At 59.5% G+C, this 84,386-nt stretch carries 81 protein-coding genes and 2 pseudogenes (1 of these 83 only partly in view); 35 read left to right on the plus strand and 48 right to left on the minus strand.

Annotated elements, in window-relative coordinates; genetic code table 11:
* From HCU66_RS10860 to HCU66_RS10870, 3 genes are all read right to left on the minus strand, one after another.
* Nucleotides 1–744 carry the 5' portion of a pseudouridine synthase gene (locus HCU66_RS10860; protein WP_205888488.1) on the minus strand. The gene continues 147 nt to the left of window position 1, outside the view, so 744 of the gene's 891 nt are visible here — the first part of the coding sequence; the start codon lies at nt 742–744; its stop codon lies off the left edge, out of view.
* Nucleotides 745–816: 72 nt separating this feature from the next.
* On the minus strand, nt 817–1,137 hold the full coding sequence (locus HCU66_RS10865) for a transcriptional regulator (protein WP_205888489.1): 321 nt from the start codon (nt 1,135–1,137) through the stop codon (nt 817–819).
* A gap of 159 nt (nt 1,138–1,296) precedes the next feature.
* Complete coding sequence (locus tag HCU66_RS10870; protein ID WP_019582515.1) at nt 1,297–1,539, minus strand: glutaredoxin family protein; 243 nt, start codon at nt 1,537–1,539, stop codon at nt 1,297–1,299.
* A gap of 199 nt (nt 1,540–1,738) precedes the next feature.
* Here HCU66_RS10870 and HCU66_RS10875 point away from each other — a divergent pair, with 199 nt between their 5' ends.
* The gene (locus HCU66_RS10875) at nt 1,739–3,451 is read left to right on the plus strand and encodes a monovalent cation:proton antiporter-2 (CPA2) family protein (RefSeq protein WP_205888490.1); all 1,713 of its coding nucleotides are present in this window, start codon (nt 1,739–1,741) and stop codon (nt 3,449–3,451) included.
* A gap of 1 nt (nt 3,452) precedes the next feature.
* On the opposite strand, the gene HCU66_RS10880 is transcribed toward HCU66_RS10875, so the two are convergent.
* Nucleotides 3,453–4,661, minus strand: coding sequence for an ammonium transporter (locus HCU66_RS10880; protein WP_205888491.1), 1,209 nt, complete (start codon nt 4,659–4,661; stop codon nt 3,453–3,455).
* Between the two features lie 306 nt (nt 4,662–4,967).
* Between HCU66_RS10880 and HCU66_RS10885 the strand changes: the two genes are divergently transcribed.
* The 8 genes from HCU66_RS10885 to HCU66_RS10920 all read left to right on the plus strand — a co-directional run bounded on the left by HCU66_RS10885 (nt 4,968) and on the right by HCU66_RS10920 (nt 15,189).
* Nucleotides 4,968–5,282, plus strand: a complete 315-nt coding sequence (locus tag HCU66_RS10885; RefSeq protein ID WP_205888492.1) for an ElaB/YgaM/YqjD family protein — start codon at nt 4,968–4,970, stop codon at nt 5,280–5,282.
* A gap of 1 nt (nt 5,283) precedes the next feature.
* On the plus strand, nt 5,284–5,673 hold the full coding sequence (locus HCU66_RS10890; RefSeq protein WP_205888493.1) for a phage holin family protein: 390 nt from the start codon (nt 5,284–5,286) through the stop codon (nt 5,671–5,673).
* Nucleotides 5,670–6,011, plus strand: coding sequence for a hypothetical protein (locus HCU66_RS10895; protein WP_205888494.1), 342 nt, complete (start codon nt 5,670–5,672; stop codon nt 6,009–6,011). The genes HCU66_RS10890 and HCU66_RS10895 overlap by 4 nt, the downstream gene beginning before the upstream one ends.
* A 152-nt stretch (nt 6,012–6,163) precedes the next feature.
* Nucleotides 6,164–7,495 (plus strand): deoxyguanosinetriphosphate triphosphohydrolase, encoded by a 1,332-nt coding sequence (locus HCU66_RS10900; RefSeq protein WP_205888565.1) that lies wholly within the window; start codon nt 6,164–6,166, stop codon nt 7,493–7,495.
* A gap of 171 nt (nt 7,496–7,666) precedes the next feature.
* On the plus strand, nt 7,667–8,110 hold the full coding sequence (locus tag HCU66_RS10905) for a response regulator (protein WP_205888495.1): 444 nt from the start codon (nt 7,667–7,669) through the stop codon (nt 8,108–8,110).
* Nucleotides 8,111–8,315: 205 nt separating this feature from the next.
* The gene (locus HCU66_RS10910; RefSeq protein WP_205888496.1) at nt 8,316–8,942 is read left to right on the plus strand and encodes a response regulator transcription factor; all 627 of its coding nucleotides are present in this window, start codon (nt 8,316–8,318) and stop codon (nt 8,940–8,942) included.
* Between the two features lie 8 nt (nt 8,943–8,950).
* A complete protein-coding gene (locus HCU66_RS10915) occupies nt 8,951–12,211 on the plus strand; it encodes a transporter substrate-binding domain-containing protein (RefSeq protein WP_205888497.1) in 3,261 nt (1,086 codons plus the stop codon).
* Nucleotides 12,212–12,243: 32 nt separating this feature from the next.
* The gene (locus HCU66_RS10920; RefSeq protein ID WP_205888498.1) at nt 12,244–15,189 is read left to right on the plus strand and encodes an HD domain-containing phosphohydrolase; all 2,946 of its coding nucleotides are present in this window, start codon (nt 12,244–12,246) and stop codon (nt 15,187–15,189) included.
* Here HCU66_RS10920 and HCU66_RS10925 read toward each other — a convergent pair whose 3' ends face one another.
* Nucleotides 15,190–15,672, minus strand: coding sequence for a GAF domain-containing protein (locus tag HCU66_RS10925; RefSeq protein ID WP_205888499.1), 483 nt, complete (start codon nt 15,670–15,672; stop codon nt 15,190–15,192).
* Nucleotides 15,669–16,559, minus strand: a complete 891-nt coding sequence (locus HCU66_RS10930; RefSeq protein ID WP_205888500.1) for a DUF815 domain-containing protein — start codon at nt 16,557–16,559, stop codon at nt 15,669–15,671. Before HCU66_RS10930 ends, HCU66_RS10925 begins: the two co-directional genes overlap by 4 nt.
* Nucleotides 16,560–16,725: 166 nt before the next feature.
* Between HCU66_RS10930 and HCU66_RS10935 the strand changes: the two genes are divergently transcribed.
* A complete protein-coding gene (locus HCU66_RS10935; protein WP_205888501.1) occupies nt 16,726–19,047 on the plus strand; it encodes a hybrid sensor histidine kinase/response regulator in 2,322 nt (773 codons plus the stop codon).
* Here HCU66_RS10935 and HCU66_RS10940 read toward each other — a convergent pair.
* The 3 genes from HCU66_RS10940 to msrB form a co-directional block, all read right to left on the minus strand.
* The gene (locus tag HCU66_RS10940) at nt 19,031–19,492 is read right to left on the minus strand and encodes a MarR family winged helix-turn-helix transcriptional regulator (protein WP_205888502.1); all 462 of its coding nucleotides are present in this window, start codon (nt 19,490–19,492) and stop codon (nt 19,031–19,033) included. The genes HCU66_RS10935 and HCU66_RS10940 overlap by 17 nt on opposite strands.
* Nucleotides 19,489–19,974, minus strand: coding sequence for a glutathione peroxidase (locus HCU66_RS10945; protein WP_205888503.1), 486 nt, complete (start codon nt 19,972–19,974; stop codon nt 19,489–19,491). The genes HCU66_RS10940 and HCU66_RS10945 overlap by 4 nt, the downstream gene beginning before the upstream one ends.
* A gap of 183 nt (nt 19,975–20,157) precedes the next feature.
* Nucleotides 20,158–20,553 (minus strand): peptide-methionine (R)-S-oxide reductase MsrB, encoded by a 396-nt coding sequence (gene msrB, locus HCU66_RS10950; protein WP_205888504.1) that lies wholly within the window; start codon nt 20,551–20,553, stop codon nt 20,158–20,160.
* Nucleotides 20,554–20,778: 225 nt separating this feature from the next.
* On the opposite strand from msrB, the gene HCU66_RS10955 reads away from it, so the two are divergent.
* Together HCU66_RS10955 and htpX are read left to right on the plus strand one after the other, a co-directional pair.
* Nucleotides 20,779–21,990, plus strand: a complete 1,212-nt coding sequence (locus HCU66_RS10955) for a pyridoxal phosphate-dependent aminotransferase (protein WP_007940017.1) — start codon at nt 20,779–20,781, stop codon at nt 21,988–21,990.
* 297 nt (nt 21,991–22,287) lie between these two features.
* The gene (gene htpX, locus HCU66_RS10960) at nt 22,288–23,175 is read left to right on the plus strand and encodes a protease HtpX (RefSeq protein ID WP_205888505.1); all 888 of its coding nucleotides are present in this window, start codon (nt 22,288–22,290) and stop codon (nt 23,173–23,175) included.
* A 131-nt stretch (nt 23,176–23,306) separates the two neighbouring features.
* Here the strand turns inward: htpX and HCU66_RS10965 are convergent, their stop codons facing one another.
* A complete protein-coding gene (locus HCU66_RS10965) occupies nt 23,307–23,960 on the minus strand; it encodes a thiopurine S-methyltransferase (protein ID WP_205888506.1) in 654 nt (217 codons plus the stop codon).
* 102 nt (nt 23,961–24,062) lie between these two features.
* Here HCU66_RS10965 and HCU66_RS10970 point away from each other — a divergent pair, with 102 nt between their 5' ends.
* Nucleotides 24,063–24,830, plus strand: a complete 768-nt coding sequence (locus tag HCU66_RS10970; RefSeq protein ID WP_205888507.1) for a DODA-type extradiol aromatic ring-opening family dioxygenase — start codon at nt 24,063–24,065, stop codon at nt 24,828–24,830.
* 174 nt (nt 24,831–25,004) lie between these two features.
* Here the strand turns inward: HCU66_RS10970 and HCU66_RS10975 are convergent, their stop codons facing one another.
* Nucleotides 25,005–26,678: a DEAD/DEAH box helicase gene (locus tag HCU66_RS10975; protein WP_205888508.1), complete on the minus strand. Its 1,674-nt coding sequence runs from the start codon at nt 26,676–26,678 to the stop codon at nt 25,005–25,007.
* A 422-nt stretch (nt 26,679–27,100) separates the two neighbouring features.
* On the opposite strand from HCU66_RS10975, the gene HCU66_RS10980 reads away from it, so the two are divergent.
* Entirely contained in the window at nt 27,101–27,892 is a 792-nt protein-coding gene (locus HCU66_RS10980; RefSeq protein WP_205888509.1) for a crotonase/enoyl-CoA hydratase family protein, read from the plus strand.
* A 138-nt stretch (nt 27,893–28,030) separates the two neighbouring features.
* Here the strand turns inward: HCU66_RS10980 and HCU66_RS10985 are convergent, their stop codons facing one another.
* Complete coding sequence (locus tag HCU66_RS10985; RefSeq protein WP_205888510.1) at nt 28,031–28,786, minus strand: spermidine synthase; 756 nt, start codon at nt 28,784–28,786, stop codon at nt 28,031–28,033.
* Between the two features lie 148 nt (nt 28,787–28,934).
* Between HCU66_RS10985 and HCU66_RS10990 the strand changes: the two genes are divergently transcribed.
* Nucleotides 28,935–30,281, plus strand: coding sequence for a class II 3-deoxy-7-phosphoheptulonate synthase (locus tag HCU66_RS10990; protein ID WP_205888511.1), 1,347 nt, complete (start codon nt 28,935–28,937; stop codon nt 30,279–30,281).
* A 72-nt stretch (nt 30,282–30,353) separates the two neighbouring features.
* Here the strand turns inward: HCU66_RS10990 and HCU66_RS10995 are convergent, their stop codons facing one another.
* Nucleotides 30,354–31,583: a winged helix-turn-helix domain-containing protein gene (locus tag HCU66_RS10995; protein ID WP_205888512.1), complete on the minus strand. Its 1,230-nt coding sequence runs from the start codon at nt 31,581–31,583 to the stop codon at nt 30,354–30,356.
* A 64-nt stretch (nt 31,584–31,647) separates the two neighbouring features.
* On the minus strand, nt 31,648–31,863 hold the full coding sequence (locus HCU66_RS11000; RefSeq protein WP_205888513.1) for a DUF1127 domain-containing protein: 216 nt from the start codon (nt 31,861–31,863) through the stop codon (nt 31,648–31,650).
* Between the two features lie 96 nt (nt 31,864–31,959).
* Here HCU66_RS11000 and HCU66_RS11005 point away from each other — a divergent pair, with 96 nt between their 5' ends.
* Nucleotides 31,960–32,814, plus strand: a complete 855-nt coding sequence (locus HCU66_RS11005) for a LysR family transcriptional regulator (RefSeq protein ID WP_205888514.1) — start codon at nt 31,960–31,962, stop codon at nt 32,812–32,814.
* Here the strand turns inward: HCU66_RS11005 and HCU66_RS11010 are convergent.
* Nucleotides 32,804–33,553 (minus strand): TSUP family transporter, encoded by a 750-nt coding sequence (locus tag HCU66_RS11010; RefSeq protein ID WP_205888515.1) that lies wholly within the window; start codon nt 33,551–33,553, stop codon nt 32,804–32,806. The two genes, HCU66_RS11005 and HCU66_RS11010, sit on opposite strands and share 11 nt — an antisense overlap.
* A gap of 110 nt (nt 33,554–33,663) precedes the next feature.
* On the opposite strand from HCU66_RS11010, the gene HCU66_RS11015 reads away from it, so the two are divergent.
* The 4 genes from HCU66_RS11015 to HCU66_RS11030 all read left to right on the plus strand — a co-directional run bounded on the left by HCU66_RS11015 (nt 33,664) and on the right by HCU66_RS11030 (nt 36,881).
* On the plus strand, nt 33,664–34,620 hold the full coding sequence (locus HCU66_RS11015) for a LysR family transcriptional regulator (RefSeq protein ID WP_205888516.1): 957 nt from the start codon (nt 33,664–33,666) through the stop codon (nt 34,618–34,620).
* 69 nt (nt 34,621–34,689) lie between these two features.
* Nucleotides 34,690–35,151: a MarR family winged helix-turn-helix transcriptional regulator gene (locus HCU66_RS11020; RefSeq protein ID WP_205888566.1), complete on the plus strand. Its 462-nt coding sequence runs from the start codon at nt 34,690–34,692 to the stop codon at nt 35,149–35,151.
* Between the two features lie 263 nt (nt 35,152–35,414).
* On the plus strand, nt 35,415–35,834 hold the full coding sequence (locus tag HCU66_RS11025; protein WP_205888517.1) for an organic hydroperoxide resistance protein: 420 nt from the start codon (nt 35,415–35,417) through the stop codon (nt 35,832–35,834).
* 33 nt (nt 35,835–35,867) lie between these two features.
* Entirely contained in the window at nt 35,868–36,881 is a 1,014-nt protein-coding gene (locus HCU66_RS11030; RefSeq protein ID WP_205888518.1) for an alpha/beta hydrolase, read from the plus strand.
* 71 nt (nt 36,882–36,952) lie between these two features.
* On the opposite strand, the gene HCU66_RS11035 is transcribed toward HCU66_RS11030, so the two are convergent.
* Nucleotides 36,953–37,522, minus strand: a complete 570-nt coding sequence (locus HCU66_RS11035) for an elongation factor P (protein WP_205888519.1) — start codon at nt 37,520–37,522, stop codon at nt 36,953–36,955.
* Between the two features lie 48 nt (nt 37,523–37,570).
* On the minus strand, nt 37,571–38,728 hold the full coding sequence (earP, locus tag HCU66_RS11040) for an elongation factor P maturation arginine rhamnosyltransferase EarP (protein ID WP_205888520.1): 1,158 nt from the start codon (nt 38,726–38,728) through the stop codon (nt 37,571–37,573).
* Nucleotides 38,729–38,852: 124 nt separating this feature from the next.
* Here earP and HCU66_RS11045 point away from each other — a divergent pair, with 124 nt between their 5' ends.
* Together HCU66_RS11045 and HCU66_RS11050 are read left to right on the plus strand one after the other, a co-directional pair.
* Nucleotides 38,853–39,251 (plus strand): hypothetical protein, encoded by a 399-nt coding sequence (locus tag HCU66_RS11045; RefSeq protein ID WP_205888521.1) that lies wholly within the window; start codon nt 38,853–38,855, stop codon nt 39,249–39,251.
* 14 nt (nt 39,252–39,265) lie between these two features.
* Complete coding sequence (locus HCU66_RS11050; protein WP_205888522.1) at nt 39,266–39,748, plus strand: GreA/GreB family elongation factor; 483 nt, start codon at nt 39,266–39,268, stop codon at nt 39,746–39,748.
* An 8-nt stretch (nt 39,749–39,756) separates the two neighbouring features.
* Here the strand turns inward: HCU66_RS11050 and cysB are convergent, their stop codons facing one another.
* From cysB to HCU66_RS11075, 5 genes are all read right to left on the minus strand, one after another.
* Nucleotides 39,757–40,731 carry an HTH-type transcriptional regulator CysB gene (cysB, locus tag HCU66_RS11055; RefSeq protein WP_007899921.1) on the minus strand — a complete coding sequence of 325 codons (975 nt, stop codon included), beginning with the start codon at nt 40,729–40,731 and terminating at the stop codon, nt 39,757–39,759.
* A gap of 113 nt (nt 40,732–40,844) precedes the next feature.
* On the minus strand, nt 40,845–41,348 hold the full coding sequence (locus HCU66_RS11060; protein ID WP_205888523.1) for a universal stress protein: 504 nt from the start codon (nt 41,346–41,348) through the stop codon (nt 40,845–40,847).
* A gap of 97 nt (nt 41,349–41,445) precedes the next feature.
* A complete protein-coding gene (locus HCU66_RS11065) occupies nt 41,446–42,351 on the minus strand; it encodes a 5'-nucleotidase (protein WP_205888524.1) in 906 nt (301 codons plus the stop codon).
* A gap of 24 nt (nt 42,352–42,375) precedes the next feature.
* Nucleotides 42,376–43,326, minus strand: coding sequence for a putative 2-dehydropantoate 2-reductase (locus tag HCU66_RS11070; protein WP_241015453.1), 951 nt, complete (start codon nt 43,324–43,326; stop codon nt 42,376–42,378).
* Nucleotides 43,323–43,709 (minus strand): thioredoxin family protein, encoded by a 387-nt coding sequence (locus tag HCU66_RS11075; protein WP_205888525.1) that lies wholly within the window; start codon nt 43,707–43,709, stop codon nt 43,323–43,325. Before HCU66_RS11075 ends, HCU66_RS11070 begins: the two co-directional genes overlap by 4 nt.
* Between HCU66_RS11075 and HCU66_RS11080 the strand changes: the two genes are divergently transcribed.
* Entirely contained in the window at nt 43,708–44,151 is a 444-nt protein-coding gene (locus tag HCU66_RS11080) for a PilZ domain-containing protein (RefSeq protein ID WP_205888526.1), read from the plus strand. The genes HCU66_RS11075 and HCU66_RS11080 overlap by 2 nt on opposite strands.
* 127 nt (nt 44,152–44,278) lie before the next feature.
* Complete coding sequence (locus tag HCU66_RS11085) at nt 44,279–45,355, plus strand: 3-deoxy-7-phosphoheptulonate synthase (protein WP_205888527.1); 1,077 nt, start codon at nt 44,279–44,281, stop codon at nt 45,353–45,355.
* Between the two features lie 65 nt (nt 45,356–45,420).
* Here the strand turns inward: HCU66_RS11085 and HCU66_RS11090 are convergent, their stop codons facing one another.
* The gene (locus tag HCU66_RS11090) at nt 45,421–45,702 is read right to left on the minus strand and encodes a GNAT family N-acetyltransferase (protein WP_007939987.1); all 282 of its coding nucleotides are present in this window, start codon (nt 45,700–45,702) and stop codon (nt 45,421–45,423) included.
* A gap of 635 nt (nt 45,703–46,337) precedes the next feature.
* On the opposite strand from HCU66_RS11090, the gene oprI reads away from it, so the two are divergent.
* Nucleotides 46,338–46,589, plus strand: a complete 252-nt coding sequence (gene oprI, locus HCU66_RS11095; RefSeq protein ID WP_003448337.1) for an outer membrane lipoprotei OprI — start codon at nt 46,338–46,340, stop codon at nt 46,587–46,589.
* 123 nt (nt 46,590–46,712) lie between these two features.
* On the opposite strand, the gene HCU66_RS11100 is transcribed toward oprI, so the two are convergent.
* From HCU66_RS11100 to HCU66_RS11110, 3 genes are all read right to left on the minus strand, one after another.
* Nucleotides 46,713–47,684, minus strand: coding sequence for a L,D-transpeptidase family protein (locus HCU66_RS11100; RefSeq protein ID WP_205888528.1), 972 nt, complete (start codon nt 47,682–47,684; stop codon nt 46,713–46,715).
* A 110-nt stretch (nt 47,685–47,794) separates the two neighbouring features.
* Nucleotides 47,795–48,088 (minus strand): hypothetical protein, encoded by a 294-nt coding sequence (locus HCU66_RS11105; protein ID WP_007899882.1) that lies wholly within the window; start codon nt 48,086–48,088, stop codon nt 47,795–47,797.
* Nucleotides 48,089–48,145: 57 nt separating this feature from the next.
* A complete protein-coding gene (locus HCU66_RS11110) occupies nt 48,146–48,751 on the minus strand; it encodes an arylesterase (protein ID WP_205888529.1) in 606 nt (201 codons plus the stop codon).
* A gap of 10 nt (nt 48,752–48,761) precedes the next feature.
* Between HCU66_RS11110 and HCU66_RS11115 the strand changes: the two genes are divergently transcribed.
* From HCU66_RS11115 to greB, 3 genes are read left to right on the plus strand one after another with little or no spacing between them, the layout of a single operon-like run.
* Nucleotides 48,762–49,445, plus strand: coding sequence for an ABC transporter ATP-binding protein (locus HCU66_RS11115; protein ID WP_205888530.1), 684 nt, complete (start codon nt 48,762–48,764; stop codon nt 49,443–49,445).
* A complete protein-coding gene (locus HCU66_RS11120) occupies nt 49,445–51,949 on the plus strand; it encodes an ABC transporter permease (protein ID WP_205888531.1) in 2,505 nt (834 codons plus the stop codon). Before HCU66_RS11115 ends, HCU66_RS11120 begins: the two co-directional genes overlap by 1 nt.
* A 49-nt stretch (nt 51,950–51,998) precedes the next feature.
* Entirely contained in the window at nt 51,999–52,496 is a 498-nt protein-coding gene (gene greB / locus HCU66_RS11125; protein WP_129436988.1) for a transcription elongation factor GreB, read from the plus strand.
* 18 nt (nt 52,497–52,514) lie between these two features.
* On the opposite strand, the gene HCU66_RS11130 is transcribed toward greB, so the two are convergent.
* The 3 genes from HCU66_RS11130 to HCU66_RS11140 form a co-directional block, all read right to left on the minus strand.
* Entirely contained in the window at nt 52,515–52,823 is a 309-nt protein-coding gene (locus tag HCU66_RS11130) for a class I SAM-dependent methyltransferase (protein ID WP_205888532.1), read from the minus strand.
* A gap of 261 nt (nt 52,824–53,084) precedes the next feature.
* Entirely contained in the window at nt 53,085–53,519 is a 435-nt protein-coding gene (locus HCU66_RS11135) for a DoxX family protein (RefSeq protein WP_205888533.1), read from the minus strand.
* A gap of 103 nt (nt 53,520–53,622) precedes the next feature.
* Complete coding sequence (locus tag HCU66_RS11140; protein WP_205888534.1) at nt 53,623–55,044, minus strand: MltF family protein; 1,422 nt, start codon at nt 55,042–55,044, stop codon at nt 53,623–53,625.
* 236 nt (nt 55,045–55,280) lie between these two features.
* On the opposite strand from HCU66_RS11140, the gene HCU66_RS11145 reads away from it, so the two are divergent.
* From HCU66_RS11145 to HCU66_RS11155, 3 genes and pseudogenes are all read left to right on the plus strand, one after another.
* Nucleotides 55,281–56,087 (plus strand): TatD family hydrolase, encoded by an 807-nt coding sequence (locus HCU66_RS11145; protein ID WP_205888535.1) that lies wholly within the window; start codon nt 55,281–55,283, stop codon nt 56,085–56,087.
* 184 nt (nt 56,088–56,271) lie between these two features.
* Nucleotides 56,272–57,753, plus strand: a complete 1,482-nt coding sequence (locus tag HCU66_RS11150; protein WP_205888536.1) for a methyl-accepting chemotaxis protein — start codon at nt 56,272–56,274, stop codon at nt 57,751–57,753.
* A gap of 227 nt (nt 57,754–57,980) precedes the next feature.
* Nucleotides 57,981–58,211 (plus strand): annotated as a pseudogene (locus HCU66_RS11155) (terminase); the annotation flags it as partial.
* Nucleotides 58,212–58,225: 14 nt separating this feature from the next.
* Here HCU66_RS11155 and HCU66_RS11160 read toward each other — a convergent pair.
* The 3 genes from HCU66_RS11160 to HCU66_RS11170 all read right to left on the minus strand — a co-directional run bounded on the left by HCU66_RS11160 (nt 58,226) and on the right by HCU66_RS11170 (nt 60,223).
* Complete coding sequence (locus tag HCU66_RS11160) at nt 58,226–59,023, minus strand: acyl-CoA thioesterase (RefSeq protein WP_205888537.1); 798 nt, start codon at nt 59,021–59,023, stop codon at nt 58,226–58,228.
* A 108-nt stretch (nt 59,024–59,131) separates the two neighbouring features.
* The gene (locus tag HCU66_RS11165; RefSeq protein ID WP_205888538.1) at nt 59,132–59,899 is read right to left on the minus strand and encodes a CHAD domain-containing protein; all 768 of its coding nucleotides are present in this window, start codon (nt 59,897–59,899) and stop codon (nt 59,132–59,134) included.
* A gap of 45 nt (nt 59,900–59,944) precedes the next feature.
* A complete protein-coding gene (locus HCU66_RS11170; protein ID WP_205888539.1) occupies nt 59,945–60,223 on the minus strand; it encodes a hypothetical protein in 279 nt (92 codons plus the stop codon).
* 219 nt (nt 60,224–60,442) lie between these two features.
* Between HCU66_RS11170 and HCU66_RS11175 the strand changes: the two genes are divergently transcribed.
* Nucleotides 60,443–61,492 carry a patatin-like phospholipase family protein gene (locus HCU66_RS11175; RefSeq protein ID WP_205888540.1) on the plus strand — a complete coding sequence of 350 codons (1,050 nt, stop codon included), beginning with the start codon at nt 60,443–60,445 and terminating at the stop codon, nt 61,490–61,492.
* A 128-nt stretch (nt 61,493–61,620) separates the two neighbouring features.
* On the opposite strand, the gene HCU66_RS11180 is transcribed toward HCU66_RS11175, so the two are convergent.
* The 6 genes from HCU66_RS11180 to kdpF form a co-directional block, all read right to left on the minus strand.
* Nucleotides 61,621–62,328: a response regulator gene (locus HCU66_RS11180; RefSeq protein ID WP_205888541.1), complete on the minus strand. Its 708-nt coding sequence runs from the start codon at nt 62,326–62,328 to the stop codon at nt 61,621–61,623.
* Nucleotides 62,329–62,376: 48 nt separating this feature from the next.
* Nucleotides 62,377–65,028, minus strand: coding sequence for a sensor histidine kinase (locus HCU66_RS11185; protein WP_205888542.1), 2,652 nt, complete (start codon nt 65,026–65,028; stop codon nt 62,377–62,379).
* Nucleotides 65,029–65,183: 155 nt separating this feature from the next.
* Nucleotides 65,184–65,729, minus strand: a complete 546-nt coding sequence (gene kdpC / locus HCU66_RS11190) for a potassium-transporting ATPase subunit KdpC (protein ID WP_205888543.1) — start codon at nt 65,727–65,729, stop codon at nt 65,184–65,186.
* Nucleotides 65,730–65,784: 55 nt separating this feature from the next.
* A complete protein-coding gene (gene kdpB, locus HCU66_RS11195) occupies nt 65,785–67,842 on the minus strand; it encodes a potassium-transporting ATPase subunit KdpB (RefSeq protein WP_205888544.1) in 2,058 nt (685 codons plus the stop codon).
* A gap of 10 nt (nt 67,843–67,852) precedes the next feature.
* Complete coding sequence (gene kdpA / locus HCU66_RS11200) at nt 67,853–69,547, minus strand: potassium-transporting ATPase subunit KdpA (RefSeq protein ID WP_205888545.1); 1,695 nt, start codon at nt 69,545–69,547, stop codon at nt 67,853–67,855.
* Nucleotides 69,548–69,555: 8 nt separating this feature from the next.
* The gene (kdpF, locus tag HCU66_RS11205; protein ID WP_007899818.1) at nt 69,556–69,645 is read right to left on the minus strand and encodes a K(+)-transporting ATPase subunit F; all 90 of its coding nucleotides are present in this window, start codon (nt 69,643–69,645) and stop codon (nt 69,556–69,558) included.
* Nucleotides 69,646–69,962: 317 nt separating this feature from the next.
* Between kdpF and eat the strand changes: the two genes are divergently transcribed.
* Both eat and HCU66_RS11215 read left to right on the plus strand, forming a co-directional pair.
* Nucleotides 69,963–71,327, plus strand: coding sequence for an ethanolamine permease (eat, locus tag HCU66_RS11210; protein ID WP_205888546.1), 1,365 nt, complete (start codon nt 69,963–69,965; stop codon nt 71,325–71,327).
* A 130-nt stretch (nt 71,328–71,457) separates the two neighbouring features.
* The gene (locus HCU66_RS11215; RefSeq protein ID WP_205888547.1) at nt 71,458–71,625 is read left to right on the plus strand and encodes a DUF2897 family protein; all 168 of its coding nucleotides are present in this window, start codon (nt 71,458–71,460) and stop codon (nt 71,623–71,625) included.
* 125 nt (nt 71,626–71,750) lie between these two features.
* Here the strand turns inward: HCU66_RS11215 and HCU66_RS11220 are convergent, their stop codons facing one another.
* From HCU66_RS11220 to HCU66_RS11245, 6 genes are all read right to left on the minus strand, one after another.
* Nucleotides 71,751–72,602: an urea carboxylase-associated family protein gene (locus HCU66_RS11220; protein WP_205888548.1), complete on the minus strand. Its 852-nt coding sequence runs from the start codon at nt 72,600–72,602 to the stop codon at nt 71,751–71,753.
* 16 nt (nt 72,603–72,618) lie between these two features.
* Entirely contained in the window at nt 72,619–73,272 is a 654-nt protein-coding gene (locus HCU66_RS11225; RefSeq protein WP_205888549.1) for a GntR family transcriptional regulator, read from the minus strand.
* Between the two features lie 78 nt (nt 73,273–73,350).
* Nucleotides 73,351–74,625, minus strand: coding sequence for a beta-ketoacyl-ACP synthase II (fabF, locus tag HCU66_RS11230; protein WP_205888550.1), 1,275 nt, complete (start codon nt 74,623–74,625; stop codon nt 73,351–73,353).
* A gap of 32 nt (nt 74,626–74,657) precedes the next feature.
* Nucleotides 74,658–75,452, minus strand: coding sequence for an SDR family NAD(P)-dependent oxidoreductase (locus HCU66_RS11235; RefSeq protein ID WP_205888551.1), 795 nt, complete (start codon nt 75,450–75,452; stop codon nt 74,658–74,660).
* Nucleotides 75,453–75,655: 203 nt separating this feature from the next.
* Nucleotides 75,656–75,991: a ComEA family DNA-binding protein gene (locus HCU66_RS11240; protein ID WP_205888552.1), complete on the minus strand. Its 336-nt coding sequence runs from the start codon at nt 75,989–75,991 to the stop codon at nt 75,656–75,658.
* Between the two features lie 113 nt (nt 75,992–76,104).
* On the minus strand, nt 76,105–78,099 hold the full coding sequence (locus HCU66_RS11245) for a polysaccharide biosynthesis protein (RefSeq protein ID WP_205888553.1): 1,995 nt from the start codon (nt 78,097–78,099) through the stop codon (nt 76,105–76,107).
* Between the two features lie 419 nt (nt 78,100–78,518).
* Between HCU66_RS11245 and HCU66_RS11250 the strand changes: the two are divergent.
* A pseudogene (locus HCU66_RS11250) lies at nt 78,519–78,639 on the plus strand (AAA family ATPase); the annotation flags it as partial.
* Nucleotides 78,640–78,825: 186 nt separating this feature from the next.
* Here the strand turns inward: HCU66_RS11250 and HCU66_RS11255 are convergent.
* From HCU66_RS11255 to HCU66_RS11270, 4 genes are all read right to left on the minus strand, one after another.
* On the minus strand, nt 78,826–79,923 hold the full coding sequence (locus HCU66_RS11255; RefSeq protein WP_205888554.1) for a glycosyltransferase family protein: 1,098 nt from the start codon (nt 79,921–79,923) through the stop codon (nt 78,826–78,828).
* Nucleotides 79,923–81,023 (minus strand): non-hydrolyzing UDP-N-acetylglucosamine 2-epimerase, encoded by a 1,101-nt coding sequence (wecB, locus tag HCU66_RS11260; RefSeq protein ID WP_205888568.1) that lies wholly within the window; start codon nt 81,021–81,023, stop codon nt 79,923–79,925. Before wecB ends, HCU66_RS11255 begins: the two co-directional genes overlap by 1 nt.
* A 22-nt stretch (nt 81,024–81,045) precedes the next feature.
* On the minus strand, nt 81,046–82,305 hold the full coding sequence (locus tag HCU66_RS11265) for a glycosyltransferase family protein (RefSeq protein ID WP_205888555.1): 1,260 nt from the start codon (nt 82,303–82,305) through the stop codon (nt 81,046–81,048).
* On the minus strand, nt 82,306–84,386 hold a 2,081-nt coding region (locus tag HCU66_RS11270; RefSeq protein ID WP_205888556.1), incomplete at its 5' end, for a glycosyltransferase.

The raw sequence follows: 84,386 nt of genomic DNA on the forward strand, positions 1-84,386 counted from the left end.
GCAGATGCCGGCACCCAAGGCCGCCATGTGCACTCGCAACTGATGTTTCTTGCCCGTCACCGGGTAAAGCGCATAACGCCAGAGTTCACCATTTTTCTCCCTGACCTCGACAGCCGTCTCGGTATTGCTGACTCCCGGACCTTCCTGCATGCGAAAGAACGGCTCGCCATCGATGAGCCGACTTTTATGGACCATCGGGAAGGTCAATTCAGGCAATGCCCGAGCGATTGCTTCGTAGCGTTTTTCAATCTGGCGCGAAGGAAACAATGACTGATACGCCGACCGACTCTGAGGATTGGCCGAAAACAGCACCAGCCCCGCCGTATGCCGGTCAATGCGATGCAAAGGCACCAGATGCGGGTTATCCAGTCGCCGGATCAGTCGTCGCAGCAATGTCTGCTCCACGTATTCGCCAGCCGGAGTCACCGGCAGGAAGTGCGGCTTGTCCGCTACCACCAGATGCTCGTCTGCATAAAGGATCGACTCCACCACCGGGATCGGTTTTTCGTCCGGCACCTCACGGAAATAATGAATGCGCAGCCCTTCCTTGTAAGGCAGGTCCAGGGCGATCGGCAGGCCTTGCCCATCGAGAACGCGACCGCGAGCGATTCTGTCCAGCCATTGCTCACGACCGATGGCGCTGAAGTGTTCACACAGGCAATCGAATACGGTCAGCCACGGACCAGGCGGCAGATAGAGCGTACTGGCCTGATTGTGTGCAGCAGAAAAAGATGAAGTGGACATACGAAAAGCTCTAACCCTCAATGCAGGGCGGCATTATCCAACAGTGGCCGGAACGAACCTAGAAGAGAATCCTCAGGCCGGTATCGACTGCGTTCGAGCGGCCGCTTCGATGAACTCCTTGAGCCAGCGCAGCACCTCGACCGCTTCCCAGCGCCCCGGATCATAAAGCGCATACAACAGACCCTGATAGCCCACGACATCCAGCTGCCGGTGGTAACCCGCACGCTGGAACAAGGCTTCGATTTCAGCGAAACAGGTATTGAAATGCAGTTTATTGAACGGCGTTTTTCCTTCCGTGACCAGACCATCCAGACGCAATTCGAGGACAGCCTCGCGCACCACGTCTGCCGACATCCGGTTCACACTGTTCTTCAATTGTTCGACATTGACCATGATTCATCCCTCTGACTTGCGGGATCGGCTGCCCAACCCCGAACAGGGAGAAACATGGCAGGCAATCCGAATAACTGTATACACATACAGTAACCGAATAACCAACCTTTCGCCAATGGATGAAACGAGGATCGCGACAGGTGGATATCGCCAGCGGCATCAGGATTCGCGCAGGAACGCCACCACCTGCTCGGCACTAAACGGCCAACCCAGCTCAGCGCCGGTATCGACCCGTCGCAATACCGGAATACGCAGGCTGTAAGCTTCGAACCAGGTTTCATCGTCAGCGATATCCACCAGCTCCACCAACAGACCACGCTCGACAAACTCCATCAGCATGGCTTCGGCGACTTCACAAAGATGGCAACCAACGGTGCCGAACAGCTGACATTCAGGAGGCATGACGACAGGACCAAACGAAGTAAGCGCTCATTCTAGGCCCGCCATCAAACGCAGTCGAGCCGACGTCCGAGCAACGGTGATTTCAACAGACTCCGGCAAACTCCTGATGCAAATCATTCGCTTCCAATACCATTTGCGCAATGCTCGCTTCTTTCTTTGCCTCTACGCTTGAGCTACCAGCACCTCACCGGAGTTTTTTGTGTTCGCCAACCTATTGATCATCCTCGCTTCCTCCCTGGTGGTGATTGCACTGTTCCAGCGCCTGCGATTGCCACCGGTGTTGGGCTACCTGTGCGTGGGGCTGATAATCGGGCCGACAGCGTTCAACTGGGTGCATGAAAGCGAAGATTTACCCGACCTGGCGGAATTGGGCGTGGTGTTCTTGCTGTTCTCCCTGGGGCTTGAGTTCTCCCTGTCGAAAATGCTCGCACTTCGCCGGGTGGTGTTTGGCCTGGGAAGCCTGCAAGTGCTGGGGTCCGGGATCGTACTGGGGGCATTGCTGATGCTGTTCGGCATGCCGATCACACCTGCCCTGTTGCTCGGCGCCGGCCTGGCACTGTCGTCTACCGCGATTGTCAGCAAGGAGTTGAGCAGCCTGGGGGAGATTTTCAGCCGCCATGGTCAGAATGCCATCGCCGTGCTGTTGTTCCAGGACGTGGTCGCGGTGTTGCTGCTGACCCTGGTGCCGGTGTTCGCCGGCAGCAGCGATCAGGCCTGGTATTGGGCGCTGCCCTTGACGTTGGGAAAGACCCTGGTGCTGTTCGTCGGTCTGCTGCTGGTCAGTCGCTGGTTTCTGCCACGGCTGTTCCATGAAGTTGCCGCGTCCCGGTCCGCGGAGCTGTTCGTGCTGTTGGCGCTGGTGATCGTTTTGCTGACGGCCTGGCTGACTCACCTGCTCGGCCTCTCCCCTGCCCTGGGCGCTTTTCTCGCCGGCATGCTATTGGGCGAAAGCCACTACCGACATCAGATCGAGGCCGACATCCGTCCGTTCCGCGACATCCTGCTCGGGGTGTTCTTCGTCAGTATCGGCATGCTGATCGACTTGCGGTTGTTTGCCAGCCACGGTCTGCTGATTTTCGGGCTGACCCTGGGGTTACTGCTGATCAAGGGCTCCGTAGTCGCACTGCTGGTCAAATGGCGCGGCAGCGATGGCGAAACCGCCTGGCGCAGCGGCCTGGCATTGGCTCAGGGAGGCGAGTTCTGCTTTGCCCTGATGGCGCAGATGCAGCAGAACAAACTGATGCCCACCGACCTCGGTGGCTTGTTGCTGGCTGCTACGTTCTGCTCGATGCTGGTAACGCCTCTACTGCTGCGTGCCGCTCCTCTCATCGCCATGCGTCTGCACCGCAAACCCAACAAAGAAGCCGAGCTCGAAGAAATCAGCGCGCTCAACGCCGGCTTGCACAATCATGTAGTGATCTGTGGCTACGGCCGCGTAGGTCAGTCCATCGGGCGCTTCCTGCGTCATGTACAGCAACCGTACATTGCGCTGGACACCGACCCCGTGCGGGTCCAGGAGGCCGTGGTCAATGAAACCTGTGTGCATTACGGCGACTCACGTCGTGGCGAACTGCTGATTGCGATAGGGCTGGAGCGCGCCAGACTGTTGGTGGTTGCCGTAGACAAGACGGACATCGCCCTGCTGATACTCAAGGAAGCACGCCGGTTCAACCCGACCGTGCCAATCCTGGTGCGCACCCGGGATGACAGTCAGTTGGCCGAGTTGAAGGCGGCGGGTGCCAGCGAAGTCGTCCCTGAGCTGCTGGAGTCCAGCCTGATGCTCGCCTCCCACGCGCTGATCATGCTGGGCATACCCGGCCAGCAAGTGCAGGACCGGGTCGACCAGGTACGGTATGACCGCTATCGCCTGCTGCACGATTTTTACCCTGGCGCCGACGATGAAGAACGCTGATTCAATCCTGGCTCACGGCGCCGATCTTGTGCACCGACAAGTCCGCGCCGTAATACTCTTCTTCCTGGCTCAGGCGCAGACCATGGACCGCCTTGATCGCGCCATACACGGAAAAACCGCCGGCCAACGCCACGACTACCCCCAAAGAAGTGCCGATCAACTGACTGACCAGGCTCACGCCGCCCAAACCACCCAAGGCGGTTTGACCGAAGATGCCGCAAGCGATCCCGCCCCAGACGCCACACAACCCGTGCAAAGGCCAGACACCCAGCACATCGTCGATACGCCATTTGCCTTGAGCCGCGGTAAAACACCAGACAAACAGTGCCCCGGCGATAGCACCGGTCACCAATGCGCCTACCGGATGCATCAAATCCGAGCCGGCGCAAATCGCCACCAACCCGGCCAGCGGGCCGTTATGCAGAAAGCCCGGGTCATTGCGCCCGACGATCAATGCCGCCACCGTGCCGCCGACCATGGCCATCAACGAATTCACCGCCACCAACCCGCTAACCCCTTGCAGGGTCTGGGCGCTCATCACGTTGAAGCCGAACCAGCCGACGATCAGGATCCACGAACCCAACGCCAGAAAGGGAATGCTCGACGGTGCGAATGCCACCAGTCGTCCGTCGCGATAACGACCTTGCCTTGGACCGAGCAACAACACCGCCGCGAGTGCCAGCCAGCCGCCCATGGCGTGCACCACCACGGAGCCGGCGAAGTCATGGAAGCTGGCGCCAAAGCGTTCCAGCAACCAGGCTTGCAGACCGAAGTTTCCGTTCCAGACCACGCCTTCGAAGAAGGGATAGATGAACGCCACGATCAGCGCCGTCGCACACAACTGCGGGACGAACCGGGCGCGCTCGGCGATGCCGCCGGAAATAATTGCCGGTATTGCCGCAGCAAAGGTCAGCAGAAAGAAAAATTTCACCAGCCCATAGCCATGGTCGGCAGTAATCACCGCCGCCGGTTGCATGAAAGTGACCCCGTAGGAAATCCAATAGCCTATAAAGAAGTAGGCCAGGGTCGAAATGGCGAAATCGCTGAGGATCTTCGACAAGGCGTTGACCTGGTTCTTTTGCCGAACCGTACCGACCTCGAGAAAGGCGAAACCGGCGTGCATGGCCAGGACCATGACCGCACCGATAAGGATGAACAACGTGTTGGAGCTATGGACCAGACTGTCCACAGCACTTTGCAGATTTTCCATGGATTGGCAGACCTGAAGGCTGAAAAAAGCACCAAAGCAGTTCGCACAGATGGCCGACGCACCAAGTTGCACCTCATCCGGTACCGCAGCACTGATCCGGATGAACCGCTTTGGCGCACAAGAGTCGAGCCTATGCGTGAGTTTTGATTGTTTGAGTTAGAGTTTTCCTGAAATCATGCCCGGCAACAGCGCAACGGTGCCGGCTGACGCACCACGACATAGCAAAAGATATACCAGTCATTTGTACTGAACCTTCGCGCAAGGCTCATACTCGAACGCTTCAGAAGCCACTTACGGAGATCACCAATGGCACGCACCACAGCAAAGACTGCTCAAGAAGTTCTGATGGAAGATTTTCAGGCGCTGGTCAGCGACACTGAACGGTTGCTGGAACACACCGCATCCCTGGCCGGTGATCAGGCCGATGAACTGCGCGAGCAGATCCGCGACAGCCTGCTGCGTGCCCGGGAAACCCTGAAGCTAACCGAAGACTCCCTTCGCGAACGCGGTAAAGCTGCTGTCACCGCCACGGAAGATTACGTCCAGGCCAACCCATGGCAATCGGTCGGAATCGCGGCTGGCGTGGGTTTCCTGATTGGCCTGCTAGCCACTCGGCGCTGATATGGCGATCGGCGAATCCGGCCCGTCCGCGACGGGAACGCGCTCTTCACCGCGGCGCCTGGGTGCCGCTTTTCTTGGGTTGCTGCACAGCCATGTCGAACTGTTCGGCATCGAACTGCAGGAGCAAAAAGCCCGCACCGTCAGCCTGTTGCTGTTTGCAGGCCTGACACTGGTCTTTGCCTTGTTGTTGCTGGTGGGCTTGTCGACGCTGGTGTTGATCCTGTTTTGGGACACCTATCGCCTGACGGCGATCATCGGGCTCTGTGCGTTCTACACCCTCGCAACCTTTTTCTGTGCGATGCGTTTGAGAGCGGCGATTTTCGATGAATCCTCGCCCTTCCATGGCACCCTCGAAGAGCTGGCCAATGACCGGGAGCGTCTGTTGCCATGAATTTGCCTGAACTTCCCCGCAACAGTTCGCGCACGGAAATGCGCAAGGCGCTGATCCGCCTGCGCATGGAAATGCATCGCCAGGAAATCCGCCACGAATCCCAACAACTGCTGCACCCCCTGCAACGAGTGCGTGACATGACGCACAACCTGCAAGACGGTTTTGGCATCAAACACGCCCCGCTCTGGGGCATCGCAGCCGTGATCGGGCTGGGTTTTCTGACCGGCAAGAGTGCCAAGGGCGGCGGTATCAGCAGCCTGGCCCGGCTGGTTCGCCTGGGTGCCACGCTGGGGCCTCTGATCAAACTGGTCATGCAGAGCACTTCGCGCAAACACTGATCAGTCCTTTCTGGCTGCATGCTTGACCGTTGGGCTCCAGGGCTTATTGACGATTGGTCACGAACCGAATGTCAATAAACCCTGCCTCCCCTTGCAGGGACCCGCTTGAACCCGGAAGCTAAGGGATCAGTCACGTGACGGAGAAACCAGCCTTGGATTGGCACACCCTGCTTACCCGCGAACGCCTCGGAAAACCTGTGCACAGCCCGGAAGAACTCGGCCGCAGCCCTTTCCATAAAGACCACGACCGGATCATTTTCTCGGGCGCGTTTCGCCGTCTCGGGCGCAAGACCCAGGTCCATCCAGTCTCCAGCAACGATCACATCCACACGCGCCTGACCCACTCACTGGAAGTCAGCTGCGTCGGCCGCTCACTGGGCATGCGCGTCGGTGAAACCATCCGCAGTGCCCTGCCCGACTGGTGCGAGCCGAGCGACCTGGGGATGGTGGTGCAATCAGCTTGCCTAGCCCATGACATCGGCAACCCGCCCTTCGGCCACTCCGGCGAAGACGCGATCCGCCACTGGTTTCAGCAGGCCGCAGGGCGTGGCTGGCTGGATGCCATGAGCGAAGCCGAACGCAATGACTTCCTCAACTTCGAAGGCAATGCCCAAGGTTTCCGGGTGCTCACCCAGCTTGAATACCATCAGTTCGAAGGGGGTACCCGACTGACCTACGCCACTCTGGGCACCTACCTGAAATACCCGTGGACCGCTCGGCACGCCGACTCACTGGGCTACAAGAAGCACAAATTCGGCTGCTACCAGAGCGAACTGCCGCTGCTGGAACAGATTGCCCAGAAACTTGGCCTGCCCCAACTGGAGGAACAGCGCTGGGCGCGTCATCCATTGGTGTATCTGATGGAGGCCGCCGACGACATCTGCTATGCGCTGATCGATCTGGAAGACGGCCTGGAGATGGAGCTGCTGGAATACGCCGAAGTCGAGTCCCTGCTGCTGGATCTGGTGGGCGACGACCTGCCGGAAACCTATCGCCAGCTCGGCCCACAGGATTCACGTCGGCGCAAACTGGCGATTCTGCGGGGTAAAGCCATCGAACATCTGACCAACGCGGCGGCCCGAGCCTTCGTCGAGCAACAGGACGCGCTGCTGGCCGGCACGCTGCCGGGCGACCTAGTGGAACACATGCATGGCCCGGCCAAACGCTGCGTCTTGAATGCCAAGGACATGGCGCGCAAAAAAATCTTCCAGGACAAGCGCAAGACGCTCCACGAAATCGGCGCTTACACCACCCTGGAAATCCTGCTCAACGCTTTTTGCGGCGCGGCGCTGGAACAGCACAACGGTCGTACGCCCTCCTTCAAGAACCGCCGCATACTTGACCTCTTGGGCAACAATGCGCCCGATCCCCATGGCCCTTTGCACACGTCCTTTTTGCGCATGATTGACTTCATCGCCGGCATGACCGACAGCTATGCCGGTGAAATGGCGCTGGAAATGACCGGTCGTTCAAGCCACGGATAAAAGCGCATTGATCAGCCGGGTCAGAGACGTCTGAACGGCTGATTGAATTTCTCGACACTCATCTGTATTTCAACGTCGACAGAATCGCCCTACACCTTGTGCAGAGCTGACTGATCGATTGTTCGGCCATCTCGCGCAACAATCACACTCCCACGGCTCGACAGATGAAGCATGAAAACTCCTATGTTCAAACACGATTGGCGCATCTTGCTGGTGGAGGATCACCCCTTCCAGCTAAGAGCGACTCAATACCTGCTCGAGAGTTATGGTTTCACCCAACTGACCACCACTGACAGCGCCGAAGGTGCCTTGCAACAAATGCTCAAGGCTGCGCAGCCGTTCGATATTCTTCTGTGCGACCAATGCCTGCCCGACCTTCCAGGCCTTGATTTAATCGAGCTCTCCAGTCACTGCGGAATGATCAGGCAGGCCATACTTCTGAGCAGCCTGACATCCGTCGAACTGGACAAACTTAAAACAACAGCCTGCGAACATGGGCTGCCCTTGCTGGGTTACTTGATCAAGCCATTGAAACAATCAGACTTTAGAAACCTATTGACCTTGGCACCACAACAAAACACGACTACTCCAAAAAATAATACCGAAACAAATTAAAACCTATAGCTCAATGTTTCAGACTATTGACTACACCTTCCAATCTTCACCCCTTCCTCATTCTAAACCTAGTTTGTACGTAGTCCATTTCTTTTTCAATCGTAGGATTTTTCCTATATTGCTGCTATCGGCTTGTCAGTTCATGCGCCCCCTCAACTACTGAGCTAAGGTGCGCGCTTTATCTGTGCACGTATGGGATTTGATTATGAACTCCGTTTTTATTGTCGACGATCACCCTGTCATCCGCCTTGCGGTTCGAATGCTGCTGGAACATGAAGGCTACAAAGTCGTCGGCGAAACCGACAATGGCGTCGATGCCATGCAGATGGTTCGCGAATGCATGCCCGATCTGATCATCCTCGACATCAGCATTCCCAAACTGGACGGACTGGAAGTTCTCTCCCGTTTCAACGCAATGAGCACGCCATTAAAAACACTGGTACTAACTGCACAATGTCCGAAACTTTTCGGTATTCGCTGCATGCAATCAGGCGCATCAGGATATGTGTGTAAACAGGAAGAACTCAGTGAACTTGTAAGCGCGATCAAAGCAGTCTTATCAGGCTACAACTATTTCCCCAGTGAGGCATTGAACCCCGTTCGTTGTGACGATGCGCAGTGGGCTGACCTGGAATTATTTAAATCCGTCAATGACAGAGAGCTGATGGTATTACAACTTTTCGCCCAAGGCCGTACCAACAAGGAGATCGCCAAGGGTATGTTTCTCAGCAACAAGACTGTCAGCACCTATAAAAAACGACTCATGCAGAAACTCAAAGCCAAATCCCTGGTTGAACTCATCGATATGGCAAAACGTAACGCGTTAGTGTGAGGAACAGGATGCCCAGTCGTTTGAAGGATTATCTAAGACTCATGGTCGCGGGTTTATGCTTGAGTTCCCCGGTGCTCGCAGAGCAGATGGCCAGCGAATACTACACCTTGCTCAGTCGCTCAACGACCGGGCACATGGAAGTCCAACTGGATACCTCACAACGACAATGGGTCAAAGACAAGCGTGAATTGATCCTGGGCACGTCGGCCCCGGATTATCCTCCTTTCGACCTGACCCTCAGCGGCCACGACTACGAAGGTTTCACCGCCGACTACGCAGGCATCCTCGGCAAGGTTACGGGGTTGCCCGTCAAGGTTCAGCGCTTCGCCTCCCGAGGGGCTGCGATCGAGGCGCTGGAAAAAGGCCAGGTCGACATGCTCGGCACCGCCAATGGGTTCGAGGCCGATCATGCCGACATCGCGCTGTCCACACCTTACGCGGTGGATCAACCCGTGCTGGTAACACGGGAAGGAGAGACCAGGTCACTGACCGATGGACTCGCCGGCATGCGGCTTAGCATGGTGTATCACTACCTGCCTCTGAACGAGGTCAGGGCACTGTATCCAAAGGCAATCATCACCTCCTACCCGTCCTACCAGAATGCAATCAACGCGGTAGCCTTCGACCAGGCCGATGTTTTTCTCGGTGATACCATTTCAACCCACTACATTATCAACAAGGGGTATCTGAACAACATCCGCATGGCCAACTTTGGTAAACACGAAGCCCATGGTTTCAGCTTTGCCGTACAAAAGAACAACCCGGATCTGCTCGGGATCATCAACGCAGTACTCAAGGCCATCCCCACCAGCGAGCGAGAAAACATCGCCAAACGCTGGAGTGCCGGCAGCGACATTCTTCTCACCGATCACAAACTGCAACTCACCCACCGCGAAGAACGCTGGCTGGCGCAACATCCGGTTGTCCGGGTCGTGGTCAATGAAGCGCTTGCGCCGCTGACGTTTTTCGACAGCGACGGCAACTTTCGGGGTGTGACGGCTGACCTGCTCGAACTGATCAGATTGCGCACCGGTCTGCGCTTCAAGATCCAGCGCAGCCGAAGCGATGACGAGATGGTCGAGCAGATCGGTAACCATCAGGCCGACCTGATCGCCGCCCTGCTACCCAGCGCACAACGTGAAACGATGTTGAACTTCAGCCGTCCTTATCTGGAGAACTCTTTTGTTCTGTTGACACGCAAAGCAGCCGACAGCCCGACAAACCTCACCCAGCTGCAGGACAAACGCCTGGCCATTGCCCAAGGCAATCCACTGGTGGACTATCTGCGCACAGAGTTTCCACGGATCAACCTGGTTGAAACCCCGGACACCTTCAATGCCGTGGAGTTGCTCGCCGAGGGCCAGGCTGAAGGTGCGGTGAACTCACTGGTGATCGCCAATTACTTCATCTCATCGCGAATCTTCGAACAGACACTTCAGATCACCACCACCATCGGCACCCAACAGGCGGCATTTTCCCTGGCGACCGGGCGCGACGCCAAAGAACTGAATTCCATCCTCGACAAGGCACTGCTGAGCATCGCACCGGAAGAGTTGGGCATTATCAACAACCGCTGGCGTGGTTATTCGGCAGTCTCGCAAAGTACCTGGCGCAACTATCACCGAGTGTTCTATCAGATCGTTATTGGCGCCGGTGTGTTGCTGCTCATATCCGTTGCCTGGAACGCCTACATGAGACGCCAGATAAAACAGCGGCAGGCGGCGAAAGAACGTGCCGATGAAGCCAATCGGGCTAAAAGCACCTTTCTGGCCACCATGAGCCATGAGATCCGCACGCCAATGAATGCGATCATCGGCATGCTCGAACTGACACTCAAACGTATTGATCCTGGCCATCCAGATCGACCGGCCATCGACGTCGCGTACAACTCGGCGAAAGACCTGCTGGAGCTGATCGGCGATATTCTCGACATTGCGCGCATCGAATCCGGACGTCTGAGCCTGAGCCCGGAACGCGTCAATCTGGCTGAAACCGTAGCCTCGGTGGTGCGGATCTTCGACGGGCTGGCCCGGCAGAAAAACCTCGAACTGCAACTGCAATTCAGCCCCGCCAAACCGGCGACCGATGTCTTGTTGGACCCGATGCGGTTCAAGCAGGTGTTGTCCAACCTGATCAGCAATGCCATCAAGTTTACGCAACAGGGCCAAGTCAGGATCGGCGTCGAGCTGCAACCGACCGACGAGCCCGGCCGGGTCCAGCTGCAGTTGCTGGTGGAGGACAGTGGCGCTGGAATCAGCGAGCAAGATCAACAGCGTTTGTTCGAGCCTTTCGTTCAAGCCGATAACTCGGGTCAGTTATCCAGGTGTGGCGCGGGACTGGGCCTGGTGATCAGCCGTAATCTGTGCGAAATGATGGGTGGCAGTCTGAGCTTGAGCAGCCAGCCGGGAGTCGGCACCCAGGTCCGGATTTCACTGAACCTGGCAACTCTGCCGCCGGAACGGATGCCGGAACCTGTCGAGCCGCAAATCCACCCTGGTTCTGCCCCCTTGAACGTTCTGGTGGTCGATGATCACCCGGCCAATCGCTTGCTCATGTGTCAGCAACTGGAGTTTCTGGGGCATCGGTTCAACATCGCAGCGGATGGCGAGGCGGGGTTGGAGGTATGGAAGAATCAGCCATTCGACCTGGTGATCGCCGATTGCAACATGCCGATCATGAATGGCTATGACATGGCCCGTGCCATTCGCCGACATGAACAGAGCACGCAGCGCCCTCCCTGTACCGTCCTGGGTTTCACCGCCAATGCGCAGCCGGAGGAAAGACAACGCTGCAAACAAGCCGGGATGGACGATTGCTTGTTCAAACCCCTCAGCCTGACAGCCTTGAGCCGATGGATCGAAGGCATTGCACCGAGGGTCCGCGATCCGGCCTTCAGCCTGGAGGGAATGCACCTGTTGACCGGTGGCAACCCGACACTGAACCGCAGATTGCTGACCGAGCTGCTGAACAGTAACCGCCAGGATCGGCAAACGCTGCTGGCGTTGTCTGAGTCGAAAGATCGACAGTCACTCCTCGACATCGCCCACAAAATCAAGGGTGCGGCGCGAATCGTCCAGGCCTGCCGACTGATCGACAGCTGCGAGGCGCTCGAAAAGGCCTGCAACAACAGTTTCCACCATGACCAGTTGATCGATTGCTGCAAGTCCATGGAGCGCGCCATGCTCGAACTGGAGCAAGCATTGCAACAACAGATGGCGCGCCCCGACAAAAAGCAGAATGATGGAGCGTTAACTATGCTTGGTGGCTGAGCAGTGTGTTAATCATCATGGAGAAATCTGCAATGCCCAACCCACTGCGCCCGGATCAACGCCGGTTTCCCCTGCACATTCATATCAGCGTGATGTTCACTTTCCTGTTGCTGCTGACCGGGGTGGTGCTGGGCATTTTCAACTATCAGCAAACGACGCGGATCATTCTTTCCAGCAGTGAAAAGCTTTTCGAGCGCATCGAGCAGGATGTCCGTCTGGACCTGCAGCGCACCTATGAACCGATTCGTCATCTGCTGAGCCTGCTGGCGGACAATCCGGCAACCCAGGCACCCGACCTTGAGCAACGCCTGGCGCTACTCAAGCCTTTCAGCCAATCACTCAAGGACAACCCCGATCTGGCCTCGCTGTACCTGGGCTATGGAAATGGCGATTTCTTCATGGTTCGCCCCCTGCGCAGCGTCGCCCTGAAAACACAGGTCAAGGCACCGGACTCGGCGGCGTATCAGGTATGGAGTATCGAGCACCCAGGCAGCGGTCAGGTCCGTTCCCAGTCATTGTTTTTCGATCAGAACCTGACCCTCATCAGCCGTCTGGACAACCCCGACGAAAGCTACGATCCCCGTACACGCGCATGGTTCTCCAGCGCCCGCAACGATCGTGATCAGATCACCACCGAACCCTATCTGTTTTTCTCCACCCACAACATCGGCACCACGCTCGCGCGGCGCAGCGGCGAGCAGGCGGTGATGGGGGCTGACCTTACACTGGCTGAACTGTCGGCGACCCTGGCCGACCATGTGGTGACCCCCAGTACCGAAATTGTGCTGTTCGATGCCGAGGGTAATGCCATCGCCTACCCCGACAGCAGCAAACTGATCGTCAACGACCAGACAGCCCGGCTGATCAAAGCCGTCGACCTGAGCCCCGGCCTCGCGGCCCTACTCACCAGCCCCCCTGAGATCAATCGCCTGAATGCCGCGGGCCGTCAATGGATCGTGGCGCGCAGCAACATGCAGGAAGGTGGCCCCCAAGGGCTGCAACTGGCGCTGTTGGTGCCGGAGGACGAATTGCTCGTCGATGCCTACCGCATGCGCTGGCAAGGGGCGCTGATTACCCTGGCGACGCTGCTGTTGTGCCTGCCCATGGGTTGGCTGACCTCGAGAATCCTGGTCAAACCCTTGCACGCCCTGGTGCAGGAAGCCGATGCGATTCGTAGTTTCGATTTCAATTTTCCGGCCAGCCGTCGCTCGCCGGTGCTTGAAGTCGACCAACTGAGCGTGTCGATGGCGCGCATGAAAGATACCCTGGCGAGTTTTTTCCGGATTACCGATAGCCTGAGCGCCGAAACCCGTTTCGCCCCGTTGCTGCAACGGGTGCTGTTTGAAACCGTGCAGATCGGCCAGGCCCAGGCCGGTCTGCTCTACCTTCGCGAAAGTGATGACGATCGCGTGGAGCCTCATGCGCTGGTCATCGACGGCAGCTCGCAGGCATTGCCGTCATTTGACATTCAAGGACACACACCTCGGGATTCGCAGAGCCCTCAATGGATGCAGGAACTGTCCAACACCGACAATGTCGTCACCTCTCTGGGCTTCGAACAGGCGGGGGATTTGCAGAAGGTTTTGCTCGCACTCCAATGCCCTCGGGTTCATCTGATCGGTATTCGGCTGCACAATCGCCACAACGAAACCGTCGGCCTGCTGGTCCTGCTGCTGGCCGACAGCGGTTCGCAAAGCGACCTGGAAAAACTGCGCCCGGATCGCATCGCGTTTCTCCAGGCGGTGTCCGGCGCGGCGGCCGTGAGTATCGAAAGTCAGCGCCTGCAAGCCAAACAGAAACAGCTGCTGGACTCCTTCATTCAACTGCTGGCCGGCGCGATCGATGCCAAGAGTCCCTATACCGGCGGTCATTGCCAACGGGTGCCGGCACTGACCCTGATGCTGGCCCAGGCGGCCGCTGCCAGTCAGGCCCCGGCCTTCAGCGGCTATCAGCCCACCGAAGATGAGTGGGAAGCGCTGCACATCGCGGCCTGGCTGCATGATTGCGGCAAGGTCACCACCCCTGAATACGTGGTCGACAAAGCCACGAAGCTTGAGACGCTGAACGATCGCATCCACGAAATCCGCACCCGTTTCGAAGTCCTCAAGCGTGATGCCTGGATCAACTATTGGCAGGCCCTCGCCGGGGGCGGCGGCGAAGCGCATCTGGCGCAATTGCGCGATGCGAGCCTGGCCGCGCTTGACGATGATTTCGCGTTTGTGGCTCGCTGCAACCTGGGCAGCGAGGCCATGGTCGAGGCCGATCTGCATCGGCTGAACACCATCGCCCAACGCACCTGGACCCGAACCCTGGATGATCGACTGGGCGTTTCGTGGGAAGAGAACCGGCGCCAGGCCCGAACCCCGGCGGCGACCCTGCCGGTCAGCGAGCCGCTACTGGCGGATAAACCCGAACATCTGCTCGAGCGCGCCGACAGCGAACTGATCCCGGCCGACAACCCATGGGGATTCAAGCTCGACGTGCCGCGCTACAAGTACAACCGGGGCGAACTCTACAACCTGAGCATCACCCGAGGCACCCTGACCCGCGAGGAGCGTTACATCATCAATCACCACATGGTGCAGACGATCCTGATGCTCAGTCACCTGCCCTTCCCCGGCCACCTCAATAATGTCGCGGAGATCGCCGGCGGCCACCACGAAAAAATGGACGGCACCGGTTATCCCAAACGGTTGAAGCGCGAAGACATGAGCCTGCCGGCGCGGATGATGGCGATTGCCGATATTTTCGAAGCGCTGACCGCCGCCGACCGACCCTACAAGAAAGCCAAGTCCTTGAGCGAAGCGCTGAACATAATGGCCACCATGTGCTGTGACGACCACATCGATCCTGAGTTGTTTGGGCTATTCATCAGCGACGAAATCTACTTGCAGTACGCCAGCCGATACCTTGAGCCACAACAGATCGACGCGGTCGATTCTTCAAGCCTGCTGATCAAGGCCGGCTTGAAGGCCTGATCAGCAGTCGGTCAGACGCAGGAAAATCGCCGCCAGTTGCTCGATACCGGCCTGATCGTCAGCGGTAAAACGCGCCAGTTTCGGGCTGTCGAGGTCCAGTACACCGATCAAACGACCGTCCTTGACCAGCGGCACGACGAGTTCACTGTTCGATGCACTGTCGCAAGCGATGTGGCCGGGGAACGCATGTACATCTTCGACCCGTTGAGTCTGCAAGGTGGCCGCTGCCGCCCCGCACACACCACGACCCAACGGAATCCGCACGCAGGCGATCTGCCCCTGAAACGGGCCGAGCACCAGTTCTTCATTGCGATTAAGGTAGAAACCGGCCCAGTTCAGGTCTTCGAGCTGGTTGAACAAAAACGCGGAAAATTGCGCCGCGTTGGCGATAAAATCGCGCTCATCCGCCAGCAACGATTCCAGCTGCGCCCACAGCAGGCCATAGCCCTCGAGGCCCTGGCCGCTCTTTTGTAAATCGATCATGCCTTGTGCTCCAACAGCTTGAGCCCGACCCAATAGCGGGCAAATTGATACGCGCAACGTCCGTTGCGATTACCCCGGCCCGTGGCCCAGCGCACCGCGAGGATGTCCAACTCTTCGTCACGCTGCCACTTGAGGCCGGCCTTGTCGGCCAATTGGCCGATCCAGTGCTCGACGACGTTGAGGAAATGTTCCTGAGTAAACGGATAGAACGACAGCCACAGGCCAAAACGGTCCGACAGCGCGATCTTGTCTTCCACCGCCTCATTGGGGTGGAGCTCGCCATCGACCCTTTTCCAGTTTTCGTTATCGCTTTCCTTTTCCGGCACCAGATGGCGACGGTTGGAGGTGGCGTACAGCAGAACGTTGTCTGGCGCCTGCTCAAGAGAGCCATCGAGTACGCTTTTGAGTACGCGATAATCGCCCTCGCCCGACTCGAACGAGAGGTCATCGCAGAACAGCACGAAACGTTGAGGCAACTTGGCAATCTGCTCGACCACCCGCGGCAAGTCCGCCAGGTGATCGCGCTCGATCTCGATCAGCCGCAGACCGTTCCTGGCATGTTCGGCCAGCAAGGCGCGCACCAGCGACGACTTACCGGTGCCACGCGAGCCCCAGAGCAAGGCATGGTTGGCGGGCATGCCGTCGAGGAACTGTCGAGTATTGCGGCCCAATTGCTCGAGTTGCCGGTCAACACCGATCAGGTCGGACAGACGCATCTCGAGGCTGACTTGCAGCGGCAACAGAAAACCGTTGCGCCCCTCCCGCTGCCAGCGGGCGGCCAGGCAATGCGTCCAGTCGATCGCTTGCCGAGGCGCGGGCAGCAGCGGTTCGATACGGGCCAGAACGGCATCGGCGCGTTCAAGAAAAGCATTCAATCGGGAATCCACGTCTTCTCCTCGGGCACGTTCACAGTGATGATGGCGGTACAGCGACGAAACACAGCGTCCGATGCCCGGTCGACACCCCATACAAGTGTTTTGCGAGAACATCGGTATCCATTGATGATCGACTATGCTTGAGCAGCGAAGGGAAACGGAAGTGGTTCAACATCCCATGGATATCAAGTTCAGCCAGCGGCTGTCGTACAAGCAAGCCAAGCTTACGGTGCTGGTCGGTTTCATTCTGGGCACGCTGCTCAGTTTGCTGCAAATAGGCATCGATTATGCCAGCGAAGACGCCTCCATCAACCGGGAAATACTGTCTTTACTGGAAATCAGCCACAACCCCGCGTCCCGCATCGCCTACAACATCGACGCCGAACTCGCCCAGGAGCTGGCCCTGGGCCTGCTGCGCTCCCCCGCGATCATCGGCGCGCAATTGACCGACAACAACAATACCGTGCTGGCCAGCGTCAAACGCGAGGGGCTGGAAAACAATGACCGGGTGATCAGCGACTTCCTGTTCGGCGCCAATCGACAGTTCGAAGACCGCCTCTACCTCGACCACTTGCCGGACGAATCCCTCGGGACCTTGCACCTGGAAGTCGATACCTACACCTTTGGCAGTCGCTTCCTGCGTCGGGCCGAAGTGACCCTGCTCAACGGCTTCGCGCGCAGCCTGATCCTCACGGGCATTTTGCTGGCGCTGTTTTACGTGATGCTGACCAAACCGCTGGTGCGGGTCATAAGCGAGCTCAGTGGCCGTGATCCGCGCAGCGCGGAGCCGACCTGGCTGGAGTATCCGGCGGGGCATGAAAACGATGAAATCGGGGTCTTGGTCAAGGTCGCCAATCAGCAGTTCGAAAACATCGCCACCGAAATCCAGCAGCGGCGCAACGCCGAAAATCGCCTGACCGACTACCTCTCGCAACTGGAAAACATCGTCTCGGCCCGCACCGCAGAACTCAAGGCGATCAACTCCCGGCTCAGCCAGTCCAACGAGGAACTGGAAGTCGCCCGCCGCACCGCCCTGGACATGGCCGAGGCGCGCTCGGTGTTCCTGGCCAACATGAGCCATGAAATCCGCACGCCCCTCAACGGCCTGCTGGGGATGATCGCGCTCTCGCTGGACGGTCCGCTCAACGCCGAGCAGCAGCAACAGCTGTCCATCGCCCATGACTCGGGCAAGGTGCTGGTGGAATTGCTCAACGATATTCTCGACCTGTCGAAGTTCGATGCCGGCCAGCTCGAACTCGAACACATTCCATTCGACCTCGGCTCGCTGATCGAAGACACCGCCAACCTGCTGTCCCAGAACGCCGCGCCCAGTGTCGAGCTGACGTGCCTGATCGACCCGCAATTTCCCGCGCTGGTGCTCGGTGATCCGACCCGGGTCCGGCAGATCGTCAGCAACCTGTTGTCCAACGCCCTCAAGTTCACCCGTTTCGGGCGAGTCGATGTGCGTCTTTCAACGTTCGAGGACGGTGTGCGCATCGAGGTCTGTGACACCGGCATCGGCATCGCTCAGGACGCGCAGGTCAAAATCTTCCAGCCGTTTACCCAGGCCGGCGCCGGCATCACCCGACAATTCGGCGGCACCGGGCTGGGGCTGGCGCTGACTTATAACCTCTGCGAAGCCATGCAAGGACGTCTGACAATCAGTTCGGAAGCGGGCTTCGGTAGTCAGTTCTGCGCGGATCTGCCGCTGCCCTGCCATACCCGGGCCGCTCCCCCGGCACCGCTGCGAGGCAATATCATCGCGATCACCGCCGCCAGCAGCGGTCTGGCGGAACTGCTGAACAATCTGTTGCCCGAGTGGGGGCTGGACTATCAGCAGCGTTCCATCGATGACCGGTTGATCGGCCTGGAACCGGATGTGCTGATCACCGACTGCCCCGAATGCCTGTTTGGCCTGCGCCCTACCTTCACCGCACCGATCCTGCTGGTGACCGCTTACGGCAGCTTCCTGCCCAGCGAGCAAGCCAATGCCCTGGCGCCCTTGCAGCAGCAGGCGCGGCCGTTGGCGCGCAATGCGCTTTATCAGACATTGCGGCGGATCCTGCAGCCGGAGCTCAACGCGATCAACGGTGCCCGGGTCGAAGTCCTCTCGCCCCTGCGACGCGGGCGCATCCTGCTGGTGGAGGACAATCCGGTCAATCAGTTGGTGGCCAAGGGAATGCTCGGCAAACTCGGTTGCGAGGTGAGCGTCGCGGCCCATGGTGGCGAAGCCCTGGATCAGCTCGAACAAAGCGAATTCGACCTGGTGCTGATGGACTGCAACATGCCGGTGATGGACGGCTATGAAGCCAGCCGGCAGATCCGTCGCAGCGGGCGCTGGCCACAATTGCCCATCGTCGCCCTGACCGCCAACGCCATGTCCGAAGAACGCGAACGCTGCCGTGCGGCGGGCATGAGCGACTACCTGGCCAAACCCTTCCGCCGGGAAGAACTGGCGGCCCTGCTCGACTTGTGGATCCCTACTACGTCAGCGCGTTGATTTGCCCCAACAGGTGATCGAGACCTTCGCGCAGATCATTCAGGCGATCCAGATCGACACCGCTATCGCACAACAGCCGGGCCTTGAGCGGCCCGACCTGATCGCGCAAGGCCTTGCCGGCGAGCGACAGGCTCAGGTGAACCTCGCGCTCATCGCGCGTCGAACGCTGGCGCTGCACCAGTTGCAGTAGCTCAAGACGTTTGAGCAGCGGCGTCAGGGTCCCGGAGTCCAGCGCCAGGCGCTCCCCCAGGGCCTTGACCGTCGGCTGCTCCGGCGCCGCCTCCTGCCATTCCCACAACACCAGCATTGCCAGGTATTGCGGATAGGTCAGGCCCAGTTGATCGAGCATCGGCTTGTAGGCACGAATCACCGCCCGAGAAGCGGCGTACAGCTTGAAGCAGAGCTGGCTGTCGAGCTTCAGCGAATCGACTGACAACGTGTTCATTTGAGCAGGGCTTCGATCTCGCGACTCAGGTCCTGCGGCTTGGTCGCCGGAGCAAAACGCTTGACCAGCTGGCCATCCTTGCCGATCAGGAACTTGGTGAAGTTCCACTTGATGCCCTGGGAACCCAACACACCCGGTGCGCGTTTTTTCAGCTGAACGAATAGTGGATGGGCGCCGGCACCGTTGACTTCGATCTTCTTGAACAGCGGGAAGCTCACCCCATAATTCAACTCACAGAACTCGGAAATCGCCCCCTCGTTGCCCGGCTCCTGCTGGCCGAACTGATTGCAGGGAAAGCCGAGCACCACCAGGCCTTGATCCTTGTAGGTCTGCCACAGCTCTTCGAGGCCTTTGTATTGCGGGGTAAAACCGCATTTGCTGGCGGTGTTGACCACCAACACCGCTTTGCCGGCGAAATCGGCCAGGGTCTTTTGCTCACCCTTGATGGTGGTGCAAGGGATGCTCAGCAGGTTGTCGCTCATGGCACGAACTCCGAATGAAGGAAGACCAAACATAGCGAGCAATTGAATTGTGTGCAATTTAAAATATTGAACGTCGTTCATCTGCAGGAACGAAGCTTGCTCGCGAAGGCGCCGGGCCAGTCAACATCAATGTTGAATGCCAAGACGCCTTCGCGAGCAAGCTTCGCTCCTACGGGGCTCGCATTATTCGCGGGCAACGAGGTCCAGGCACACCGAGTTGATGCAATAACGCAAGCCAGTGGGCGGCGGGCCATCCGGGAACACGTGCCCAAGGTGCGCATCGCATTTGGCGCAGACCACTTCGGTACGGATCATGCCGTGGCTGACGTCACGGATCTCGACCATCGCGCTGTCACCGATCGGCGCGTAAAAGCTCGGCCAGCCGCAGCCGGAATCGAACTTGGTCTTGGAGTCGAACAGCGGCGCGTTGCAGCAGATGCAGTGGTAAACACCGTCGGTTTTGGTGCCATTGTATTTACCGGAAAACGGCCGCTCGGTGCCCTTGAGGCGGCAAACGTTGTACTGCTCCGGATCAAGCATGGCCCGCCATTCTTCCAAGGTTTTTTCCAACTTTTCCATCGATACACCTCAGCAACTGAAAAAGCCCGATCTGTACCTTTTCCACGGATCGGGCGGCACGTATGATTGCGCCTCGTCAAACGCCAGTCTGGCAGCCAGACCACGCGCATTCAAACGGATTATGAGTGCCGCCACTCAAGGCGTCAGGCCTGTGTGAATACGCAGGATTCCCAGCACGGTCGTTCATACGCCGCCTGGATCGTTCATTTTCGGGAACACATCGCCATGCAGGTCAGCAAATCGAACAAGCTCGCCAACGTCTGCTACGACATTCGCGGCCCAGTGCTCAAGCACGCCAAACGCCTGGAAGAGGAAGGCCATCGCATCCTAAAGCTGAACATCGGCAACCCGGCGCCCTTTGGTTTCGAAGCGCCGGATGAAATCCTTCAGGACGTGATCCGCAACCTGCCGACCGCCCAGGGCTACAGCGACTCCAAGGGGCTGTTCAGCGCCCGTAAAGCCGTGATGCAGTACTACCAGCAAAAGCAGGTGGAAGGCGTCGGCATTGAAGACATCTACTTGGGCAACGGCGTTTCCGAGCTGATCGTAATGTCGATGCAGGCCCTGCTCAACAACGGCGACGAAGTGCTGGTGCCGGCTCCCGACTATCCGCTGTGGACCGCCGCAGTGAGCCTGGCGGGCGGCAACCCGGTGCATTACCTGTGCGACGAGCAGGCCAACTGGTGGCCGGACCTGGCCGACATCAAGGCCAAGATCACCCCGAACACCAAGGCCCTGGTGATCATCAACCCGAACAACCCGACCGGCGCGGTGTATTCGAAAGAAGTCCTGCTGGGCATGCTGGAACTGGCGCGCCAGCACAATCTGGTGGTGTTCTCCGACGAGATCTACGACAAGATCCTGTACGACGACGCCGTGCACATCTGCACCGCCTCGCTGGCGCCGGACCTGCTGTGCCTGACTTTCAACGGTCTGTCCAAGTCCTACCGCGTGGCCGGTTTCCGCTCCGGCTGGATCGCCATTTCCGGACCGAAACACCACGCTCAGAGCTACATCGAAGGCATCGACATGCTGGCCAACATGCGCTTGTGTGCCAACGTGCCAAGCCAGCACGCAATCCAGACCGCGCTAGGCGGCTATCAGAGCATCAACGACCTGGTATTGCCGCAAGGGCGTCTGCTGGAACAGCGCAATCGGACTTGGGAGCTGCTCAATGACATCCCAGGCGTAAGCTGCGTCAAGCCGATGGGCGCGCTGTATGCGTTCCCGCGGATCGACCCGAAAGTCTGCCCGATCCACAACGACGAGAAATTCGTGCTCGACCTGCTGCTTTCGGAGAAGCTGCTGGTGGTACAAGGCACGGCCTTCAACTGGCCATGGCCAGACCACTTCCGCGTGGTCACCCTGCCGCGGGTCGACGACCTGGATCAGGCCATTGGCCGGATTGGCAACTTCCTCAAATCCTATCGCCAGTAAATGACCTGTCACCGTGCGACGCCTGTGAAAGTCGCACGGTGATTAATTCAGCAACATATCTGTGTGTCCTGCGCTGACTGACGACTCGTTTCACGCCCACGCCTAACAACGGCGGGGGCTTGCGACACCAATTGGCTGACAACCATTTCCCATGCCGACGTCGGAAATGCCCTTCATGCAGCTAAACTGTTGCCGTAGGACACAGTTTGAAATAGTCACCCAGTTGAATAGCCCGGTGCAGCACCTTATATACCCCGCAGTACGCTACATCTTTAGCACGAGGAGATTTCTACAACCATGATGCGCATCTTGCTGTTTTTGGCCACTAACCTGGCGGTCGTGCTGATTGCCAGCATCACCCTGAGCCTTGTCGGCTTCAACGGGTTCATGGCGGCCAATGGGGTTGACCTCAACCTCAATCAGCTGCTGATTTTCTGTGCGGTCTTTGGTTTCGCCGGTTCCCTGTTCTCGCTGTTCATCTCCAAATGGATGGCGAAAATGAGCACCAGCACCCAGATCATCAGCCAGCCGCGTACCCGGCACGAGCAATGGCTGCTGCAAACCGTCGAGCAACTGTCCCGCGAAGCCGGGATCAAGATGCCCGAAGTCGGGATTTTCCCAGCCTATGAAGCCAACGCCTTCGCCACTGGCTGGAACAAGAACGATGCACTGGTCGCGGTCAGCCAGGGCTTGCTCGAGCGTTTCTCGCCGGATGAAGTGAAAGCCGTTCTGGCCCACGAAATCGGCCACGTGGCCAATGGCGACATGGTCACCCTGGCGTTGATCCAGGGCGTGGTGAACACCTTCGTGATGTTCTTCGCCCGGATCATCGGCAACTTTGTCGACAAGGTGATTTTCAAGAACGAAGAAGGCCAGGGCATTGCCTACTACGTAGCGACCATCTTTGCCGAACTGGTTCTGGGCATCCTGGCCAGCGCCATCGTCATGTGGTTCTCGCGCAAGCGTGAATTCCGTGCCGACGAGGCCGGCGCAAGCCTGGCGGGTACCAGCGCAATGATCGGCGCCTTGCAGCGTCTGCGTGCAGAACAAGGGCTACCGGTGCACATGCCGGACACCCTGAATGCCTTCGGCATCAACGGTGGCCTCAAACAAGGGTTCGCCCGCATGTTCATGAGCCACCCGCCGCTGGAAGAGCGCATCGACGCACTGCGTCGCCGGGGCTGACAGGCTCCGCACTAAAAGAAAAGGCCCGCAGTGAATGCGGGCCTTTTTTTGTCTGTCTGGATGTTGTGGTACTCATTCTGGCTCCATCGCGAGCCTGCTCGCGATGGAGCCGGTACAACAACACAAATCTATTAACTGGAAACCCGATACACACGCTCCTCAAGCCGTGTGACACCGGCCTCGAGAAACTTCCAGCTCTCGCCCAGAACGTCCTGGTCTTCCAGAATCTTCAGCTCCCACGAAGCCCCCAGCAACCGCTGCACTTCGTCATCAAGTACAGCAAACGGCGGCCCGGCCATTTGCGCCTGGTCGTAATCCAGCGTAATCAGAAGCCCTAAAGAGCCCTTCGGCAGAATCCGAAGCAGATGAGCCGCGTATTGCTCACGCATCGTCGGCGGCAAGGCGATCAACGCCGCGCGATCGTACAATGCGCTGCAATCGGCAACATCGCCTGCCGTCAACTCGAAGAAATCACCGCACCACAGCTCGATCGAGCCCGCCCGATAGACCTTGAATGGCCCCTGTTCGCTGATTGCCGGGTCCAATTGATGCTCATTGAAAAAGTCCTCGATGGCCTTTTCCGACAGCTCGATACCCAAAACCTCGTGACCGCAGTGCGCCAACCACAACAGGTCCAGGCTTTTGCCACACAACGGCACCAGCACGCGAGAACCTTCATCAAGGCCCAGCTGCGGCCAGAACCGTTGCAGATAGGGATTTACTTCCGGCAGATGAAAGCCGATCTGATTCGACGCCCATCGTTTGTGCCAAAACTCCGGCTGCATAATTAACCCCGAAAATTCGATCAATAGACTCTAAAACTTATATTAGATTTAGATCAATGATCTGGCTGAAGATGGTGCCATCTTACTCTCAGGAGCTCATTTATGTTCCCCAGCCTGTACATCTCTCATGGCTCCCCCATGCTGGCCCTGGAGCCGGGCGCCAGCGGGCCGGCCCTCGCGCATCTGGCCGCCGCAATGCCCAAACCCAAGGCCATCGTGATAGTTTCCGCGCACTGGGAAAGCAGCGAACTGTTGGTCAGCGGCAATCCCCAACCCGAAACCTGGCACGACTTCAGCGGTTTTCCGCGAGCCTTATTCGAGGTGCAGTACCCGGCCCCCGGCAATCCGCAGCTGGCGGCAGAAGTTGTCGAACGGCTGGAGGCCGATGGCCTGCCTGCGCGCATCGACACCCAGCGCCCCTTCGACCATGGCGTTTGGGTGCCTTTGTCGTTGATGTATCCGCAGGCTGACATTGCGGTGGTGCAAGTCTCGCTGCCCACCCGTGGCGGCCCAGCCCTGCAAACCCGCGTCGGCCATGCCCTGGCCAGCCTGCGCGAACACGGCGTGCTGTTGATCGGCTCCGGCAGCATTACCCACAACCTGCGCGAACTGGACTGGCACGCCGGCCCGGAAAGCGTCGAACCATGGGCCAAGGCGTTCCGCGACTGGATAATCGAGAAACTCGAAGCGAACGACGAAGCCGCGCTGCACGACTATCGTCAGCAAGCGCCGAACGCCGTGCGCAACCATCCGAGTGACGAACATCTGCTGCCGTTGTACTTTGCCCGCGCAGCCGGGGGTCAGTTCAGCGTTGCGCACCAGGGGTTCACCATGGGGGCGCTGGGGATGGACATTTATCGGTTCGGCTGATCGTTCCCACGCTCTGCGTGGGAATGCAGCCCGGGACGCTCCGCGTCCCAGAAGCGGACGCAGAGCGTCCATTGATTCATTCCCACGCAGAGCGTGGGAACGATCAGATAGGCATAAAAAATCCCCGAACCAGTCGGGGATTTTTTATGTTCGATCAATCAGCCCGAGAGCGGATCAATCTTCGCGGTAGCGACGCAGCTTCAACTGCTTACCGGCAACGCGAGTGTCCTTCAGCTTGGTCAGCAGACGCTCCAGACCATCTTCCGGCAACTCGACGAGGCTGAAGCTGTCACGCACCTGGATGCGACCGATGGCTTCACGTGCCAGACCACCTTCGTTGAGGATGGCGCCCAGCAGGTTCTTGGCCGCGATACCATCACGCGCACCCAGCGCGGTACGGCAACGGGCACGGCCTTCGGCCAACGGGATCGGAGCACGACGCTCGCGGTCACCACGGTCCGGACGATCACCGGAACGCTCAGGACGATCGCCACGCGGTGCATTGTTCGGCACCAATGGACGTTCCTTCTCGATCGCGGCCAGGGTCAGCGCTTGACCGTTGGTAGCCTTGCGCAGCAGGGCTGCGGCCAGGGCACGCGGGCTGCAACCGATGTCGGCGGTCAGACGATCCAGCAGATCACCGTGAGTCGACTCGGCATCGCCCACCAGCGGCGACAGGCTGTTGGTCAGTTTCTTGATGCGGGCATCGAGAACGGCCTGAGCATCCGGCAGCCGAACTTCGGCAACCTTCTGACCGGTAACACGCTCGATCACTTGCAGCATGCGGCGCTCACGAGGCGTCACCAACAGCAGCGCGCGACCTTCGCGACCGGCACGGCCGGTACGGCCGATACGGTGAACGTAGGACTCCGGGTCATACGGCATATCAACGTTGAACACGTGAGTGATACGCGGAACGTCCAGGCCACGAGCAGCAACGTCGGTCGCCACAACGATGTCCAGACGGCCATCCTTGAGGGAGTCGATCACGCGCTCACGCTGGTTCTGAGCAATGTCACCGTTCAGCGCAGCGGCTTTGTAGCCTTTGGCTTCCAGGGCACTGGCCAGGTCCAGGGTCGCTTGCTTGGTGCGCACGAACATGATCAGGGCGTCGAAATCTTCCACTTCCAGCAAGCTGAGAACGGCAGAGGTCTTCTGGTCAGCGTGAACCAACAGGTGAGCCTGTTCGATCGCGGTAACGGTCTGAGTCTTGCTCTGGATCTTCACGTGCTTCGGATCGCGCAGGTGGCGTTCGGCGATGGCACGGATCGATTGCGGCAGGGTGGCCGAGAACAATACGGTCTGACGGGTTTCCGGCATGGCCTTGAAGATAACTTCCAGGTCGTCCATGAAGCCCAGTTTGAGCATTTCGTCCGCTTCGTCGAGAACCAGGTGGTTCACGGTAGTCAGGACTTTTTCGTCGCGACGCAGGTGGTCGCACAGACGCCCCGGAGTGGCGACAACAATCTGTGCGCCATTACGGATTGCTTTCAATTGTGGGCCCATCGGCGCGCCGCCGTAGACAGCCACAACAGTTACACCCGGCATTTGCTTGGCGTAGGTTTCGAAAGCGGTTGCAACTTGTAGCGCCAACTCACGAGTTGGGGCCAGGATCAGAGCTTGCGGCTCGCGCTTGGACGGATCAATGCGGTGCAGGATCGGCAGGGCAAAGGCAGCGGTTTTACCGGTACCGGTTTGCGCCTGGCCAATCATATCGTGACCGGCGAGAATGATCGGGATCGACTGCTGCTGAATGGCCGAAGGCTCTTCATAGCCGGTAGCGACTACTGCAGCGACAATATTAGGGTGAAGTTCAAGAGCGGCGAAGCCGCCGATTTCCTGGGTCATGGGTCTGCCTCTAAGTGCATCCGCAAAGACCCATGCTCCAAAGCTGCGCATGCCGTGTTGAGACTCAAGAGTCGCCCTGGCAGCTTTGTCGGCGGGGATTTGCGAAAACGAATGAATGAAAAGAATCGTCAAGGAAGAGTCCGCGGGGCGGACGTGCAGCCGAAGCTGGCTTCGGGGAATTGCGCTACCTAAACGCGGCCCGGTTAAAGGCCGGCGCGCACTATACCGGAATTTGCCCAAAAAGGGAGCTTTTTTTATCGGAAAAAACCCGCGTACGCCGTTGTGTCACAGGCTTTGCGGATAATTATGCGACCATCTATTTTGCAAAGGCCCGGCCCTGCTGGCGATGGCGCTAAAACGGTTCACCGTGGTGACGCAGACCTTCGGTCTCATACCCCCCTCCCCACCCGAGGAAATGCTCCATGAATCAGCCCAGCCCCAGTCGTGTAACCCGTGAACGACACGGTCATGTCCTGATGATCGGCCTGGATCGGGTGGCCAAGCGCAATGCCTTCGACCTCGACCTGCTCAACGAACTCAGCCTGGCCTATGGCGAGTTCGAGGCGGACAGTGAGGCGCGGGTCGCGGTGGTGTTCGGCCATGGCGAGCACTTCACCGCCGGCCTCGACCTGGTCAATGCCGGCGCGGCCCTGGCCGAAGGCTGGCAGGCTCCGCCCGGTGGCTGCGATCCGTGGGGCGTGCTCGCCGGCCCACGGGTCAGCAAACCGGTGATTGTTGCCGCTCAGGGCTACTGCCTGACCGTGGGCATCGAGTTGATGCTGGCCGCCGACATCAACCTGTGCGCCAGCAATACCCGTTTTGCTCAGAAGGAAGTGCAGCGCGGAATCTTCCCGTTCGGCGGCGCCACGTTGCGCCTGCATCAGGTCGCCGGCTGGGGCAATGCCATGCGCTGGCTGCTCACCGGTGATGAATTCGACGCGCATGACGCCTTGCACCTGGGCCTGGTGCAGGAAGTCATGGCCAGCGAGGACTTGTTGCCTCGGGCAATCGAGTTGGCTGAGCGAATCGCCCGACAGGCACCGCTGGGGGTTCAGGCGACGCTGATGTCTGCCCGACAGGCGCGCTATGAGGGTGAAACAGCGGCGGCCCAAGCATTGCCGGAGCTGGTGAAAAAATTGCTGAATAGCGAGGATGCCAAGGAGGGCGTGCGGTCGATGATCGAGAAGCGGCCGGGTGTCTTCAAAGGCTGCTGACAAGTCGGCTTTTGTGGCGAGGGAGCTTGCTCCCGTCGGGCTACGAGGCGGCCCCAAAAACTCTTGTACATCAATACAGACTTTGTGAGTGCTGCGCACTCAAGCGGGGCCTCCCTCGCCACAGATAGCCTCATCGCATTATGTCGCCGGCCGAATCGCCTTGATCAACGACCGCAACGAATACCCCAGCCGTGGCGCCAGCCCTTCAGCGCGGGCAATCAGCCCATCCATGTCCAGCTCCTGATCCAGCTCCGAGGGCACGATCAGAATCACGTTGCCTTCCTTCACCGGCAGTTCCCAGTAATGCCGATGATAGAGACCGCGCAACAACGCCGCACCCAACGGTTTGCCGTCATCGGTGGCCCACTGGTTGATCACCAGCCATCCCCCCGGATTCAACCGTTTCTGACAGTTTTCCAGAAAGCTCCAGGCCAGATGCCCGGCACCGGGCCCGACATCGGTATAGAGGTCGACGAAAATCAGATCGGCCGGTTCAGCCGTACCGAGCAACTCCAGGGCATCACCGACGCGGATGTACAGCCGCGGGTCGTCATCCAGCCCCAGGTATTCGATGGCCAGGCGCGGTACGTCGGGACGCAGCTCGATGGCTTCGACATCCTCCAACGGCAGGAACTTCAAACAGGCCTGGGTCAATGTGCCGGCGCCAAGGCCAAGGAACAGCGCGCTTTCCGGCTGCTCGTGGCACAGCGCGCCAATCAGCATCGCCCGGGTGTAATCGTACTCGAGCCAGCTCGGATCAGCGGTGAACACGCAGCTCTGTTCGATGGCATCACCGAACTCCAGAAAACGGTAATCGGCCACTTCCAGCACGCGAATCACGCCGAACTCATCCTGTACCTCGGCGAGCAGATGCTCGACGCGCTCCTCAGTCATTTCGTCTCCTGATCGTTACCGGCCCCGGCAACACGATAAACCGCAACATAAAGCGGCAAAGGCGCGATTGTCCGCGAAGCGACGGGAACAGGTCACGCACTAATTGCTGATAACATAACCGTCCGAGCGTAAAACACTAGAGACTGCGATGAGCCAACCCTGGAGCCCTGACAGCTGGCGCGCCCTGCCGATCCAGCAACAACCTCAATACCCCGACGCGGCGCATTTGCTGCATGTCGAGCAAACCCTGGCGAGCTATCCGCCGCTGGTGTTTGCCGGTGAAGCCCGGGAGTTGCGCCGTCAGTTTGCCGAAGTCACCCAGGGTCGGGCGTTTCTGCTACAGGGCGGCGACTGCGCCGAAAGCTTCGCCGAATTTTCCGCCGCGAAAATTCGTGACACCTTTAAAGTGTTGCTGCAAATGGCGATCGTCATGACGTTCGCCGCCGGCTGCCCGGTGGTCAAAGTCGGACGCATGGCCGGCCAGTTCGCCAAACCCCGTTCGGCCAACGATGAAACCATCAATGGCGTGACACTACCGGCCTACCGTGGCGACATCGTCAACGGCATCGGTTTCGACGAAAAAAGCCGCGTGCCGGACCCGGATCGCCTGCTGCAGTCCTACCACCAGTCCACCGCGACCCTGAACCTGCTGCGCGCCTTTGCCCAGGGCGGTTTTGCCGACCTGCATCAGGTGCACAAATGGAACCTGGACTTCATCGCCAACTCGGCGCTGGCCGAGAAATATAGCCACCTGGCCGATCGCATCGATGAAACCCTGGCCTTCATGCGCGCCTGCGGCATGGACAGTTCGCCGCAACTGCGTGAAACCAGTTTCTTCACCGCCCACGAAGCGCTGCTACTGAACTACGAAGAAGCCTTCGTGCGTCGCGACAGCCTGACCCACGACTACTACGACTGCTCGGCCCACATGCTGTGGATCGGCGACCGTACCCGTCAACTGGACGGCGCGCATGTCGAATTCCTGCGCGGGGTGCACAACCCGATCGGCGTGAAGGTCGGCCCGAGCATGAACCCTGAAGACCTGATTCGCCTGATCGATGTGCTCAACCCGGACAACGACCCGGGTCGCCTGAACCTGATTGCGCGGATGGGCGCGAACAAGGTCGGCGATCATCTGCCGCAACTGATCCGCGCGGTGCAGCGCGAAGGCAAGCAAGTGCTATGGAGCTCCGACCCGATGCACGGCAACACCATCAAGGCCAGCAGCGGCTACAAGACCCGCGACTTCGCGCAGATCCTTGGCGAGGTGAAGCAGTTCTTCCAGGTTCACGAAGCCGAAGGCAGTTATGCCGGCGGCATCCACATCGAAATGACCGGGCAGAACGTCACCGAATGCATCGGCGGCGCGCGGCCGATTACCGAGGATGGTTTGTCGGATCGTTACCACACCCACTGCGACCCACGGATGAATGCCGATCAGTCGCTGGAACTGGCGTTTTTGATTGCCGAGACCCTGAAGCAAGTCCGCCGTTAAATCGGATTGGGCCCTTCGCGGGCAAGCCTCGCTCCAACAGTAGGAGCGAGGCTTGCCCGCGAAGGCGTCATTTCAAACAACACTGAATTGAGCCAACGCCACCCGCAACCGCGCCGCACTCGCCCGCGGGCAATTGAGCTGAACCCGCTCAAGCCCCAACCAGTCCGCCATCTGCCGCAGATTGACCGCCAAAGCCCACATCCCTTCATCATCGAGCCCCGGCTCTTCCTCATGCACGGCATGCACCGCCAATCGGCCCGACGCCCGTTCGGCTCGCAAGTCGACCCGCGCAGCAATCCGCTCATTGTGCAAAAACGGCAATACGTAATAGCCGTAGACGCGCTTGTGCTGCGGCGTATAAATCTCCAGCCGATAACGGAAATCGAACAATCGCTCGGTACGGCTGCGTTCCCAGATCAGTGAATCGAACGGTGAAAGCAGCGCACTGGCTTGGACCTTGCGCGGCACTTTCGGCGGGCCCAGGCAATAGGCCGGTTGCCGCCAGCCTTCAATGTCACAGACCAGCAGGTCGCCGCCCTCGACCAGCTCCGCCAGACGCGGCCCACTGTCTGCCGGGCTCAAGCGAAAATAATCACGCAAGTCCTTTTCCGTACCGACGCCCAACGCCGTGGCGGCATGCAGCAACAACCCGCGCTGGGCTTGAGCCTCGCCGAGCAAAGGCTGCTGGAGAATCGCCGAAGGAATCACCCGCTCCGGCAAATCATAAAGCCGTTCGAACCCGCGTCGGCCGGCTACAGTCACTTCACCGGCGGCAAACAACCATTCCAACGCATGCTTTTCGGTGCTCCAGTCCCACCACGGCCCTGCCCGTTCCTGACGGGTCGACAGGCTCCCCGCCCCCAGCGCACCGAGTGCCTGAACCGACGCCAGCACACGGCGAATAGTGGCCTGCTGTTCGCGACCGAAACGCGCCAGTTGCGGGTAGATATCTTCGCCACAAGTCGCACGCTGCATTCGCCAACGCATCAAGGGATACATCGACAAGGGCATTAACGACGCTTCGTGGCCCCAATACTCGAACAACGTGCGCCGACGGCCCTGACTCCAGGCAGCCTGATCGAGCAGGTCGGATGAGTAATTGCCCAGACGGGAAAACAAGGGAAGGTAGTGCGAACGCACCAACGCATTGACCGAATCGATCTGCAGAATACCCAGGCGCTCGATCAGCCGGTTGAGCTGAACCGGTTTGACCGCCGCCGGCGGCTGGCGCCCGTTGAACCCTTGGGCGGCCAGCGCCAGACGCCGAGCCTGTTTGAGAGAGAAGGATTGTGTGGCGGGCATGAGCATCTCCTTGTCTGCTCGCAACCTACCTCACCCGTAAGCGGTTTGTGTAGCGATGGCCTCATCATTTATGCATCGGATCATCCCAGAACGGCCTTACCGTCTCATGTTCCACATCTGCACGGCTCACGCCGATGTCCTTCAGTGCTTCATCGCTCAGGCTCGCCAGCATTTCACGTTCACGGTGAAGTTCGTACCAGCGACTAAACTTGTGCAGCAAATCGGATACCACGTGGATTGAGAATTTTTCTTGCGTTGCATGCTCGTTGTGACCTTTCATCGTGTTGCCCTCCTTTTGGGATGGATCCAGTCTCGCCTCAGCGATAAGATCAATCCAACGAATGTTTCTGATGGCATGCATCTCGGAGATTGATGAATGTCCGCCTACCCCAGTATCGACACCGATGTACTGCGCACCTTCGTCGCAATCGCCGATCAGGGCGGCTTTACCCGCGCCGGGGAAATGGTCAACCGCACCCAATCGGCGGTGAGCATGCAGATGAAACGCCTGGAAGAGGACGTGTTGCAGCGCCAGCTGTTCGAACGCGACGGGCGCCAGGTCAAGCTGACCGCCGAAGGCCAGGTATTGCTGGGCTATGCGCGGCGCATCCTCAAACTGCACAGCGAAGTCTTCAATACCCTGCGCGAGCCGCACATGGTCGGCACGGTACGCATCGGCACGCCCGACGATTACGTCATGCGCTTTCTGCCGGGCATCCTGTCGCGCTTCGCGCAGTTCTACCCGCTGATCCAGATCGAGGTTCATTGCGAATCGAGCCGGAAATTGTTGCAGCGCCAGGACCTGGACCTGTCCATCGTCACCCGCGAGCCGGGTAACGAGATCGGCCAGTTGTTGCGCAAGGAGCGTTTTGTCTGGGCCGAAGCCCAATGCTTCAACGCCCACGAACAGACGCCGCTGCCGCTGGCGATGTTCAACAGCGATTGTTTCTGCCGCGTCTGGGCGTGCAATGCCCTGGACGCCATGGGCCGCGATTACCGCATCGCCTACAACAGCTCCAGCCTGTCGGCGTTGATGGCCGTGGTCAGCGCGGGGCTGGCGATCACCGCGCAACTGGAAAGCCTGATCACCCCGGACATGCGCATCCTCGGCGCCGACCAGGACCTTCCCCTGTTGCCGGAAGGCAACATCATGCTGATCCGCAACTTGAACAACCCTTCGCCGATCACCGAATGCCTGGCCGAACACATCATCGAAGGCTTCAAACTTTAAAAGCGAGCATCACCGCACAGAACACCAGAAAACCACAGAACAGCCCGCGCAACAGTCGCTCCGGCAGTGCGTGGGCGATTCTTACGCCCCAACTGATGCTCATCAAGCCACCGACCGCCAACGGTATACCGATCGCCCAATGCACTTGATGATGCACCGCGTACGTCGCCAACGTAACGCCCGTGCTCGGTAACGCCAGCGCCAGCGACAAGCCCTGGGCAACCACTTGGCTGGTGCCGAACAGACTGGTCAACACTGGTGTGGCCACCACCGCCCCACCCACGCCAAACAGCCCACCCATGGTCCCGGAGGCAGCACCGAGTACGCCCAGCCATGGCCATGCATAGTGCATCTGCGAAGACGCCGGCGCGGTGGCGGTGAACATTCGCATCAGATTGTAGGCCGACAGGGCGACCAGAAAGGCGACGAAACCCACGCGCATGGTTTGCGCATCAATGCCCACCGCCCAGATAGAACCAATCCAGGCAAAGCAGAACCCCATCGAAGCCAGTGGCAACGCATGACGCAATTCGATGCGATTGCGCTGGTGATAGCGCCATAGCGCCAGCATCACGTTCGGCACCACCATCACCAGTGCGGTGCCTTGGGCGACCTGCTGATCGAGACCGCACCACACGCCCAACAGCGGAATCGCGACCAACCCGCCACCAATGCCGAAGAGCCCGCCAAGGGTGCCCAAGGCAGCGCCAAAAACCAGATACATCACGAACTCAATCACAGGCAATTTTCCTTTTGTCAGGCCGTTCATCCTACGCAGTCGGCTCTGGCGGGGAAACGCACAGCAACGCACAATGGCTGTGCCAAATTCGCACAAGCGTTGACGAAACCATGAACCCCAATCAATTGACCGAACAACTCGGGCTGTTTCTGGATGTGCTGGAAACCGGTAGTTTTTCCGCCGCGTCCCGCCGCCATCCCCTGACGCCATCGGCGGTGGCACGACGCATCGACAGCCTGGAAAGCGCCGTCGGCAGCCAGTTGTTCATTCGCAGCACCCATGCGGTGCGTGCCACCCCGGCCGGTCTGGCCTTTGCCGAGCGTGCACGGCGGATCGTCGCCGAACTGCGCCTGGCCCGGGCGGAAGCGGTGTCCCTGAGCAATGCGCCGGAAGGCTTGATTCGGGTCGATGCGCCGGCAGCGTTCGGACGGCGTCACCTGGCGCCGGTGATTGCCGATTTCCTGATGCTTTACCCGGGCCTTGACGTGCAACTGCATCTGATCGACAGCTTTGTCGACATGCAGGGCTCAAATCTGGGCAAGGTCGATCTGGTGTTGCGTGCCGGGCAGATGGCCGACACCCGGCTGGTGGCCACACCGCTGGCGAGCATGGTGCGCATCGCCTGCGCCAGCCCCGATTATTTGCAACGCCGTGGCGTGCCGACCGATCCAGCACAGTTAATCGAACACGACGGTCTGGACTGGGAGGGCCTGGCTCCACCGTTCGCCTGGCGCTTTGAGCGGGATGGGCAGATGCACTTGCACCGTCCGGCGCGAATCCGCATGAGCGCCAACAACGCCGAGGCGCTGGTCTGCGGCGCACTGACCGGGTTGGGCGTCGCACATCTGCCGACCTGGCTGGCCAGCGAATATTTATTACGCGGCGAACTGCTGCCGCTGTTCTGCGAAAACGGTCTGCCAAAACCGGAAAGCACCGGTATTTATGCGTTACGCCTGGAGCAGCAGCCCAGTTCGCGCAGCCGCTTGTTGCTGGAATACCTGAAAGCCCGTTTCAGCCCCATCCCGCCGTGGGATCTGGCGCTGCAAACTAATCTGGACCGCCACTAGTCGAGAATTATCTGGCGCATTAAAGATTCGCCCGCTAGATTCATGATGATCACTGATCAAGGCTTTGAAATGAACACCGAGCGCAACACTCCGGACAACTGCGATGACCTGCTGCTGGACAATCAGGTCTGCTTCGCCCTGCATTCCACCTCACTGATGATGACCAAGGTCTACAAGCCGCTGCTGCAAGCGCTGGGCCTGACGTATCCGCAGTACCTGGCGATGATGGTGTTATGGGAAAAGGATGGGTTGACCGTCGGCGAAATCAGCACCCGATTGCTGACCGATCCCGGCTCCCTGACCCCGCTACTCAAACGCCTGGAAGCCGAAGGCCTGCTGAGCCGCACCCGCAGCCGTGAAGACGAACGGGTGGTGATTGTCGAACTCACCGAGCAAGGCTTTGCGCTGCGAGACAAGGCGCGCGGTATTCCGCAGTGCATCCTCGGCGCCAGTGGACAGACGCTGGAACAGTTGAAGAAGCTGCAAGCGGATCTCCAGAAACTGCGCAGCCACCTGCAAGATAGCCTTTAGACCGCGTTATCGTTCTTCGCGGACACGACTTGCCCGCGAAGGCGCCCTCCCCGTCGAAAAAAAAATTCTCTTCGTAAAAATCCCGCACGAAAGCCTCTATCTCACGCATCTCCCACCTAATCAAATCTTTGGGCCAGGGCCTGGAACAAACTTTTTTTAAAATTTACCTTGCGCACTAAATATTAGCGAGCTACATTCACCTCGAACTTACTTAGCGCGCAAACATTTAGCGCAAATAATCAAACCAAAACGAGGCTCACACCATGCAAACTCTCTACACCGCAATCGCAACCTCCACCGGCGGCCGTGACGGTCGTGCGATCTCCAGCGACAACGTCCTCGACGTCAAACTCGCTACTCCGAAAGAACTCGGTGGTGCCGGCGGCGCGGCCACCAACCCTGAACAACTGTTCGCTGCCGGCTACTCCGCCTGCTTCATCGGTGCGCTGAAATTCGTCGCCAGCCAGACCAAACGCAAAATCCCGGACGACGCGTCGATCACCGCCCATGTCGGCATCGGCCAGATCCCTGGCGGTTTCGGTCTGGACATCGACCTGCACATCAGCCTGCCGGGCCTTGAACACGCCGATGCCCAAAGCCTGGTCGACGCCGCCCACCAGGTCTGCCCGTACTCCAACGCCACCCGTGGCAATGTCGATGTGCGCCTGCACGTTACCGTCTAACCGCTGACTTCAAGGCCGAACAGGAAAATGAACATGAACACTTTCAGCAAAGTCTTGACCGGTACCCTTCTCGCCCTGTCCATCAACAGCGCGTTCGCAGGCAATGGGGTTGAGCACAACACCCAGGCGTTCCTCGACGTGCTGAATGCCGGCACCGGCAAACCGATCGAACAGCTCCCCCCTGCCGACGCCCGTGCGGTGTTGGTGGGTGCGCAGGCCGGGGTGAAGCTGACGCTGCCCAAAGCCGATGTCAGCGAGAAGACCATTCAGGTCGACGGCCAACCGATCAGCCTGACCATCGTTCGGCCGGCCGGGGTCAAAGGCGAGCTGCCGGTGTTCATGTTCTTCCACGGTGGTGGCTGGGTGCTGGGGGACTTCCCGACCCACGAACGGCTGGTTCGGGACTTGGTAACGGGGTCCGGTGCGGCGGCGGTGTTCGTCAATTACACCCCTTCGCCCGAGGCGCATTACCCGGTGGCGATCAACCAGGCCTACGCCGCGACGAAGTGGGTGGCCGAGCACGGTAAAGAGATCAACGTCGACGGCAAACGCCTGGCCGTGGCCGGCAACAGCGTCGGTGGCAATATGGCGGCCGTGGTTGCGCTGATGGCCAAAGACAAGGGTACGCCGGCGATCAGGTTCCAGGTATTGCTGTGGCCGGTGACTGACGCCAGCTTCGAAACGGTGTCCTACAACCAGTTTGCCGAGGGGCACTTCCTCACCAAAAACATGATGAAGTGGTTCTGGGACAACTACACCACCGACGCCGGGCAACGGAACGAGATCTACGCCTCACCGCTGCGGGCAACCACCGCGCAACTCAAGGGATTGCCACCCGCCCTGGTGCAGACGGCCAGCGCCGATGTACTGCGCGATGAAGGTGAAGCCTACGCCCGCAAACTCGACGAGGCCGGTGTGCCGGTCACGGCGGTGCGCTACAACGGCATGATCCACGACTACGGTTTGCTCAACGTCGTGAGCCAGGTGCCCGCGGTGCGTTCGGCGATGCTGCAGGCGTCCGAAGAGCTGAAGCAACACCTGAAATAAAAGCAAAAAGATCTTTCGGAAATGAAAAAGCCCGACTCAATGGTCGGGCTCTTTCATTCCTCAAGCGGTGCTTATTTAGCACGGCCTTTGTAGGAACCGCCTTCGCGGGTATCGATCTCGATCATGTCGCCGATTTCGATGAAGTCAGCTACCGACAGTTCGGTACCGTTCTTCAGTTTGGCAGGCTTCATCACCTTGCCGGAAGTGTCACCGCGAGCGGAACCTTCGGTGTAGTCAACCTGACGCACGATGGTGGTCGGCAGTTCTACGGAAACCAGACGCTCTTCGAAGAACACGGCTTCGCAAACATCGGTCATGCCTTCTTCAACGAAAGGCAGAACGGCTTCGATGTCTTCAGCGTTCAGCTCGTACATGGTGTAGTCAGTGGTGTCCATGAACGTGTAGGAGTCGCCGCTGATGAAGGACAGGGTCGCTTCTTTGCGGTCCAGGATCACGTCATCCAGCTTGTCGTCCGCACCGTAAACAGTTTCGGTCTTGTAGCCGGTCAGCAGGTTCTTCAGCTTGGTCTTCATGATCGCGCTGTTACGACCGGACTTGGTGAATTCAGCTTTCTGAACCAGCCAAGGATCGTTGTCGATACGGATCACCATACCGGGTTTCAGTTCTTTACCAGTTTTCATTACGAATATCCGAATTTGGATGGGATTTACAAAAATCTAGGCCGCGTATCATATCCAATTTAGGTAAAACTGTACCAGCGCTGCGGCAAGATCTGCGTGCAAGGCTTGTTCCAGACACCACGCCTCGGCATGTTTTTCCAGTTCCGGCCAATGTTTGCGGGTTGATTTCCAGTGCTCGGCCATTGTCTCACCTGAATTCCACGCCCGCCATAGACCGCTGATCGCCTCGCCGGCAGATGGGGACAGGCCTTGGGTATACAGGGTCAGGAAGGCGTCGAGCTTGTCCAGATGGATGTCTTCGTCCTGCCTATAGATGTGCCAGAGCAGCGGCCGGCCTGCCCATTGGGCACGGACAAAGGAATCTTCGCCGCGCACGGCGTTGAAATCGCAGCTCCACAGCAACTGGTCATATTGATCCTGTCGGACGAACGGCAGCACTTGCACGGTCAAGGCATCACGTACATGCACCGCCCCGGTAGTCAGCCCGCCTACCCCGAGCCAACGCTCGACGTCGCCGAGAATCCGGCCTTCGGGCACCAGCAGATGAGTGGGCGTCGAATCGGCAGCCAGGGTATCGAGCCAACTGGCCAGCGCGGTATTTTCGTAGGCAAACAGCGAGATCAGCTGTGCATTCGGCGCGCGATCAACCCCCAGTTCTTGCAGGAACTCTCGCTGAGCTTGTGGATTTTGTTGAAACTGCCGACGCCGCTCAAGCAACCCCCTCTCACGCAGCAGGCCACCGGTGCCCTTGCGAAAACCCGGGAAGAAAAAGAACTTCTGCACGTTCTTGTACTTCACCGACGGCAAGCCATGGCAGCCGACGACCCAGTCCTCGGCGCTCAGATAATCAAGGTTCATCCACAACGGCGGTTTTTCCCGCTCGGACATGGCCTCCATATAAGCACTCGGCAACTGGCAGGCAAACGCGGCGATGACGACATCTGCAGCGTCGGTGGGTTGCCAATCGGCCGACCATTGCCGTACCTCGACGCCCTGTTGCCACTGCTGCGCAGCGTTGATATCGATTTGCGGACACAATCGCTCGAAGGCCCGCAGGTCGTCGACCCACAAGCGCACCGCCACGCCATGTTCGGCCACCAGTTGTCGGGCCAGACGCCAGGTCACGCCGATGTCGCCGAAGTTGTCGACCACGGTGCAAAAAATATCCCAGCGCCCGCAGTTTTTCATTGGAGGCATTTCAGGCATTCCAGGCTCCCGTTGGCAAAGGCGCCGATTGTCCGCATAAATTACCCCGTGCAGAAGAGCCGACGGCGATTAATCTTCATGCGACAATCGCCACTCGCCCGCGACCACCCGCCAGGAGGCAGTAATGCCCTATCGCCCCAACCCGCGCCGTCCCTTGCCGATCCAGTTCAATGCACTGCACCTGACCGGCAGCATTGCCCTCGGTTTGTGGCTGGGATTTATCGCGATCGCCCTGACCTGCTGGCTCGCCTGGCGCCTGTTGTTCAACGAGCAATTGGCGCCCTTGGCCCAAGCGGTGGAGCAACTGGCCAGACCGCCGATGATTGAGCAACCCGCTGGGCAAAACCCGATGTTCGAACAGTACGAGGACCACCTGCGCCGCAACGAGCAGCAGCAAATGGTGGAACAGGCCAGAAGCAGCCAACACAATCTGTCCAATCCAAAATGCCAGTTCTGGCTGCAACAGGACCAGACCGCACCGAGCGAAAAAAGCCGTGCGAACGTCCTGCAATTCTGCGATTGATCATGAAGCGCTCTATGCACAAACCGACCGTCCACCAACTGATTATCGACAAGCTGCGGATCGATCTCGACATCGCCGAGCGTGCCGCGCAAACCGCTTACGAAACCGCGACCCACGAAGAAAACATAGCCGAAAACAAGTACGACACCCTGGGGCTGGAGGCGTCTTATCTGGCGGCCGGACAGGCTAGACGGGTGGAGGAAATCAGACTGTCATTAGCATTGTGCCAGAACCTGACACTGCGGCCTTATGACGACCGGCGCGGTATCGAAGTCGGCGCCCTGCTCGGCCTGGAAGACGAAAAGGGTCGCGAACAATGGCTGTTCCTGGCCCCCGACGCGGCCGGGTTGAAGGTGGATCTGGTGGGGCAACTGATTACCGTCATCACCCCTCGCTCACCGCTGGGCAAAGGCCTGCTGGGCAAGTTCGAAGGGGATGAAGTGGAGATTCTGGTGGCGGGCGCTCGGCAACAGTTTTCTGTCACCGAGGTGGTCTAAGCAAACCCTTAATGGACCGGCAGTTCGACGCCGTCGAACAGCTCTTCCAGTTCCTGTTTGTTGTGGCACTGAATGGCCTTGGCCATCACTTCGCGTGTCAGATGCGGCGCGAACTTCTCGATGAAGTCGCACATGAAGCCACGCAGGAAAGTGCCGCGACGGAAACCGATTTTGGTAATGCTGGATTCGAACAATTCGCTGGCATCGAGCACCACCAGGTCGCTATCGAGCTTGGTGTCGACCGCCATTTTCGCCACGATGCCCACACCCAGGCCCAGACGAACGTAAGTCTTGATCACGTCGGCGTCGGCGGCAGTGAACACCACTTTCGGTGTCAGGCCACGGTGACTGAAGGCTTCGTCGAGTTTCGAACGGCCGGTGAAACCGAACACGTACGTCACGATCGGGTATTCGGCCAGGGCTTCGAGGGTCAGCTTCGACAGCTTGGTCAGCGGGTGGCCCTGAGGCACGACCACGCAGCGGTTCCATCGGTAGCACGGCATCATCACCAGGTCACCGAACAGCTCCAGGGCTTCGGTGGCGATGGCGAAATCGACGGTGCCGTCCGCGGCCATCTCGGCGATCTGCATCGGCGAACCCTGGTGCATGTGCAGGGCAACGTCCGGGTATTGTTTGATGAAATTGCTGATCACCGGCGGCAATGCATAACGCGCCTGGGTGTGGGTGGTGGCGATCGACAGGGTGCCCTTTTTCTCGTTGGAGAATTCCTGAGCGATCTGCTTGATGCTTTCAACCTTGCGCAGGATTTCGCCGGCAGTGGTGATGATGCGCTCGCCGGCCGGGGTCACGCGGGTCAGGTGCTTGCCGCTGCGAGCGAAAACCTCGACCCCCAATTCGTCTTCCAGCAGACGGATCTGCTTGCTGATGCCCGGTTGCGAGGTGTAGAGGCTTTGGGCTGTAGCAGAGACGTTGAGGTCGTGGTGCGCCACTTCCCAGATGTAGCGCAATTGTTGAAGCTTCATATGAATCCCTCAAAGCAGGTAGACGCCACGGGCATCAGCGACGGTATATAACTATATTAATGGTTAGACCAATAAATCTAGAACTTTTTTATCAAAATGCCATTATTCGTGTTCTAGCGATCCTCTTTGCGGCGACGCTCCACCAGCGGCACCAGATAGACCGGCACCCTGGCCAGTTGCAACACGCGTGCAGCGGTTCGGCCCAACGGCGTTTCCGCACCGGCACCATGGCTGTGACTCCCTACGATCAGCAAATCGACAGAGAGTTTCTGTGCCTGGTCGAGAATCACCTGCGACGGATCGCCCTGCAGCACCCGCACTGCCTGGATCCGCTGCAGGTCCTGCTCTCCTTCATCCCCCAGCTCTTCGCGAAAGTTGTCGAGCACCCGTTGCTGGATATTGGCGATCACATTGTTCAGACCCTGACTGTGAAATTCGTTCAAGGACTTCTCGTCGAGATAACTCTGCAACACGGATTCGGCAAACAGCCCCATGGGCTCTACCGCATGCACCACATACAAGTCGGCATTGAATGTTCGAGCCAGTTCCAAGGCATGCTGCATCACCAATGGTGCGTACAGACCCAGGTCAGTGGCATACAGCATCGAACGAATCATATGACCTCCTCGAATGCCAACATGGCGGAGATTTGATTCAGCTTAGCAGTGCCGCAGCGAGTGCGGCGTCCGGCGCAACGCATTGAACCGCCGGGCTTTAAACCGATGGCTCGTTACTGATGCCATGGGGCACGTGCCCGGTGGCAACCACTTCACGGGCCAGCTCGCAATGGCCGGCCTGATCGTCGAAAAATACATCGGCGGCAAAGGCTTCGAGAAAAGCCGACTTGGTCAGACCGCCGAGGAACAGCGATTCATCCAGACGAATATCCCATTCGCGCAAGGTGCGGATCACCCGTTCATGGGCCGGCGCCGATCGCGCGGTCACCAACGCGGTGCGGATCGGACAGGCGTCATCGGGGAACTCGCGCTGCAACAGGTTGAGCGCCGCGAGGAAGCCTTTGAACGGCCCGCCACGCAAAGGCTCGCGAGCCGCCTCACGTTCGCTGGCTTGAAACGCCGCAAGGCCTCCCGACTGATAGACCCGTTCCGATTCGTCGGAAAACAGCACCGCGTCACCATCGAACGCAATGCGCAATTCATCGCTGGCGGCGCGGCTGGCACCGCCCGACAGAATGGTCGCTGCGGCAAAACCGGCATCCAGCGCACTGCGCACATCGTCGGCATGGGTCGACAGAAACAGGTCGCAACCAAAGGCCTTGAGGTACGGATAAGGACTGCGCCCGCCGACGAATGCCGCGCGCGATATCGCCAGGCCATAGTGATGAATCGAGTTGAAAACCCGCAGGCCGGTGTCCGCGCTGTTGCGCGATACCAGGATCACTTCGACCCGGGCACGGCCGAGACGGGCGTTCAGATTCAGGAGTTTTTCCACCAACGGGAATGCATCGCCGGGCTCGAGAATTTCGTCTTCGTGTTCGATCTGGTACTGCCGATAGGCTTCGACCCCGCTCGACAGATAGACCTTGTGGCTCTCGCTCAAGTCGAACAGCGCTCGCGAAGAAATCGCCAGCACCAGTTTGTCGTCTATGCCATTAGCCATGCCCTTCCCCCTTCCTTGACCGACTCAGCGATTACGGCGGTCGATAAAACTCAAGCTGCGATACAAGGCCTCGATTCGCGGCAATTCACATCCCGCCGCCTTCGCCGCTGCCAGTGGCCGAGTGTAGATCGCCTCCAGCTCCAGCGGCCGCTTGTGCAGAAAATCGTGGTACATGCTCGGCCAGTAGTCGGGCATTTTCTCGGTCATCATGAACAGATAGTCGGCGTAACCCGACGGCATGTCATGCCCGCAGGCCTTGGCCCCCCGAACTACTTCGGCCATCAAGGCCTGAATCAGCGCGCGGCTGTCGGTATCCGCCATCAACGGTGTGGTGCTGGCCCCGAGCAGCACCGACAGACCGTTGTAGGGAATATTCCAGACCAGTTTCTGCCAACGTGCCTGCTGCAGGTTCGCCATGGCCTGGGCGTCGATGCCAGCAGCGCGGAACAGCCCGGCGCCTTCTTCGACGATGTTCATGCGTGACGGTTCATCGGCGGCGGGGCCACTGTGGTAGCCGACATTCACCGCACCGAGCGCTTGATGGGTGATGACCCCAGGGCCGGTGCGATGGACGCAAATCAGACAAAGCCCGCCGAGCAGGTGCAGCGAATCAGGGAGCAGTCCGCGCAGACTGTCTTCGACGTCCAGGCCATTTTGCAGCAACAGCACTTTGGCATCAGGTGCCGCGGCTTGAATGATGGCCGGTGCCAGGTCCGCGTTACTGGTGGTCTTGGCGCCTACCAGCAGCCAGTCACAGGGCGGCATGTCGGCAGCCGACGAATAGGCCTGAACCGGGTTCAGGGTCAGCGGGCCCAATGACGCATGGTCCAGATGCAAACCGCGTTCAGTCACCGCTGAAAACTCGCTGCGCAACAGAAAATGCACATCGAAGCCGGCACGCGCCAGCATCAGCCCGTAGAAACCACCGATCGCGCCGGTCCCGATAATGCCGATTGTCGGCCTGGTCACTGTCATGGCAATTCCTCTGCTGGTCGATTCAACGCCCGCCCCACGGCCTCGTTGAGCGCCGCGCGGGTCAGACGCGACTGTAGCGCCCCGAAGAACTCGCCGTCGCGCACCACAAACAGCGCCGGCAAATGAAAGACCCGATAACGCTCGACCGCCCCGCCATTGTTGCCGGCATCGATCCAGCACAGTCGATCGACCGCCAGATCGAACCTGGGCAATTGCTCACGGGCAAAGCGGCAACTGGCGCAGCCAACGCTGGTGAAAATCACCAGGGAAATGCCGCTCATTGCCAGTAGCCGTTGGTCGGCGTCGAAATCGGTCAGTTCCGATTCGACCACTATACTGGGAGAAACAGTGTCAAGTGGCCGACACAGGGAGTCCGTGTTCATGAGACGTTATCTTCCTCATCCTGACGATGTGCCCGTCGAATTAACGTTGTTCAAACATGAGTGTATTTCGCGGCAACAGCTGCACACTATCAGCCTCGGTGGCATGGCTTGCAATTACCACCGCGCGTGGCGCCACGGTACGGCGCTGGAAGTACGCATGCCGACCCTGAACCCGGACTTGCGTTTCCTGGGTTATGTGGCGTGGTGTTTGCGACGCAAACGCGGCTATCTGGTGGGCATCGCCTTCGTCGACGAACAGACGCTGTTTTGCGCGCGGATGGGTGAGCAGATCTGCCAGATCGAACGTTACTGTCGCCAGCATGACCCGCACGACGACCTGCAGGATATTCAGGCCCTGGCTCTGGAATGGGTCCAGCATCACGCCGACGAGTTCTCCCACGACGCCGTTCGCAAGGCATTTGCACAGCCAGTGCTGGATTAGGGGGCGTTTGCCCATTGTCGAGCCACGGTGTAACGCGCTAAGGTTCGACTCCCCGACGCGCTTAATTTGCTGTGCTCCGCCGCGCGGGTTCGCTGGCGGCCGGCACCCGTGACCTGACGAGTAAACGATGGCTGATTTACCGATCAACGACCTTAACGTCGCCTCCAACGAGACCCTGATCACTCCCGATCAGCTCAAGCGTGATATCCCTCTGAGCGACGCTGCCCTGCGCACCGTCACCAAGGGTCGCGAAGTCATTCGCAACATTCTTGATGGCACCGACCACCGCCTGTTCGTCGTGATCGGGCCGTGCTCGATCCATGACATCAAGGCTGCCCACGAATACGCCGAGCGCCTGAAGGTGCTCGCGGCCGAAGTGTCCGATACCCTGTACCTGGTCATGCGCGTGTATTTCGAAAAGCCACGCACCACCGTCGGCTGGAAAGGCTTGATCAACGATCCGTATCTGGATGACTCGTTCAAGATTCAGGATGGCCTGCACATCGGTCGTCAATTGCTGCTGGACCTGGCCGAGATGGGCCTGCCGACCGCGACCGAAGCCCTCGACCCGATCTCCCCGCAATACTTGCAGGACCTGATCAGTTGGTCGGCGATCGGCGCACGCACCACCGAATCCCAGACTCACCGTGAAATGGCTTCCGGCCTGTCCTCGGCCGTCGGCTTCAAGAACGGCACCGATGGCGGCCTGACCGTGGCGATCAACGCGCTGCAGTCGGTTTCCAGCCCGCACCGCTTCCTGGGCATCAACCAGGAAGGTGGCGTGTCGATTGTCACCACCAAGGGCAATGCCTACGGTCACGTGGTATTGCGCGGCGGTAACGGCAAGCCGAACTACGATTCGGTCAGCGTCGCGCTCTGCGAACAAGCACTGAACAAGGCCGGGATCAAGCCCAACATCATGGTCGATTGCAGCCACGCCAACTCCAACAAGGACCCGGCCCTGCAACCCCTGGTGATGGAGAACGTCGCCAACCAGATCCTCGAAGGCAACCAGTCGATCATCGGCCTGATGGTCGAAAGTCACCTGAACTGGGGCTGCCAGGCGATCCCGAAAGACCTCGCCGACCTGCAATATGGCGTGTCGATCACCGATGCCTGCATCGATTGGACTGCCACCGAAAACACCTTGCGCAGCATGCATGCCAAGCTCAAGGACGTGCTGCCTAAACGCGATCGCAGCTGATCGCCATTTCGCGCATAAAAAAACGCCAGGTTTGAACCTGGCGTTTTTTTATGGGTTGGTTTTGTTCACAACTTGGCGGCATGCCGTTGGTGACGCTCCATATAGCGCTCCACGTAGGAGCACGATGGAATCACCGTATAGCCCATTTCATCGGCGTATTGCAGTGCCTGCTCGGTCAATGCCGCCGCAATGCCGCGACCACGCAGCGCGTTGGGCACAAAAGTGCGATAAATATCCAGGGTCTGCTTCCCCAGATCCATATAGGTCAGGTAGGCACGATAACCGTCCACAGTGGTCTCGAACTGATGACCAGCCTGGTCATGGTGGATGGACAACGCCTCGCTCATCACTACTCCTCGCGGGTCTTTAATTCTGACCCCTACCTTACCGATGTTTTTCCGGCGAAGGAACCTCTACGCCACCCCGTGCCTGAATGGACATCGAGAGTGCAGCACCCATCTCGCGCAACCGAGCACGTATCAAATAGTAGGCACCATTGGCAAAAATGCTCAAGGGACGCTCGTCATCGTGCATCGGCTGGCGAGGGTTGCTGCGAATTACGCAGGGACGGCTCGACCGAAGATTTCCCGGGTCGAAGCCTGAACATTGCCGGACATTGAGACTTAAGACGAACGCCCTTTGTTTAAGTCACTCAACATGGATAAAGATATGAGAGCGGCTGTGCAAAATTCGAACAAAAGTGTGGACGAATCCATCTAGACAGACTTTAGCCAAGACTGAAAAACAGCTGCCGACACCGGGAACTTTTCTCCCTCGGCTCACTCACCTCGGGCCTCGCAGCTGGATATTTTTCATACAACGCAGTTAAAAGTTGCTCGAAAAAGAATCAACGCCTACAATTTTTTTTGCTTCTTGCGCTACGTCAGTTTACTTACTACAAGTAATGGGTAGTATGTACGCCGGCTATTTCCTCACTCTGAGGAGACAGCTACTTAATAGAAAGTCCTTGAAGGGGAACACGATGAACAACGTTCTGAAATTCTCTGCTCTGGCTCTGGCCGCAGTTCTGGCTACCGGTTGCAGCAGCGTATCTAAAGAAACCGAAGCACGTCTGACTGCTACTGAAGACGCAGCAGCTCGCGCCCAAGCTCGTGCAGACGAAGCTTACCGTAAAGCTGATGAAGCTCTGGCTGCTGCTCAAAAAGCACAACAGACTGCTGACGAAGCTAACGAGCGTGCTCTGCGCATGCTGGAAAAAGCTAGCCGCAAGTAATAGTCCTTCGGGATTGTTATCAAGCCGACCCATATTTTGGGTCGGCTTTTTTATTGCCCGGTGTTTCTGCTGGCGATAAAAAACCCGCCGACGCGGCTTGCATCGGCGGGTTGCTTTAACGCGTTACTGCTGCAGGTCGATCGGTGCACTCGATACCATCGGTGCCGACGTACCCGGTACGGCGATTTCCACCGGCAGACCATCTTCAGCCGCGACCACGTCACGCACTACATCCCAGTTCATGCGCAAGTTGTTGGTGATGTCCTCACGCTTGAGCATCGCATTGATCACCGCGGTGTGCTTGTCGACCACCGAAGGGTTGCCCTTGTCGTCAAGTGGCGTGTGCGCTTCCAGATAAACCTTGCCGCCACTGAGGCCGAACTTGTACGGATCGTTGATGATGCGCACCGACGTCCCTACCGGCACCATGCTGGCCATTTCCAGCACGTTGTTGTTGAACATGCGGAAGCAGCCGTGGCTGGTACGCATGCCGATGCCGAACTTCTTGTTCGAACCGTGGATCAGGTAGCCCGGCGTGCCCAGGGTGAATTTGAACGGCCCCAGCGGGTTGTCCGGGCCGGCCGGCACGACGTTCGGAAGCGGGTCGCCATCGGCGGCGTGTTCGGCCTTGATCGACGCTGGAGGCGTCCAGCTCGGATTAGGCGTCTTGGCAATGATGCTGGTGTGGGCAATCGGCGAGCCCCAGCCTTCACGACCGATACCCAGCGGGAAGGTGTACACCACGTTCCGGCCTTTCGGGAAATAATAGAGGCGGTATTCGGCCAGATTGATGACGATGCCTTCACGGGGGCCCGGCGGCAGGATGAAGCGCGTCGGCAGCACAATTTCGGTGCCTGCGCCCGGCAGCCATGGATCGACGCCAGGGTTGGCCGCGACCATCTCCGAATAACCCAGATCGTAGGCGGTGCCAAGGTCGGCGAAGGTGTCTTCGTACTTGGCCTTGATCACTTGCACCTGGCCGACGATGTCTTCACCAGGTGGTGGCAGGGGCAACTCCAATGCTGCTACCGGACCCGCGACACAGAGGGCGGCAAGAGTCAGGCAGCGGGTGACGGCGGGAAAGCGCGGCAACATCCGGAAAATCCTTCGCATGATCGACAAGGCTATAAAAACCCGATTGTACACCGCCGCCCGTTATTTCGGGGAGATGCAAGACCTGTGGCAAGCCCCCTCGCCACAAGGGACTAGAGCTCGAACCGCAACTCGGGCCAGATCGGCGAGGTGCCGCGCTTTTGCGATTCCAGAATGGCCCGGCACAGTGAGCACAGGCGCTGGTCCTGGAACACGGTACGGTCAACGCTCGACCAGCGCGGCTGCGCCGGCAACAGGCTGCCGCACAAGGTTCGGTCCGCCGAGCCGCCCAGCTCCAGCTGACGGGTCACCAAATGCACCCGCACTTCCTGACAGGCGAACAGATCCAGCTGTTCGTCAGGCTCGATCAGTTGGTAGGCAAAAAGGGACCAGGCAGGACGCGGCATCGGGGGCTCCAAATCGGGGGCGCCACATTAGCCGAAAGCCTGCCGCTAGAAAAGGTCTCATAACAGCGGTTTTAGTGCAGGCCAGACATTTTCCAGCAACTTGCCCTGCGCGCCCGCCGCCGGGTGCAGGCCATCGGATTGCATCAAGTCCGGATGACCGCCCACGCCGTCGAGAAAAAACGGCACCAGGGGGATCTTTTTCTCGTCGGCCACCTTGATGAAAACCTCGGCGAACGCCTGGGTGTAACGCACACCATAATTGGGTGGCAACTGCATGCCCAGCAACAGCACCTTGGCGCCGCTGACGCGGGAGCTGTCGATCATCGACGCAAGATTTTGTTGCAATTGTATTGGCGGCATTCCGCGCAAGCCGTCATTGCCTCCCAACTCGAGAATGACGAGCTCGGGCTTATGCTCTGCAAGCAGCGCCGGCAGGCGCGCCCGGCCTCCGGCACTGGTGTCGCCACTGATGGACGCATTGACCACTTTATCGTCGAAACCTTCGCGCTTGAGCCGTTGCTCGAGCAATGACACCCACCCCACCCGGGTATCCAGGCCGAAACCGGCGCTGATACTATCGCCAACGATCAGGACTGTACCCGCCGCTGCGTTCTGGGCCATGCACATCAAGGCCAAGCCAGCACTCAAAAACCACACACGCATCGGATTCTCCATGGGCGCAAGCATTCTCACCGCGAAGAACCTTAGCAAAGTGGTTCCCAGCGCGGAAGGTGAACTGACCATCCTGCACGAACTCAGCCTGGAACTGAACAAGGGCGACAGCCTGGCCATCGTTGGTGCCTCCGGTTCCGGCAAATCCACCCTCCTGGGCCTGCTCGCCGGCCTTGATCTGCCGAGCAGCGGCGAAGTCACGCTCGCCGGTCAAGACCTGAGCAATCTCGACGAAGACCAGCGCGCCCGCATCCGCGCCGAACACGTGGGATTTGTCTTTCAATCATTCCAGCTACTCGACAGTCTCAACGCTCTGGAAAACGTCATGCTGCCGCTGGAGCTCGATGGCCGCAAAGACGCTCGCGACCGTGCCACCGAATTGCTGCAACGGGTCGGCCTGGGCCAACGTCTGACCCACTCACCACGGCAACTCTCCGGTGGCGAACAGCAGCGCGTGGCGATTGCCCGTGCATTTGCCGCCGAACCCGACGTGCTGTTCGCCGATGAACCCACCGGCAACCTCGACAGCCATACCGGCGAGCGCATCAGCGATCTGCTGTTCGAACTCAACAAGGAAAGCGGCACGACCCTGGTGCTGGTGACCCACGACGAACGCCTGGCACATCGCTGCCGGCGCCTGATTCGCCTTGAAGCCGGCCTGCTGGTCGCCCCTCTGGAGCCTTGATGGCACGCCTGCCGCTGTTGCGCCTATTCAGCCTCGCCATCCGTCAACTGCTGCGTGATGCCCGCGCCGGTGAGTTGCGCGTGTTGTTCTTCGCCTTGCTGGTGGCCGTGGCGTCGAGTACCGCCATCGGTTACTTCGGTGCCCGCCTGAACGGCGCCATGCTGCTGCGCGCCACCGAGTTTCTCGGCGCCGACCTGTTGCTCGAAGGCAGCTCGCCCGCACGGGCGGAACAGATCAAGAGTGGCACCGAACTGGGCCTTGAACACGCTCAGGTGGTGGAGTTTTCCAGTGTCATCGCCACCGACAACGGCATTCAGCTGTCCAGCATCAAAGCCGCCGATGACGTCTACCCGTTGCGTGGCGAGCTGAAAAGCGCTCCCGCGCCGTTCGCGCCCGAAGAGCCCGGCGGCGGCCCGAAACCCGGCGAAGCCTGGGTCGAAGCGCGACTGCTGACCGCACTGGACCTGAAGATCGGCGACAGCATCGATGTCGGCATGAAAACCCTGACACTGGCGCGGGTGCTGACCTACGAACCGGATCGCGCCGGTAACTTCTACAGCCTGACGCCACGGGTGCTGATCAACCTCAGCGACCTTGAGGCAACCGGCGTGGTGCAACCCGGCAGCCGGGTCAGTTACCGCGAACTCTGGCGCGGCAACACCCAGGCGCTGGAAACCTATCGTCAATTGATCAAGCCGGGCCTGGCCGCCAACCAACGCATCCAGGATGCCCGCGACGGCAACCGGCAGATTGGCGGCGCGCTGGGCAAGGCCGAACGTTACTTGAACATGGCCAGTCTGGTGGCGGTGTTGCTGTCCGGCGTGGCGGTGGCGCTGTCGGCGACACGCTTCGCCACCCGCCGATTCGATGCCAGCGCGCTGCTGCGCTGCCTGGGTCTGTCCCGCCGGGAAACCATGGTGCTGTTCAGTCTGCAACTGACCGTACTCGGATTGCTCGCCAGCATCAGCGGCGCCCTGCTCGGCTGGCTGGCACAGCTCGGGCTGTTTGCACTGCTGCGGGATTTGCTGCCGACCGATGTTCCTCCGGGCGGACTGTTGCCTGCCATCGCCGGGATCGGCACCGGGCTGGTCGCGCTGGCCGGGTTCGCTCTACCGCCATTGGCCGCCTTGGGTCGCGTGCCGCCGCTGCGGGTGTTGCGTCGCGACATGCTGCCGATTCCGTCCAGCACCTGGATGGTCTATGGCGCGGCGCTGGGCGCCCTCGGCCTGATCATGTGGCGCCTGAGCCTGGACCTGCTGTTGACCTTCGCCCTGCTCGGCGGCGGTGTGATCGCGGCGCTGGTGCTTGGCGGTTTACTGTTGCTGCTGCTCAAGAGCCTGCGCCAGATGCTGGCGCGCGCCTCATTGCCATGGCGCCTGGGGTTGGGCCAACTGCTGCGCCATCCACTGGCGGCAGCGGGTCAGTCGCTGGCTTTCGGTTTGATTTTGCTGTCCATGGCGTTGATCGCTTTGCTGCGCGGCGAGTTGCTCGACACCTGGCAAAACCAGTTGCCGAAAAATGCCCCGAACTATTTCGCCCTTAACATCCTGCCGGCGGACAAACAGGCCTTTGCCGACCGACTGATGGAGTTGTCGGCCCAATCGGCGCCGTTGTACCCGGTGGTGCCGGGGCGGCTGATCAGCATCAATGGCGAACCGGTGCAAGACATCGTCAGCAAGGATTCGGCCGGTGATCGAGCCATTCAACGCGACCTGAGCCTGACCTGGGCGGCAGACCTGCCGGCGGGCAACAAGCTCACCGCCGGCAACTGGTGGGATCAGCAACCTGCGGATGAAATACCGGGTGTTTCGGTGGAAGGTAAGGTCGCCGAAAGCCTCAAACTCAAGCTCGGCGATCACATGGTGTTTAGCGTCGGCGGGGTCAATCGGGAGGCAAAAGTCACCAGCCTGCGGGAAATCAACTGGGACAACTTCCAGCCGAACTTCTTCATGATCTTCCAGCCCGGCACCTTGAAGGACTTGCCGGCGACCTACCTGACCAGCTTCTATCTGGCGGCCGGTCACGATCAGCAGATTGTCGACCTGTCCCGCAGCTTTCCGGCCGTGACCATTCTTCAAGTCGAAGCCTTGCTGGAGCAGCTGCGCAGCATCCTCGCGCAGGTCACCCTGGCGGTGGAGTACGTGCTGTTGTTTGTATTGGCGGCGGGGATGGCGGTGTTGTTCTCCGGCTTGCAGGCAACCCTCGATGAACGCATTCGCCAAGGCGCGTTGCTGCGAGCGCTGGGCGCCGAGCGGCAGTTACTGGTCAGGGCCCGGCGTATCGAGTTCGGTTTGCTCGGCGCGGTCAGTGGGTTGTTGGCGGCGCTGGGCTCGGAATTGGTGAGCCTGGTGCTCTACCGCTATGCCTTCGACCTGCCCTGGCATCCGCATCCGTGGTTGCTGGTGTTGCCGCTGATCGGCGCCGTACTGATCGGCGGTGCCGGTGTATTCGGCACGCGCCGCGCCTTGAATGCCAGCCCGCTGACAGTCTTGCGCGAGGGTTGATAAACTCAAGCAATCTGATTTATCAAGAACTCAATCACAAGAAGTCGCCATGAGCCGTTATCGCCCTCCCCGCACCGCCGGCACCGCGCTGATCACCCCCGAAGGTGAAGCGCGGATGCGCGCAGAATTTCATGAGCTCTGGCATGTGCGCCGACCACAAGTGACGCAATCGGTCAGTGAGGCGGCGGCCCAGGGCGATCGCTCGGAAAACGCCGAATACACCTACGGTAAAAAGATGCTGCGCGAGATCGACAGTCGCGTGCGCTTTCTCACCAAACGCCTGGAAGCGCTCAAGGTCGTCAGCGAAAAACCCAGCGATCCGAACAAGGTTTATTTTGGCGCGTGGGTCACGATTGAAGATGAAGACGGCAAAGAGTCGCGCTATCGCATTGTCGGGCCAGATGAGCTGGATCTGAAACTAGGCCTGATCAGCATCGACTCACCGTTGGCGCGCGCCTTGATCGGCAAGGCACTGGACGCCGAAGTGCGGGTGCAGACGCCGACTGGCGAACAATGCGTGTATATCGTGGCGATCGACTATCTTTAAGGCACGGCGCTCTGAGCCTCAGCAGCGGGCAATCAGCCCTTGGCGCGCGACGCGGGTCAGTTGCTTGATCATTTCAGGGGCGTCCTCGGCGCTGGGCGCCTGAATCACCGCCAGATCGAAACTGTCGTTGGCAAACCGTGCCAGTGACTCGCCGTCTTCGACAAACTGGATCAGGAAAGCGGCCGGACCACCACTGCGACGTGGCCAGCCATCGAGGTAACGCAACAGCGTCGGCTGATGTTTACCGCCAAGCAGGATTTTTGGATTGCGCTGGGTGAGATGTGCCGTGATCGGTGCAGGGCGTACAACGGGGTTCAATGCATTCATTGTGTCGTGTCTCTGCCTCAAAAGTCTGCATGGCAGGTGAGAGGCAACACCGAACCAGCGCTTTAGCGGTATTTCGAAGCCTGTTTCAAGCTTCTATCGGCAACTGAATGAGTCACCTGGCGCCCCGCAAGTAGCTGTTTAAATCGGCGCATGGGCAGCATCCTAGAGAAGCTGACCGGACAGTGTCAAGAATCACCAGCAACAAAAAAAGGCCCGCACAGTGCATCACACTGTGCGGGCCTTTTCGTTGAGCCAGAGCGGTCAGTCGGCGATGGCGCGGTCTACCGAGAGCTTGCCTGCACCTTCGATCAGCACCGCGAGGCTGCCGCCAAGCAAAGCCAGGGCGAATTCATAACCATTGTTGGCCATGAACAGACCGTTGCTGATGTGCACCGAGAAAATAGCCACCAGCGAAAGGAAGGTCAGCCCCAGCGCCGCCGGGCGTGCCAGCAGGCCGATGATCAGCGCCAGACCGCCGAAGAACTCGGTACCACCGGCCAGGATCGCCATCAGGTGACCGGGTGCCAGGCCGATGCTTTCCATGTACTGCGCGGTGCCGGCAATGCCGTAGCCACCGAATGCCCCGAAGAGTTTCTGTGCGCCATGAGCTGCGAAGATGATGCCGACGAAAATCCGCAGAATTGTCAGACCGTAGCCTGCGCGGGTGGACAGTACCTTGTTGATCAGTGTGCTCATGTTGTGTCATCCATTGTGAGTGTGTGTTGGTTGGCCGCTATATTAATCAATAAAACATATACTAAAAGCGCAAAAAATCCGCCATAACTATCAGTTTAGTCGATCATTTCCATGTAGCCACTTTCGGTCCCTGAGGCTCCAACGACTCCCGTTCCCGATCGAATGCCAAGTAATACTTGTTCACGCTATTAACATAGCTGACAGCGCCCATCCCCACCTGCTCCATGGCAATGCGCTCGACCTGGAAAAACCACTGATCAGGATTCAGGCCCCGCCGCCGAGCCTCGGCGCGCATGCCCTGGACCCGTTCCGGTCCCATGTTGTAGGCCGCCAGCACGAACGCCATGCGCTCGCGTTCGTTGAATTTTGGACTGGCAAAGAACTTGCGGCGAATCATCGCCAGGTACTTGGCGCCGGCCTGCACATTGGCATCGAGATTTTGAATGTTACTGACCCCGACCCGTTGGGCGGCGGACGGGGTGATTTGCATCAGGCCGGTAGGGCCGCTGCCGCTTTTGGCGTCGGGTTGCAGTGCCGACTCCTTGAAGGCCAGCGCCGCCAGGTTCAGCCAATCCATGCCCTGAGCGTCGGCGTGCTTTTGCAGCACCGGTCGAAGTTTTTCCAGGCGCTGCCGATCGGCTTTGGCCAAAGGGTAGTGCACTTGATACAAGCGCCGATAAATCCGCAGGAACGCCGCATCCTGATCCGATGGCTTCTTGTAGGTCGTCAGGAAGCGATCGATGCTCGCCCGCAGCATCGAGGCGTCCCGGCGCACGAACCAGTATTCCTCGCCCGGCTCGCTGATCAGGACCTGTCGATCGAAGCGCAACTTGGGCAGGATCTTGCCCCAGCGCTCGGCGATCGGTTGCTCGACGATGGTCAGATGAAAGATCCCGCCCTGGACCATTTCCAGCACGTCCTCGACGGCCAGGCTTGGATCGACCCACTCGATTTTCACCGGGGGCAATTTGAGCAGTGCGAGCTTCTGGTTGATCTGACTGACCGCATCCCCGGCAGCACTGCCGGTGGGCAGCGCGAGGGTTTTGCCCGAGAGTTGTTCGAGGCGGGTGTAACGTCGTTCGCCTTTGATCCCCACCAGCAGCAACGGCACATTGCTGGTAATCGGTTCACTGGTGCTGACTGCGTGGCCCGATTGCGGGTCGAGCAATTCCCCCGGCGCGACCATATCCCCCTCCCCGCGCTGCAACGCACCGAGCAGTTGATCCTTGGCTTTGGGAATGATCTTGAGGGTGATTTCCTGGCCGTCGCGGGCATGGCCATTAAGGTATTGCTCGAAAGCCCGCAGGCGGTGGTACTCGACGCCGATGGCCTGGCCCTGGACTTCGCCGGAGCTATTGCGGCTCTGGTTGACCAGCACTCGCAGCACACGACTGTTGCGAATCTCCGCCAGGTCGCGGACCTTGGCCGCCGGCACGGTTTGCAACGGCCCGGCCAGACGCGCAACCGCCGGCATTGGCAGCAGCAACGAACAACACAGCATTAACAAAACCGAGGGACGTGTCATCCACTCTCCGGAAAGAATACTGGCCAACCTCATGGGTGATTTCATGGGATCGGGCGACAGAAACAGAGCGCCTGAAGCGCTGGCAAAGTGCGAGAGAGTGGCACAGTGATAGCAAACCTGCCAACGCGACCTGTCTCGCGGCCTCAACAGACAGCTTTAACTCGTTGTAGTTCTTGGCTTTTCTTATATATCTACAGCTCTGATATGCTTTCCGGCCTTGAGTCCGAGGTAGCACCATGCAACTCATCGATATCGGCGTCAACCTGACCAACCCCAGTTTCGCCGACAAACACCAGGCTGTACTCGACCGTGCCTATGCTGCCGGGGTCTGCCAACTGGTGCTCACCGGGACCAGCGTCGAGGGCAGCGAACAGGCACTGAAGCTGTGCCGGCAACTGGACGAAAGCGCTCAGCGGCTGTTCGCCACAGCCGGCATCCACCCGCATTCGGCCAGCGACTGGAACGCCGACAGCGCTCAGCGTCTGCGCAGTTTGCTCAAGGAGCCGAACGTGGTGGCCGTGGGTGAATGCGGTCTCGATTTCAATCGTGATTTCTCGCCCCGCCCACAGCAGGAAAAAGTCCTCGAAGAACATCTGGCAATGGCGGTCGAGCTGCAACTGCCGGTGTTCCTGCATGAGCGCGATGCCAGCCAACGATTGCTGGAGATCCTGCGCGATTACCGCGACCAGGTGCCGGCCGCCGTGGTGCACTGCTTCACCGGTGAAAAAAAGGCGCTGTTCAGCTACCTCGATCTGGATTTGCACATCGGCATCACGGGCTGGATCTGCGACGAGCGCCGGGGTACGCACCTGCATCCGTTGGTCAAGGAGATCAAACGCGGGCGGTTGATGCTGGAGAGCGATGCGCCGTATCTGCTGCCGCGCAGTTTGCGTCCCAAGCCGAAGAACGGTCGCAACGAGCCGGCGTACCTGACCGAAGTGTTGCGTGAAGTGGCGTTGCATCGTGGGGAAAGCCAGGAAGACCTGGCCGCCCACAGTACCGCCAGCGCACGGGCGTTTTTCGGGTTGCCTGCGTTAGCGTGACGCCTGAACAGATCGCAGCCTTCGGCAGCTCCATCTACATCTATGGGTCGCATTCCACTGGAGCTGCTGCGATCTTTTTCATACAGCACGGAATCTGTTGACCCACATCAAATTCAGTCTCCCTGAGTAGCGGCACAATACTGGCACCTTGCCAAAACTGTTTCCGCTATCAGAGAAGACCTCCATGGGTGCCTGGCTTAGCAATATTTCGCTGAAATACAAATTCTGGGCGGTCAACGCCGTCGCCTTCGTCACCACGCTGTTGCTGGTGCTGTACGCCGTGCAGCTCGAACAGCAGGCCCGCAGCCATGCCGCCCAGGCGTCGGCTCAGGTCCAGGCGCGATTGCTCAACGCCTGGCCTGTCGGACAGCCGCTACCCAAGGCCGATAATTGGTTGACCTTCAATCGCGGGCAGGCGCCAGTGCTGAACGGACAACCACTGCTGGAGCTGACGGATACCCACGGTTGGGTCGAGATCAATGCCATGCCGCTGTTCGGGGACAACCCGCTAATGGGCGCCGAGGTGTTCACTCGCCCCGACGGTCAACAGATTGCAGTCATCGCTAGCGGCCCGAGCCTGAGCCAAGTGTTCGGCGAGCGCTTCACCCAGTATGCGGTCGCGGTGTTCATCCTGATGCTGGCGATGCTCGGCGCGTCGCAACTGCTGATCCGCTTCTTGCTCAGCCAGCTCAACACCTTGAAAGACGTGATGCTCCACGTCGAGAAAAGCGGTGACCTGTCGGCCCGTGTGCCGCTGGCCTGCCGGGATGAAGTCGGGCAGATGGCCAACGCTTTCAACGCCATGCAGGCCGGCTATCAGCGGGTGGTCAACACCGTCGCCAGCACCGCCCGGCAACTGGATGTCGGCGCCGCGCGGCTGGCTTCGAGCATGAACGAGGTGCGTCACGGCATGCTCGGCCAGCAAAACGAAACCGATCAGGCCGCCACGGCGATCAACGAAATGACCGCCACCGTTCATCACATCGCCCAGCACGCCGGCGCCACCCGCGACCTCTCGCAAACCGCCGACAGCCTGGCCGGCAGCGGTCAGGAAGTGGTGGCTCGGGTGCAAAAATCGATTGGCGGATTGTCCACCGGCGTGCAGCAAACGGCCGAGATGATTCAGCGCCTGGCCGAGGACAGCCAGAAGATCAACGGCGTAGTCAGTGTGATTCACAGCATCGCCGAACAAACCAACCTGCTGGCCCTTAATGCGGCCATCGAAGCGGCCCGGGCCGGGGAAATGGGTCGGGGGTTTGCAGTGGTCGCCGATGAAGTGCGCAACCTGGCAAAACGGGTCCAGACATCCACCGACGAAATCACCGCCATGGTTTCAGCCCTGCAGGCCGGCACTCGGGACGCGGTGGACTTCATGCAGGAAAGTTCATACAAGGCGGACGATTGCATGCAACAGGCTCAGGAAGCCAGTGTGGCGCTGGCCGAAATTACCGGCGCGGTGGCACAGATGCGTGAAAGCAATACGCAGATCGCAGTGGCGGCCGAGCAGCAGAGTCACGTGGCGGAGGAGATGAATCGGGTGGTGGTGAGCATTCGCGATGTGACCGAGAACACCGTGCAGCAGACCGTGAGTTCGGCAATCACTAGCAATGAATTGGCAATGTTGGCCGGGGAGTTGAGCAAGGCCATCGGGCAGCTCAAGCTTTGAGGGCCTCTTCGCGGGCAAGCCTCGCTCCTACAGATTAATGTCGTTCACAAAATACGGCGAACGACTCAATACCTGTAGGAGCGAGGCTTGCCCGCGAAGGCGTCAGACCGAGCAACATCAATCCTGACCATCACACCTATCGTGCCGATAGCCACCCTCGATTCGCCGACGGCTTTCGCCGGGCCTACTCTTTGTTCATGAGCCTCAACGAATCAAGGATTAGCATCATGGGCAAACGTCACCCCAACTTTCCCGCCTGGCAATGGCGACTGCACCCGCACAGTCACCAACACCCGACCGATCCGGTGTTGCACATGATCGCCGTGCCGCTGTTCATCGTGGCGTTTTTGCTGATGGTCTCGGGGGTGTTCAGCCTGGATCTGGCGAGCTTCGCAATCGGCGTCATCGGCCTGCTCGCCGCCCTGGGCCTGCAGCGTCACAGTCATCATCTGGAGGCGTAAGCCTGCGGGTATCAGGCGAAAACCGTGACGGTCTGCCGACTCATGGCGATCAGCCGGCCGTCTTCGCTCCACAGCTTGGCGGCGGCATGCCCGTAGCCGTCAGTGGCATGCTCGATGTCCACCAGGTACTTGCACCAGTCCAGCGTGCTCAACGCCAGCAACGGCTGGACGAATTCGATGGTCCAGGTCAGCGTGCTGCCCGCCGCCGGTTTATTCAGATGCGACAACAAGGCCGGCGGCCAGGCGTCGACCAGCGCCAGAATATGCGCCTCGCTGACCGACTCGCCCTCCCCATCCCCACGCAAGCGCACCCACCCCCCCATATCCCGGGATTTGTTGCCGGTGAACGGCATGCCACCGACACTCCAGCGCATGGCCAGGTAACGCATGAATTCCGGGGTCACGCCTTTGATGTACGGCAGCTCCTGACAGTCGTCCCAATGCTTCATCTCGGGAGCCGGGTTGGCCGTGACCACCACTTCGGACGGTCGCGAGGCGCCGAAGCTGCCCTGGACCAACGTCACCACTTGCCCCTTCTGCATCGCCCGGCCCAGCACCTGGCTGACGGCTTTGCCTTCGCGCAACACATCGACTTCAAAACTGACCGGCACATCGGGTTCGACCGGGCCGACGAAAGTGATTGCCAGCGAGCGCACCGGACGATCCGCCGGGACTTTTGCGCGCATGGCTTCGTATTGCAAGGCGGCTACCAAACCACCAAAACTCGCCCGCCCCTGGCCCCATTCGGGTGGAATAGACACTTCCTGCGGCTGGCTGCGAACAGCGTCGAGCAGATCGGAAAAGTGCATGGGAACCTCGCAGACATGAAATTGGATGGAGCGATCTTAACCAGCCCGCAAGGCCGGCACAGCGCTTATTCCGGCCAAAGAGCCGGACAGAAAGGCCGGTTGGTGGTTTCAGGATTTGAAGCAGGTGGTACTGAGTTTGGCGAGGACGCGGTCGGCGTTCTCTTCGGCTTGGGCCAGGGTGGTTTTCCAGACTTCGACACACGGCTGCAAATCAGGCTCTTCCTTGGCGCGGGCCAGCCACTGCCAGCTGTCGTGCCAATCACCCAAGGCAGCCTGGGCCGATTTCAGCCTGGGCAGCGCCGCTTGCGGCAAACGATCCAGTTCAGGGTAGGCTTCGATGCCATAGCGCACACGCTTGATCAGCAGGCGCAAACGATGGCGGTCATGGGCCGGGTCATGCAGGGCCTGGTCGAGTTTCTTCCATTGTTTGGCCAGGCGTTTTTCGATGCGCTTGCGCAAGCCCTTGAGCAAGCCCTGACGCTGAGAAGCCCGCAGAAAACGCGGAAAGGCGTCGAGGATCATCAGCAACTGCGTCAGCTCCGGGCTCGTCGCCACGACGGGATAAGCCTCGGCCATCCGCACCATGCGCCGGTGCGCGGCCTCGGGTAGATCGTGCTGGAGCAAGTACGCCGCCAGCACTTCGCGATCGCGCAACGGCGTGGTCAGATCACCCACCCGCGACGCCGCCGCTTCCAGCTGTTCGACCCCGGGCAAACCGCGCAGGGGCCGCAGCAGGCTGCGTAACCGGCGCACGGTGGTACGCAGATCGTGCAGCGCTTCCGGATCGGTACGGGCACTCAAGCGAGCCTGACAGGCCAGCAAACGGACTTCCAGGCCCAGCACACGAGCCACCAACCGATCAACCAAGGCCGACATCGCGTGCTCCCTGAATCGAATCCCCCTTAGAGCCTAGATCATGCGTCAACGGCCGGCGCGGGATTCACGAATATAGAAGCGCGCCTTCTCGGCCTTCCTGGTACACCCCTCGTATGCTTCAAATTGCTGCTGGGTCTTGGCACCGGTCAGCAACGACAGCGCCTTGGAGTAGCTGACGGTGCCGGCAAAGCCCTCGACCTTGGCCAGGTCCAGCTCGCGCCAGGCGGCGTCGAGCTGACTACCGCAGCTGTCACGGTAAGCGGTTTTACCGGCACAACCGGCGAGCGCCAGGGCAATCAATGGCACACAGATCCAGGCTTTCATCACTCACACCTCAAAGATAATAAACAGTCGTGCAGGTAAGACCGGTCTGGCGCGTGAAAAGTGCCTTGGACCCGCAGTGGAAACTATAGCGCTGGCGAGGATACCCACTCGCCTTGCGTGAGTGTCAAAAAACGACGCCCTCCCCCGTCGAACGACCATAGCGATTGAAGCCTGCCCCTCGATGGGTGCATTGTTGAACCTAGTCAGAGAGGTCGATCCATGAAAAAGCGTGTCGCACTGGTGCTGGGCTCGGGTGGCGCCCGGGGCTACGCCCATATCGGCGTCATTGAAGAGATCGAACGGCGCGGCTACGACATCGCCTGCATCGCCGGTTGCTCCATGGGCGCAGTGGTCGGCGGGATCTATGCCGCCGGCAAACTCGACGATTATCGCGACTGGATCGAGAGCCTGGATTACCTCGACGTGTTGCGCCTGGTGGACGTCAGCTTTCGCCTGGGCGCGATTCGCGGGGAGAAGGTTTTCGGACAGATCCGCAAGATCGTCGGCGAGATCAATATCGAAGACCTGCGCATTCCCTATACAGCCGTGGCCACGGACCTGACCAACCAGCAGGAAATCTGGTTCCAGGAAGGCTGTCTGCACCAGGCCATGCGCGCCTCGGCGGCGATCCCCAGCCTGTTCACCCCCGTGATGCAGGGCAACCGCATGCTGGTGGACGGCGGCATCCTCAACCCGTTGCCGATCGTGCCGGTGGTATCGAGCCATTGCGACCTGATCATCGCGGTCAACCTCAACTCCACCAACCAGCGTCACTATCAACTGCCGGTGATCCAGCGCCCGGCGGCGTTCAAGACCCGCTTCGACAGCCTGATCAACTCGCTGGGCTCGAAATTGCCCTTCCGCCGCAAACAGGCGGAACAATTGCTGCTTCTCGAAAAGGAAGCGTTGATGGCGGAAGCGGCCGAGATCAACCCCTGGATCGAATCGGCCGAACCCGAAGGCCAGCAGCCGGCGGCCGCCCCGGAAGGCGACGGCGCACCGAAGTCCGCCACCGGGTCGTTCATCATCGACAACGTGGGGCCGGCGTCCTTGCTGGACCTGATCAACCAGAGTTTCGAAGTGATGCAGACCTCATTGGCGCAGTACAAGATTGCCGGGTATCCGCCGGATATTTTGATCAACGTGCCCAAGCGGGTATGCCGGTTTTTCGAGTTCTACAAGGCACCGGAGTTGATCGCGCTGGGGCGCGAGATTGCCCGGGATACGCTGGATCGGTATGAGAATGAGCGCAATGAGGATTGGCGGTAAAAAGATCAAAAAGATGACGATCGTTCCCACGCTCCGCGTGGGAATGCATCCGGTGACGCTGCACGTCACTTTTTAACGGCGGATGCAGAGCGTCCATGGCGGCATTCCCACGCAGAGCGTGGGAACGATCAACAGGACTGAAGGCTGCCTTCACTCAACAACCGATACCCCACCCCCGCTTCGGTAACGATGAACCGTGGCTGGGTCGGATCGTCCGCCAGTTTCTGCCGCAAGTGCCCGACCACGATCCGCAGATAATGACTGTCCTCGGTATGGGTCGGCCCCCAGATGTCCTTGAGCAATTGCTGCTGGGTGATGACCCGCCCCGGGTGCCGCGCCAGCTGCGCCAGTACCGCGTACTCCTTGCGCGTCAACGCCACTTCGGCGCCGTCCAGCAATACCCGGCGATAAGCCAGGTCGACGGTGAGCGGACCGAAACTGAGCGCCGCTTCCTGGGCCTCGCCGGTCGGCGCCTGACGCAGCAAGGCGCGCACTCGGGCGAGAAATTCCTGGATGCCGAACGGCTTGGTCACATAGTCGTTGGCGCCGCCATCCAGGGCTTGGACTTTCTGCCCTTCGCTGGCGCGCACCGAGAGCACCAGTATCGGCACCGTCGACCACTCCCGAAAATCGCGCAGCACCTGCTGGCCGTCCATGTCCGGCAGGCCGAGGTCGAGCACCAGCAAGTCGGGTTTGTTCAATGCGGCCTGGGCCAGGCCTTCCGTGCCGGTGCCAGCCTCCAGCACTTTATAGCCTTGAGAGGTGAGGCTGATACGCAGGAATTTGCGGATCTGCGGTTCGTCGTCGATGACCAAAATGGTCGCGGTCTGGCTCATGAATTCACGTCAATACAAAGAGGTGGCAAGAGAGTAGCGCAGGCGGGCTCAGGCTTCACTGTCCAATCCCGGTTGAGTCTGCAATGGCAAGTGCAGCGTGATGCAGGTGCCGCGCCCTTCGATGCCGTCGTCGACGCTGATCCGCCCGCCATGGGCACCGACCATGCCCTGACAGATCGCCAGCCCCAGCCCGGTGCCCTGCCCGCCGCGATCGCCACGGGCGGCGGTGTAGAACATGTCGAAAATCTTCGCCCGGTCCTCTTGCGGAATCCCCGGCCCCTCATCGCTCACCGAAAAAAACAGCTCGCTGTCATCGACCCCGGCGCGCAACTCAAGACGCCCGTGGGGCGGTGAGAAACGCGCAGCGTTTTCCAGCACATTGACCAGTGCTTGTTCGATCAACGCGGCATGCACATAGAGCAGCGGCAGTTCGGCCGGCACGTCGGTAATGACCTGCAATGACGCCAGCACCGCACGCAGGCGATTGAGCGAACTGCCAACGATGTCGGCCGGGGACACCCAGTCCCGCGCCAGCTTCAGGGCACCGTGCCCCAGGCGCGTCATGTCCAGCAGGTTTTGAATGTAGCGATCCAGCCGTTCGGCTTCATCGCGGGTGCCTTCAAGTAATTCGCGGCGGTCTTCCAGCGGAATTGCCTCACCCAGTGCCAACAGGCTGTCGATGCTGCCGCGCATGGAGGTCAACGGCGTGCGCAAATCGTGGGACACCGACGCCAGCAGCGCGCTGCGCAACTGTTCGGTTTCACCATGCAAGCGCGCCGCCTCAAGGTCGTCGGCCAGTTGCGCCCGGGCCAATGCCTGGGCCAACGGTTGACTCAGTGCGGTCAGCAAGCGCCGACGCTGGCCGCTCAAGGTCTGACCTTCCTTGGCACACACGCCCAGCAGCGCCAGCGGCCCGTCGTCCACCGACAACGGCCACCACCACCAACGCCCGAACGGCAAGGTACCGGTGCCCGCGCCGGCCGGTTGATCGTGTTGCCAGGCCCACTCGGCGGCGGCGCGTTCGGCTTCGGAAAACTCCAGCGGCCCACCGGTTTCGACTTTCCAGCCACTCTGGCCATCGCGATTGAGCAGGCACAGTTTCAAGTCGGTCCAGCCATTGAGATGTTGTGCCGCGGCGCTGATCACGGCCTGACGGTCGGTGGCGGCCGTGAGTTTGCGCGACAGGTCGAGCAGTTCGGTGGTTTCTTCCTGAGTGTCGCGCAAGGCCTGCAATTGCCGCCGTTGCCGCGCCGCAAGGTTGCCGGTGAGAGCCGCCATCAGCAGAAAGAACAGCAAGGTCAGCACGTCTTCTTCACGCTGGATGCGCAAGGAGAACGTCGGCGGAATGAACAGAAAGTCATAGGTCAGAAACGACAGTGCCGCGCAGGCCAGTGCGGGGCCGAGGCTGCTGCGCACCGCCACCAGCAACACCGCCGCAAGGAACACCAGCGAAATGTTCGGCAGCGGCAAGGCGCTCGACACCGCCCAGGCCAGGGCACTGGCGAGCACCGTCGCCACCAGCGCCAAGGCGTAGTCGAACCAGACCAGCGATTGCGCCGAGCGTTGGCGCGGCTGATGCTGTTCGTGATCGCTGTCGAGCACGTTGATTTCCAGCCCGCGCGCATCGCGCAGCAAGCGCGACGCCAGACCGCCGCCGAACAAGCGTCGACGCAATCGCTGACGTGACTGGCCCACCAGCACGAGGCTGGCACGACGTTCAGCGGCGTGCTGGATCAACGTTTTCGCCACCTCGCCGGCGCGCAGCAACACCACTTCACCACCGAGGCGTTCGGCCAGTTGCTGAGCGCTTTGCAGGCGCAGGCGCGACTGCTCGTCGCGCACCCGGCCGTTGTCCACGTGCACCAGGCTCCACGGCAGATGCCGCCGCTGGGCGACGCGACTGGCGTGACGCACCAGGCGCTCGGCCTGAGCATCGCCATCGACGCCCACCAGCAAACGCCCGCGCACGGCCGGCGCCGCTTGCCCCAACTGGCGATACCCCTGGGCCAGATCGTTATCCACCTGAGCGGCGGCGGTTTGCATTGCCAGTTCGCGCAGGGCGGTGAGGTTGGTCTGGGTGAAGAACGCATCGATCGCCGCCCGCGCCTGCTCCGGCACGTAGACTTTGCCGTCGCGCAGACGCTCCAGCAGCTCGCGCGGCGGCAGGTCGATCAGCAGCAGTTCGTAGGCTTCTTGCAGCACCCAGTCCGGCAGGGTTTCGCGCACCTGTACGCCGGTGATGCCGCGCACCTGATCGTTGAGACTTTCCAGATGCTGGACGTTGACCGTGGTGAACACGTCGATGCCGGCGGCCAGCAGTTCCTGGATATCTTGCCAGCGTTTGGCGTGACGACTGCCGGGGGCGTTGCTGTGGGCCAGTTCGTCGACCAGCACCAGTTTCGGTTTGGCGGCGAGCAAGCCGTCGAGGTCCATTTCTTCGAGCATCACGCCACGGTATTCCGAGCGCACCAAAGGTTGCTGCGGCAAGCCACTGAGCAGCGCTTCGGTTTCGGCCCGGCCGTGGGTTTCGACCACCCCGGCCATGACTTTCACGCCCTGGCGCAGTTGAGTGTGGGCGGCTTGCAGCATGGCGTAGGTCTTGCCCACTCCCGGCGCGGCACCGAGGAATACCTTGAGGCGGCCACGGCCATCACGGGGCAGGTCTGCTAACAGCGCATCGGCGCGGCCGGAGTCACTCATCTGTCATTGCCTTGTTCGTTTTGGATTGATCGTTCCCACGCTCTGCGTGGGAATGCAGCCCGGGACGCTCCGCGCCCTAGCTAAAGCGGACGCAGAGCGTCCATAGATGCATTCCCACGCAGAGCGTGGGAACGATCCTTCTAACCTTCTAACCTTTACAGCTTTTCCAGCGCCGCATTCAACTCAAGCACATTGACCACCGGCGGCCCCACCAATGGCTGTTCGATGTGCGCATTGAGCAATTGCTCAAGCGTAGACACCGGCAGATTGCGCGCCGCCGCGACACGCGCCAGTTGATAGGCAATTGCGGCCGGTGGCAAGTGCGGATCCAGACCGCTGCCGGAGGTGGTCAGCAAGGCCAACGGCACCGGCCCCTGGCCGGGCACTTGCAGTTTATTGGCTTCGTCGATCACCCGAGTGGCCAGCGCCGGATTGCTGGGCGAAAGGTTGCTGGCGCTGCTCGACACGGTGGCAAAAGCACCGGCCGATGGCCGTGGATGGAACCAGGCGTCGCCGACGAAATCCTGGGCAATCAGCGACGAGCCACGGACCTTGCCATCGGCGTCGCGCACCAGGCTGCCGTTGGCCTGATCCGGGAAGGCGAGCTGGGCCACGCCGGTCACCACCAAGGGGTAGGCGACGCCGGTGATCAGCGTCATTAGCACCAGCAAACTCAGGGCCGGACGTATCAGTGTGGACATTTCAGAATCCTCGAATTCAGAGAAGGCGGTGTGTCTGTCACACCGCCATGCAGGGTCAAACCAAGCTCAACGCCGTCAACACCATGTCAATAGCCTTGATCCCCACGAACGGCACCACAATCCCGCCCAGTCCATAGATCAGCAGATTGCGCCGCAGTAACGCCGCCGCACTCGCCGCCTGCACCCGTACACCGCGCAGCGCCAACGGGATCAGCACCACAATGATCAAGGCGTTGAACACAATCGCCGACACAATCGCGCTCTGCGGACTGCTCAGGTGCATAACGTTGAGCACACCCAGTTGCGGATAGATCGAGGCGAACAGCGCCGGCAGGATCGCGAAGTATTTGGCCACGTCGTTGGCGATGGAAAAGGTGGTCAGCGCACCGCGGGTCACCAGCAGTTCCTTGCCGATTTGCACCACGTCCAGCAACTTGGTCGGGTCGCTGTCGAGGTCGACCATGTTCGCCGCCTCCCGCGCCGCTTGCGTGCCGTCGTTCATCGCCATGCCCACGTCCGCCTGGGCCAGGGCCGGGGCGTCGTTGGCACCGTCGCCGCACATGGCGACCAGCCGACCGTCGTTCTGCTCGTGACGAATGCGCGCCAGTTTCTTCTGCGGCGTGGCTTCGGCCAGTACGTCATCCACGCCTGCTTCAGCAGCAATCGCAGCAGCGGTCAGCGGGTTGTCGCCGGTGACCATGACCGTGCGAATCCCCAGCTTGCGCAGTTCGGCGAAACGTTCGCGAATGCCGGGTTTGACCACGTCCTTGAGGTGGATGACACCGAGCAATTTGCCGTCAGCGCAGACCAGCAACGGCGTGCCGCCACTTTGAGCGATCTTGTCGATTTCCCGGGACAGAGGCGCGGCCAGATCGGCGCGTTTCAGGCCGACGAAGGTCAGCAGCGAATCCACCGCGCCTTTGCGATAGACCCGGCCCTGATAGTCGACACCAGAGAGGCGGGTTTCAGCGCTGAATGGCACAGCGGTCAATTTGTCAGCGGACGGCTCAGGTTGCGGGTGAAGACCGCGCAGGTAGTCGACGATGGATTTGCCTTCCGCGGTGTCATCCGCCAGCGAAGCGAACAACGCACCTTCGGCTAGCTCTTTGGCGGTGACACCAGGCGCGGCATAGATCGCGCTGCAGCGACGGTTGCCGAAGGTGATGGTGCCGGTCTTGTCCAGCAGCAGGACGTGCACGTCCCCCGCCGCTTCCACGGCGCGACCGGATTTGGCGATCACGTTCAGGCGCACCAGACGGTCCATCCCGGCGATACCGATGGCCGACAGCAAGCCACCAATGGTGGTCGGAATCAGCGTGACCAATAACGCCACCAGAAACACCAGCGGCAGGCTGCCGTTGGCGAAGTGGGCGAACGGTTGCAGGGTCACCACCACCAGCAGGAAGATCAGGGTCAGGCCGATCAGCAGGATATCCAGCGCCACTTCGTTCGGGGTTTTCTGGCGTTTGGCGCCTTCGACCAGGGCGATCATGCGGTCCAGGGTCGACTCGCCAGGGTTGGCGGTGATGCGCACCAGCAGCCAGTCGGACACCAGTCGGGTGTTGCCGGTGACGGCCGAGCGGTCGCCGCCGGATTCGCGAATCACCGGCGCCGATTCACCGGTAATCGCCGCTTCGTTGACCGCCGCGATACCTTCGATCACCTCGCCGTCACCGGGAATCATCTCCCCCGCTTCGACGCGCACCACATCACCCTTGCGCAGGCTGGTGGCCGGCACAACCTGAAAGCTGCCATTGGCATTTTTGCGCCGGGCACTCAAGCCTTGGCTACCGGCCTTGAGGCTGTCGGCACGGGCTTTGCCGCGACCTTCGGCCAGTGCTTCGGCGAAGTTGGCGAACAACACGGTGAACCACAGCCACAACGCGATTTGCGCGGCGACAAAAGTCGGCACAGCGTTGTCGGGAATGAAGCACAGCACAGTGGTCAAAATCGCGGTCAGTTCCACCACCAGCATCACCGGCGCACGTTGCAATTGCCGTGGGTCGAGCTTGACGAAGGCTTGCACCAGCGCCGGACGCCAGAGGGCCGAGATCGCGGTTTTCGGTTGTTCCGGCGCCTTGACGACGGCGGCTTTAGTTGCGGGCATATTCATCATCAGCTCCTCAGAAGCCTAAACTCAGATGTTCGGCAATCGGGCCCAGCGCCAGGGTCGGCAAGAAGGTCAAACCACCCACCAGCAAAATGGTCACGGTCAACAGGGTCACAAACAACGGGCCATGGGTCGGGAAGCTGTTCTGGCCGATCGGCGCGGCTTTCTTCATCGCCAGGCTGCCGGCCAGGGCCAGCACCGGAAGGATGTAACCGAAGCGCCCGATCAACATGCCCAGCCCCAGCATCAGGTTGTGGAACGCGGTGTTCGCCCCAAATCCAGCAAACGCCGAACCGTTGTTGGCACTGGCCGAGGTGTAGGCGTAGAGCAACTGGCTGAAACCGTGAGCACCAGGGTTGCTCACCGCCGCCACCGGGCCTGGCAGGCTGGCGGCAATCGCGCCGAGCACCAGCACGCCCACCGGCATCACCAGCAAGGTCACCACCAGCAGTTGGACTTCCCGGGCTTGCAGTTTTTTGCCGAGGTATTCCGGGGTGCGGCCGATCATCAGCCCGGCGAGGAACACCGCAATCAGTACGTTGAGCAACATGCCGTAGAGCCCGGCTCCCACGCCGCCGAAGATCACTTCGCCGACCATCATGTTGATCATCGCGACCATGCCGCTCAGCGGGTTGAGGCTGTCGTGCATGCCGTTGACCGAACCGTTGGATGCCGCTGTGGTAGTCACTGACCACAGCACGGTGGCGGTGGTACCGAAACGCGCTTCCTTGCCTTCCAGCGGTGCAGTCTGTTCGACGGCGACGTTGGCCAGGGTCGGATTGGGTTGGTATTCAGCCCACAGCGACGTCGCGCCGCCGATCAAAAACAGTGCCAGCATGCAGGCGATGATCGCGCGGCTCTGACGCAGGTCTTTCACGTAATGGCCGAAGGTGAACACCAGCGCCACCGGGATCAGAATGATCGAGGCGACTTCGAACAGGTTGCTCCAGGCCGTCGGGTTCTCGAACGGATGCGCCGAGTTGACGCCGAAGAAGCCACCGCCGTTGGTGCCCAATTGCTTGATCGCAATCTGGCTGGCGGCCGGGCCGAGCGGGATCACCTGATCGACGCCCTGCAGAGTCACCGCATTCACATACTGCGCGAAGGTTTGCGGCACACCCTGCCACACCAGGTACAGCGCCAGCAGCAAGCACAGTGGCAGCAGGCCGTAGAGGGTGGCGCGGGTCATGTCGACCCAGAAATTGCCCAGGGTTTTGGTGGACTTGCGACCGATGCCACGGCAAAGGGCGACCAGCACCGCCAGACCCGTGGCGGCGCTGACGAAGTTCTGCACGGTGAGGCCGACCATCTGGCTCAGGTAGCTGAGGGTCGCTTCGCCGCTGTAGGACTGCCAGTTGGTGTTGGTCATGAAGCTGACGGCGGTATTGAACGCTTGCGTCCACTCCTGACCCGGCAGGTTTTGCGGATTCAGCGGCAAGTGATCCTGGAACAGCAAAATCGCGAACAACAGCAAAAAACCCGCGAGGTTGAAGGCGAGCAAGGCCAGGGTGTACTTCTGCCAGCTCTGTTCGGCCTGCGGATCAACGCCGGCCACCCGATAACAGCCACGCTCCACCGGCCCGAGGATCGGCGAAAGCCAGGTGCGCTGCCCTTCCATCACCTTGTAGTAGAAGCGCCCCAGAAACGGTGCCGGAATCAGCACCACGGCGAAGAAGGCGAGGATCAGCCAATAGTCATAACTGTGCATAGCCGCTCCTAGTTCCGGTCCGCGCGCAACAGCGCAACCAACAGATAAATGAACAGCCCCACTGCCAATAGCAGTGACACTCCGTCCAGAACGCTCATGGAAGTTCTCCGTGTTACGGCGTATTGCCGCGTGTGGAGGGATTGTCGACAGGGAGGCTGTAAAGGCGCGAGATCGAGGGGAGTGGCGGGGCATAAATAAAGCGTAAAGAGTGGGTTGGTGCCGGGGTTACAGTGGTGCCCGCGAAGACGGCAGAACAGGCACCCACGCCCCCAACTGGCGCACAAAAAGCGCCCATCCTGCGCCGAACATCCCCGATACGACACCTTCTCGCGCTTTACGACTGCCATCACAACACTGGCACGCCCGCTGCCAACGCCCTCCCCCTGATCTTTCCAAACCGTTCAGGGAGCAACGCATGAACACACAACTCAAACCCACGCTGGGCACGCTGCACCTGTGGGGAATCGCGGTCGGGCTGGTGATTTCCGGTGAGTACTTCGGCTGGAGTTACGGCTGGGGCGTGGCTGGTACGCTGGGCTTTCTGGTGACCTCATTTATGGTCGCCGCGATGTACACCTGCTTCATTTTCAGTTTCACCGAGCTGACCACCGCGATTCCCCATGCCGGCGGTCCCTTTGCCTACAGCCGCCGTGCCTTTGGCGAGAAAGGTGGGTTGATCGCCGGGCTGGCGACGCTGATCGAATTCGTCTTCGCCCCACCGGCGATTGCCCTGGCGATCGGCGCCTATCTGAACGTGCAGTTTCCGGCCCTCGACCCGAAACACGCGGCAGTCGGCGCCTACATCGTATTCATGGGCCTGAACATCCTCGGCGTGAAACTGGCCGCGACGTTCGAACTGGTGGTCTGCGTATTGGCGGTCGCTGAACTGCTGGTGTTCATGGGCGTTGTCGCCCCGGCGTTCAGCTTCAGCAATTTCGCGCTCAATGGCTGGGCCGGTTCCGAGGTGTTCGGTGCGCCGGCGATTGCCGGGATGTTCGCGGCCATTCCATTTGCCATCTGGTTCTTCCTGGCCATCGAAGGCGCGGCCATGGCCGCCGAAGAAGCCAAGGACCCGAAACGCACGATCCCCAAGGCCTACATCAGCGGCATCCTGACGCTGGTGCTGCTGGCCATGGGCGTGATGTTCTTTGCCGGCGGCGTTGGCGACTGGCGCACCCTGTCGAACATCAACGATCCGCTGCCCCAAGCCATGAAAGCCGTGGTCGGCAAAAGCTCCGGCTGGTTGCACATGCTGGTGTGGATCGGCCTGTTCGGCCTGGTGGCGAGTTTCCACGGGATCATCCTCGGCTACTCGCGGCAGTTCTTTGCGCTGGCCCGGGCCGGTTACCTGCCGGCATCGCTGGCCAAACTGTCGCGCTTCCAGACACCGCACCGGGCGATCATCGCCGGTGGCGTGATCGGTATCGCGGCAATTTACAGCGACGGTTTGATCAACCTCGGCGGCATGACGCTGACAGCGGCGATGATCACCATGGCGGTATTCGGCGCGATCGTGATGTACATCATGAGCATGCTCAGCCTGTTCAAACTGCGTAAAACCGAGCCGAACCTGGAACGCACCTTCCGCGCGCCCTGCTACCCGTTGGTGCCCTTCATTGCGCTGCTGCTGGCGGTGGTTTGCCTGGTGGCGATGGCGTGGTTCAACGCGTTGATCGGGTTGATCTTCCTCGGCTTCATGGCGGTGGGTTTCGTGTACTTCATGCTGACGGCGCAATTGCGTGCCGATGCGCCGGCGGATGCGATGTTGACCGGGCTCTAAACAGCCGCAATGTTGCTGTCAAATCAGGCATAGAATGGAACCACTGCGAAATTTCATCGCTCAAAAGTGGTATGCAGGATCGGTCGGCGAAAACCTCGCCCACCGATCCTGCCCTTAAGGAGAAATTCCTATGCCTTGGTATGCCTGGTTGATTCTGATCCTTGCCATCGGCTCGATCGTTGGCGGTTTGCTGTTGCTGCGCGACACCGCCCACAAGGTTGAATTGACTGAAGAGCAACGTAAACGCGTGGCCGAACGCAATGCGCAAGCGGACGCCAAGGATGCGCAGGACCGCTGACCGCGCAGCACCTATAGAAGCGTGGCTTGCCCGCGAAGAACGATGACGCGTAATACCTGAAAAACCGCGGCGCATTCTTCGCGGGCAAGCCACGCTCCTACAGGATTTTCGTCGCTCAAACCCCTTTATTTTTCCCAATCAGCCTTGGCGATATGCAAGCCATGCTGCCCTTTATAAGCCGCACGCTCCGGCTGGCTCCACCCCTCGAGCAGCGAATCCTCCAACCGGTAAATCTCCACCCCCAGAGGGCGACACACACTCAACGGGTCCTGCGCGTCCGGCCCCCACATGGCAAGCGACAGATCGCCACCCGGGCAGGTCGATAGCGCACACAGCAAATCAATCTCGGCAAAGAACTCCAGGTAATCCCCCTTCCGCGCCGGGCAGGCTTTCATGAAGTACAGGTCGTCGTGGTTCAGGCCGGTGCACTGGAAGATATTCAGCACATCATGCACGTCAAACTCAGTCAGGCCATGGGGCAACACCGCGCGAGTCAGGTTGGAGTGACAGTGATGATGGAAGTCTTCACCGGTGAGCATTTTGTTCACGTAAGGATCGCAGCGCGTTCCCAGCAAATCGTGCAAACGCCCGCCGTGTTCATCGATGCCATAACCGGCCAGGCTATCGTCGGTAATGGTCACCAGCGGCCGTAAAAAAGGCAGGTTCGACCAGAGCCGGTCATGGGTGCTGACATGAGCGCCCTGCAACTGCCGGGTCCGCGCCGCCCACAAGCGCTCGCGTGGATCGTGGGCATTCCAGACATTGAAATCCCCGACTTGCGGGCCGACCGGGGTCGTGACCCTGAACACATGCCCGGCCGGCACATTCCAGGCGCGGCCGGTGCGGATCGGCACTTCGAACTGCTCGATCAGCGTGCGCCCCTCTTTCTGGTCGCGGATCCGTTCGTAAAAGGCTGTGTCCACCTGCAAGGCCGAGCCTTTGCTGACTTGATAGGCCGCCGGATAGTCTTTGTACATGGCACAAAATCCTCGATCAGTGATGGGATGAAGGGGCAAGCATCTGCAACAGGAGGTGTTCGGAGTCGTCGAGATAAAGGCTCATGGCGTCCCCGGCCGCACGCTTGTCGCCGTCGGCCAGCAAGTCATGGATCTGCCGGTCGCGGGCCAGCCAGGGCGCCTGAAAACGTGATTCATCGGGAGCAGTGCAAAACACCAGACGCAATTGCGCGACGACGTTGGTGAAGAACTCATCGAACAACGGGCTGCGCAGCAACCCGACGATGTGTTGATGAAAGGCCAGGCTGTGGGTACCGACCGCGCGCCAGTCCTCGCGCTCCCGGGCCAGGTCGGCGGCCTCCAGGGCCTCGAGCATTTGGTCGGACTGATCATCACGCAATGGCTGACTGGCGCTGATAGCTTGCAGTTCCAGGGTGCGCCGGACCTTGAACAGGTCGCGCACATCATTGACACCCAGCCTGCGCACCATCACGCCTTTGTTGCGGACATAAAGGGTCAGCCCCTCCTGCCCCAGACGGTGCAACGCCTCGCGAATGGTATTTCGCGAGGCGTTGTAAGCCGACACCAGATCGTTTTCCACCAGCGCCATGCCGGGCAGCAAACGACCGCCGATAATGTCAGCGCGCAATTCCAATGTGATGTGGTCGGCCAGGGACAGTCCGCTGCTCATACTCAACGCCTCGTGATTGTTCAACAATCGTCAGTGAATGAGTAATCACTATTCGTGCCATCACCTGCCTGTCGTGAACTAGTCCTCCCAGTATTTGAACAATACGCTGGCATTCACCCCGCCAAATCCAAAGCCGTTGGACATCGCGTAGTCGATGTTCATCGGCCGCGCCTGGCCATGGACGATGTCCACCCCTTGCGCCGCCGGATCCGGGTTATCGAAGTTGAGTGTGGCCGGTACCACCTGATCACGGAGCGCCAACAGGGTAAAGATCGCCTCGATACCGCCCGCGGCGCCGAGCAAATGGCCGGTGGCTGATTTGGTCGACGTTACCGCGATGTTGTTGTCCGAGCCAAACAGCGACTTGATGGCTGCCAATTCCCCAAGATCGCCAACCGGTGTCGAAGTCGCATGAGCATTGAGATGCTGCACCTGCGCCGGCGAAATGCCCGCCTGAGCCAATGCCAGTGACATCGCCCGTCGCGCACCACTGCCATCTTCAGGCCCCGCGGTCAGGTGATAAGCATCAGCGCTGGTGCCGTAACCGACCAGCTCGGCCAACGGCTGAGCCCCGCGTGCCAAGGCATGCTCCAGGGATTCGATCACCAGCAGGCCCGAGCCCTCGCCCATCACGAAGCCGTCACGCCCACTGTCGAACGGCCGCGAGGCGCGTTCCGGGGTGTCGTTATAACCGCTGGACAAGGCCCGCGCCGCCGCGAACCCGCCGAGGCTGACACGATCGATCGCCGCTTCCGCACCGCCACACACCGCAATATCCGCCTCGCCACAGCGAATCAGCCGCGCCGCGTCACCAATCGCCTGAACCCCGGCCGCGCACGCCGTTACCGGCGCCCCCAAAGGCCCCTTGAAACCGTGCTGGATCGACACATGGCCCGCCGCGAGGTTGACCAGAAACGAAGGAATGGTGAACGGCGACAAACGTCGCGGACCACGGGTGTCGGTGGTGCGCACCGCCTCGGCAATCGCGCCGAAACCACCCACGCCCGAACCGATAATGGTGGCCGTGCGTTCCTGGGCATTGGCGTCCTGCGGTTGCCAACCGGCCTGCTCCAGTGCCTGACGCGCGGCTTCCATGGCGAACAGAATGAAGCGGTCCATCTTTTTCTGCTCTTTGGGCGGCGTCGCCAGGTCCGGGTCGAAACCCGCCTCGGCATCTTCGGCCAGAGACTGCACCGCGCCACCGACCTTGGTCGACAGATCGGCAACCACCTCCTCCGGCAGTACCCGCAACCCGGAGCGCCCGGCCAACAGACGCGCCCAAACCGCTTCGACACCGCTACCCAACGGAGACACCAGGCCCATGCCCGTGACCACCACTCGACGATGACTCATAGCGCAAATACCTCAAGCCGATTCATGAGGCCTCACTTGTAACGTGAGGCGGCCGTGCTTCTGGACAGATTAGGCGCCATCGCATGACGCGCCGCCATAAAGGCCTCCCACTCGGAGGCATTCGGCAACGAAGGAATAGTGATCAACTCACCTTGATCCAGACCCGACAACGCCGCGTCGACCATCTCCGCCGCCTCCATGACCATCTCCTCCGGAATCTGGGTCGCATCGATACCGGAGCGCTCCCAGATTTCAGTGCGTGTTACACCCGGCAACACCGCTTGCACCTGGACCCCGGTGCCTTGCAGCTCAGCGTTCAACGACTGAGTCAGGCTCAACACATAAGCCTTGCTTGCGCTGTACGTCGCGTTGAACCGCTCAGGAAACAACGCCACCACGGATGCAATATTGACGATCGTCCCGCGACCGGCCTTGGTAAAACCGGCTGCCGCCGCCGAGGCCAGCCGCGTCACCGTGGTGACGTTCAGCTGAATCAAGCGTTCCAGCTGATCCATGTCCGCGTTGGCGAGCAAACCATCCGCCGCAACACCGGCGTTGTTCACCAGCAGGCTGATGCTCGAATCGCTGCGCAGGCGCTGCTCAAGCTTCAGCACATCATCCTTTTGCGTCAGATCCGCCTTGAGCACCTCCACCTGAACACCATGCGCGGCGCGCAACGTGCTCGCCGCGGCCTCCAGTCGTTCCTGATCACGGGCCACCAGCAATAAATCAAAACCACGTGCCGCCAAGCGCTGCGCGTAAATCGCACCGATGCCGGAAGAAGCGCCGGTGACAAGGGCCGTACCTTGGGTCTGGACAGAATTCATGACAGTGCTCCTGGGAGGATGCTAGAAGGAAGGCGAGCGCCTGAGTATCAGAGCGCTTCAGCGAATGACGAATTTATTATAGGCATAATTTGATCGCCATATGATAGCCGTAATTTTTTGCATCCCGATGAAAGGTGTCAGATCGCCCGTGTGGCAATAAGCAAAAAGGCCGGTCAATGACCGGCCTCCATGGACTTACAAGCTTAGTTCACTTCCAGCTTCTCGCGATTCTTGTCCAGAATGGCTTTGCCGATCCCTTTCACTTCCAGCAATTCGTCTACCGACGAAAATGGCCCATTACTTTCACGATACGCAACAATCGCCTTGGCCTTCGCCTCACCAATACCGGACAACTCGCGTTGCAGCGTCGGCGCATCGGCTTCATTGAGATCGACCTTGCCGGTTTGAGCCTTGGCGGCAACGTCCAGCATCAAGGGTGCCTTGGCAGCCTCTGGCGCAGCCGTCGGCGCAGCAATGGCCGCAATGGAGGCGCTGGTGAGCAGGGCAAAAACCAGAGAGTAGAAATAGCCAGTACGCATATATGAAGCTCCATGACATCGATTGGAAGAAGCAGCTTTTCCGAAGCTGCTTCCCAAACTTAGGCGATGTGATGGAGCTGTCAAAAGTGTGTCCGTTACAGGATGTGAAACAATCAGGGCTCGAGGCGGCGTTGCTGGTGGATCCAGTCGACGATTTCCCCATCGGGGGTGTAGCCGCTGACGGTTTCGCGCAGAAGCTGGCGCACGCGGGTGTAATCATCCCGCTCGACGGCGAGCAGCAACTCAGTCAGACGCCCCTTGAGCACATCCCAAGGCAGATGATCTTCGTTGGCGCTCATGATCATTGGGTGTGGCGTCGCGGCAACATTATCCCCGATCAACAACTCTTCGTAGAGCTTCTCTCCCGGGCGCAGCCCCGTAAACTCGATCGAAATATCGCCCTGGGGATTTCGCTCGGACCGGATGCTCAAACCGGACAGATGAATCATCTTCTCCGCCAGTTCGACGATCTTCACCGGCTCGCCCATGTCGAGCACGAACACATCGCCACCCTGCCCCATGGAACCAGCCTGAATCACCAACTGCGCGGCTTCGGGAATGGTCATGAAGTAGCGGGTGATTTTCGGGTGAGTGACGGTCAGCGGGCCGCCGGATTTGATCTGGCTATGGAACAGCGGGATCACCGAACCGGACGATCCCAATACATTGCCAAAACGCACCATGGTGAAACGGGTCTTGTTGACGCGCGACACGTTGGCCTTGTCGCCAAACAGCACCGGGGCGATTTCCCGACTGAGGGCCTGAAGGGTCAACTCCGCCAGACGCTTGGTGCTGCCCATGATGTTAGTCGGCCGTACGGCCTTGTCGGTGGAGATCAGCACGAAGTTGGCGACACCCGACTGCAAGGCAGCCTGAGCGGTGTTCAGGGTTCCGATGACGTTATTCAGCACACCCTCGGCAATGTTGTGCTCGACCATCGGCACATGCTTGTAAGCGGCAGCGTGGTAGACAGTGTCCACCCCCCAGGTCTTCATCACATCGAGCAGTTTATGCGGATGCCGGATGGAGCCGAGAATGGGCAGCAACTTGACCGACACCGACTCACGGCTGGCGCGCTGCTCCAGTTCCGACAGAATGCTGTAGAGGTTGAACTCACTGTGCTCAAACAGCAAAAGCGTGGTCGGGCCCAGCGAAAAGATCTGCCGACACAACTCCGAACCGATCGATCCGCCGGCACCGGTGACCATCACGGTCTTGCCCTTGATACAGCGCTCAAGCAAATCAGCCTGGGCTGGCACGGCATCACGACCCAGCAAGTCCGCAATATCCACTTCCTGGATGTCTTCAACCTTGACCCGACCGCTGGCCAGGTCGGTGAAGTTCGGAACGCTTCGTACATGAAGCGGAAAAGCCTCCAACAGATTGAGAATTTCCCGACGTCGTGCGCGAGTAGATGACGGTAGGGCCAGAAGGATTTCCTGGGCACCGGTGACGTCGATCATCTGTTGAATGTGTTTGGGTTTGTAGACCTGAAGGCCTGAGATAGAGCGATCGGAGATGCTTGGGTCGTCGTCGATGAATGCCACAGGGCGCATCACCCGGCCCATGCGCAGCGCAGCAACCAATTGATTGCCTGCCACGCCCGCACCGTAGATCGCGACTTTGGTCAGGCCGTCGTCGCGGCTGGTGAACGGTACGTGCTGGGCGGCGGTGAACCAGTCGCCCATGAAGTACTGGCGCATGCACAGGCGTAGGCCGCCGATGATGACGAGGCTTAGCCACCAGTAGTTGAAGATGATGGAGCGCGGGACGACGGTTTGGTGGTTGCTGTACCAGTAGACGACGAGTGCCAGGATCAACGATGAGAGGCTGACAGCCTTAATGATAGCTATCAGGGCATCGTTGCCAAAATAGCGCATAACTGCTCTGTACATGCCGAAGCGGATGAATAAGGGAATGGCTATCACAGGCGCGCAGGCGAAGAGCCAGAAATGAACCTTCAAGGGGTTGTACATGTCCTCTACGCCAAGACGAACGATGAAGGCAAGCCATAGCGAGGCCCATACCAAAAAGATATCCGTCGCGATTTGTATCAATCGTTTCTGTCGACGAGGCAAATTCAGCAAAATGGTGCGTAATTTATCCATAAATCTCAACCGATGAGGTTTGATCCTACTCAAAGACCTGCAACTGCAGTGAGAAGCAAGCGGGAATCTTTCCCAAGAACTTTCGAATACCAAATTAACGCTGGGCAGATCTGGTCTCCAACGCGCCTTCGAGGCACCTACCGGCATTAGCGATGTGTAAATATAAGCTATCAATGCGACGACTGCACTGTAAGCGCTCTCCAGCACACATTCTATTGCGCTCCCCCCTGACGCCCGATGCAGTGCCCCTCCCCCCAGAAGCCAGCAGCTCAGGATTCCCCTTAACGCCAAAGTCAGGTCTCATCACGGCTGCGGGCTCCTGAAATAGACGGGAGCACAGGATCGTACATCAAAGGCTGAATGTGGATATGCGCTCCATAAACCCATCCTTAGGTAGGTGGGGTTCATGGATCGCATACGAAACAGGCAACGAGTCCTACTCGCCTGCAACACAGCAGCTTGGTCGCCCAGACAAAGATCAAATCACGTGAACGAAAGCGCAAAGACGATGGTGGTGCCGAGGACGATGAGCCGTTTTGATCTGCACCGAAAATACCCTGCCGCGTGAATACATGCGGTGGGGCTTGATGCCTCTTCCACCGGGACACGACTGCTAAGCTTATCCACAATTGCTGATGCAAAAATCAGCAATCCGCCCTGGGTCAATTTTCAATCGGCAGGGTGGGTCAGTTTTCAATCAGCGCCGACATCCAAGAATCAAAACAACTAAAGTTCAATATCCGCGCATTCAAAGCGGCTGGCCCAAGTATTATCAGCGATAAACGCAATGCTGCTTCCGCAGGAATCCCGATATGCCATTGCCGCGACGACCTTATCACCGATATCGCTAGGCGACTTGCTGATAAATGTCCCTGCCGCTTCTTCGCGAAATTTCATCTCTCCGAAATCCGTTGAAACGACCGGCAAGCCAAGTGCCCGGTATTCATAGTATTTGATCGGGTCGACGGAAATGGTCAGCTCACTTTTTTTGAAGGGAATGAGTCCGACATCAAACTCACACATCGCTGACAGGGCAATATCGTGAGCGCAAGGTGGCAACATTTCGATATTCGCAGGCAACTCAAAAGGCGCCGGCGAAAACACTGGACCGATAATGCGAATGACGTCGCCCGAACGAAGCCTGGCCAGTGTTCGAATCCAGTCCCAGTCAAACCATGCCCCAACCGTCCCGACGTAGCCGAGAACCTTTCGCTCCCGCTCTGCGCCAACGTTGCGTGGAGGGGGCAGCAAAGCATCATCAAGCGCGTTCGGGACGAAAGAGATGCTTGCCTTTTCTTGCGACCAACGGTTTTTCAAAGCGGTGCTCGAGACCCAGAGCTTTTCCACGGATTGGACCAGTTGGCGCTCCCGACGCGCCATTGCCACCCGAGAAAACCCGGTGTAGAACGCCGGAAAGTCATCCATTGCATCGTAGATAGAATGCTTGGGATTGAAGGACTTTAAGACCTTCAACGCTAAAACTGAAGGTTTTCCAACAACGATCAGAGGCTCTTGCTTGCCCACTTGCTGCTTCGCCTCGTTGATCAGCGGCCCCCAAAGGCCGCTGTTCAACCATCCGGATCCAGGAAGCGGTTCAATGGGAAGCGCACGTGGCGACAGCAATTTCAGCCATTGCGGCACGTTGACCTGAGCCTGCTGGTTCGTCCCTGAGCGCTTCAAATCGCTCAGTTTGGGAAATCGCGTTGGATAGGGTTCGATCCAGATTACTTGTCGCCCGGTGCGCCGGTGAAACCACTCGACAAATTTGTGAGGGCGCTGAGAAAAACTCGCCCACGGAACAGGCGACAAATAAATCAAACTCATCAGTTGAAGTACTCTCGCAGCGCGTTGACGATGCGCTCTGCGCCATGCCCATCACCGTAAGGAGAAACGCCACGGGCCATCTCGCGATAGGCCGTCTCGTCGTCCAGCAAGCGTTGAGCTTCATTCACGATTGCGTCGTAGTTGGAACCAACCAGTTTGACGACCCCGTGCTCCACTGCTTCCGGACGCTCGGTTTCTTCACGCAGCACCAGAACCGGTTTACCCAATGCAGGCGCTTCTTCCTGCACACCACCGGAGTCGGTCAGAATCAGATAGGCACGCTTCATGGCCGCCACGAAAGGTGCGTATTCCAGTGGATCGCACAGTACGAAATTGGCAACCGGGCCAAGCAGTTCGTGAGCAACATCCTTGACGTTAGGGTTTGGATGCACCGGATACAGGAACTGAACGTCCGGATTGTTTTCGGCCAAGGTGCGCAACGCACGGCAAATATTGAGGAACGGTTCACCGAAGTTTTCACGGCGGTGCGAGGTCACAAGTACCAGCCGCTTGCCTGGATCAAGTTCAATCCCCAGTTCCAGATCCTTGGCAGCCGTCATGAGCAGTGCATCGATCACAGTATTGCCGGTGACAATGATGTCGGCGTCTGGAACGCCTTCACGCAACAGGTTCTGCCGGGAGCCTTCGGTCGGCGCAAAGTGCCAGCGGGCAAGTTTGCCGGCAATGACGCGGTTGGCTTCTTCCGGGAATGGGTTCTGCATATCCCAGGTGCGAAGCCCGGCCTCTACGTGACCAATAGGGATTCTGTGATAGAAACAGGCAAGGGCAACGGTCATTACAGTCGTTGTATCACCCTGAACCAGAACGATCTCCGGCTTCTCGGCGCTCAGTACATCATCCATTTCCAGCAACAGGCGCGCAGTCAACGTGGTCAGGGCCTGGTTTGGGCGCATGATGTTCAGATCGATATCTTGTTCAATACCGAAAAAACTCATGACCTGGTCAAGCATATGGCGATGCTGGGCTGTGGCGAGCACCCGCACATCCGCCCAAGGCTCATTTTTCAACGCCAGAATGACCGGGGCCATTTTGATCGCTTCCGGACGAGTCCCAACAACGCACAGTATTTTTCGTTTCACAAGAGTTCCCACAAATTAGTTATTAGCTTTCGAGACTTTGGAGCTTTTCTGCATAGACAGCCGCTCTGACGTCCCAGCTGTTCTGATCAGCCAAGGTACGTAGCCGCTCAGGATACGCCTGGTCATTGCAGGCATTGAGGGCTTGGCGGATCGCCGCGGTGAGCCCGGCAGCGTCGCCACCGGAGAAAACCTCTGGATAAACCGTGCACTCGTTCATATCGGCAGTCACAACAACCGGCTTCTCAAGCGCAAAGTACTCATAAAGTTTCAGAGGAGATGTAGATCGCGCAACATCGCCCGGCTTGAACGGAATGAAGCAGGCGTCAAACAAGCGGGCGGACGCAGGTAACTGGGCATAGTTGACCGGACCAAGATAAAGCACATTCGCGCGCTGCGGCAACAACGGGACGCAACCGCTATAGTCTGGCCCGATAAACACGAACCCCACATCCGGCATCCCCGAACAAACCTGCTCGATCACCTCGTACCAGAGCCAGGGGGCGATGGCACCAAAGTAACCGACTACTTGTTTGTAACGGCCTCTGAATTCGGCAAGTGCCTGGGGAACAGTGGAGCCTGGTTCCTGAGACGCACGATAATGACTAACGTCTACGCCGTTCGGGACGCAGACACAACGCCTGTCCCCACACTCTGCCAACGCTTCGTTGTGTAGCGCCGTAGCCGAGGACACGATGACATCAGCCTCCCCTTCAAATGCTGCAGCTTTCAGATCAAGCAATCGACGGATGGCGCCCTTGCCACCGGAAATCGAGGCGTCTATATGGTCGATGTACTCGTAGACCACCCGGCCCCGAGTACGCGCGGCCGCCATAGCCTCACGAGTGGCCAAAAGCGAAGTGCTGTAGAAGCAACGCACCGCATCGGGAATGGCATTCACGGCCGCATCATTGGCGATCCATACATTCTCGGCGACTTGCCTGAAACCCAGGACGTCATCACCCGTTGTCTGAAAAACAACCAGACAGTTGAGACGACCCAGCGCCATTGCCATGTGATGAGGACGCTGAAACAGCGTTATTCCCCAATCGACATTCGCTTCGAAAATGATGACAAAGCGATAACTGGCCGCGTTCAGCACCTGACTCTGAAACTCGGCGCCTGTCAGATCTCCGGCGCGAATCGAAGTGCGCCCGCTACGGCTGCGCAGCCAGCGAACAATCGCATGCCGAACACCGTGCAGCCGGTTACGCAAGGTAGCCGGCAACAACCAGAAACAACGGCGAGCCAGTGAGTGCACTGAAATACGTGAACGATTGGCCATTTAACCGAGCTTCAGCGCAAGAGGTTCACTCACCTGGAGTGTTTGGCCACGGATCAGTTGCTGGACGAGGTTCACGTAACTTTGATAAGTGCGCTCCTTGTCGAGTCCTCCAAGTTCACTTTCCGAGAGTTGCGGACGAACGCCATTATTCAAGGCACGCAACATGGCTTCGGCCAGACGCTGCTCAAACTGCGCGTTGGAGCGCATTTCGGTAACGCTACCGGTGAATTGCGTCATGTCATAAACAGGATCGACGAGTTCAATACCAGCATGCTTTGCAAAGTGTGACGCAGAACCAACGTTGGACATGGCAACCGGGATATTAGCCTTGATCGCCTCAAGCAAAGTCAGTGGCCCACCTTCGAAAAAGGTCGCTGAGGTAAAAGCATCAGCCATGGCCAGGTATTCATGAACGTTGGTCGCAGAACCGCAATATGTCACGCGATCCTGCAAACCATGCGCCTCGACATAAGCGACCATCTCGGCGAGCAACTGCGGCTCGTAGACCGGTCCGAGAATGAGCAGGCGAAGCTTGTCACTCGAGCGTGCCGCAATCTCGAACGCCTTGATGGCGCCCAGATGATTTTTCTGATGATTGATCGACCCGATGTCAATGAATGCAAATTCATCGTCGGCAATACCATACTGCGCACGCAAGCGAGCACGGGCGGCGTCCCGATCCAGTTCGTCGAATGGCTTGAAGTCAATGCCGCTGGGAATGACAACGCAGCTCTGTGCGGGAACGCCCAGACGAGCAACGCTGTAATCCTTCACTTGCTGCGATACCGCCACCAAGGCACTTGTCTTCTGCGCTACCGAAGCAAACTCCTGACGCTGCTGATCGTTGAACCACATGTAAATGTTGTGGATGACCTGCACAAACCCGATGCCTTTTTCGCGGTAGACATCTGCGCCACTAAACGAGTAATGAGCCAATACAAGTTTGGGTTGCAACTTGTCGATCAACTCACCATGGGATTGCGTCGAGTAAGGACGGCACACCACCAACTGCCCTGCATCGCGAGCCCGCTGGACCGCAGCGCCCTGAGTACCCTGAACAAGCAGCACAACACGCAGCCCGGCCTTGATCATTGTCTCATTCAGATCAAGTACAACATTTTCCAGACCGCCAGCCTCAAAGTTATCAACTTGAACCAGGACGTCGCAGGTCGGCAGAGTTTCATGCGCAACGTCGTACGCAGGGTTAACGTCTACTGTCTGGACCAGCGGTCGTGACTTTCCCAGCACTGGACGCAAAACGCGCCAGACCTTGCGTGCAGCACGCCCCTGGAGGGTGCCCGCAGGCAGCACGCGCCGCGCGATGTCGGCAACGAACTGGCGCACATTTACCTTTCGCATATTCAGCTTGCACGTGTTACGAACCGGCGGAGTGAAATAGGCAAAAATCTGGTCGGCACCCGTCTGGCGCACTTCCTTCAATCGCTCGTACACCGAAAGGTTCGCTTCTGCCAACGCCACACGCTCTGCTTCATCAGGCAAATTCCCGGCAAGGAAATTCTCCAGAGTGATGTAGCGCATCCCCAACGTTTTGAAATCACCAATGTCTTCGCAGTCGACGATAGGCACGATACCCATTGCAAGGTATTCAACGAGCTTCGTCGGGCAGGCCGCACGGTTGACGATAATGTCTTCCCGAAGGATGAAACCGTAGTGGCATTGCGGATAAAGCGTCATCAGTTCAGCGTGGGTTTTACCCTCGACAGTCACAGCCCCCAGCAACTCTGCCGGCAGCATGTCTTTGACAATCTGAGGCTCCGGGCAATAAAAGCGATGGTTGCACTGATCGGCAGTCCGGACGATTGCATCAATCATCTTCGGAACCTGCTGCCACTTGTGCAGGCCACCTGCATAAACCACAACCGGCTTGCCATCGATAAGCGGACGGGTTGCGTGTGTCGGGGTGAAGCGAGGGAAGATCGGAAAAGAAACCGAACGTGCTTTCAGTGCCCCTCGAAACTTCTGCTGAAGATAGTTCTTCATCGCTTCTGTTACAACGATGACGATACCGGCTTTCTGCACGGCAAGCCGCTCTTCCTTCTCGTAAAGAACAGCACTGAAGA

The sequence above is a fragment of the Pseudomonas frederiksbergensis genome (assembly GCF_017114915.1).
Classification (GTDB): Bacteria; Pseudomonadota; Gammaproteobacteria; order Pseudomonadales; family Pseudomonadaceae; genus Aquipseudomonas; species Aquipseudomonas frederiksbergensis_I.

What these genes read in the sequence shown, in the direction of transcription:
- HCU66_RS10865 (WP_205888489.1), bottom strand. Translation starts at nt 1,137, where the DNA reads ATGGTCAATGTCGAACAATTGAAGAACAGTGTGAACCGGATGTCGGCA.
- HCU66_RS10870 (WP_019582515.1), bottom strand. Translation starts at nt 1,539, where the DNA reads ATGCCTCCTGAATGTCAGCTGTTCGGCACCGTTGGTTGCCATCTTTGT.
- HCU66_RS10880 (WP_205888491.1), bottom strand. Translation starts at nt 4,661, where the DNA reads ATGGAAAATCTGCAAAGTGCTGTGGACAGTCTGGTCCATAGCTCCAAC.
- HCU66_RS10885 (WP_205888492.1), top strand. Translation starts at nt 4,968, where the DNA reads ATGGCACGCACCACAGCAAAGACTGCTCAAGAAGTTCTGATGGAAGAT.
- HCU66_RS10890 (WP_205888493.1), top strand. Translation starts at nt 5,284, where the DNA reads ATGGCGATCGGCGAATCCGGCCCGTCCGCGACGGGAACGCGCTCTTCA.
- HCU66_RS10895 (WP_205888494.1), top strand. Translation starts at nt 5,670, where the DNA reads ATGAATTTGCCTGAACTTCCCCGCAACAGTTCGCGCACGGAAATGCGC.
- HCU66_RS10905 (WP_205888495.1), top strand. Translation starts at nt 7,667, where the DNA reads ATGAAAACTCCTATGTTCAAACACGATTGGCGCATCTTGCTGGTGGAG.
- HCU66_RS10910 (WP_205888496.1), top strand. Translation starts at nt 8,316, where the DNA reads ATGAACTCCGTTTTTATTGTCGACGATCACCCTGTCATCCGCCTTGCG.
- HCU66_RS10915 (WP_205888497.1), top strand. Translation starts at nt 8,951, where the DNA reads ATGCCCAGTCGTTTGAAGGATTATCTAAGACTCATGGTCGCGGGTTTA.
- HCU66_RS10920 (WP_205888498.1), top strand. Translation starts at nt 12,244, where the DNA reads ATGCCCAACCCACTGCGCCCGGATCAACGCCGGTTTCCCCTGCACATT.
- HCU66_RS10925 (WP_205888499.1), bottom strand. Translation starts at nt 15,672, where the DNA reads ATGATCGATTTACAAAAGAGCGGCCAGGGCCTCGAGGGCTATGGCCTG.
- HCU66_RS10935 (WP_205888501.1), top strand. Translation starts at nt 16,726, where the DNA reads ATGGATATCAAGTTCAGCCAGCGGCTGTCGTACAAGCAAGCCAAGCTT.
- HCU66_RS10940 (WP_205888502.1), bottom strand. Translation starts at nt 19,492, where the DNA reads ATGAACACGTTGTCAGTCGATTCGCTGAAGCTCGACAGCCAGCTCTGC.
- HCU66_RS10945 (WP_205888503.1), bottom strand. Translation starts at nt 19,974, where the DNA reads ATGAGCGACAACCTGCTGAGCATCCCTTGCACCACCATCAAGGGTGAG.
- msrB (WP_205888504.1), bottom strand. Translation starts at nt 20,553, where the DNA reads ATGGAAAAGTTGGAAAAAACCTTGGAAGAATGGCGGGCCATGCTTGAT.
- HCU66_RS10955 (WP_007940017.1), top strand. Translation starts at nt 20,779, where the DNA reads ATGCAGGTCAGCAAATCGAACAAGCTCGCCAACGTCTGCTACGACATT.
- htpX (WP_205888505.1), top strand. Translation starts at nt 22,288, where the DNA reads ATGATGCGCATCTTGCTGTTTTTGGCCACTAACCTGGCGGTCGTGCTG.
- HCU66_RS10965 (WP_205888506.1), bottom strand. Translation starts at nt 23,960, where the DNA reads ATGCAGCCGGAGTTTTGGCACAAACGATGGGCGTCGAATCAGATCGGC.
- HCU66_RS10970 (WP_205888507.1), top strand. Translation starts at nt 24,063, where the DNA reads ATGTTCCCCAGCCTGTACATCTCTCATGGCTCCCCCATGCTGGCCCTG.
- HCU66_RS10975 (WP_205888508.1), bottom strand. Translation starts at nt 26,678, where the DNA reads ATGACCCAGGAAATCGGCGGCTTCGCCGCTCTTGAACTTCACCCTAAT.
- HCU66_RS10980 (WP_205888509.1), top strand. Translation starts at nt 27,101, where the DNA reads ATGAATCAGCCCAGCCCCAGTCGTGTAACCCGTGAACGACACGGTCAT.
- HCU66_RS10985 (WP_205888510.1), bottom strand. Translation starts at nt 28,786, where the DNA reads ATGACTGAGGAGCGCGTCGAGCATCTGCTCGCCGAGGTACAGGATGAG.
- HCU66_RS10990 (WP_205888511.1), top strand. Translation starts at nt 28,935, where the DNA reads ATGAGCCAACCCTGGAGCCCTGACAGCTGGCGCGCCCTGCCGATCCAG.
- HCU66_RS10995 (WP_205888512.1), bottom strand. Translation starts at nt 31,583, where the DNA reads ATGCCCGCCACACAATCCTTCTCTCTCAAACAGGCTCGGCGTCTGGCG.
- HCU66_RS11000 (WP_205888513.1), bottom strand. Translation starts at nt 31,863, where the DNA reads ATGAAAGGTCACAACGAGCATGCAACGCAAGAAAAATTCTCAATCCAC.
- HCU66_RS11005 (WP_205888514.1), top strand. Translation starts at nt 31,960, where the DNA reads ATGTCCGCCTACCCCAGTATCGACACCGATGTACTGCGCACCTTCGTC.
- HCU66_RS11015 (WP_205888516.1), top strand. Translation starts at nt 33,664, where the DNA reads ATGAACCCCAATCAATTGACCGAACAACTCGGGCTGTTTCTGGATGTG.
- HCU66_RS11020 (WP_205888566.1), top strand. Translation starts at nt 34,690, where the DNA reads ATGAACACCGAGCGCAACACTCCGGACAACTGCGATGACCTGCTGCTG.
- HCU66_RS11025 (WP_205888517.1), top strand. Translation starts at nt 35,415, where the DNA reads ATGCAAACTCTCTACACCGCAATCGCAACCTCCACCGGCGGCCGTGAC.
- HCU66_RS11030 (WP_205888518.1), top strand. Translation starts at nt 35,868, where the DNA reads ATGAACACTTTCAGCAAAGTCTTGACCGGTACCCTTCTCGCCCTGTCC.
- HCU66_RS11035 (WP_205888519.1), bottom strand. Translation starts at nt 37,522, where the DNA reads ATGAAAACTGGTAAAGAACTGAAACCCGGTATGGTGATCCGTATCGAC.
- earP (WP_205888520.1), bottom strand. Translation starts at nt 38,728, where the DNA reads ATGCCTGAAATGCCTCCAATGAAAAACTGCGGGCGCTGGGATATTTTT.
- HCU66_RS11045 (WP_205888521.1), top strand. Translation starts at nt 38,853, where the DNA reads ATGCCCTATCGCCCCAACCCGCGCCGTCCCTTGCCGATCCAGTTCAAT.
- HCU66_RS11050 (WP_205888522.1), top strand. Translation starts at nt 39,266, where the DNA reads ATGCACAAACCGACCGTCCACCAACTGATTATCGACAAGCTGCGGATC.
- cysB (WP_007899921.1), bottom strand. Translation starts at nt 40,731, where the DNA reads ATGAAGCTTCAACAATTGCGCTACATCTGGGAAGTGGCGCACCACGAC.
- HCU66_RS11060 (WP_205888523.1), bottom strand. Translation starts at nt 41,348, where the DNA reads ATGATTCGTTCGATGCTGTATGCCACTGACCTGGGTCTGTACGCACCA.
- HCU66_RS11065 (WP_205888524.1), bottom strand. Translation starts at nt 42,351, where the DNA reads ATGGCTAATGGCATAGACGACAAACTGGTGCTGGCGATTTCTTCGCGA.
- HCU66_RS11070 (WP_241015453.1), bottom strand. Translation starts at nt 43,326, where the DNA reads ATGACAGTGACCAGGCCGACAATCGGCATTATCGGGACCGGCGCGATC.
- HCU66_RS11080 (WP_205888526.1), top strand. Translation starts at nt 43,708, where the DNA reads ATGAGACGTTATCTTCCTCATCCTGACGATGTGCCCGTCGAATTAACG.
- HCU66_RS11075 (WP_205888525.1), bottom strand. Translation starts at nt 43,709, where the DNA reads ATGAACACGGACTCCCTGTGTCGGCCACTTGACACTGTTTCTCCCAGT.
- HCU66_RS11085 (WP_205888527.1), top strand. Translation starts at nt 44,279, where the DNA reads ATGGCTGATTTACCGATCAACGACCTTAACGTCGCCTCCAACGAGACC.
- HCU66_RS11090 (WP_007939987.1), bottom strand. Translation starts at nt 45,702, where the DNA reads ATGAGCGAGGCGTTGTCCATCCACCATGACCAGGCTGGTCATCAGTTC.
- oprI (WP_003448337.1), top strand. Translation starts at nt 46,338, where the DNA reads ATGAACAACGTTCTGAAATTCTCTGCTCTGGCTCTGGCCGCAGTTCTG.
- HCU66_RS11100 (WP_205888528.1), bottom strand. Translation starts at nt 47,684, where the DNA reads ATGTTGCCGCGCTTTCCCGCCGTCACCCGCTGCCTGACTCTTGCCGCC.
- HCU66_RS11105 (WP_007899882.1), bottom strand. Translation starts at nt 48,088, where the DNA reads ATGCCGCGTCCTGCCTGGTCCCTTTTTGCCTACCAACTGATCGAGCCT.
- HCU66_RS11110 (WP_205888529.1), bottom strand. Translation starts at nt 48,751, where the DNA reads ATGCGTGTGTGGTTTTTGAGTGCTGGCTTGGCCTTGATGTGCATGGCC.
- HCU66_RS11115 (WP_205888530.1), top strand. Translation starts at nt 48,762, where the DNA reads ATGGGCGCAAGCATTCTCACCGCGAAGAACCTTAGCAAAGTGGTTCCC.
- HCU66_RS11120 (WP_205888531.1), top strand. Translation starts at nt 49,445, where the DNA reads ATGGCACGCCTGCCGCTGTTGCGCCTATTCAGCCTCGCCATCCGTCAA.
- greB (WP_129436988.1), top strand. Translation starts at nt 51,999, where the DNA reads ATGAGCCGTTATCGCCCTCCCCGCACCGCCGGCACCGCGCTGATCACC.
- HCU66_RS11130 (WP_205888532.1), bottom strand. Translation starts at nt 52,823, where the DNA reads ATGAATGCATTGAACCCCGTTGTACGCCCTGCACCGATCACGGCACAT.
- HCU66_RS11135 (WP_205888533.1), bottom strand. Translation starts at nt 53,519, where the DNA reads ATGAGCACACTGATCAACAAGGTACTGTCCACCCGCGCAGGCTACGGT.
- HCU66_RS11140 (WP_205888534.1), bottom strand. Translation starts at nt 55,044, where the DNA reads ATGACACGTCCCTCGGTTTTGTTAATGCTGTGTTGTTCGTTGCTGCTG.
- HCU66_RS11145 (WP_205888535.1), top strand. Translation starts at nt 55,281, where the DNA reads ATGCAACTCATCGATATCGGCGTCAACCTGACCAACCCCAGTTTCGCC.
- HCU66_RS11150 (WP_205888536.1), top strand. Translation starts at nt 56,272, where the DNA reads ATGGGTGCCTGGCTTAGCAATATTTCGCTGAAATACAAATTCTGGGCG.
- HCU66_RS11160 (WP_205888537.1), bottom strand. Translation starts at nt 59,023, where the DNA reads ATGCACTTTTCCGATCTGCTCGACGCTGTTCGCAGCCAGCCGCAGGAA.
- HCU66_RS11165 (WP_205888538.1), bottom strand. Translation starts at nt 59,899, where the DNA reads ATGTCGGCCTTGGTTGATCGGTTGGTGGCTCGTGTGCTGGGCCTGGAA.
- HCU66_RS11170 (WP_205888539.1), bottom strand. Translation starts at nt 60,223, where the DNA reads ATGAAAGCCTGGATCTGTGTGCCATTGATTGCCCTGGCGCTCGCCGGT.
- HCU66_RS11175 (WP_205888540.1), top strand. Translation starts at nt 60,443, where the DNA reads ATGAAAAAGCGTGTCGCACTGGTGCTGGGCTCGGGTGGCGCCCGGGGC.
- HCU66_RS11180 (WP_205888541.1), bottom strand. Translation starts at nt 62,328, where the DNA reads ATGAGCCAGACCGCGACCATTTTGGTCATCGACGACGAACCGCAGATC.
- HCU66_RS11185 (WP_205888542.1), bottom strand. Translation starts at nt 65,028, where the DNA reads ATGAGTGACTCCGGCCGCGCCGATGCGCTGTTAGCAGACCTGCCCCGT.
- kdpC (WP_205888543.1), bottom strand. Translation starts at nt 65,729, where the DNA reads ATGTCCACACTGATACGTCCGGCCCTGAGTTTGCTGGTGCTAATGACG.
- kdpB (WP_205888544.1), bottom strand. Translation starts at nt 67,842, where the DNA reads ATGAATATGCCCGCAACTAAAGCCGCCGTCGTCAAGGCGCCGGAACAA.
- kdpA (WP_205888545.1), bottom strand. Translation starts at nt 69,547, where the DNA reads ATGCACAGTTATGACTATTGGCTGATCCTCGCCTTCTTCGCCGTGGTG.
- kdpF (WP_007899818.1), bottom strand. Translation starts at nt 69,645, where the DNA reads ATGAGCGTTCTGGACGGAGTGTCACTGCTATTGGCAGTGGGGCTGTTC.
- eat (WP_205888546.1), top strand. Translation starts at nt 69,963, where the DNA reads ATGAACACACAACTCAAACCCACGCTGGGCACGCTGCACCTGTGGGGA.
- HCU66_RS11215 (WP_205888547.1), top strand. Translation starts at nt 71,458, where the DNA reads ATGCCTTGGTATGCCTGGTTGATTCTGATCCTTGCCATCGGCTCGATC.
- HCU66_RS11220 (WP_205888548.1), bottom strand. Translation starts at nt 72,602, where the DNA reads ATGTACAAAGACTATCCGGCGGCCTATCAAGTCAGCAAAGGCTCGGCC.
- HCU66_RS11225 (WP_205888549.1), bottom strand. Translation starts at nt 73,272, where the DNA reads ATGAGCAGCGGACTGTCCCTGGCCGACCACATCACATTGGAATTGCGC.
- fabF (WP_205888550.1), bottom strand. Translation starts at nt 74,625, where the DNA reads ATGAGTCATCGTCGAGTGGTGGTCACGGGCATGGGCCTGGTGTCTCCG.
- HCU66_RS11235 (WP_205888551.1), bottom strand. Translation starts at nt 75,452, where the DNA reads ATGAATTCTGTCCAGACCCAAGGTACGGCCCTTGTCACCGGCGCTTCT.
- HCU66_RS11240 (WP_205888552.1), bottom strand. Translation starts at nt 75,991, where the DNA reads ATGCGTACTGGCTATTTCTACTCTCTGGTTTTTGCCCTGCTCACCAGC.
- HCU66_RS11245 (WP_205888553.1), bottom strand. Translation starts at nt 78,099, where the DNA reads ATGGATAAATTACGCACCATTTTGCTGAATTTGCCTCGTCGACAGAAA.
- HCU66_RS11255 (WP_205888554.1), bottom strand. Translation starts at nt 79,923, where the DNA reads ATGAGTTTGATTTATTTGTCGCCTGTTCCGTGGGCGAGTTTTTCTCAG.
- HCU66_RS11265 (WP_205888555.1), bottom strand. Translation starts at nt 82,305, where the DNA reads ATGGCCAATCGTTCACGTATTTCAGTGCACTCACTGGCTCGCCGTTGT.